This is a genomic window from Dickeya zeae NCPPB 2538 (assembly GCF_000406165.1).
Classification (GTDB): Bacteria; Pseudomonadota; Gammaproteobacteria; order Enterobacterales; family Enterobacteriaceae; genus Dickeya; species Dickeya zeae.
The window spans coordinates 2,382,624-2,497,966 of the sequence record NZ_CM001977.1 but is presented as its reverse complement, the minus strand read 5'-3'; the positions used below and the strand labels follow the sequence as shown (position 1 = coordinate 2,497,966).

Sequence of the window (115,343 nt, the reverse complement as noted above, 5' to 3'; positions counted from 1 at the left end):
TACGTCGCTGATTAACCTGAATGTGGCAACGGATAACCTGATGACCTTGCAGGCGCTGAACGCCGGTCGTTTACAGCAGATTGGCGCGGTTGACGCCAGTTTTGTCAGCCATGTCGTTGCTACTAAACCGACCCATCTGGGGCAGGGTATTTGGCTGAGCGATAGTCTGAACGGCAACCTGGTAAGTGCACTGGCAGTAAGCCGTCCAGCCCAGCCATTCGCGCTAGACGGTGAAACTGTTGCGCTGTTGCTGACCGTGTCGGCTGCCGACGAGCAAGTATTCGCATCGCTCGATTATCTCAGCAAGTTGTTGATTGCCGGTAAAGCTGACAGCCTGTTGTCTGCTGACGAAACTACGTTACTGGCGTTGCTGACCAGTGACGAGGCAACCGAAGGTGAAGCCGAGAGCGACGCACTGGAAGCCGAATTTACTGTCCGCAATGAGCATGGTCTGCATGCCCGTCCCGGCGCGATGCTGGTCAACGTGATTAAACAGTTCTCCAGCGAGATAACGGTGACGAATCTTGACGGCACCGGTAAACCCGCCAACGGCCGCAGTCTGATGAAAGTGGTCGCTCTGGGTGTGAAAAGCGGCCACCGCCTGCGCTTTACCGCCCGTGGTGAAGATGCTGAAGCTGCGCTGAAGGCTATCGGCGAGGCCATTCAGTCTGGTCTTGGGGAGGGTGCAGCATGAGCAGACGCGTTGCCACCATTACCCTGAATCCCGCCTATGATTTAGTAGGGTATTGCCCGGAAATCGAACGGGGTGAGGTGAATCTGGTTCAGACTACGGGGCTGCATGCGGCAGGTAAAGGCATCAACGTTGCCAAGGTACTCAAAGATCTGGGTATTGATGTCACCGTCGGTGGGTTCATGGGCAAAGACAATCAGGACGGTTTTCAACAGTTGTTCAGCGAGTTGGGCATTGCTAACCGTTTCCAGGTGGTGTCGGGACGTACGCGTATTAATGTCAAACTTACCGAGCAGAATGGCGATGTGACCGATCTGAATTTCTCCGGTTTTGAGGTGACCCAGCAAGACTGGCAGCGTTTCGTGAACGATTCGCTGAGCTGGTTGGGGCAGTTTGACATGGTGGCTGTCAGTGGCAGTTTGCCGAGTGGTGTTGACCCGGATGCGTTTACCGACTGGATGTCGCGTCTGCGTAGCCAGTGTCCGTGCATTATTTTCGACAGCAGCCGCGAAGCGCTGGTAGCAGGCCTGAAAGCCTCTCCGTGGTTGGTCAAACCCAACCGCCGTGAGCTGGAAATTTGGGCCGGGCGTAAATTACCTACGCTGGCGGATGTGGTAGATGCAGCGCATGCGCTGCGTGAACAGGGTATTGCTCATGTCGTGATTTCGCTGGGAGCGGAAGGCGCGCTGTGGGTCAATGCGTCCGGTGCCTGGCGAGCGATGCCGCCAGCCTGTGAAGTGATCAGTACGGTAGGTGCGGGTGACTCCATGGTGGGGGGATTGATTTATGGCTTATTGATGCGTGAGTCCAGTGAACATACGTTGCGTCTGGCCACTGCGGTGGCAGCGCTGGCCGTTAGCCAGAGTAACGTTGGCATTAGCGATCGTCCGCAGCTGGCTGCGATGATGGCGCGTGTTGATCTACAACCCTTTAACTGACAGCAGGAGATAAACAATGAAAACGCTGCTGATACTCGATAAATCACTGGGACTGGCGAAAAGCCGTCTGGTGAAGAATTTGCTCGGTGCTGCCGCAACTAATGCAGGACTTACCCTCACTGAGCAACTTGCTGATGCGGAGCTGGCGATCGTGCTGGGTGCTTCCGTACAGGCAGACAGTGGATTGAATGGCAAGAACGTGTTTGCCGGGGATGTGGAGTTGGCATTGAGTCAGCCCGCTCACTTCCTGGAAAAAGCGAAAGCTGAGGCGAAGCCGTATCAGGCTCCGGTTGCTGCGGCTCCAGCGGCAGCGCCGACTGCGGCCAAACGTATTGTGGCGGTGACCGCCTGCCCGACAGGGGTAGCGCACACCTTCATGGCGGCTGAGGCTATCGAAAGCGAAGCGAAAAAACGTGGCTGGTGGGTGAAAGTGGAAACCCGCGGCTCCGTAGGTGCCGGTAACCCGATTAGCCCGGAAGAAGTTGAACAGGCGGATTTGGTTATCGTGGCAGCGGACATTGAAGTTGACCTTAGCAAGTTCGCCGGTAAAAAAATGTACCGCACCTCGACAGGTCTGGCATTGAAGAAGACGGCGCAAGAGCTTGATAAAGCGCTGTCTGAAGCGGTGGTCTTCCAGCCATCTGCCCAAAGTGGTGCGGCGGCGGCTGACTCGGCCAAAAAAGGCGGCGCAGGTCCGTATCGTCACCTGCTGACCGGTGTGTCGTACATGTTGCCCGTGGTGGTAGCAGGCGGTCTGTGTATTGCCTTGTCGTTCGTATTCGGGATTACCGCGTTCAAGGAAGAAGGGACGCTGGCAGCAGCGCTGATGAAGATCGGCGGCGGTTCGGCGTTTGCACTGATGGTGCCGGTATTGGCGGGTTACATTGCGTTTTCCATTGCTGACCGTCCGGGTCTGACTCCGGGTCTGGTTGGCGGTATGCTGGCTGTCAGCACCGGTGCGGGTTTCCTGGGTGGTATCATCGCCGGGTTCCTGGCAGGTTATCTGGCGCGCGCCATCAGCAACCATGTGACGTTGCCGCAGAGTATGTCGGCGCTAAAACCGATTTTGATTATTCCGCTATTCGCGACGCTGATAACCGGTCTTATCATGATCTACGTCGTCGGTACTCCGGTTGCGAAAATCCTGACTGGCCTGACTGGTTGGCTGCAATCCATGGGTACGGCGAATGCGGTCATTCTGGGTGCCATTCTGGGCGGCATGATGTGTACCGATATGGGTGGCCCGGTAAACAAAGTGGCGTATGTGTTCGGTACTACGCTGCTCAGTAGCCAGGTGTATGCGCCAATGGCTGCCGTTATGGCTGCTGGTATGGTGCCGCCGCTGGCGATGGGGCTGGCAACGTTCATTGCTGCGAAGAAATTCACAGCGACCGAACGTGAAGGTGGTAAAGCGGCGGTGGTACTGGGGCTGTGTTTCATCTCCGAAGGTGCTATTCCTTACGCTGCCCGTGACCCGATGCGTGTACTGCCGTGCTGTATCCTGGGTGGCGCGCTGACAGGTGCCATTTCTATGGCGATTGGCGCTAAGCTGATGGCTCCACACGGTGGTCTGTTCGTCCTGCTGATTCCAGGTGCGATCACACCGGTAGTGGGCTACCTGCTTTCCATCGTAGCGGGTACGGTCGTGGCTGGCGTGCTGTACGCTGTGCTGAAACGTCCGGAAGAGCAACTGGCTAAAGCCTAACGCTTAATGATGATGCAGTGATAAAAACGCCGGTGCGATGTACCGGCGTTTTTTTTATGTTTTTTCGCGAGGTGCTGCACTTAACAGCGGTATGATTTCGTCATGTTAGGGTCGCTGAGAAGGAGAATGCCATGTCGCGTCATCATGCCAGCCGGGGGATTTTGGTGCTGGAGTCGCCCTGGGAGCTGGATGCGCTTGATGCCAACCGCTCATCCGTCGTGCCGTTTATTGAGGGTATTGCCAAGGTCGCCGGTGACACCGAGGTGTATTGCGCTAATTTCTACGACAAGACCAGTTTTCGCACCGCGTTACAGTGTCTGTGCAAGATTCCTTTTAAAAATATCATTATTTATGTCGCCGCGCACGGTCAGGGGAAAAGAGTGGGAGGTACACACATTCGGGATGTGCTGGTACCTATCGGCGAATTATCGCATCAGTTCAATATCACCGGGTTGCTGCTCGGTGCCTGCTTCGTGGGGGCTCATACCGAGTTAATCGAAACATTTACTCGCGGCAACCAGTTACGCTGGTGTGCCGGGTATGCCTGTGAAACCGAATGGCTCACCGGTACGTTGATCGACTGCGCTATCATCAATCAGATGTTGTCGGTAAAGAAAAACGCCTTCTCTTATCTCGATACGATTATTGATAATCTGGCGCTGGCGGTTTCGCCCTTTCACGATAAATATGCCATTGGGCGTGATGAGCAGGGAAAAGCGATGCAACTGCGCGATGCATTTCAGTGCGTTGTGCAACCGGACGGACAAGGGCATAAACCGCGCACGGTATCAAACCGAATATTCGAGCGGGCAGCGCAATTACGGCGGGAGGAAACGGCCTGATTACGCCGTGTAGCGGCCAGTGTCTGGCCGCGATTCCGGTGTTAGCCGACGAGGTTGACCGGCGATTGTTGTGATTTGAGCCAGGCGATTTCCTGCGGCCAGATATCTGGATTGATGGTTTCCAGAATCAGTGGAATGCCGTCAAAGCGCGAGTCGCGCATAATATAGCTGAACACGGTTTTACCGATGTTGCCTTCACCCAGACTGTGGTGACGGTCCACCCGACTACTAAACTCGCTTTTCGCGTCATTCAGGTGCATACCGCGTAAATAGCTGAAACCGACGATACGCTCCAGTTCAGCAAAAGTCCGTTCGCAGTCATCCTCGGTGCGCAGGTCATAACCGCCCGCGAACGCATGGCAGGTATCGATACAGACGCCGACCCGACTTTTGTCTTCCACCTGACTGATGATTTCCGCCAGATGTTCAAACCGAAACCCCAGGTTGCTACCCTGACCAGCGGTGTTTTCTATCACCGCGGTGACGCCGCTGGTTGCTTCCAGCGCCAGATTGATGGACTGGGCGATACGGCGCAGACAGGTGCTTTCGTCTATTTGACGCAGGTGGCTGCCGGGATGAAAATTCAGCAATGTCAGTCCCAGTTGCTGGCAACGCGTCATTTCGTCGATAAACGCCGCCTGAGATTTGCCTAAGGCCTCGTCATCGGGATGACCCAGATTGATCAGATAGCTGTCGTGCGGCAGGATCTGCGCCGGGGTGAAGTGATACCGGGCGCAGGCGGTCTGAAAACGGTCAATCACCTCCGCTGTTAATGGCGCGGCCTGCCACTGGCGCTGGTTTTTGGTAAACAGTGCGAACGCGGTGGCGCCGATGTCGTGGGCGCGGGCAACCGCCTGATCCACGCCGCCAGATGCACTGACGTGCGCTCCGACATATTTCATGGTTTTCTCCTTTTTATGCCCGCGCATTATGACATTACCGCGTCACGGTCTGTAGCCCCGTGTTTCACCCAGGCGTTATTTCACCCTGGGAGATTCATTCAGGCAAAAAGATGCTGTATCCCCAGATTGATAGCCGCGCCGCCTGCCACTAACCAGATGAACAGGACTGCCGCCAACAGTAAGGGTTTAACCCCCGCCTGTCGCAACGTGCTCAGACGGGTGGCTATCCCCAGTGCTACCATCGCCATGGTCAACAGCACGTTATCGAGTTGCGTGATCAGCGCGACCCAACGAGCGGGCAGCCAGTTCAGCGAATTAAAGCCACACATCAATACGAAGCCCAGCGCAAACCACGGATAACCGGTGGTAGCGGATGTCGCGCTCTGGTGGGCAGGTTGACGCTGCTTGACCCACAAGCCAAGCAGGAACAAAAACGGGGCCAGCATCATGACGCGTAACATTTTACCGATGACCGCTGTATTCTCCGTCTCCGGGCTGATAGCGTGGCCCGCGGCGACCACTTGCGCCACTTCATGCACGGTGGAACCGAGGTAGAGTCCGAAAGTCTGCGGGGTAAATAACCAGCCGCTATACTGGATAAAATGTTGGTACATCCATGGGTAAAGAAACATGGCGGTAGTACCGAACAAAACGACGGTGGATACCGCGACCGCGACTTTATCGGCGGTACTTTTCAGTACCGGGGCGGTGGCCAGTACCGCTGCGGCACCGCAAATACTGCTGCCTGCGCCAATCAGCAAAGCGGTATGACCGTCCAGTTGAAACCAGCGCCGTCCCAGCCAATAGGCGAGTAACAGGGTAGAGGTCAGCGTCAGTACATCGATAACCAGACCGGCGCTACCCACGGCGGTGAGTTGCTGGAAGCTCAGTCTAAAGCCGTACAGGATGATGCCCCAGCGCAGCAGGTAATGCCGGGACCACTGGACACCAGCATCACACCAGGGTTGCAGGTGCGAATAAGCCGTATTGCCCAGCACCATGCCAACCAGTATCGCCAACGTCAGGGAACCGAGTCCCAATCCGGCAATGGTCGGCAGGCCGGATAACCATAAGATGCCACGGGTCAGCAGGCCAATCAGGATGATGCCAGTCAACAGATGGCCCACCGTGGAGAAAGGGGAAAGTCGTTGTACCCTGGAAGAAAATGAAAACATAGCCATACCCGCTATCAATGTAAGGTTGAGGGCACAGCCTATGATCAGCGCGCTTAAAATAGAAATTGATTATATATTTATAACCTATAGATATTTACGATAAGAGCCCCTATGCACATTACGTTACGTCAACTGGAAGTGTTTACCGAAGTCCTGAAAAGCGGTTCAACCACACAGGCATCGGTGGTGTTGTCGCTGTCACAGTCCGCCGTCAGCGCCGCATTGGCTGATCTTGAAAGTCAACTGGGGGTACAGCTGTTCGATCGTGTGGGTAAACGATTGGTGGTTAATGAACACGGTCGGCTGCTGTACCCTAAAGCACTGGCGCTGCTGGAGCAGTCGGCGGAAATTGAACAGCTTTTCCGGCGTGATAACGGCGCGCTGCGTATTTATGCCAGCAGTACCATCGGTAATTATCTGATGCCGGCGATGATTGCCCGCTATCGTCAGGATTTTCCCGCCATCCCACTGGAGCTGTATGTGGGGAACACGCTGGATGTGGTCAATGCCGTGTCTGAATTTCGGGTTGATTTGGGCCTGATAGAAGGGCCGTGCCATCACCCGGACTTGCTCACCCAGCCCTGGCGGGAAGATGAACTGGTGGTGTTTTGCGCCCCCGGTAATCCGCTGATTGGCCATGATTTTACATTACCCATGCTGGCGGATGCGCCGTGGATCCTGCGTGAGCACGGGTCAGGTACGCGCGAAGTGTTGGATCATTTACTGCTGGCACGTCTACCGCATTTCCGGCTGGTGATGGAGCTTGGCAACTCAGAGGCTATCAAGCACGCGGTGCGTCATGGCATCGGTATCAGTTGCCTGTCGCGTCATGTGGTCGCTGAGCAGCTCGCCACTGGCGTGTTGGTGGAACTACCGGTTCCTTTACCCCGGCTGAGCCGCACGTTATATCTGGTACACCATCGTCAAAAACACTTATCTGGCGTGCTGCAATGCTTTCTGGAGTATTGCCGGGAAGGCGATCGCTCCTAACAGCCTGGCAACATCAGCATTACAAACCCGGCGTGTATTCCAGAGGGATTACTTATGATGCCGGGTGAGTTATGAAGGTCTCTTATAATCCGTGCTATGCGCTATCCAGCAGGTAGCAGATTGCCTACAATCCGCCCTCAAATTTTCAAGGGCATGGATAGTAATGGCTCAACATGATACTGACCTCGCGCAATCGCGGGGAACCACGCTACGCCGTGAGTTGAAAGCGCGGCATTTGACGATGATCGCCATTGGCGGTTCGATCGGTACTGGGTTATTTGTCGCTTCAGGTGCCACGGTGTCGCAAGCCGGGCCGGGTGGGGCACTGTTATCGTATGCGTTGATCGGCCTGATGGTCTATTTCCTGATGACCAGCCTTGGGGAGCTGGCAGCATTTATGCCGGTATCTGGTTCGTTTTCTACCTATGGCGCACGCTATGTGGAAGAGGGATTCGGCTTCGCGCTGGGGTGGAACTATTGGTACAACTGGGCGGTTACCATCGCCGTTGACCTGGTGGCGGCACAACTGGTCATGGGATACTGGTTCCCATCGGTGCCTGGTTGGGTCTGGAGTGCGTTATTCCTGTCGCTGATGTTTTTGCTGAACTACATTTCCGTGAAAGGCTTTGGTGAAGCGGAATACTGGTTCTCGCTGATTAAGGTGATCACCGTGGTTCTGTTCATCGCTATTGGGGTGCTGATGATTATCGGTATTCTGCGCGGTGGTGAACATGCGGGCTGGCATAACTGGCAGATTGGCGATGCGCCGTTTGCTGGCGGATTTTCCGCCATGATCGGTGTCGCCATGATCGTTGGCTTCTCGTTTCAGGGCACCGAATTGATTGGTGTGGCCGCCGGGGAGTCCCAAGATCCGCAGACCAACATTCCACGCGCTATTCGTCAGGTATTCTGGCGTATCCTGCTGTTTTATATCTTCGCGATTCTGATTATCAGCCTGCTGGTGCCGTATACCGACCCTAACCTGCTGCGTAACGATGTGAAAGATATCAGCGTCAGCCCGTTCACGCTGGTGTTTGAGAATGCTGGCTTACTGTCGGCTGCTGCGGTGATGAATGCGGTTATCCTGACCGCTGTGTTGTCGGCAGGTAACTCCGGTATGTATGCATCCACCCGCATGTTGTTCACGTTGGCGCAGGAAGGTAAGGCGCCCGCGTGCTTTGGCAAGCTCTCACAAGGTGGGGTACCGCGTAATGCGTTGTATGCGACGACGGTGGTCGCAGGGTTGTGTTTCCTGTCGTCGATGTTTGGCAATCAGACAGTGTACCTGTGGTTGCTGAATACCTCCGGTATGACCGGGTTTATCGCCTGGCTGGGTATTGCCATCAGCCACTACCGTTTTCGCCGTGGCTATGTCGTGCAAGGGCATGATTTGAATGCACTGCCATACCGCTCTGGCTTTTTCCCGTTAGGGCCTATCTTTGCTTTCATACTCTGTCTGGTGATTACCTTGGGGCAGAATTATCAGGCGTTTCTGGCTGATAAGATTGACTGGTATGCCGTGACGGCGACGTACATCGGTATTCCGTTGTTTCTGGCTATCTGGCTGGGCTATCGTCTGGTGAGAAAATCACGGGTAGTGAAATACAGCGAGATGACCTTCCCGGAATACAAGTAACGGTCCTATAGACCAAAAAGCCAGCCGGGTTACCGACTGGCTTTTTTTACGCCCAACAGACGTCGTACTCAGATGCGGGAATGCACCAGTTTCACACTGCGGTAAACCGTGAGCAGCAGGGCAACCAGCGCAAACAACACCAGCGGTGCGCCGACATAACCGATTTTATCCATGCCTAGATGCAGGCTCACCTGGCTCCCCAACAGTGCGCCGCCGCCGATACCGAGGTTGAACAACCCGGAGAAAATCGACATGGCGACATCGCTGGCATCCGGTGCCAGTGACAGGACTTTGGCTTGCATCGCCAGGCCAATCGCCATCATCGCCAGTCCCCAGACCAGACACAGCAACGTCAGGCTGAATGGATGGGCGGACAGTGGCATCAACAGTGTCAGACAGCCTAGCAACAACAACATAGCCGTAACCAGAAACGCCTGCGGGAAACGCTCGCTGTAGCGGCTGTAGAGCATACTGCCCACAATACCGGCGCACCCAAATAGCAACAGAATCAGGGTGGTGAAATTTTCCGGCAGACCGGCCACGGTCTGGATAAAGGGTTCAATATAGCTGTAAGCCGTGAAGTGTGCCGTCACGACCACCACAGTTAGCAGGTAAATACCGACCAACGCCGGGCGGCGAAACAGTTTCGGCACACTGGATAACGAACCGGAATGCTCGCTCGGCAGTAATGGCAGCAGGCGTGCCAGCAGGATCATGGCAATGGTCGCGCCTGCGGCGATGGTCAGGAAAGTGATTCGCCAGCCGAGGTATTGGCCGATAATCCGCCCCAGCGGCAGCCCCAGTACCATCGCCAGTGACGAGCCGGTGGCAATAAGCCCCAATGCCTGCGCCCGCTTGCCGTGTGGTGCCATCCGAATCGCCAGTGAGGCGGTAATAGACCAGAATACTGAGTGCGTCAGCGCGACACCGGCTCGGGAAATGACCAGCACGGTAAAGTTCCAGGCGATGGCAGACAGCAAATGGCTGAGGATAAACAGGCTGAACAGCCCAATCAGCAATTTACGGCGCTCAATGCCGCTGGTCAGCAACATGCAGATCAGCGAGGCAAGCGCCACTATCCAGGCATAAATGGTGATCATCAGCCCAACATCTTCGGTTTTCATGGCAAAGGTATTGGCGATGTCACTGAGCAGCCCCACCGGAATAAACTCCGTGGTGTTAAAAATAAACGCGGCCACGGCCAGCGTCACCACGCGTAACCAGGCGGTGGCGCGTGAAGGGGAAGCGGATGTCATAGTCAAATTCCAGTCGGGTATTACTTATGGGGAACGACCCCATTGTAATCAATGGATCGTGACAATGCGATGTAGATCACACTTATTAGCGGGTCTTTTTGTGGGCAACGAATAAAGCAGAGGGGGAATTCCCCGCCCTCAGAAACCGGGCAGGGGAGGTCAATCAGCGTTTATGAAAGTAAGTCATCGCCAGCGCCAGTGCCAGTACTAACCCTTTAATGATATCCATCGCGTAGTAGGGCACGGACAGCATGACCAGCCCGTTTTGCAATACACCGAGGATCACCGCACCCACCAGCGTACCCAATGCATTCGGTTTTCCGGAGCCTGCCAGCGAAAAGCCAATATAGGCGGCAGCGACGGCGTCCATCAGATATCCGCCCCCAGCGTTGACCTGCGAGGAGCCGATACGCGATGCCAGCAGAATGCCGCCCAGTGCGGCTAACAGCGATGAAAGCAGATACGCCAGCACCCGATAACGCGCGGTGCGGATACCAGCCAGACGTGCCGCTTCCGGGTTGCCCCCAATGGCGTACATACGTCGACCGTGTTTGGTGAGCGACATATACAACTGCACCAGAATGGTTACGACCAGCATGATTATCACAATCACCGGTACATGGCCGAGTGTAGAGAACACCTCGGGGATCACGCCTTCTGCCATCTCGCCGCTCGGCAACAGCATATTCTGGGTGATGGAGCCGCCGTAACTGTACGTCATGGCGACGCCCTGAATGACAAAGAGGCTCGCCAGCGTTGCCAGCATGTCCGGAATACGCAGTATCACGATTAAAAAGGCATTAAACAGCCCGACTAACAAACACAACGCCAGCGTCAGAACAATGGCACCGGTGGTACTAAAGCCGTGCCAGACGAACAGCGATATCACCAGCGCATTCGCCAGCGAGGCGGTCGACCCGACCGACAAATCAAACCCGCCAACCGACAGCGAAATGGACACTGCTATCGCTATCACCGTAACGATGGCGATAGAACGCAGGATGTTGATGATATTGTTCGGATCCAGAAAGTTGTCCGATGCCAGCCCAAACAGGGCAATCAACAAGACGACGGTAATCAGCATTCCCCATTTATAAAACAGGTCAAACAGACGATGGTGAAAGGGGATCGCGTCCTTAGGGGCGCTGTTGGATACGATTGGCTGACTCACGCGGGAGTTCCTCCGGTTGAATAAAGTAACAACGTTTCTTCGTCGGCATCGGCACCGTCGAGTTCAGCGACGATGCGTCCATCCCACAGTACACAAATGCGATCGCACAGCCCCACCAGTTCGGAGAACTCGCCGGAAGCATAAATCACGCCTTTACCCTGGCGGGCCAGGGAGTCGATCAGGGTGAATAAATCCTGTTTAGCTTTGATGTCCACGCCTTTAGTGGGCTCATCCAAAATCAGCACCTGCATGTCGCTGCGTAACCATTTGCCGATAGCGACCTTTTGCTGGTTGCCGCCGGACAGGCGTCGCAAACGCTGTTGCGGCCCGCTGGTGCGGATGGTCAACCGCTGGATCAGGGACCGGGCCCAGGCCAGCGCCTGACCGTGCCCGAATAGCCCGTAACGGGAAAAACTGTCGCAGTCGCTGATACTGAGATTCATGGTGACGGAATCGTCAATAAAAATGCCTTCTTTGCGCCGTTCTTCGGGTACCAGCGCAATCCCCTGCTGCACCGCGTCGGCCGGTGAGGTGGGGCGCCAGGGCTGGCCCAGATAGTGCCCGGCGTCAACCCGACTGCGGGTTGCACCAAACAGCGCTTTGCACAGCTCGGTCTTGCCGGCACCGGCAAGACCGGCAATGCCAAGGATTTCTCCCTTGCGTAGCCGCAGTGAAATGTTGTACAGCAGTGTGTCATCGTGCAGGCCGTCTACCTGCAACAGCACATGACCGTCATGCTGCTGGCGACGTGGCGGGAAAATATCATCCAACTGATGGCCCAGCATGCGTTCAACAATTTCTTCACCGCTGAGCCCTTGCATCGGACTGCAACTGACGAACTGCCCGTCACGCAGTACCGTCAATGTGTCGCAAATCGCGCTCAACTCATGAATGCGGTGTGAAATAAAGACGATGCCGATACCGTCTTGTTGCAGGCGACGCACCACCGCAAACAAACGCGCGCTTTCTTCCTGATCAAGCGGTGCGGTGGGTTCATCAAGAATTAAAAAGCGGCAACGATGAGAGAGCGCTCGTGCCAGCAGAATTTGCTGCTTTTCCGCCAGTGTGCAGCGTTCCAGTCGCTGGCGGACGTTAATGCTGACCCCTAACTGTGTCAACAACGCCTCTGCCTGCTGATAGAGCGCAGGCCAGTTGAGTACATGGCCGCTTTGCGCCAACTGGTCCAGCATAATGTTCTCCGCGACCGATAGCGTTGGCACCAGTGCGGCATCCACTTCTTGCTGCACCAGATGAATACCGTGGCGTTTGGCGTCTCGCGGAGAATGAATTGCGACTTTTTCGCCATCCAGCAGAATATCTCCACTGTAATGGTCATAAGCACCAGAAAGAATCGCCATCAGTGTGGATTTTCCCGCGCCGTTAGCGCCAGTCAACGCATGGATAGAACCGCCTTCCAGCGTGAAATTCACCTGTCTGAGGGCCGGAAATCCGGCAAAAGAGATGGAAATGTAGCGCATTTCCAGACGCGAGCGCGGGTTTATGGACATAATTGACAACAACGTGTTCTTAATAGCGATAATGACGAGATGTCGACGTTGAAAAATATCACATTAACCGCAGAATGGAATGCCTGAATGGCGCTCCAGACGTCTTAAGACAGAAATGAAAAAGCATAACTTAAGCAAAAACGTTATTAACACCGCGATCCGTTATGCCTAAATATGGTTTTCAATGTGGTGTTTCCGCACAGGGTTTCCGGTTAAACCGGAGGTTTATCCCCTCACTAGTCGAACAGGAACGTATCTGTAATGAGTACAACTGATATCCGCGTCCAGGTAGGACCGGCCAACTATTTTTCTTTTCCAGGGGCGATTGACCAACTGAGCGAGTTTTATCCACCCGAGATATTGTCGCGCGCATTTTGGATTCACGGTGAACGTGCTCTGGCGGCAGCCCGACCTTATTTACCTGCGGCGTTTTCCGCGCCGACGGCCCGCTCGGCCTGCTTTTTCGCGCATTGCAGTGAAAATGAAGTTGCACGATTAATCGCGGCAGCGGGCGATGATCGCACGGTGGTGATTGGCGTAGGGGGAGGGGCGGTGTTAGATACCGCTAAGGTGGTGGCGCGTCGTCTGGGCTTGCCGCTGGTGGCGATACCGACTATCGCGGCGACTTGTGCCGCCTGGACGCCGCTGTCTGTCTGGTATAACGAAGCCGGGCAGGCCCTGCGATTTGAAATTTTTACTGATGCTAATCATTTGGTGCTGGTAGAGCCGCGTATTCTGCTGGCGGCACCGGTGGCGTACCTGCTGGCAGGTATTGGTGACACGTTGGCCAAATGGTATGAAGCGGTGGTGCTAAGCCCCGAGCCACAGGCGTTATCACTGACAGTGCGGCTTGGGTTACAAACCGCGCAGGACATCCGTGATGTGCTGCTGCGCCAGAGTGAATCCGCACTGAAGGCGGTGGATACTGCCACGTTGAATCAGGATTTTCTGGATGTGATTGACGCGATTATTGCCGGTGGCGGCATGGTTGGGGGGCTGGGTGAGCGTTATACCCGAGTGGCGGCGGCGCATGCGGTGCACAATGGGCTGACGGTATTACCACAAACAGAGCCGTTTCTGCATGGGACCAAGGTGGCATACGGTATTTTGGTGCAATGCGCGTTGTTAGGGCAGTCTGATACGTTGCGCCAGTTGAAAACGGCATTCCAGGTATTCGGGTTGCCGGTGTCGCTGGCTGAGTTGGGGGTAGATATTGACGATACCGCATCAATTGAGGCGGTGATCGCACGAACGTTGCAGGCAGGCGAATCCATTCATTATTTGCCCGGTGCGATAGACACTGGAACGCTGCTGGCGGCGTTTCGGTCGGTAGAACAGACGGGCGTGTGATAAAACAACGGGGCGGTTTACAACACCGCCCCGTTGGTGTGGTATCGGGCAGGGTTACTGCAGCTTGTCATACGGAAAGGAGTTTCTGATGTAACGTGCGTAGTAGCGTGCTTTGGCATTAGATGCCATCAGCTCTTCATAAATCATCAGTGCCACGTTTTTGTACTGATACAGACTACCGTTTAGTAATTCTACTTCTAATATGCGGTTTTCCGAATCGTACCCCACGGCAAACAGCTCGGTGGAAGATACTCGCTTGCGTTCCAAAACAAATTACTCCCTGTTAGAGGTTGCAATACAACGTTGAATACAACGTTAATGTTACACGCTGTGGTGTTTTGATCAGTTCCGACCTCCAGAGGGCCGGTACGCACCATAAAAACAGACAAAGAATGAGATAAACATTTCCCTGGCTTTTTTAATCCGCACGCTGACAAACACACAGTAGCCGAGGATGCCACGGCTACAGGAATCTATCCCGCCGTCAATCATTGCCCGTCAGGGCAGATTCCCATCATCAGTGGCGATCTCACAGGTTAAATGCTACACCGACACAGACCGTGACAGCCTATGATGGACCGTCCCGTGCTGTGAGGTGATGTTATTAAACAACTCCGTTTAGTTTTCATGCAAGTGTTTTGCATGAAAACGCAGATGATCTTCAATAAAACTAGCGATGAAATAATAACTATGGTCGTAATCTGGCTGTATACGCAGCGTCAACGGCCACTGCCGGGCTGTGGCGATCGTTTCCAGTTGCTCGGGCTGGAGCTGCAGGTGCAAGAAGCTGTCACCATCGCCTTGATCGATAAGCGTCGGTAGCGGCGAGCTGCTATGGGCGAGCAAGTAGCAACTGTCATAGTCCAACCAATGCTGCGGGTCATCCCCCAGATAGGCGCTGAAAGCCTTTTGCCCCCAGGGTACCTGCGTCGGATTGACAATAGGGGCGAAGGCTGACACTGAACGAAACCGGCCGGGATGGCGCAGTGCCATCATCAGTGCGCCGTGTCCACCCATCGAATGGCCGCTAATGGAAAGCCGGTCGCTGGCACTGATGTGTTGACGCACCAATGCAGGTAGTTCATCGCTGATATAGTCGAACATACGGAAGTGCCGATCCCAGGGCGCCTGGGTCGCATTGACGTAAAAGCCTGCGCCTTTGCCCAGATCGTACTGCGCATCGTCTGGTACGTCATCGCCGCGGGGGCTGGTGTCCGGCATAATCAACACCAGTCCCAGTTCGGCGGCGAAGCGCTGAGCACCTGACTTGGTGGTAAAGTTCTCGTCGTTGCAGGTAAGCCCCGACAGCCAGTACAACACGGGCGGCGGGGTATCGCCTGCCACAGGCGGATAAAACACGCTGAAGGTCATGTCACAATTCAGCGTGCTGGACGCATGGCGATAGCGCCGTTGCCAGCCGCCGAACAGCCGGTGTTCTTCCAGCAATTCCAGTGACGTCGTCATGGCGAGTGGGTTCTCCGTCATCAGTTGAAATGCACCACAGAACGAATGGATTTGCCTTCGTGCATCAGATCAAATGCCTCATTGATTTGCTCAAGTGGCATGGTATGAGTGATAAAGTCGTTGAGCTGAAACTCGCCATCCAGATAGCGCTGGACGATCCCCGGCAGTTGGCTGCGACCTTTGACGCCGCCAAATGCGGAGCCGCGCCAGACACGCCCGGTCACCAGTTGGAAGGGGCGGGTGGCGATCTCTTCGCCTGCACCGGCCACACCGATAATCACCGATTCCCCCCAGCCTTTGTGACAACACTCCAGTGCGGAACGCATCACATTGACATTACCGATACACTCGAAAGAGAAATCCACGCCGCCGTCGGTCATCTCGACAATCACTTCCTGAATTGGCTTGTCGTAGTCTTTCGGGTTGATGAGGTCGGTCGCGCCCAGCTTGCGTGCCAGCTCAAATTTGCTGGTGTTGATATCGATACCAATAATACGACCGGCTCCGGCCATTTTAGCGCCAATAATGGCAGATAACCCGATGCCTCCGAGACCAAATACCGCTACCGTATCACCGGCTTTCACTTTAGCGGTATTGGTCACCGCGCCCATCCCGGTGGTGACGCCGCAACCTAACAGACAAACTTCTTCCAGTGGCGCGTCTTTGCTGATTTTTGCCACCGAGATTTCCGCCACGACGGTACGTTCTGCAAACGTTGAGGTCCCCATGTAGTGGAAAATCGGTTTGCCGTCTTTAAAGAAACGGTGGGTACCGTCTGGCATCAGGCCTTTACCCTGTGTGGAGCGGATAGCCTGACACAGGTTGGTTTTACCGGAGCGGCAGAATTTGCATTCCCCGCACTCAGGGGTATAAAGCGGGATGACGTGGTCACCGACCGCGACGCTGGTCACGCCTTCTCCCACGGCTTCGACGATGCCAGCACCCTCATGACCGAGGATCACCGGGAACACGCCTTCCGGGTCTTTGCCGGATAACGTGTAGGCATCGGTATGGCAGACACCGCTGGCGAGGATACGCACCAGCACTTCGCCTTTCTGTGGCGGCATCAGGTCCACTTCTTCGATTGACAGTGGTTGGTTAGGGCCCCAGGCGATGGCGGCACGGGTTTTAATCATTTGCATGGTGAAGCTCCTTTTATGCAGTCAGGTATAGTGAGGTATAGAGATAATTTTCGGTATTCGCGAGTTGATACGGCCTGTTGACAGCGAGGCATCAGGTGCCGAGTTCAATCATCAGTTTTTTCAGTGCCTCGACGCTGGGGCCAAACGCATCCCGCCGCCAGATAAGCCAGGTGGTGACCGACGCCACATCGCCCGGTAATTGATGCGGTTGAACCTGCTGCCCGGCAGGCAGGGCGTTCAGAACGTCGATCGGTACCATCGCCACGCCGCTTCCTGCTGCAACGCCTGCCAGCAGCGCGCTATACGATGGCATTTCTACGATAGTGATCGGGGTGATGCCTTGCCCACGAAACCAGCCTTCCAGTCGCTGCCGGTAGCCGCACCCGGCGGAGAACGTCAGCAAAGGCAGGTGTTTGACCTGTGAGGCCTGGGACACGGGCGGAATGCCTGCCGCGGTAATCAGCACTAACTGTTGTGAAAAAATGCGGCAACTGTTGATGGCATCGTGGGTGACAGGGCCGGTGACCAGCGCCGTTGCCAGCTCACCCGCATTCACGGCTTCCAGCAATGCGCCGCAGGTATCGCTACGCAGCGACACCTGAACCTGGGGGTAACGGCGATGGTATAGCGCCAGTAGTTCAGGCAGTGCTGTGGTAAGCAGGCTTTCTACCGCTCCCAGCGCAAACAGACCGGCAGGTTCACTGGTGTGTGCCATGGCTAGCGCTTCATCACTGAGTGACAAAATACGTTGGGCATAACACAGAAAATTATGGCCTGCCGGTGAAAGACGGACTCGCTGGCGTTCACGAATAAATAGATCGGTACCTAGCTCTTGTTCCAGCTGGCGCAGTCGGGTGGTGAGGTTAGACGGCACGCGTCCAAGCTGGGCGGCAGCTCGCACCAGAGAGCCGGTTTCCGCCACCAGACAGAACATGCGCAGTTGAGTCAGGTCCATGTATTCTCTTTTTGTGAACAAGTTTTACTGAGTTGTTTATTTTTATTGAGTGTAGCGGTTGTGAAGGCTGCTGACAACCCGGGTGCGTGCTGGTCTACTGATATAAAAAACGGCATCGCATACCGTATCGTTTTATTGGAATAGATTCTGCGGGCTCGGCATATTTTTAATAACGCAGGTTATTACCTGATTAATATCCCTGACATAGAGAGGGTAAATAAACGATGTCAGGCACTCATATTTATTTTTTGTGACATTTAAATGAGCCGCAATGTAACAGGACGGCTTTTTTTTTATCGCAAAGTGAGGATAAGATGAGATTCGGGTTTTGGCATGGAGCCTGGTTATCGCTCTTTATTTCTTATGACATCCTATGGACGGCATTGGCAGTCAGTATTGATTGCTATATTACCCGTCATACTTCAAATTGCAGGTGTGTTGGCGGCGTTCGTTCACCCGAATCACTTACCTGAGTAAGCTCATCGGGGTTCACTCTCTTGCCGCGTTACAAGGCTCTAATGAGCCTTGCCCTAAAGGGCCAACGCGTAGCGTTGTTCAACACGCGAGCGTGTTGTCCTGCAACTCGAATTATTTTGGGTATACCCACCCTATTTCAGGTCGCAGATGCATGATGTAGTCCTGGCTACTTACCCATGTAAGTGACTGGGAAATCATGCAATCACCGGTTTTATGCGACCCGGATTATTCAAGGGAATTACCTTATCCATATTCGTGCCATCGCGTTTTTCCGCGCTGTGGATAGGGCATTATTCAAACTACACATAATTATCTGGATATCATGATGAGCATTTTAAGAAATATCACCATCAGGGCTATGTTATTAATCATACTCACCGGATTTACTTTAATTTGGGGAGGCAGTGCGATTACGACGATCATATCGCTCAATAAAGTTGAATCATTATTGGACACAAATCAGACTGAGAAAAAAAACTACACTATTTTGGCTAATGGTCGGGAGGCTTTTACCCAGTCAATCGCGTTACTTAATCGCAGTACATTATTCCAACAACGCGGGGATACGGCGCAGGTTCAGGCTTTATTGCAAAAGGTGCAGAGTAACCTCGATACGACCCGTTCGCTGCTGAGTACGTTTCGTGCCGCCAGTCAGGATGGAATCAACCCGACACTGGCGGGGAAAATCGCCGATTCCTGGGAAAACGCGATTTCCCAGGCGCTGATTCCGATGCTCAATGCCAGTCGGGCAGGGCGTTTTGACGAATACCAACATGACTATCTGGATGTTTATCCCGCTTTGGCGCTGGCATTTGGCAACAATGTGGCGCAGTACGGCGAAACGATACAGGTTGATAACTCATTAGAGAAAGCAAACCATTTGGCGACTATCAGTCGAAATGTACTCAGTGCGGCACTGGTGTTGGGGGTTCTGATGTTGCTGTTGTGCGATCGTTATTTGGTTAACTATCTGGTTAAACCGATAGGCGACATCAAACGTCACATGAGTGCGTTGACGCAAGGGCGTCTTGGTGTTGAGTTGCAAGAGTTCGGGCGCAATTGCATCGGACAACTGATCCCATACGTCCGTCATATGCAAAGCAATCTGCGCGACACGGTGAGTGTTATTCGTGATAACTCGGCGGCATTGCATGTGGGGGCAAGTGAGATCAAAAGCGGTAACGATGAACTCGCCAGCCGGACAGAGCAACAGGCTGCTTCATTACAGCAAACCGCAGCCAGCATGGAACAATTGAGCGCTACCGTTATCCACAACGCGGATAACCTGAAACAAGCCAGCCAACTGGCACAGGATGCGACGAAACGGGCCGTTACCGGCGGTGAGGTTGGAAAAGCGTTGGAAGCGATGATGGCAGGGATATCCAGTAGTTCTCGTCAGATTAGCGACATCATTACCCTGATCAACGGTATCGCTTTTCAGACCAATATCCTGGCGCTGAATGCGGCGGTGGAAGCCGCTCGGGCTGGTGAGTCTGGCCGAGGGTTTGCTGTGGTGGCGGGGGAAGTGCGTAATCTGGCGCAGCGTAGTGCTCAGGCGGCTAAAGACATCAGTGCGCTTATCAGCGATTCCGTTCAGCGTGTGGAGGATGGAGCTGTCCAACTGGCGCAGGCGGGAGCGGCGATGGGCGATATCATCAGCGGTATTAGGGGTGTGGATGCGTTGATCCGGGATATTGCTTTGGCATCGGAAGAGCAAAAGCGTGGCATCATGCAAATCGGTCAGGCCGTGACGGAAATGGACAGCGTGACGCAGCAGAATGCCTCACTGGTGGAAGAGGCGGCATCGGCCGCTGCCTCGCTGGAGCAGCAGGCTGGGCAACTGGCCGATGCCGTCGCCGTATTCAGCCTGTCGGAAGAGGATGACCACTCGTATCACGCAAACCAGAGGCTGCCGTCATCACCCCTGGCATTAGGGGCGCTGTCATCTCGCTAAACGTGCAGTAACAGCCATCACCGCGTTGTGCGGTGATGGCTGGTCTATGTGTCGTCGTTACATTTCACCCGGTTCTTTTCGCATTGCCCGATTCTCTTCATATTCTTGTGGTCGTTATTTTACAGTTGGTTCGATTTTCTCTCTCTTGTCGCGGCATCACCGTTGATGATGGCGTTCTCATGGCGGTTAATTTAACGGAAATAGCAATTGCAGTAATCGGTATGGCCGATGAAAGGAAAACAGCTAATGATCTTAATAAGATAACAAAAGAATACCAGTCAAGGTTGCCATTCGTTATGTTGGTGATAACGGGTGTTAAGGCTCGCTTAATTTTCGCTGTTTACTCTCAACGTGAAAATTGTCGAGATTCGAATGGTGTTTTCGGGTGACAAAATAGATAAGTCAGACTTTTTATTTGTCTCATTGGCAATGATTCATAAAAGAGAGGTAAATGCTATGGCCGATCGTGACGCCATTATTATCCACTCTACCAGGGATTTTCTTGTCACTATACGAGTGCAAATAATGTGTGCTGAAGGTTTTTTGATGGCATTCAGTATAGCAGCCAGAGTGGGTGATGATGAAAATACGAGCTGAGCGCAAAAAATAATTCGGAGCCTGCTGCAATGTTTTTGAAAAATATTACCGTCAGAAGAATGATGTTAATCATTCTTGCCTTATTCAGTATTGTATGGGGAATTGCCTCTTCTTTTACGTTATATTCGTTAGGTAATGTTAGTCGATTATTAAACGATAATCAGGATCAGAAAAGAAGTTATTCCATTCTGGTCAGAGGTAATGATCAATATTCCCGTGCGGTAACGCGCATGTCGCGTGTACCGGAGTTTATTCAGCAAGGTGATACGGATAGTGCACAAAAAAACTCTGGTAAGTGCGGCAGAGGCGCTTAAGAATACCAAAGAGGCGTTGGCGCAATTTAAGAATAGTCGGCAAATAGGCGTTGGCGATGAGCAGGTTCAGAAATTGGTGACCTCGTGGGAGCAGATTCTTGCTAATGCGGTAGAGCCGATGATAACAGCGTTGCAAGCGGGGCGACTGGACGAATTTAAACGAATTTATCTGAAGCAATATCCGCCAATGAGTGTGGAACTCAGTGAGTTGACGGAAAAATATGCTGCCGCCATTCAGTCCGACAATACCATTGTGGATGCCGAGCATTACATTGCCATGAGCAAAAGTACGTTGCTGGTTGCGTTAATCATTGGTATTGCGGTGTTGTTCCTGAGCGACCGTTATCTGGTGAACTATCTGGTGAAACCAATTGGTCAGATTAAACGCCATCTGGAACTACTGACCAGCGGCAAACTGGGTGTGGAACTGGAAGAATTCGGCCGTAACTGTGCCGGTCAGTTGATCCCCTATATCCGGGCGATGCAGCACAACCTGCGTGATACGGTGCAGACCATTCACGCCAGCTCGACGGTGATTTATACCGGTACCAGCGAAATCCGCCAGGGGAATGACGAGCTGTCACGCCGTACCGACCAGCAGGCCGCTGCGTTGCAGGAAACCGCCGCCAGCATGGAAGAGCTGACCTCGACGGTAAAAAATAACGCCGATAACGTGCGTCAGGCCCGCCAGATTTCGGAAGAAGCACAGCAGATGGCGCGCCAGGGTGGGAACATTACCGACAACGTGGTGACCACCATGCAGAGCATCTCGGACAGTTCCCGCAGAATAGCGGATATCACTACCGTCATTAACGGCATTGCCTTCCAGACCAATATTCTGGCGCTGAACGCGGCGGTGGAAGCGGCGCGGGCCGGTGAGCAGGGGCGTGGTTTCGCGGTGGTGGCGGGTGAAGTGAGAAACCTGGCGCAGCGCAGTGCGCAGGCGGCGAAAGAGATTGAAACGCTGATTGGCGAATCGGTCAGCCGGGTAGATACAGGCTCGACACTGGTACGCGAGGCAGGCAGCGCGATGGAGGGGATTATCTCCTCGGTTTCGCGGGTGCATGACCTGATGGGTGAGATTTCGGCGGCGTCTGACGAACAGAGCCGGGGTATCGAGCAAATTGGTCAGGCGGTGACGGAAATGGACGGGGTGACGCAACAGAACGCGGCGCTGGTGCAGGAAGCGTCTGCGGCGGCAGCCTCGCTGGATGAGCAGGCGCAGAGTCTGGCGGCCGCGGTGGCATCGTTTGACCTGGGGTCGTCGTCGACGTTACACGTGCCACGCACTGCCACACCGGCGCTGAAACGACCGGCACCGAAAACGGCGGCACTGCCAGCCCGGTCATCGCGTGGGGACTGGGAAACCTTCTGAGCCTACACAGACCACCCTGTTTTATACGAAAATGCACCGGCAAGCCGGTGCATTTGGCTGTCTGCAGTGGGCCAGTGAGTCACACAGAAACGTGTCTCGACCATTTATGGTTCATTTAAGATTCAAAAAACGGTAACGTAGGAAATTAAAAATAAAATTGTTAAAAGTGAGATAACGTGATCATTGTCATTTTTATTTTGTTTATTTAAGGCTCACTTAATTTTTGTCCTGTAGCGTTAACCATGAAAACACAGTGAACGTGTTGGCAGACGTGGTAGAATAAATGTGATGTATAAAAAGGAAACACGGTTTTATTTAACCGTACTGCATGCCGGAATTAAAAAGTGTTATTCATTTTTTGAAAGTTTTAGCCAAGGTTTTTCTTGCCACGATATATGTCAGGTGTACAGTTTTAAAGTTTGCACATTATTTGAACTGGGGAATAACCAAACACCGGTGGCCATGACTACGCAAGCGCTAAAGGCGCGACTAATTATCCGGAGTCTACTATGAATATTTTAAGACACATCACCGTCAGAAAAATGCTGTTAATTATCCTGACGCTGTTTACTGTTATCTGGGGAATGGCTTCTGTCTTCACACTGAGTTCATTTGGTGACATGAATGATCTGCTGAATGACAACATGTCACAAAAAAGAAGTTACTCCATGCTGGTCAAAGGTAATGACCAGTATTTTCGTACCGTCACCCGGATGCTGCGCGCAGTGGACTACCTGCAGACGGGGGATACGGAGAATGCTCAGAAGACATTGAGCTCCGCTGATACCGCCTTGAAAAACAGCAAAGACGCGCTGGAGCAGTTTAAAAGCAGCGAACACGTCGGGGTCGATAAAGCAGTCGTACAGCAAATGACCGAAGTGTGGGGCCGGTTACTGCAAAGCGCGGTCGAACCGATGCTGACAGCGATTAAAGACGGTCGCATGGATGATTTTCGCCTGCTATTCCGTAAACAGTACCCGCCTTTGAGCGTAGAATTCGGCGCTATCGCGGAGAAATATGCCACGGCTATTCAGTCTGACGATGGCATCATCCAGGTCGAAAAACACATTACCGTCAATAAAAATATGCTGCTGGCGGCACTGATTCTGGGGGTTATCGTACTGTTCCTCAGCGACCGTTATCTGGTGAACTATCTGGTGAAACCAATTGGTCAGATTAAACGCCATCTGGAACTGCTGACCAGCGGCAAACTGGGTGTGGAACTGGAAGAGTTCGGCCGTAACTGTGCCGGTCAGTTGATCCCCTACATTCGGGCGATGCAGCACAACCTGCGTGATACGGTACAGACCATTCACGACAGCTCGACGGTGATTTATACCGGTACCAGCGAAATCCGCCAGGGGAATGACGAGCTGTCACGCCGTACCGACCAGCAGGCCGCTGCGTTGCAGGAAACCGCCGCCAGCATGGAAGAGCTGACCTCGACGGTAAAAAATAACGCCGATAACGTGCGTCAGGCCCGCCAGATTTCGGAAGAAGCCCAGCAGATGGCCAGACAGGGCGGTAACATTACCGACAACGTGGTCACCACCATGCAGAGCATCTCGGACAGTTCCCGCAGAATAGCGGATATCACTACCGTCATTAACGGCATTGCCTTCCAGACCAACATTCTGGCGCTGAACGCAGCGGTGGAAGCGGCGCGGGCTGGTGAGCAAGGGCGTGGTTTCGCGGTGGTGGCAGGTGAAGTGAGAAACCTGGCGCAGCGCAGTGCGCAGGCGGCGAAAGAGATTGAAACGCTGATTGGCGAATCGGTCAGCCGGGTAGATACAGGCTCGACACTGGTACGCGAGGCAGGCAGCGCGATGGAGGGGATTATCTCCTCGGTCTCGCGGGTGCATGACCTGATGGGTGAGATTTCGGCGGCGTCTGACGAACAGAGCCGGGGTATCGAGCAAATTGGTCAGGCGGTGACGGAAATGGACGGGGTGACGCAACAGAACGCGGCGTTGGTGCAGGAAGCGTCTGCGGCGGCAGCCTCGCTGGATGAGCAGGCGCAGAGTCTGGCGGCCGCGGTGGCGTCGTTTGACCTGGGGTCGTCGTCGACGTTACACGTGCCACGCACTGCCACACCGGCGCTGAAACGACCGGCACCGAAAACGGCGGCGTTGCCAGCCCGGTCATCGCACGGGGACTGGGAAACCTTCTGAGTCTGCACAGGCGTTCATGTTTTACACGAAAATGCACCGGTTAGCCGGTGCATTTTTTATTGGGTATTCCGACATAACAAGAGTGTGACAGTCGCGTGATATTGCCGTTTTTCTGACGTGGTTTTTATACGAATAACCGGTTGCGTCATCTCATTTTTTCTATCCCTGCCTATACTTGCTGATAAATCAGAACGTACGCGTTCACATAGTGATCATCCTGCTTATAACTACCAATCGGTATCATTTGCGCTATATGAAGAGCCGCGAGGTGGCATTTGGTGCAGTGCGTTCTGAATGGGTGACTGTTGTATTAAGGGGTAAAGGACACTCTGCTGCTCAGCAAATCCTGGAAAACGTCAAATAACATTCGGGAGTTAATTATGTCTTTTCTAAGAAATATCAGTATAAGAGTAATGATGTTATTTATTATGGGATTTTTCGTGGTGCTCTGGGGGAGTGTATCCGGCTACAGCCTGTATTCGTTAAAGCAGGTCACGCTGCTGTTAAATGATAACTCGACTCAAAGTAAAACCCAGAGCTATCTCACCTATGGCAATGACCAATACTTCCGTTCCGTCACCCGAATGGCGCGTGTGATGGATTATCTGCAATTTAACGATGCAGAGAATGCTAAAAAGACATTGGATATGGCGCTGACAGCCATTAATAATACCAAAGATGCATTGGGAAAATTTAAGGCAGCACCACAAATTGGTGTGGATAAAAAAATCACCGATGAAATGGTATCAAGCTGGTCGGCGTTACTTTCGACGGCGATCGATCCCATGTATGCCGCACTGCAGAAAAACGATCTGGAGGCATTTCGTAGCGTATTTCGTAAAGTGTATCCACCAGCCAGTTGGGCATTTGGTGATGCGGCGCAGAAATATACCGCGGCGGTGACGAATGCCGATTTTTTGGGGGCAGTGAACACGCATAACGACTGGACCCGAAATACCTTAATACTGGCGCTGATTATCAGTGTGATCATTTTCCTGATCAGTGAACGCTATCTGACCCGGTATCTGGTAAATCCTATCTCTATAATTCAGGCACACCTCGGGAAACTGATCGCCGGTCGGCTCGATCAGCATCTGGATGAATTCGGCCGTAACTGTGCCGGACGTATGATTCCCGACATCAAAAAACTGCAACTGAGTTTGAAAGATACCGTCTCGTTGATTCGTGATACCGCCGAGGCGATTTATCAGGGGGCGACCGAAATCCGGCAAGGTAACAATGATCTTTCCGGACGCACCGAGCAGCAAGCATCAGCGTTGCAGGAAACTGCCGCCAGCATGGAACAACTGAGCTCTACCGTGCAGCACAACGCAGAAAACGTCCATCAGGCCACCAAGCTGGCGCAGGAGGCTTCCGACGCGGCGATACAAGGTGGGAAAATCACCAATACTGTGGTGGAAACGATGGACAGCATTACCGCCAGCTCCCGCAAGATTGGCGATATTACCTCAGTCATTAACGGTATTGCCTTCCAGACCAATATTCTGGCGCTGAACGCGGCGGTGGAAGCGGCCCGTGCCGGCGAACAGGGCCGGGGGTTCGCGGTGGTAGCCGGTGAAGTGCGCAGCCTGGCGCAACGCAGCGCTCAGGCGGCCAAAGAGATTGAAGGCTTGATTGCGGAATCGGTATCCCGGGTGGATGTGGGCTCAACACAGGTCAAGCAGGCTGGGGAAGCGATGCAGACGATTATCGACACGGTATCGCACGTCAGTAATCTGATTGGTGAGATTGCCTCTGCGTCAGATGAACAGAGCCGGGGGATTTCGCAAATCGGTCAGGCAGTCAATGAAATGGATAGTGTGACCCAGCAGAATGCGACCCTGGTACAACAGGCAATGGCGGCGATTTCCTCACTGGAAGAGCAGGCACGGCAACTGACGCAAGCGGTGGAAGTGTTCCATCTTGGTACCGAGTACCGTTCGGCGGCGGGGAATCGGGGACAGGCCGACAACCTGGCGCTTAAACGCCCGTCACTTAAAGGAACGATGCCCGCGTTGCCACCAGCTGGTAAAACCGGTGGACAGGATAACTGGGAGAAATTCTAACGCCGCTATCTATTAATATATTTACGTCTAACGTATTAACTCTGCCGCATTCATCCGTGTGAATGCGGCCGGGTATATTACGATGGCAGGAGAGCGTGATGGCATGATGGCAAGCTCGTGATGGCAAGTTGAAGTCTTTTCATCAGCCATGACACACAATCACTGGATAATCATCAGGCACTCCATTAGAGTTGTGGCCGACGTTGGCTCTGGGCAACGTTAGAGTGAGAACACCTGCTGGAGAAAAACATGTCGGCTGTATTAACAAAAGAAGCGGCCCTGGTTCACGAAGCGTTACTGGCACGTGGACTGGAAACCCCACTGCGCGGCGAAATGCTGGAGCGTGAAACCCGTAAGCGCCTGATTGCTGAGCACATGACGGAAATCATGAACCTGCTGAACCTCGATCTGGAGGATGATAGTCTGGCTGAGACCCCTCACCGCATCGCCAAAATGTATGTGGAAGAGATCTTTTCCGGCCTGGATTACGCCAATTTCCCGAAGATCACTATCATCGAAAACAAGATGAAAGTCGATGAAATGGTGACAGTACGTGACATCACGCTGACCAGCACATGCGAGCATCATTTTGTGACTATTGATGGCAAAGCCACAGTGGCGTACATCCCGAAAGACGGTGTGATTGGTCTGTCCAAGATCAACCGGATCGTACAGTTTTTCTCTCAGCGTCCGCAGGTTCAGGAACGTTTGACACAGCAAATTCTGGTCGCGTTGCAGACGTTGCTTGGCACCAATAATGTGGCGGTATCGATTGACGCGGTACATTATTGCGTTAAAGCACGTGGAATTCGTGATGCCACCAGTGCCACCACGACAACCTCGCTGGGCGGTCTGTTCAAATCCAGTCAGAATACCCGTCAGGAATTTCTGCGCGCTGTGCGCCACCATCATAATTGATCGGCATTGCCGATGTTTTTCTGGCGGTTAATCGCCATCGCCAGAAAAACATGGGCATTTGTTGTCCCAGTCACTACAATTCGCGGACACGTCCCGGTATTTGCTGAAAACCATGTCGCCAACGCCGCCTTTCTCATCTCGTATTCCTATGCTGGACTTCGCCCGTGGGTTGGCGATGCTTGGCATTCTATTGATGAATATTGTGTCATTCGGTTTGCCGCATGCAGCCTATCTCAACCCGGCGTGGCAGGGGCCGCCTTCTGCGGCTGATGCCTGGGCGTGGGCGTTGATGGATATGGTGGCGCAGGGAAAATTTCTCACGGTATTTGCCCTGTTGTTTGGTGCCGGGTTGCAACTGCTACTAAGACGCGGTAAGCGCTGGATTCATGCCAGACTGTTTTGGCTGATGGTTTTTGGCCTGCTGCATGCACTTTTCCTGTGGGATGGCGACATTCTGCTGGATTATGGCCTGATTGGGCTGGTGTGTTATGGCATGCTGCGTCATGCCGACAGTACCCGTATGCTACTGCGTACCGGAGTGGCACTGTATCTGATGGGGCTGGCAATGCTGGTGGTCTTGAGTCAGGTGCTGAGTCAGGATGGCGGAAATTTCTGGCAACCCGGACTTGCCGAGGTGAATTATGAAGCCTGGTGGCTAACGCAGGGCGGGCCGGAGGCCTGGCGAAATCGCTTGTCATTATTGAATGAAAGCCTGTTGTCGCTGGGGGTTCAGTATGGCTGGTTGCTGGCTGGATCGATGTTGCTGGGTGCCGCGTTGATGCGTAGCGGCTGGTTGCGAGGTCAGTTTAGCCTGCGACATTACCGGCGTGTTGCCCTGTGGTTGCTGCCGCTGGCGTTGTTGATTAATGGCGCAGGCGTTATCGCCCAGTGGCAACTGCAGTGGGACTATCGCTGGTGCGGTCTGTTGCTACAAATTCCGCGAGAGACTGGCGCGCCGCTACAGGCGGTTGGCTATCTGGCGTTGTGCTACGGATATTGGCCGACGTTGACGAACTGGCGGCTTACCCGTTGGATAGCCAGCGTCGGGCGCATGGCGCTTAGCAGCTATTTGCTGCAAACCCTGATTTGTACCACGCTGTTCAATCGTCTGGGCGGGTTTATGCACTTTGACCGCTGGCAGTTGCTGCTGGTGGTGCCGCCTGTATGGTTATGCAATTTGCTGGTAGCACGTCTTTGGCTGGGCACGTTCCGACAAGGGCCGATTGAGTGGTTATGGCACTGGCTGACAGCCAAAGTCGCCGGTCCGATTTCAGCGCAGTCAGCCAATGAGTTATGACTAGCGGGAAGGGGATGCCGCTGGCTTCTGGCGTAGCGGCGGCTCTACTTTCGACTCCTGATCGGTCATGAATTCTGGCGGTACTGCCGGGTAACTGGGTTCGTCATGCGAAATTTTGTATTCGGACGGAATCGGAACTTGTGGCCCCAGGAAGCGGGGTTCACGCTTTAGAATATACAAATCAAACAACGTGCCAAGCCGGGCACCAAATTCCCGTAATCGTACCTGCCAGATATCCTTCGGTGAGGGGACAGCAAAACACTGTGCCTGAATGCCCTTGTGCAGCGCGATAAATAGCGCGCGCTCGCAATGGAAGCGCTGAGTAATGATCGTGAAATCGTTGGTATCGAATACCTTGCGGGTTCTGACGATGGAATCCAGCGTGCGAAAACCGGCATAGTCCAGCACGATGCTGGCGGGCGGGACCCCGGCGGCGATCAGGTCGCGCCGCATGGTCATCGGCTCGTTATAGCTGTGCTGGGCATTGTCGCCGCTCAGTAGCAAGTAACTGACTTTGCCGCTGTTAAAAGCATTAAGCGCACCTTGAATACGAAACAGGTAATACTGGTTGATCACACCAGCGCGATAGTACTTAGCGGTACCCAGGACCACCCCAACCTGACGCGGCGGCAAATCCTCCACGTCCTCGTAGATGTAAGGGGCTGTGCGCCAGCTGATACAGCGATCAAGCAGAAAAGCACTGCAGGCTAACACCAAAATGGTGGCGAAAAGACCGAATATCAGGCGTTTCCACATGCTGCTGCCTTCGTCCGTATGGAGTAGAGAGTCATTATGGCGTCGGTAATCATCAGGCAAGGCTACTTGAGGTACTGAAACGACGCAAGGCGAACTGTCTGGAAGCGGCAAGTGACGCTGTTTTTTTGAGCGGAATCAAGGCGAGGTGAATCACTGGCCGAGTGATCATCGGCCAGTGTCGTGACGATCAGACCAGTGAACCCCACAGGTCGTATTCATCGGCATGCTCAATTTTGACCGTCACCAGATCGCCCACCTTGACCCGGTTTTCGCCATTCAGATAGACCGCTCCGTCGATCTCCGGTGCATCTGCCATGCTGCGACCGATAGCGCCTTCTTCATCGACCTCATCGATCAACACTTTCAATTCCCGGCCGACTTTGGCCTGCAGACGCTGGCTGGAAATCTGCTGCTGTACCTGCATGAAACGATGATAGCGGTCTTCTTTTACGTCTTCCGGTACCTGATCCGGCAGGTTGTTCGCCGCGGCACCTTCCACCGGGCTATACCGGAAACACCCCACGCGATCCAACTGTGCTTCTTGCAGGAAGTCCAACAGCATCTGGAAGTCCTCTTCCGTTTCACCGGGGAAGCCAACGATAAACGTTGAACGTAAGGTGAGGTCCGGGCAGATCTCGCGCCAGCGCTTGATGCGCTCCAGCGTGCGTTCTACCGCGCCGGGGCGCTTCATCAGCTTGAGGATTTTCGGGCTGGCGTGTTGCAGCGGGATATCCAGATACGGCAACACTTTGCCTGCGGCCATCAGTGGGATCACATCATCTACATGCGGGTAGGGATACACGTAGTGCAGACGGACCCACAGCCCCAGCGTCGATAATTGTTCACACAGACTGACCATACTGGTTTTCACCGGCTGACCATTCCAGAATCCGGTGCGGTGTTTGACGTCAGCACCGTAGGCAGAGGTGTCTTGCGAGATGACCAGCAGTTCTTTCACACCGGCTTCTGCCAACCGTTTGGCTTCATCCAGCACCGAACCGATAGGGCGGCTATCCAAATCGCCACGCATCGACGGGATAATGCAGAAAGTGCAACGATGATCGCAGCCTTCGGAAATCTTCAGGTAAGCGTAGTGGCGTGGCGTCAGTTTGACCCCCTGAGCCGGTACCAGACTGGTAAACGGGTCATGCTCCGGTTTGGGAACATAATGATGCACGTGGCTGAGCACCTGCTCGTAGCTGTGCGGGCCGGTGATTTCCAATACTTTGGGGTGCACCTCGCGGATCTGATTCTCTTTCGCGCCCAGGCAGCCGGTCACGATGACCTTGCCGTTTTCATTGAGCGCTTCGCCAATGGCTTCCAGCGACTCCTGTACTGCGCTATCGATGAAGCCACAAGTATTGACGATAACCAGATCGGCATCGTTGTAGCTCGGCACCACCTGATACCCTTCGGTACGCAGTTCGGTCAGAATTCGCTCCGAATCCACCAGATTTTTCGGGCAACCGAGGCTGACAAAGCCAATTTTGCGTGACAGATCTTTGCTGACGTCAGCGGATTGATCGTTCAGCGCTTTTTGCGGTGCCGACAGTGTGGTGGTTTGTGAAGGATCGAAAGTGTTAACAGTCATAGCGTCTCATACATCGGGTTGGGGCGGAAAAATGCGGCGGATTATACCTGAATCGCCGTCAGGAAACAGTCCTGTGTGATTATAAAACAATCAGTGCACGGGGGTACCCCAGTCTTGGGGGCGATGATGGGCAGGATGCAAATTTGAGTAAATTCTGCCTGATGGTTGAAGCCAGCATGCTATTAATTTACCGTCTGCTCATTTTACCGTCCGCATCGTTTTTCATGTGGCTAGCGTCTTGCCACCACCAATAACAGGGAGAATCAGGCATGTCGTTTCCCCGCTTTCCTTTTTTTACTTTGCCGGTATTGGCGGCTAGCTGGTTGTTTTCTGCGGGGCTGTTTGCCGCGCCGACCGTCGCCGTGTTGCAGGATAATCTTGATCATCCCTGGTCGCTGGCATTTTTGCCGGACGATCAAGGGCTGCTGCTGACGGAGCGTTCAGGTCAGTTGCGACGCTGGCGTGCTGGTAAGGGGCTTTCTGCACCGATAGGTGGCGTTCCGGCTGTGTTTGCTCATTCGCAAGGTGGTTTGCTGGATGTGGTGTTGTCGCCGAATTTTCGTCAGGATCGTCGGGTCTACTTGAGTTATGCCGAAGCTGGACCGGGAGGGCTGGCCGGAACCGCCGTCGGGTTTGGCGTGCTGTCAGATGATATGCAACGGTTGAATCATTTTTCGGTGATCTTCAGGCAACTGCCGAAACGCTCGACCGGCGCCCATTTTGGCGGGCGAATGGTGTTCGATAAACAAGGACATTTGTTTATCGCACTCGGTGAAAACCAGCAACGGATGCTGGCCCAGGATTTGGGAAGCCTGCAAGGTAAACTGGTACGCCTTACACCGGACGGGGGTGTTCCCATCGACAATCCTTTTGTGAACCACACGGGTGCCCGGCCAGAAATCTGGGCCTACGGATTGCGTAATCCACAGGGACTGGCGCTGAATCCGTGGTCTGGCGATGTATGGGAAAGCGAACACGGCCCGCGTGGCGGCGATGAGATCAATATTCCCCAACCGGGAGAGAATTACGGTTGGCCACTGGCGACCTATGGTATCGACTACTCCGGGCAGAAAATCCCGGAATTTCAAGGGGCGGAAGTGGCGGGTACGACCCAGCCTGTCTATTACTGGAAAGTCTCGCCAGCTATCAGCGGGATGGCATTTTATAACAGCAGTCGTTTTCCTGCCTGGCGTCACTCGCTATTTATCGGCGCACTGGCGGGAACCAGCCTGATTCGTTTATCGCTGGAAGGCGACCGCATTGTCTCGCAAGAACGTCTACTGACGGAACTGGGGGAACGTATCCGTGACGTGCGGGTAGGGCCAGACGGCTATCTTTATGTGCTGACCGATCAGGATAATGGCAAGTTGCTAAAGGTGGGGCTGTCGGACTCCTGACTGTGGATGTGCGCCCGGTGTGGGGCGCACGGCAAGCGATGATATGACGTCGGGTGAGATGTATAAGAAGAGGGGTTACGTTAACGGTAGCATGACGGTCTGGCGGAAGGCTTCCCGCTCAGTCAGTTGCTGATACCAACGCTCCAGATGGGGCCGAGGCTGGCGTTCAATCGGCAGGTTGAACCAGCTATACGCGATGCACCCAGTCGGGATGTCGCCGATGCCGAACTCTTCGCCGGAAAGCCATCGCTGTGTCGCCAGTACGCTATCAGCAATAGCAAATAACTTTTCACAACCGGCAATACCGGCTTCGACCGCTTGCATGTTGCGTTTTTCCGGCGCAGTACGCACCAGATTGATAAATACCTGCTTGTAGGGCTCGGAGAACCCTGCTGCCCAGTCCAGCCATTTGTCGATGCCAGCCTGCGTTTTCGCATTGGCATGATAAAAACGCCCCTGGCCGTACTGTGCTGCCAGATAACGCACGATGGCGTGCGACTCCCACAGTACCAAATCGTCGTCCTGCAGGCAGGGTACCAGCCCGTTAGGATTCATGGACAGATAATCCGGGTCATGGTTACGACCGAATTGCCCGCCTGCCAGAACCAGCTCATAGGCCAGTCCAAGTTCTGCCGCGCACCAGCGTGCTTTTTTCACATTGGTCGAGTTTTCACGACCCCAGATTTTCAACATGGCACTACTCCTTTGAGTTGATTTTTGGCGCAACAAAGCAGGTGGTGGGATGCCGCACGCTGCTCATGCCAATGTCAGACTATTGCCACTATATCCACAGCAAGGGTTTGATGTCACCGATTGTTCTAAGGTCTATGGTTCTGAGGTCGGCTGTTCTAAAGCAGTGGTGCTAACGTCAGGCAATGGAGGAAACAGGCGTTAAAAATGCGGGAATATCAGCGATAAGATCGATAAGTTAGTACTGTTTGATAATCAGCTTAGTGATTAGGCTGCTGGCAGTTATCCAGCAGCCTGACGGCGATAACGGTTATGCGAAAAACGAGATTATTTTCTCTGCAACTTGCTTTGCCGCTTTCCTGTTTTCAAGGTCGAGGAAGTGGCCCGCTTCGGGAATGGTGCTGAATTCACAGTGATGAATGTATTGCCCCATTTTTTTGATATCGTCAGCGGTAGTGTACTCGTCATTTTCGCCATTCAAGAAAAGTATATCAGCGTTAATATCCTTGAATATTTCGATATAGTTCTCTTCTTTCAGTGTGAGCACTTGATCTATATGAAAGTTAACCTGTTGAAAGGCGAATTCACTCATCGAAGAGATGTGTTTTAAATTAATGTGCTTTAATAAAGGTGGTAAAAATTTACCTACTTCATTATTGAGTAACTCTGCCGCTCTTTCGAATTCTTTCGAATGAATATAATACCTGGCGCGTTGGATATAATCGCGCATTTTATCGTTAAGATGTGCCGAAAATGATGCGATCACGGCCTTCTTGATATGTCTGGGTTTGTTCGACAAAGCCAGCATCGAAGACAGCCCGCCCCATGATATCGACAGTATGTGGTCTGGTTCAAAGGTATCGATGAGGTGGAGCAGGATGTTGACCTCATCGTTTTTGGTTATGACTCTGTCCAGCGTGTTATGCGGCAATGATTCGCCAATAAACGGTAAATCAAAGAGAATGATATTAAACCTGCCAGACAGATTTTTGACGGTGTTTTTGAACGCTGCCGTTGTCGATAGTGCTCCGTTAACCATAATGATGGTTTCATGTGCAGGATCGGAAATATGCCTTTCAACATATATTTTCCATGAGTCATATGTGACAATGCATTTTTCTATTGACATGATAAAGTCCCTTTTGTTTGCCCGACAGGGCATGGCGCTATCGTTAGATTGTTTTTCGTCGTGAAATTTAACCGAATTAATAACGCTCCCGCTTAAAAAAGCCGAAGAAATCTTCCTTCCATCGTTTTTGTTAATATATTGACATGATTAATTTAACACATTATTTGGGATGAGATAAATGCCAGTTAATTTATTTGCACTATTAAACTTTCGAAGTGGAAATAACAGAATAAAAATGTTGGCCTAAGTAGTATGTGAAGACTATTTTATAAAAAATTTTAATCATTTCGATAGATATGCGGGACGACTGAGTCATCGGTGGTGTAATCAAGGGGTTTTTCCCCATTTTGCAGTGGCTGTGACTGAGTCTGTCGACAGATTCCGCTGATTTTTTCTTTTTCTTTGATGAACTTTACAGTGTGGTCGGTTTTATTCTCAGATATGTCAGGCTACCTTGTACCCGTTAGGCCCAGTAAACTGTTTGATACTCCTCATTTTTAACAATTTATGGACAGCGCGCATGAAGATAGTGACACCTCGCATTTCCTGGCGACGCATCGTTGCCGCCGCTACCGGGATATTGATGGCGGTTTCGCCAGTACTTCAGGCCGAGCAGATGCCTCCTCCACCACAAATTGACGCCAAAGCATTTATCCTGATCGATTACGGCAGCGGCCGGGTGTTGGCTGAGTCGAATGCAGACACCAGACTCGATCCCGCCAGCCTGACCAAGATCATGTCGAGTTACGTGATTGGTCAGGCCATCAAAGTGGGTAAGATCACGCCAGAAGATAAAGTGACGGTTGGAAAAGACGCCTGGGCTGGCGGCAATCCGACGTTACGTGGGTCGTCACTGATGTTTCTTAAACCGGGCGATCAGATTTCGGTGTCCGATCTTAATAAAGGGATAGTGATTCAGTCAGGTAATGATGCCAGCATCGCACTGGCGGATTATGTCGCCGGGAGCCAGAATGCGTTTGTTAGTCTGATGAACCAGTACGCTGCGACGCTGGGACTGACGAACACCCACTTTTTGACGGTACATGGTCTGGATACGCCAGGACAATACAGTACGGCTCGTGACATGGCGCGTCTGACACAGGCGTTGATTCGCGATGTACCGAGCGAATACGCCTTACACAGCGAGAAAGAGTTCACCTTCAATAATATCCGCCAGCCAAACCGTAACCGTTTGTTGTGGAGCAGTAACTTGCGTGTCGATGGGGTGAAAACCGGTTATACCGATGGGGCGGGTCATAGTCTGGTGGCTTCGGCTGTCGATGGTGACATGCGGCTCATTTCGGTGGTATTGGGTGCGCCTTCCGACACAATACGTTTCCGGGAAAGTGAAAAATTGCTGACCTGGGGGTTCCGTTTCTTCGAAACCGCGACGCTGATACGCAGCGATACCCCATTTACGACCCAACGGGTATGGCTTGGTAGCGAAAAACAGGTCAGATTAGGGGTAACGCAGGATGCCGCGATGACGGTGCCGAAAGGGCAGGCGAAGAACCTGAAAGCCAGCTTTACGTTGGCGCAACGACAGTTGCAAGCGCCGCTGAAAAAAGGGCAGGTTGTCGGCACGATTGATTTCCAACTCGATGGCAACAGCATCGGCCAACGCCCACTGGTGGTGATGGATGACATACCGCAGGCAGGCTTTTTTGGCCGGTTGTGGGATACCGTGTTGATGACGTTGTCCGGCTGGTTTGGCGGATTATTTGGCTGACAGGAATAAGGCGCTGCAGTAGGGCGTAAAACGCCGACTGCAGCGAAGGGGCTAAGGGGTCAATAACTCAATGTTGTTGGCTTTGAGGTAGTGGAGAGCGTCACTATCCGGTATACGGTTAGTGATAATCGTATCAAAGAGCGTCAGCGCACCAATGCGGGCGGGTTTACGTTTGCCGAACTTGCTGCTGTCCGCTGCCAGAATGACCCGTTGAGATAGCGCCATAGCACGATGTTTTATCGCCAGCTCGGCGAAGCTAAAGCAGGTGGCGCCGGCTTGTGTGTCAATGCCGCCTGCTGAAATGAAGGCCTTGGTTGGACAGATCTGATCCAGTTCATGCTGGTGCCCCAATGGGGTAAAAATGGCATTATCGGGATGAAACTCCCCGCCGCACAAAATCACCCGACCATTCGGTTTGTCCTGCAATGCCATAAACGTATTGAGTGAATAGCAAATCGCGGTAAACGGCAGGTCGTCTGGAATGGCGGCAATAATAAACGGGATGGTCGTGCCGCAGTCGAAGAAGAGCGTATCGTTAGGTTCGATGCAGGCAGCTGCCAGTTCACCCACGATGTTCTTTTCTACCACGTGTTTGGTCTGCTGGTCGGAGACAAAATAACTGGTAGCGCCGTTGGTTTTCGGGTCACAAACGACATAGCCGCCCAGCAACACAACAGACGCATCGGGGCGTGCATTCAGGTCACGCCGGACCGTCATTTCAGAGACGCCGAGCAGTTGTGCAGCATCCTTCAGATGCAGTTTATCGGCCTTTTTTAAAGCCTGAGCCAGTTTGTTGAGCCTTGCTGCGCGACGCGTTTCCATGTTTTCCTCAATAAGACCGGTCAAACGCGTTCCAATGCAGGATCACCCCACACTGTGCCATCGTTCATGGCTACACCTGAATCAGGATAGAAATGGGGTAAAAGGAAATGCACCGGGAATGGTTAACCGCAGGCAATGTGTGCTGATTGCTCAGCAGACGGAGCATTAATATAACCTTCATGAAATACAAGGCGCAAATCTATCGTGCAAATGTTATAACGCGGCGGTGCTTATTAGACTGGCTTATTAACGTAACGCATCGGTTGTTTACAGCGAGTACGAAGATAAAAGAATAAGACAGGAAGCACCAGGGCTGCGTATGTGACGTAAGGTGTCGAAGGACTCTTGGGCCACACATAATGGGGCATACCTAAAAGAAAATGCCCGTCGTTCTTGAACCTAACCGGCGTGAACGACGGGCTCCTCAATTCAGGGATATCAAAGAAAAGCAGTGGCATTAACTCAGACTTTACCCCTGGAAAAAAGTTCTGCGTAATTTGAAAAAAAATTGACGTTGCTTTACAAAATCACCTCAGCCGGGCAATTGCGGCCAGATAACCACAATCAACGAACCGGCCAGAGTCAGCAGTACGTTGGCGATGGCATAGGTTCCGGCATAGCCCAACGCCGGGATATTACTGCGAGCGGTATCGCTGATAATCTCCATGGCGGGTGCACAGGTGCGCGCGCCCATGATGGCACCAAACAGCAACGCCCGATTCATGCGCAGTACATAGGCACCAAACAGGAAACAGACCACGACCGGCAGCAGGCTGACAATCAACCCGGACAGCACCATCTGAACGCCGACATCACCAAAGCTGTGATTGATGGTGCTGCCTGCGCTGAGTCCTACCCCAGCCATGAACACCATCAGCCCGAACTCTTTCACCATATTCAATGCGCCCTGCGGGATATAACCGAACGTCGGATGGTTGGCGCGTAAAAAACCGAGCATGATGCCGGAAAACAGTAAACCGGCGGCGTTGCCGATGCCGAAAGAAAAATTGCGGAACTGGAAGGTAATCAACCCAACCATAATACCGATGATAAAAAAGGCGCAAAATGCCAGCAGGTCGGTGACCTGGCTGTGAATAGAAATAAAGCCGATGCGATCCGCAATGCTTTTTACCCGGCGAGCGTCGCCGCTGACTTGCAGGACATCGCCTTTGTTCAGCACCACGCCGTCATCGATTGGCATTTCGATTTGGCTGCGGACGATGCGGTTGAGGAAGCAGCCGTGATCGGTCAGTTTTAACTGACTGAGGCGCTTACCCACGGCGTTGTGGTTTTTCACCACAATCTCCTCGGTCACGATCCGCATATCCAGCAGTTCGCGCTCGAACACTTCTTTGCCGTCGCGGAAGTTGGGGTTCAGGCGTGCGTGCGCGTCGGGATATCCCACCAGTGCGATTTCGTCCCCTAATTGCAGTACGGCGTCGCCGTCGGGCGTTGCCAGAATGCCATTGCGCCGGATACGTTCGATATAACATCCGGTCTGGCGATAAATGCCCAGCTCACGCAGGTTTTTACCATCGGCCCAGGCCACCAGTTCAGGGCCAACCCGATAGGCACGAATGATCGGCAGATAAATTTTGCGCTGGCTGTCGGTGTCCAGCCCGCGTTCACGGGCAATCTGCTGGGCGCTGGTCGGCAAATCCTGATGCTGTAATTTAGGCAGATAACGCGCGCCGAATATCAGGCTGACCAGACCAATCAGGTAGGTCAAGGCGTAACCGAGGCTTAACTGCTCTTGCGTTATCGACAACTGTGGCCCAAGACTAATGGTGTTACGCAGCGCATCGCCAGCCCCCACCAGAACGGGGGTTGAGGTCATAGCACCGGCCAGCATACCGGCGGTCAGACCTATCCCCCAACCGAATACCTTACCCAGCACCAGCGCTATCAGCAATGCACTACTGACCATCACCATCGCCAGCATCAGGTAATTTTTACCATCCCGGAAAAAAATCGAGAAAAAGTTGGGACCGGCTTCAACACCGACGCAAAAAATAAACAGCATAAAACCGAGGTTCAACGCTTCGGTATTGATGGCGAAATGTTGTTGTCCCAGTAACAGCGACACCACCAGAACGCCAATAGAATTGCCAAGTTGAACCGAGCCGAGCCGCAATTTCCCCAGACAAAGACCTAAACAGAGAACGACGAATAACAGCAGAATGTAATTCCCGTTTAACAAATCAGCGACGTTTATATTCATGGAATGTAACTTGTTGTTTACTGGTAAATTATTGATATAAAAAATAATTTAGACTAAATTTACCCCATTAAAGGGGCGCTGACCATGTCTGGACGACACTATGATGATAAGAAAGGAGCGAACCCCATTATTTTTTATCTGGCAACGTCTCAAAAGACGGGAAATACCGTCTGGCATGACGCGGCTATTTTAGTGATTTCTCCGGCGGACAACCAGCCGGTGATGCTGATAAATCACCACGAAGCTGGCTTTTCGTCCCATCAGGGATACCTGCTGCGCATGATAGTGGTGGGCGACGACCGTTGCTCCGTCATGCGCAGGTTTAGTCTATTTCGGGGAGGCTCACATGACAGGCAATAGAGGGTGGCTGGGTGTAGTCAGCTGTTTTGTCTTGTTTACGTTAGTATTTTTAAGTCAAAAGATGCGTATCGTGGGGACATCGCTGGAAGACGGCTTTCATGGTGATCCGGGGATGCTGTTGTTTTTACTGCCTGGAATGGTATCAAGCTACTTGTCGCGTAACCGGCGATTGCGTTATCCCCTCATGGGCGCGGTGGTGGCGATGCCGGTTTGTCTGTTGGTGTTGCAACTATGGTATTTCCCCAGTTTGTCGTTCTGGCAGGAACTGGCTTATCTCAGCAGCGCGGTGTTCTGGTGTCTGATGGGGGCGTTGGCGTTTCTATTTTTACGGGCGGTGAGCCTGCATTACTTACGCTAAACACCAAAAAATCACCAAGGTACGCTTGGTGCCTTGGTGATGAGCAGATAAACGGCGCGGGATTAATTGAACAGATGCTCTCTGGCATAGGCTTCAAAGTCGGTGCAGCCGCCAATGTGTTTTTCATCCAGGAAAATCTGAGGTACGGTTTCTACCGGTTTGCCTACCGTTTTAGACAAATCAGCTTTGCTGATGCCTTCTGCATGGATATCAACGTAACGGTAATTGAAATCGTCGCGCTCTTCGGTCAGTTTTTCAGCCAGTTCTTTGGCTCGGACACAATAAGGACAACCAGGACGACCAAAAATAACTGCGTACATGTAAACTCCTTAACATCTCTATGTTATCTGGGTATCTCTGCTATCAGGACCTATCCATAATTGTAAACGGTTTTAGCCAACCGCGTTACTATGCCCGCAATCTGCGGTGATCTGAAGTAGTCATTGCCTGTTATAACGATTAGCGTCATCTATGTCTTGCTTTGTTTGTCCATATTCATGTTGTGTCGTGGGTCGTCGCATCTAATGACAACGGTTGACTAAAATCGCTCGTAACGTTGGTCTACCGACTGGTCTGACATATACTCACTGATGTTCTTGATGGCGTGAGACTGTGGTGGTGTCGGGGTGTAGCCTATTGATGCGTGACGTTGATGGGGAATGTGACTGGGCAATGTGAAAGCCAACGCCTCTGCAACGTGACGTATGGCGGATACAGTCGTTTATTGCCAAACGACGCGCCCCAAGCCCTGTAATTTGTGCAGCCCACGCCGTCAGAGTGTGTCATCTCACCATCGTTTTTCAGGGATATTCAACGTGACGCCAACCATTTCACTGTTACGCCAACATCGTTCCATCCGATCATTTACCGACCAGCCGCTTAGCGATGAGCAGCGGACCGCGATTATTGACGCTGCGCAAAGTGCGTCGACGTCCAGCTTTCTGCAGTGCAGCTCGATTATTCGTATTACCGATCAGGCGTTGCGCTCGCAACTGGTACACCTGACCGGCGAACAGCCGTGGGTGGGGCAGGCCGCGGAGTTTTGGGTATTCTGCGCCGATTTTTATCGGCATCAGCAAATCTACCCACAGGCGGAACTGGGGCTGGCCGAACAATTGCTGCTTGGCAGCGTTGATACGGCGCTGATGGGGCAAAATGCGCTGGTGGCGGCAGAATCGCTGGGGCTAGGCGGTGTCTTCATTGGTGGTATCCGTAATCAGATTGCTGAAGTTACGCGCCTGCTGGCGTTACCACAGCAGGTTCTGCCGCTGTTTGGGTTATGCCTTGGGTATCCGGCGGTGCAGCCTGACCTCAAACCGCGTTTACCGGCGGCGCTGGTCGTGCATGAAAACTGCTATCAGCCGTTGGATAGTGCCTTACTGGCACAATACGATCAGCATATCGTTGAGTATTATCGCCATCGCGACAGCAATCAGCGTATGGAGAGCTGGAGCGACCAAATTCGGCGCACCCTGAGCAAAGAGCGCCGTCCGTTCATGCTGGACTACCTGCACCAGCAAGGTTGGGCTACTCGGTAGTACTGGAGCGCTATGAAAATCGCCATTCTGTCACAGGACGGTTCTCTCTATTCTTGCAAGCGGTTATGCGAGGCGGCGGAAGAACGGCAGCATGATATCGAAGTGCTCAACCCGCTGTCGTGTTACATGAACATTAACTCTGCCGCACCGTCAGTGCATTACCGCGGGCGTCATCTCGGGCACTATGACGCCGTGATCCCGCGTATCGGTGCCGCCATTACTTTTTATGGCACGGCGGTGTTACGCCAGTTCGAAATGCTGGGGAGCATGGTGCTAAATAATGCGATGTCGGTCATTCGTGCTCGCGACAAACTGCACTCATTGCAACTGTTGGCCCGCCAGGGTATTGACTTACCGATCACCGGATTTGCTCATTCACCGGATGACACCGCGGATCTGATCAAAATGGTCGGTGGCGCACCGCTGGTGGTGAAGCTGGTGGAAGGCACGCAGGGTATTGGCGTGGTATTGGCGGAAACCCAGCAGGCGGCGGAAAGTGTCATTGATGCTTTTCGGGGCCTGAATGCACATATCCTGGTACAGGAATACGTTCGTGAGGCACAAGGGAAAGACATCCGTTGTCTGGTGATCGGCGATCGCGTGGTCGCGGCTATCGAGCGGCAGGCTAAACCGGGTGATTTTCGCTCCAACCTGCACCGGGGCGGAACGGCCAGCCGGGTTCGCATCACGCCGCAAGAGCGTGCAACTGCGGTAAAGGCCGCAAAAACATTGGGACTGAATGTGGCGGGTGTTGATATACTGCGTTCGGCGCGAGGGCCTCTGGTCATGGAGGTCAACGCCTCACCCGGGTTGGAAGGTATCGAAACCGCTACCGGGCTGGATATCGCAGGGATGATGATCGAATATATTGAACAACATCACCGCTCTGTATCCCGGGTAGCGAGAACCGGATGACGCTAGTGTGGGTGAGTGGCCGAGGATGGCTGTGTTGTGATAACAGTGTTGCGCCCATTCGGTTTTTAGCGCGTCGACGCGCCGTAATGGCCAGTTCGTGATGACGATTGGCCTGCTATTCCTGAGTTAGGCATTGCGTAGGTCAGGTTTTTATCTCTATGAAATATGAGGCGGTCAAGATGGATTCAATCATCGTTCCTGATTTGAATTTGCTTCGGCGGTGGCTGGATCAACTGGGCATTATTTACTTCGAATGTGATTCTTGTCAGGCGTTGCATTTGCCGCACATGCAGAATTTTGACGGGGTGTTTGACGCCAAGGTTGATATGGCGGACAGTGTCATCCTGTTTTCCGCGCTGGCGGAAGTGAAACCCACTGCATTGATCCCGTTAATGAGTAACCTGAGCCAGATCAACGCCAGCTCACTGACGGCTAAAGCGTTTCTTGATATTCAGGACGATAACCTGCCCAAATTGATCGTCTGCCAGACATTCAGCGCAGGCGCGGGCATGACGCTGGAACAGTTCCGTCATTTCATGGAGCAGGCTGAGCAGCAAGTTTCCATGGTTATTATGGAAGCCAGCGCCAATAATCTGCTGTTTTTGGGTGATGAGGAAGAGAGCCCTGCTGAACGATTCAACACCTCCAGCCTGCATTGATTACGTTATGGATCAATAGCTGGTCATCAGCTTTGCTTATTTATTCAAACCGCATTTAATGCGGTTTTTTGCTATCTAAGCCGAATGTTTTTCTGCCTTTGTCGTTTCAGGGCGTAGCACATAGATAAATTGTGAATAAATAATCGATAAAACCTGTTTTTTCCTTTCCGGTATGGTACGGGCGGAATAGTGCGGTTATGCTTTATTTCTGTGTGGTTCAGATAATAACGTCATAGCGGATTGCGTATTAACGATGAAAGACGCGGGTGCATAGCCATGCATCATCGTTGTTATTCTGAGCCTGTTGTTATTCTGAGCATGAAGAAACACAGAACGGTGTTATTTGCTGACACTGTGCATTCACCCCCCTGTATTTACCCCTGGTATGGAGGAAGGAACGGATGTTCACCCAACGTAAAAAATGGCTTTCGGGTGTGTTAGCCGGCTTAATGGTGGCCGCGTCCGTCACCGCATCGGCGGAAGAGAAAACGCTGCACGTCTATAACTGGTCTGATTATATTGCGCCGGACACGCTGGAAAACTTCCAGAAAGAGAGCGGCATTAAAGTTGTGTATGACGTGTTCGACTCCAATGAAGTGCTGGAAGGCAAACTGATGGCCGGCAGCACAGGGTTCGACCTGGTAGTACCTTCTGCCAGCTTCCTGGGGCGCCAGATCAGTGCCGGTGTCTTCCAGCCGCTGGATAAGAGCAAACTGCCGAACTACAAAAACCTCGATCCTGAGCTGATGAAGCTCATCGAAGAACACGATCCGGGTCATAAATACGCGGTGCCGTATCTGTGGGCAACCACCGGTATTGGTTATAACGTTGATAAGGTGAAGGCCGTACTGGGTAAAGATGCGCCGGTGAACAGCTGGGACCTGGTGTTGAAACCGGAGAACCTGGAGAAGCTCAAGAGCTGTGGCGTATCCTTCCTTGACGCACCGGCCGAGATTTATGCCACGGTGTTGAACTATCAGGGTAAAAACCCAAACAGTACCAATGAGTCGGATTACACCAAAGACGCCACGGATTTACTGCTGAAACTGCGTCCGAACATCCGTTATTTCCATTCATCCCAGTACATTAACGATCTGGCCAACGGCGATATTTGCGTGGCGATCGGCTGGGCTGGCGACGTCCTGCAGGCCGCCAACCGGGCGAAAGAGGCGAAAAATGGCGTGAATATCAGCTACAGCATTCCGAAGGAAGGCGCGCTGGCATTCTTTGACGTCTTCGCCATTCCGAAAGATGCCAAGAACCTGGATTCAGCCTATCAGTTCCTCAATTATTTGCTGAAACCGGAGGTGATTGCCAACATCAGTAACCATGTGTATTACGCCAACCCCAATAAAGAGGCGACTGCACTGGTGAAAGATGAAGTGCGTAATAACCCGAATATTTATCCGCCAGCGGATATTCGTGCCAAGTTGTTTACGCTTAAGGTGCAATCACCCAAGATTGACCGCGTGATTACACGCTCGTGGACCAAGGTAAAAAGCGGGAAATAACCGCTGTCCTTGACTCCACTTTCATGCAACAGGCGGCTTACCCCGCCTGTTTGTGCTATTTGTGTCGCAGTCATGTGGCTGCGATTTTGTTCTGCTTTTGCCGGAGAGCAAATTAAGTGAACGAAGCGATCCCCCGCCCCAAACCCCAGAAAGCGGCCACGCCGTTGCTGGAAGTGCGCAACCTGACCAAAGCGTATGATGGTCAGTTTGCGGTTGATGACGTCAGCCTGACCATCTATAAAGGCGAAATTTTCGCCCTGTTGGGGGCTTCAGGGTGTGGTAAATCCACACTGCTGCGTATGCTGGCGGGTTTTGAGCAGCCTACCCAGGGACAAATTGTGTTGGATGGACAGGACCTGTCTTTGGTGCCGCCTTACCAGCGCCCGATCAACATGATGTTTCAGTCCTATGCCTTATTTCCGCACATGACGGTGGAGAAAAATATCGCTTTCGGCCTGAAGCAGGACAAGTTATCGCGCGGTGAAATCAACGATCGCGTCGAAGAGATGCTGACGCTGGTGCACATGCAGGAATTCGCCGGGCGCAAACCGCATCAACTTTCTGGTGGTCAGCGTCAGCGTGTGGCGCTGGCGCGCAGTCTGGCGAAACGTCCGAAATTGCTGTTGCTGGACGAACCGATGGGCGCACTGGATAAGAAATTGCGCGATCGCATGCAACTGGAAGTGGTCGACATTCTGGAACGGGTGGGGGTGACCTGCGTGATGGTGACCCACGATCAGGAAGAAGCCATGACCATGGCAGGCCGTATCGCTATCATGAATCGCGGCAAATTTGTGCAGATTGGCGAGCCGGAAGAAATATACGAAAACCCGAATACGCGCTTTAGCGCTGAATTCATCGGTTCAGTCAATATGTTCGAAGGGCTGTTGAAAGAGCGTCAGGACGATGCGCTTATTGTGCAAAGCCCGGGGTTGGTGCATCCGTTGAAGGTTAATTCTGATGTATCCGTGGTGGATGGCGTGCCGGTTTATATTGCGCTGCGCCCGGAAAAAATCATGTTGTGCGACGATGTCCCGGCAGATGGATGTAACTTTGCCGTGGGCGAGGTGGTGCACATCGCCTATTTGGGTGACCTCTCTATTTACCATGTCCGGTTAACCAGTGGGCAGACGATCAGTGCCCAGTTACAAAACGCCGACCGTTTCCGCAAAGGCTCGCCCACCTGGGGAGATGAAGTGCGCCTGTGCTGGGATGCGGACAGTTGCGTGGTGTTGACGGTATAACGGGAGAAGACGCAAATGGCGATGTTATCTGAACAACATGAACCGCCGGGCCAGCCGATGAGCCCGTTGCGTGCGACGCTGGCGCGGCTGCGTCTGGCGCATGGCCGTAAACTGGTGATCGCACTGCCTTATCTATGGCTGTTATGCCTGTTTATGCTGCCGTTTCTGATCGTCTTCAAGATCAGTTTTGCCGAAATGGCGCGTACGGTGCCGCCGTATACGGATCTGATCACGTGGGCGGAAGATCGGCTGCAAATCAGCCTGAATATCGGCAACTACCTGCAATTGTTGTCTGATCCGTTATATATCGATGCTTACCTGCAATCGCTGAAAGTCGCGGCGGTCTCTACGTTGTGTTGTCTGGTGGTCGGGTATCCGATGGCCTGGGCGGTAGCACACAGTAAGCCGTCTACCCGCAACATTCTGCTGCTGTTGGTGATCCTGCCATCGTGGACTTCGTTCCTGATCCGCGTGTATGCGTGGATGGGGATTTTGAAAGATAACGGTATCCTGAATAATTTCCTGCTTTGGCTTGGGGTCATCGATCAGCCACTGGTGATTTTGCACACCAATCTGGCCGTGTATATCGGCGTGGTTTATTCGTATTTGCCGTTTATGATCTTACCGATTTATACCGCGCTGACCCGACTGGATTATTCGCTGGTGGAAGCCTCGCTGGATTTGGGGGCTCGGCCGGTCAAAACCTTCTTTAGCGTCATTGTGCCGCTGACCAAAGGCGGCATTATTGCCGGGTCGATGCTGGTGTTTATCCCGACAGTAGGGGAATACGTGATCCCTGAGCTGTTAGGTGGGCCAGATAGCATCATGATTGGCCGTATTCTGTGGCAGGAGTTTTTCAATAATCGTGACTGGCCGGTCGCGTCGGCGGTAGCGATGGTGATGCTGTTCCTGCTGATTATTCCGATCATCTGGTTCCACAAGCACCAGAATAAAGTCGCGGAGGATCAGGCATGAATAATTTACCGGTTGTGCGTTCACCGTGGCGGACGCTGATTTTGGTGCTGGGATACAGTTTTCTGTATGCCCCGATGCTGATGCTGGTTATCTATTCCTTCAACAGTTCCCGACTGGTGACGGTGTGGGCCGGGTGGTCTACCCAGTGGTACAGCGCGCTGTTTGAAGATTCAGCCATGATAAGCGCGGTGGCGCTGAGCCTGACTATCGCGGCGGCCTCGGCGACCATGGCGGTGGTATTGGGTACGCTGGCGGCGGTGGTGATGGTGCGTTTTGGCAATTTCCGCGGTTCTAACGGGTTTGCGTTTATGCTGACCGCACCGCTGGTGATGCCGGACGTCATCACCGGGTTGTCGTTATTACTGCTGTTTGTGTCGCTGGCGCAAGCCATTGGCTGGCCTGCAGAGCGCGGAATGCTGACCATTTGGCTGGCGCACGTCACTTTCTGTTCGGCGTATGTCACCGTGGTGATCAGTGCCCGCTTGCGTGAGTTGGATCATTCGATTGAAGAAGCGGCAATGGATTTAGGCGCAACACCGCTGAAGGTCTTTTTCATCATTACCGTACCGATGATTGCTCCGGCACTGGTGTCTGGCTGGTTGCTGGCCTTTACCCTGTCGCTGGATGATCTGGTAATTGCCAGCTTTGTTTCCGGCCCCGGTGCTACGACCCTGCCGATGCTGGTGTTTTCCAGCGTAAGAATGGGCGTTAACCCGCAGATTAACGCACTGGCATCTCTGATATTGTTGGTGGTAGGCATTATCGGTTTGATTGCCTGGTGGTTTATGGCTCGGGCGGAAAAGCAGCGCCAGCGTGATTTGCAAAAAGCGAGGCGCGGCTGACAGCATTTTGCTTTCCTCCTGAACTTGCCAATTCTCACCACGCCGCCATACTTTTGGTGGCGTGGTCATTTCAGGGGGAATGCAATCATACTGTACGGCAAACGGGAACTGCTACAGCGTGGCGTATTCGCACCTGTCGCGGTGATGGTGGCGGGATGGGCGATTATCGCCACCCGGTGTTTGGGTATCGTCCTGACCATCAGTGAACTGGGGTGGAGCGGCTTTGGTGGCTGGCTTAGCAGTAGCGCAAAGCAGTGGGACAGTACGCTGGTGTTGCTGGCGGCCCTGCTGGTGGTATGCCTTGAAATCCGCTGTGGGTTCGCGGTTCTCAGCGGGCTTAACTGGGGGCGTTGGTGTTTTCTGATAACCCAGTGTCTGGTCACAGTGTATATGCTAACGGCGTCGTTAGTGGAGTTTTTGCCACCGATTTTTCACGTCAGTGGCGACGGCGTCGGTGAAATTCTTCACCATTTGTTGATGCAGCGACTGCCGGATTTTCTGCTGATTTTGCTGCTGTTCCTGCCCCGGCGCAGCCAGCGTTTTTTTACTCGTCATCCCTAACTTTCCCGCGTGGGGGTGATACAATCGGCCCCCCTTGATGTTAACGACAGATGTCAGATTTTCCATGCAATGTTCCCGCTATAACGACGGTTCGTGCCGTTCCTGCCAATGGTTGGAAACCGACTACCCGCAGCAGATCATCGATAAGCAACAGCATTTGTCGACGCTGCTGGCCGATCATCCGGTTCAACGCTGGCTGACGCCAGTCACCTCGGCACAGACTGCGTTTCGCAATAAAGCCAAGATGGTGGTTAGCGGCAGCGTGGAACGTCCGCTATTGGGGATGTTGCACCGTGACGGTTCGACGGTAGATCTGTGTGACTGTCCGCTCTATCCCGAGAGTTTTGCGCCGGTATTTAGCGTGTTAAAAGTCTTTATTGCCCGGGCAGGATTGACGCCTTATAACGTCGCCCGGCGTCGGGGAGAGCTGAAATACCTGCTGCTGACGCAAAGTACCCTGAGCGGTTGTTTTATGTTGCGGCTGGTTTTACGTTCCGAAACGAAACTGGCACAACTGCGCGCTGCATTACCGTGGTTACAGCAGCAGTTGCCGCAGTTGACGGTGATATCGGCGAATATTCAACCTGTTCATCAGGCGATACTGGAAGGGGATCAGGAGATTCCGCTGACGCCAGCGCAGGCGTTGGAAGAGCGCTTTAATCAGGTGCCGCTGTATATTCGACCGCAAAGTTTCTTCCAGACTAACCCGGTGGTTGCCGCCGCATTGTATGACACGGCACGCCAGTGGGTGTCGACGTTACCGATACGCAGCCTGTGGGATCTCTTTTGTGGCGTGGGTGGATTCGGTTTGCATTGCGCCGGGTCGGATAGGTCGCTTACTGGTATTGAAATCAGCCCAGAGGCGATTGCCTGTGCGCAACACTCGGCGACACAACTGGGGCTTGAGAATGTCAGCTTTGCCGCGCTTGATTCCACCCGCTTTGCGGTTGGCGAAATGCAGACGCCGGATCTGGTGATCGTTAACCCACCGCGGCGGGGGATTGGTGCTGAACTGTGCGACTACCTGAGCCGCATGGCACCGCCGTATCTGTTGTATTCCAGTTGTAATGCCGAAAGTATGGCGAAAGATATTGCACGCTTGCCTGCCTACCAGATACAGCAGGTGCAGCTGTTCGATATGTTCCCGCATACCGCGCATTATGAGGTGCTGACATTGCTACAACGGCGTGTCTAATCCGGGAGATACGTCAGTGATGGGCGTTTGCAGATGTAATCGTTGCCTTTAGTCCTTCCACTCTCCACCGTTTTTTCCTCAGTACGCTGCCGGCAGCCACCGGCAGCGTGAAGGTCACATATTTTATTGCTGCGGGAACCACTTGTCGTTGATGGCTTTGTAGGTGCCATTGGCCTTGATGGCATTCAGCGCACCGTTCAGTTTTTCTAGTAACGCCTGATTATCCGGGCGAACGGCAATGCCTAACCCTATGCCGAAATAGGCTGAATCAGTGATCTTCTCGCCGACGGTGGCTAAATCCGGATTGTTTTTCAGCCATTCGTTGACCACAGCAGTATCGCCGAATACGCCATCAAGGCGGCCGTTTTTCAGGTCGATCAGCGCATTCTGATAGCTGTCGTACGGAACGGTTTGCACTTCCGGGTGTTTTTCCTGCAGGAATTTCTGGTGGGTTGTCCCATTTTCCATCCCAATACGCTTACCCTTCAGGTCAGCCAGCGAATGGAACTTACCTTTCTGGGCGATGACGATAGCCGAGTTAGCATAGTAAGGCTGGGTAAACGCCACCTGTTTGCTGCGTTCTGGGGTGATATCCATACCGGAAATGATCGCGTCGTACCGACGGAATTTCAGCGCCGGAATCAGGCTGTCAAATGCCTGATTGGTGAAGCTACAGGTCGCCTGTAATTGTTTACACAGCGCATTGGCGAGGTCGATATCAAACCCGACGATCTGGTTGTTGGCATCCAGTGATTCGAAGGGGGGATAGGTAGCTGATGCAGCAAAACGAATGGTTTCTGTTGCCAGTGTGCTAAAGGTGGTGCTGGCCAGCAGTGCGGCAAGAATAAGTTTTTTCATGGGGTACTCCAGATTATTTTATATATACCAACATAATAACCGTTGGTAAGGATGCCGATACCATGCCATTAAATGTATTTATATGCAAATAATATGACTATAAATTCATTCTATTTTGCGTGTTACTGGCTTGGGTGCCACAATCAGGGGCTAATCTGAGTAAAAATAAAGCATAATTTACGTTGGGTTTTTCCTGACAGGGATGTGCTTCGTGCATAAAAAACGCCAGCGTAAACGCTGGCGTAATCAGTTATTACGTTATGTTAGCTGATGATTCAGGTGTTGCGTTGTTCAAACCGCAGTGCGCGTCGTTCGATCAGGCGCATCAATAGCGTCAGCAGGCCATTGACGCACAGATAGACGATGCCTGCCGCGCCAAACACCAATACATCGTAAGTGCGACCATACAGCAACTGGCCGTAACCCATCACTTCCATCAGGGTAATGGTGTAAGCCAGCGAGGTTCCCTTGAACACCAACACCACTTCGTTGGAATACGAGGAGAGTGCGCGTTTAAACGCAAACGGCAGCAGGATACGCAGCGTCTGGCGCTGATTCATCCCCAGCGCGGCGCAAGACTGCCATTGGCCGGGTGGAATCGCCCGTACGGCACCATAAAACAGCTGTGTGGTATACGCGGCGCTGTTCAATGCCAGCGCGCTGACCGCACACAACCACGGCTGCGATAACAGATTCCATAGCCAGTCTATATGGCGAATGGACTCAAACTGACCCGGACCGTAATAAATCAGGAATATCTGCACCAGCAGCGGGGTACCGGTAAATAAGGTGATATAGCCTTTAGCCAGAACGGACAGTACCGGGGTTTTTAGCGTCAGAATCACCGTCAGCACTAGCGAGAGCACTAACGCCAGCAGTAACGACGCTAGCGTCAGCATCAGACTGGTGTGCAACCCTTTAAGCAGTTCGGGAATGTAACCCAGCATCAGGACGGCCTCCGTTCAAAGCGTGTGGCGCGTGTTTCAATTTTCTTCAGGATCACCTGGCTTAACAGCGTAATCGCCAGATAGATAGCGGCTGCAATCATGTACCAGGTAAAGGGTTCCTGCGTGCGGGTGGCGATACTTTTGGTTTGCAGCATCAGGTCATTAACGCTGATAAGCGAAACCAGCGCGGTGTCTTTGAGCAGCACCAGCCACTGGTTGCCTAATCCGGGCAGGGCATGACGCCACATCTGTGGCATGATCAGGCGGCGGAAAATTACGCCTTTGCTCATGCCCAGTGCCTGACCAGACTCCCATTGCCCTTGTGGCACCGCTTTCAGCGCGCCACGCAGCGTTTGCGACGCATAAGCGGCATACAGCAGCGACAAGGCAATTACGCCACACAGAAACGGGCTGACTTCAAAGTTATCTATCGCCAGCTTAACGGGGATCTGTACCACACCGAGATTGAGTGTAAAGCCATCTGACAGCATCAGCATCAATTGCGATGAGCCGAAATAGATAAACAGCACCACCAGGATTTCTGGTAAACCGCGCAGTAACGTGACGACGGCAGTGCCGCAGGCACTGATAACTTTCCAGCGTGCGGTTTCCCACAGGGCAAACAGCATAGCCAGCAGCAGCCCGAGCACCAGAGCGCAAACGGCAAGGCCGACGGTCATCCCGGCGGCGCTTGCTAGAGGTTGAAATTCAATCATTGATTTTCTATCGGATTACTGCTGGAACCATTTCTTGTAGATGGTCTGGTAGGTGCCATCCTGCTTGATGTTGTTCAGCGCATCGTTGAATTTTTTCACCAGCTCATCATTGTTCTGGCGAACCGCAATACCCAAACCGATGCCAAAGTAGTCTTTATCGGTCACTTTAGTGCCAACAGATGCCAGGTTCGGGTTCTCTTTCAGCCACTCGTTCACAACGGCAGTGTCACCAAAGACGGCGTCCAGACGACCATTTTTCAGATCCAGCACAGCATTCTGGTAGCTGTCATACGGCACAACGGTGATGTCTTTATGCTTATCCAGCAGGTATTTCTGGTGTGTGGTGCCATTCTGCACGCCGACGCGTTTGCCTTTGAGCGCGGCGATATCAGCCAGTTTGTCTTTCTGAGCGATGAACAGCGCTGAGTTCTCATAGTACGGCTGGGTAAATGACACCTGCTGCTGGCGTTCCGGGGTGATGTCCATACCGGCGATGACCGCATCGTAGCGACGGAATTTCAGGCCCGGGATCAGACTATCGAATGCCTGATTGCTGAAGGTACAGGTAGCCTGAATCTGTTTACACAGTGCGTTAGCAAGATCGATATCAAAACCGACGATCTGGTTGCTGGCGTCTACCGACTCAAACGGAGGGTAGGAGGCTTCCGTGGCAAAACGAATGGTCTCAGCTGCGCCAGCGGAAAGACTTAAGCCGCCGAGCAGGGCGGCAACGAGCAGTTTTTTCATGTTATTATCCTTATCTATCAGTGAGATAAATAGCCAGCAAACTCGGGCGTTTGTGGTTGGGAAAAGTGTGAGGCGTCGCCATGTTCCACAATGCGGCCATTTTCCATATACACCACGCGGCTGGCGGTTTTACGTGCGAAATCGACTTCATGGGTGACGATGACCTGAGTAATACCGGTTTCGCTCAATTCTTTAATGATACTCACCACCTGAGCGGTGATTTCCGGGTCGAGGGCCGCAGTCGGTTCGTCAAACAAGAGTACCTGCGGTTCCATCATTAGCGCGCGGGCAATGGCAACGCGCTGCTGCTGGCCACCCGAAAGGTGAAGCGGGTAGCGGTCGGCAAAGTCGCTCAGTCGCAGGCGGCTCAACAGTTTTTCCGCCCGGGTATGTGCTTCCTGACGGTTGAGGCCCAGTACGCGGCAGGGGGCTTCGACCAGATTTTGCTGCACAGTAAGATGTGGCCACAAATTATACTGCTGGAACACCATGCCGACATTGCGGCGCAGTTCTCGGATCGCGTTCTCACCGGGTGTCTGGCTAAAATCAAACGTCGTACCGCCGATGCTCAGGGTGCCGGAGCGAGGCGTTTCCAACAGGTTCAGTACCCGTAATAATGAACTTTTGCCAGCCCCACTGGGGCCGAGCAATACCAGCGTTTCGCCGGATTGACAATCAAGGGTGACATCGAACAGCGCTTGGTGTGCGCCATAGAAACAGTTAATGCTGTTTAGTTGAATACTCATGCGCAAGAATTGAATAGACATTGATGCCGCAAATGGTAGCCTCGGCAGAATAGTTATGCAATCGCCACGGGTTAAAATTTGCGAATACACGACTTATTGTCGCTATTTTAGCACAAAATCTTGCTTTGCCGCGATGGTGGTGGATTTGTCAAGGCAATCGCCGTACTGTGGCACACAATCTTCAGCTATAAGGTGGCCCGGTTTTGGCGCAGTTCGTTGTTAAAACAGGTGATTGATGACGTCTGTGTTGTAAAATGCATTGTTAATGGCGGAAATTGCTATAAAAGCGTAAGAAGACTGTGAAAAACACGGTTGGTCATGAAAGTGAACATCGGATGCGAGGAGGCATGATGCTGTTATCGACAACACCCACGCTGGAAGGACAGGTTATTGAAACCTATTGCGGTGTGGTGACGGGAGAAGCCATTCTTGGTGCCAACATCTTTCGGGATTTCTTTGCCGGTATTCGAGACATTGTTGGTGGCCGCTCTGGTGCCTATGAAAAAGAGTTGTGCCATGCCCGGCAAATCGCCTTTCGTGAACTGCAACAGCAAGCTGAGGAACTGGGGGCGAATGCTATCGTCGGTATCGATATTGATTATGAAACCGTGGGGAAAAACGGCAGCATGCTGATGGTGTCCGTCAGCGGCACGGCGGTTGTGGTTCGTGGTTCATGACAAAAAAAGCGATTCGGTTGGTGTGGCGAAGCGCAGTGCTGCTGACCGTGATAGTGCTGGCAGGCTGTCAGGCGCATAAGCGGTATGTCGATGAAGGCGATTACCAGCTGGATCTGTCGTCGAAGGCGGTCAGTCGTGGTGAACGAGTCCGTTTTCTGGTGCTGCACTACACAGCCGAAGATCTGGATTCGTCGCTGGAAACACTCACCGCTGAGCAAGTCAGCGCACATTATCTGGTTCCCGCTTATCCTCCGCTAGTAAACGGTAAACCCGTGGCGTGGAAACTGGTGCCAGAATCACAGGCTGCCTGGCATGCGGGCGCCAGTTACTGGCGCGGCTACAGCCAGTTAAACGCAACCTCCGTCGGCATCGAGCAGGAAAACCCCGGTTGGCGTCAGACGGCGTCTGGCACGCATTGGTGGCAACCCTACACACCGCAGCAAATTGTGCTGGTCACCTCTCTGGCGCGTGACATCATCGCACGTCATCATATCGCCCCGCAGGATGTGGTAGGCCACAGCGATATCGCGCCTCAGCGCAAGGTTGACCCAGGCCCGTTGTTCCCCTGGCGCCAACTGGCTCAGTCGGGCGTCGGTGCCTGGCCGGACGCGGCACGGGTGCGTTTTTATCTGGGTGATAGAGAAAAAACGATGCCGGTCGACAGAACCATGTTGCTCACAAAACTGGCGTGTTATGGCTATGAGGTCAAAGAAGGGATGACCGAACGTCAGCAGAAACGGGTCGTGGCGGCATTCCAGATGCATTTCCGGCAGCAGCGCTACGACGGCGAGGCTGATGCGGAAACTGAAGCGATTGCTGATGCCCTGTTGGAAAAATACGGTGCGGCGTCTTGTAAGGGCGCGGCATAGGTTTTTTGCTTATCGGCGTGTCACGGACGATATGGGGCATCGCACGGCGTGAAACCTGCCTTGTTGCCCAAGGCAGGTGTGCGGTAGAGGCTGGTTCAGTCGTGATGAGAGAGGCGATGGATATCCCGTTGTTCCGCTTCCTGCGCCAGCGCTGCGATACGGCGTGCCATGCCACGGAATATGAATAAATGTGCGGGCATCATCAGGAACCAATAGCCTAATCCGTTGCAACCCGCAGGATGCCACCAGGCCCGAACATCCAGTACCCGGTAAGTGCCGCGCTCGTCAATAGAAAACGCCAGTCGCCCAAGCCCGGGTGCTTTCATGCCAAACAACAGCACCAACTGCCGCAGCGGTTTCAGCCGAATGACTTTCCAGCCATTGATAAGGTCGCCTTCCATCAATTCAGACCGTTCCGGACGGTTATAACTCACCTGATTGCCGCACAAGTCATCTATTTTGGCCCGCATTGTCCATAATGGGTTGGCGTAAAAATAACCGTGTTTCCCACCGACTTGCTGCACGATGTTCCACAGTGCCTGACTGCTGGCGTTGGTCTTGTAGCTGCAACCGGCTTGCTTCGGGTAGAAGGCGTAATCAGGGCGCCAGCGCGCCTGTACATCCGGGTCAAAGGCCCAGTCAGGATGCTGTGCGGCGGCTTTTTCGTCATCCAGCGTGGCCCGTACCGCGTCGTCAAAGGTCAATAACCGTTGCGGAATCAGACGCCGCAGTTCGCTATCGTCCATGGGTAAATCATGCCGCAGCCCTTGCACCAGCGCCCGGGCGGTGGAACTGGACACCGAGGTTATCAGGTTGAGAAACCAGGCTGAGATCAACGCGGTCGGTACGGGAACCGGAAGCAACAGACGGCGTTTACCGGTCAGGCGAATAAATCGTTCGAATAGGGTTTGATAGCTGAGGTATTCCGGACCGGCGGCATCGAAAATGCGGTGCTGTTCGGCTGGGTGGTGCCGTATTTCCGTCAGGTAGGTGAGCAGGTTTTCCAGCGCGATCGGTGAGGATTTCGAGCGCACCCAGCGTGGTGGTGTCAGCACCGGCAAATTGTTGACCATATCACGCATGATTTCGAATGCAGCGGAGCCTGGGCCGACGATGATCCCCGCACGCAGTTCGGTGACCGGGATACCGCTACTGCGCAGAATATCGCCGGTTAGTTTACGTGCCTGCATGTGGGTGGATGGGTGCTTGTCGGTTTGTGCTGACCCCAGATAGATAATCTGTCGGATCCGGCTGGTGCGTAACACCTGTCGCAGGTTTTGCGCCGATTGATATTCCCGCTCCAGAAAATCGGCACCATCGCCCATGCTGTGCGCCAGATAATAGAGCGTCTCTGCCTGCCATAACCCTTCAGGCAGTGTATGGGGCTTCATTAAATCGATGTGTTCACAGCGCACACCAGAAAGGTTGAGCGCCGCCAGCGAGTCGATATGGCGTGAGGCGGCAATCAGCGGTTGACCTTGTTGACTCAGTCGTGTGAGGAGGTGTCGGCCAATATAGCCACTGGCGCCAAGGATAAGAATCGGGGCGGGTTTGACGGTCATCATGTATTTTTTGCTCCTGCCACAACAACGCAACTTAAAACGGCAGCGGTGTCCCTGTCGATATTTACGTCCGCCATGCAGACCCTAAGAAACAATAGATTATGTAAAAACAGATTATGTAAAAATGGGTTATGTAAAAATAGACTATGTAAAAATCAGCTATTCAAATGTAGCCTAAAAACAGGCAGTCAGCGTATGGCATGCCTTAGCGAGTAGGCATGCCATAGCGCGGTGATTGCGCCCCGCACCGGGCGTGTACCGCTTAATATAGCGGTAAGCTGAAAGGGGAAAAACCCCGCTTTAACGGTTTTGTAACGAAAATGCGGGGTAGGTCCAGAGGCTGATGGAGCCGTAGGTGGGTAGATAAGGGAAATCAGGCTAGCTCGACGTCCCCTTTTAGCTGGCAACTGCAGGCCAGTACATAGCCGTTTTCAATTTCTTCCGGCGTCAACGTCATGGTGCTGCTGGTGGTGTAGTGGCCGCTGAGAATTCGTGTTTTGCAGCTACCGCATACGCCAGCGCGACAGGCGGCATTCACCGGTAACTGATGACTTTCCAGTGCCGCCAGCAGGCTGATACCGACTGGAACTTTCACTTGCTGTAATGAATGGCGAATAGTCATCGTGAGTTGTTCGCCGTCATCATCCCCCACCATATCCGGGGCACCGAACTGCTCTTTAAATATACGATCGCGTGGCACACCGGCCTGTAAGCAGAACGTTTCTACCTGCTGCATATACGGCTGCGGACCGCAGGTCATTACGGTACGGCGGGTGATATCGGGTACCTGCTGTTGCAGCACCGATTCCGTCAGACGTCCGCTGAGGAAACCGGCATTTGCCTGTTGCTCTGCCATCAGCGTGAGTTGCAGTTGCTGCGGGTAACGCTGACAGAGCGTTTGCCACTCCGCAGCAAAAATCACGTGTTGCGGGTCGCGGACGTTGAAAATGACCTGAATGTCGGTGTGTGGGCGATTCGCCAGCAGCCAGCGGGTCATCGACATAATCGGCGTGACACCACAACCCGCAGCCAGCATCAGGTAATGGTCACTGACGGCGTGGGTGCAGGTGAATTCGCCTTGTGCGTCGGAGATCCACAAATAATCACCGGGTTTTACCTGTTCTGTCAGCCAGCGTGAGCCGACGCCGTTTTCCAGCCGCCGTACGGTGAACGTGATAAAGGGACTGACTCCCGGTGACGAAGACAAGGTATAGGCACGCAGCGTTTCGCTACTGTTGGCGATGCTGACCAGTGCGTACTGGCCGGGTTGCCAGGGATAAAAATCGTGGTTAATCAGCGAAATCGTCCAGACATCCGGCGTTTCCTGATGAAGGGAGTGCACCTGCATGCGGTTAGGGCATTGCGGGGTAGGCATAGTCATGGGGAGTCTCCATAACAGCCTTCCGCCGGGTTGCGGCGGAAGGTGAAGGTCAACAAACCGATCAGGCGGTGAGGATATCGTTCAGGTCTTGCTCAACGGTCGTGATGGAGCGCATACCGAATTTCTCGTTCAGGATGGCCAGCAGCGACGGTGTCAGGAAGCCCGGTGCGGTAGGGCCGGTGTAGATATTTTTCACACCCAGCGCCAGCAGTGTCAGCAGGATGACAATCGCTTTTTGCTCGAACCATGACAGCACCAGACTCAGCGGCAAATCGTTGACGCCGCAGCCCAGTTTTTCTGCCAGATTGACCGCCAGCATGATGGCGGAGTAGGCGTCGTTACACTGACCGACATCCAGCAGACGCGGTAAGCCTTCCAGTGTACCGAAATCCAGCTTGTTGAAGCGGTATTTGCCGCACGCCAGCGTCATGATCAGGCAGTCTTGCGGTACGCTACGGGCGAAATCGGTGTAGTAGCTACGTTCGGTACGGCTACCGTCGCAACCGCCAACCAAAAAGACATGGCGCAGTTTTTTGCTGGCGACCAGATCAATCACGGTATCTGCCGCATTTAGCAGCGTCTGGCGGCCAAACCCGACGGTAATCAGGTGTTCAATCTCACTGTACGGGAAGCCCGGCAGTTGTTGTGCCTGGGCGATGACGGCGCTGAAATCGTCTCCTTCGAGATGTTGAGCGCCCGGCCAGCCGACGATACTACGGGTCCAGATACGGTCGGTATACTGGCCTACGTTAGGGTCGATGATGCAGTTGGAGGTCATCAGGATCGGGCCGGGGAATTTGGCGAATTCGGTTTGCTGGTTCTGCCAGCCGCTGCCGTAATTACCGACCAGATGGGAGAATTTTTTCAATTCCGGGTAACCGTGCGCTGGCAGCATTTCACCGTGGGTATAAATATTGATCCCGGTCCCTTCGGTTTGTTCCAGCAGCATGCGCAGGTCTTTCAGGTCGTGGCCGGAGATCAGGATGGCTTTGCCTGCCACCGGACGGACGTTAACCTGAGTCGGTTGCGGATGGCCGTAGGCGGAGGTTTCCCCCTGATCCAGAATCGCCATCACGTTGAAGTTCATTTTGCCGATAGCCATGGCATTGCCGAGCAGCGTATCGACATCGGTAGGCGCGGTGCCAAGCCAGGCCATAAATGCATGGTAGTCGGCGTATAAGGCGTCATCATGTTGCCCCAGTACGTGGGCGTGTTCCATGTAGGCCGCCGCGCCTTTCAGGCCATACAGGCACAGCATGCGCAGCCCGTGGATATCGTCGCCAATCGCGGCTTTATCTTTGTTCAGCGCGAACTCGGCAGACTGCTGTAACAGGGTCGGGATGTCGTCGCCCGCCAGTTGCAGTTCCGCCATCGGGTGGTCGACGGTAACACTGGCGTCTTTCAGACGGCAACGGGTTGCCAGACCTTCGCGCAGACTAATGGCTTCGCGGGCATAACCGATGATGCGCGGCGAGTCAAAGTTTACGTTGGTCAGGGTAGAGAAGAAGGCGCGAGGAGCAAAGCTGTCGATGTCGTGATCGATAATGCCCAGCGCGCGTGCCTGCAACGCCCAGGCCGATAATCCCTGGAGAACAGCGACCAGCAGGTCTTGCAGGTCAGAGGTTTCAGCGGTTTTACCGCACATGCCTTGCGCGTAGGCGCAGCCGTTGCTGGCTGGGGTTCGGATGGTCTGTTCACATTGCACACAATACATGATGGCTTCCTTTATTAAAGTTGCATTTGTAATGCCTGTTATGAGAATAGAACGGTTGCGGGTGTCTAAAAAGGCTTTTTATATGCAATTTAAGGTGAACTTGATTTAGCGCAATTTTCACCTGTGGATGAAAATCACTCGCATCTGTGGGGCATTTTTATGCGTCGCGAGGCAGATCCGAGGCATAGGGCTTGACCCTGTTGTGCTTTTATCGTCATGCTCATCAGGAAAGCACAGCACTGGAGGCACGGATGTATCTGGAAAGAGTCGAGATTGTTGGATTCCGGGGCATTAACCGACTGTCGCTAACACTGGATGAGAATACGGTTCTGATCGGTGAAAACGCCTGGGGAAAGTCCAGCTTGTTGGATGCGCTTTCGCTGCTGTTGACACCGTCGCCGCCGCTTTATCACTTCGATCTGCAGGATTTTCATTTTACACCCGGCGATGAAACCAGCCGGGAACGTCACCTGCAGGTGATCTTTACGTTTTGTGAGTCTGCCCCGGGTCATCACCTGGCTCCCCGTTACCGCTCTCTATCACCGGTCTGGATTAAAGGTGAAGGACGATTGCACCGTATTTTTTATCGTCTGGAAGGGGAAATGGATGAAAGTCAGGCGATTTTTACCTGGCGCAGTTTTCTGGACGCTAATGGACAGGCGTTGGCGTTGGACAATATCGACTGGCTGGCCAGCGAAATCGTGCGCCTGCATCCGGTGTTGCGGCTGCGCGACGCCCGTTTTATCCGCCGCTTCCGCACCGGTACATTGATGCCGCAAGTCGATGATAATGAGCTGTTATCACGCCAGTTCGAAACACTGGTGCGAGAATTGGCGCAGAATCCCAATCGGCTGACGAATCAGGAACTGCGTCAGGGGTTGGTGGCGATGCGCCAACTGGTGGAGCACTATTTTTCTGAGCAGGGTGCTGACCCGAACGACAGGCGCCATCATCGTCATGCGCGGGCTGGTAATGGCCGGGCCTGGCGCTCGCTGGATAACATCAACCGTATGATTTCCGGCTCTCACAATCGCAGCCGCCGCATTATTCTGCTGGAGCTGTTTTCTACGTTGTTGCAGGCCAAAGGTTCCGCCGTGTTAGACCCACACGCCAGACCCCTGCTGTTGATAGAAGACCCGGAAACCCGCTTGCATCCGATCATGCTGTCGGTGGCATGGGGACTGCTGACGCAATTGCCATTACAGAAAATCACTACCACGAATTCCGGCGAGCTGCTGTCACTGGTGCCGGTAGAGCAGGTGTGCCGCTTGGTACGCGAGTCGGCGAAGGTGGCGACCTATCGTATCGGTCGGCAGGGCATGACGCAGGAAGACAGCCGCCGTATTACCTTCCATATTCGGTTTAATCGCCCGACATCGCTGTTTGCGCGCTGCTGGTTGCTGGTAGAAGGCGAAACCGAGGTCTGGATGCTTAGCGAACTGGCGCGTCAGTGCGGGCACCATTTTGAAGCGGAAGGGGTGCGTGTTATCGAATTTGCGCAGGCAGGGCTAAGACCGCTACTGAAATTCGCCTATCGCATGGGGATCGAATGGCATGTGCTGGTGGATGGCGATGACGCCGGGAAAAAATACGCGGCTACTGCTCGTAGCCTGTTGCAGTCGCAAGGGGAATCCGAGCGTGACCACCTGACGATGTTGCCAGCCCTGGATATGGAACATTTTATGTATCGCAATGGGTTTAGCCAGGTCTATCACCGGGTGGCGCAATTACCGGAACCGGTGCCGTTATCAGCGGCTAAAATCATTACCAAGGCAATTCATCGGACGTCGAAGCCGGATCTGGCGATTGAGGTCGCGATAGAGGCTGCATCACTGGGGGAATCGGCAATCCCGCCGCTGATTCGCAGCATGTTTTCTCGAGTATTATGGCTGGCGCGCGGACGGGCGGATTAAGAGCCTGGCGTAGTAGGCTAAGAATACCGGCCACCCGAGGGCGGCCGGTATGGGAGTCGTTTGACCTGGTCTCAGGAATTAAAGGAGAAAGACCGGAAAGCGTAAGGTGAGCATTCAGGCGACCGTTTCACCGGCGATCGGTACGATCAGACTGGCGTGATTTCCTTTCGGTCCCTGGTGCACGGTAAATTGCACGACCTGACCTGCTTTTAGCGTCCTGTAGCCGTCCATCTGAATGGTTGAATAGTGGGCGAAAATATCTTCACCACCGCTTTCGGGGCAAATAAAGCCAAAGCCTTTGGCGTTATTGAACCATTTAACAGTACCTGTCTCCATGCATCTTCATCCTTCGCTAGAGTGTTCTCTAAGGTGAGTTTATTGGGTTAAGGCAAACCGAATTGATTAAAACATCATCAATCCAACTCTACACTCTATTGAAATCACCTTTGCCGTCAAGCGCCCGGTTCGGACACGTTGCAGCAGGTTTGTGAAAATTTGATGCAGGTAACGCTATCGACAGGTTTTATTGCCGTTAATATCAGGAAGGGAGTTTGTGGGGCCAGAGCGATTTTGAGCGGGCGGTGATACAATAAAAATCAGGTATGCTGCTGTAATGACAGACAGCGATTAAGTATCAGAACTGATTTTGGGTAGAAGATGGGAAATCATAGCACTGGGCCACAGACCGACGACTTGACTAAAGAGCATTATACTGAAGCCTTGCAACCGCCATCGATGTATAAAGTGATACTTAACAATGACGATTACACGCCGATGGAATTTGTTATTGACGTTCTGCAAAAGTTCTTTTCTTATGATATTGAACGTGCAACGCAACTGATGCTTACGGTTCACTATCAGGGCAAGGCCATCTGCGGTGTATATAGCGCCGAAGTGGCTGAAACCAAAGTGGCGCAAGTGAACCGCTATGCCAGGGAGAACGAGCATCCGTTGCTCTGTACGCTGGAAAAGGCCTGAATAGAGGGCAATTTATTGGGGGAGGTGCCTATGCTCAATCAAGAACTGGAACTCAGTCTCAACATGGCTTTCGCCAGAGCGCGCGAGCACCGGCATGAGTTTATGACCGTGGAGCATCTGTTGCTGGCGTTGCTCAGTAACCCCTCCGCACGAGAGGCCCTGGAGGCCTGTACTGTCGATCTGACGGTTCTGCGTCAGGAACTGGAAACCTTTATCGAACAAACCACGCCTACGCTGCCACAAAACGATGAAGAGCGTGATACACAACCCACACTGAGCTTTCAGCGCGTGTTGCAACGCGCGGTGTTCCACGTGCAATCGTCGGGGCGCAGTGAGGTGTCGGGTGCCAACGTTCTGGTCGCCATCTTCAGTGAGCAGGAGTCACAGGCCGCCTATCTGCTGCGTAAACACGACGTCAGCCGGTTGGATGTAGTGAATTTCATTTCCCATGGTACGCGCAAAGAAGAGTCCGGCCCGGCTGCAAATCCGGAGAATCCGGTTAACGAAGAACAGGCTGGCGGGGAGGAGCGTATGGAAAACTTCACTACAAATCTCAACCAGCTTGCCCGAGTGGGTGGCATCGACCCGTTGATTGGCCGTGACAGCGAGTTGGAGCGCACCATTCAGGTATTGTGCCGCCGTCGTAAAAACAACCCCTTGTTGGTCGGCGAATCCGGTGTGGGGAAAACCGCTATTGCTGAGGGGCTGGCCTGGCGCATTGTGCAGGGCGACGTACCGGAAGTCATGGCTGGCTGCACGATCTACTCGCTGGATATCGGCTCCTTACTGGCCGGTACCAAATACCGTGGTGACTTTGAGAAGCGCTTTAAATCGCTGCTCAAACAACTGGAGCAGGATCAGAGCAGCATCCTGTTTATCGATGAAATCCATACCATTATCGGGGCCGGTGCGGCGTCCGGTGGTCAGGTGGATGCGGCTAATTTGATTAAACCGTTGCTGTCTAGCGGCAAGATTCGCGTGGTAGGTTCCACCACTTATCAGGAATTCAGCAATATCTTTGAAAAGGATCGTGCGCTGGCCCGCCGCTTCCAGAAGATCGATATCACTGAGCCGAGTGTGGAAGAAACGGTACAGATCATTAACGGTCTGAAGACGAAATACGAAGCGCACCATGATGTGCGGTATACCGCTAAAGCGATTCGCGCCGCAGTAGAACTGGCGGTGAAATACATCAACGATCGTCATTTGCCGGATAAGGCCATCGACGTTATCGATGAAGCGGGTGCGCGCTGCCGTCTGTTGCCAGCCAGCAAACGCAAGAAAACTGTCAATGTGGCGGATATTGAATCGGTGGTTGCCCGTATCGCGCGTATTCCGGAGAAAACTGTCTCCGCCAGTGATCGTGATGTGCTGCGTAGTCTGAGTGACCGTCTGAAAATGCTGGTCTTTGGACAGGATAAAGCTATCGAAGCGCTGACCGAAGCCATCAAGATGAGCCGTGCAGGGCTGGGCCATGAGCGTAAGCCTGTCGGGTCATTCCTGTTCGCCGGGCCTACGGGGGTGGGGAAAACCGAAGTCACGGTGCAACTGGCGAAAGCGCTGGATATCGAGTTGTTACGCTTCGATATGTCAGAGTACATGGAACGCCATACGGTCAGTCGTTTGATTGGTGCCCCTCCGGGTTATGTCGGTTACGATCAGGGCGGTTTGCTGACCGATGCGGTCATCAAACACCCGCATTCGGTATTGTTGCTTGATGAAATCGAGAAGGCACACCCGGATGTATTCAACCTGCTGTTGCAGGTGATGGATAACGGGACGCTGACGGATAACAATGGTCGCAAAGCGGATTTCCGTAATGTGATCGTTGTGATGACCACTAACGCCGGGGTGCGTGAAACCCAACGTAAGTCGATTGGCCTCATCCAGCAGGATAACAGCAGCGATGCGATGGAAGAGATCAAGAAGGTCTTTACGCCGGAATTCCGCAACCGTCTCGATGGCATCATCTGGTTCAACCATTTGTCGGCAGAGGTGATCCAGCAGGTTGTCGACAAATTCATCGTCGAACTGCAGGCGCAACTGGATGCCAAAGGCGTGTCGTTGGAAGTCAGCGAGGAAGCACGCAACTGGCTGGCAGAAAAAGGCTACGACAAAGCGATGGGTGCCCGGCCGATGGCGCGAGTCATTCAGGAAAACCTCAAGAAACCGTTGGCGAATGAGTTACTGTTCGGCTCGCTGGTGGACGGCGGCTCTGTGAAGGTGGAACTGGATAACGCTGCCCAGCAACTGACTTACCGTTTCCTGAGCGCCCAGAAAAACAAGGCGGAAGGTGTGGTTCACTGAGTGGGTTTAACGGAGTGTGTGGCACTGAGGTAAGCACACTCCTCAAACCAAATAGGTTTCACACCGATATACAACACCTCGAATGAAAATAGAAAGGGCATCGACAGATGCCCTTTTTCATGACGGTATGACCGTCTTTGTGTGCCCACGGGCACCCGAGTCGTTTGAATTAATAGGTGGGTAAGTAACGTGCCGCCTTAAAATGCAAACGCCCTCGCCAGAGGCAAGGGCTGAAAGGTAAACATACCGGCCTATCGCTTCAGACGATAGTGCGGTTGTTAACGGCTACGGAAGACAATGCGGCCTTTGCTCAGGTCGTACGGGGTCAGTTCCACAGTCACTTTGTCACCCGTCAGGATGCGGATATAGTTTTTACGCATTTTACCGGAGATATGAGCGGTAACCACGTGCCCGTTTTCCAGCTCAACGCGGAACATGGTGTTGGGCAGCGTATCCAGCACGGTGCCTTGCATTTCAATATTGTCTTCTTTGGCCATCGAGTCCTCTAGGTGTAATTACCTTAGTTTTTAACCGGCAAGATAATGCCGAAAAACCCTCATTATGTAAAGGCGCGTGAGCAGCCACCGTTCATTTATCGCCCGCGGATGTCGTCCCGACAAGGGGAGAAGGCAGTGACTGCGGGTGCCAGCATCCGTCGAGTAAGACCTTATGTTGCAACTGCTGCAGCCAGTGCAGAAACTCGCGTCTGGGGATATCTGTCGCTCCCAGAGAGGCTGTGTGGTCGTTAAGTACCTGACAGTCAATCAATTGGCCGCCGTGATGCACAAAGTGCTGCAGAAACGTCGTCAGAGCGTATTTGGAGGCATTGTCCGCCCGGCTGAACATGGATTCGCCGCAAAACAGCGCACCCTGAGCGATGCCGTATAACCCACCGACCAGGTGTTCACCGTGCCAGACCTCAACCGAATGGGCCACACCTGCCGAATGCAACTGGCAATAGGTACGAATAATCTCTTCACCAATCCAGGTACCTTCTTCGCGTTCACTGGCACACGCAGAGATCACGGCCTCAAACGCCTGATTGAGCGTGACACGATAATCGGCGCGGCGCATGAATTTCCGCATGCTGCGGCTAAGGTGAAATTGCGCCGGAAACAACACCGCCCGTGGGTCAGGGCACCACCATAGAATGGGGTCGTCCTGAGAAAACCACGGGAAAATGCCTTGCCGATAGGCACTTAAGACCCGTTCTGGCGACAAGTCGCCGCCGTAAGCCAGCAGACCATTAGGGTCGCGCAGTGCCGTTTGTGGATCGGGAAACTGCAGTGAGAACGGGGAGAGTTCACACAGTAGCATGCTCACCTCAGCCTACAGGTGTTGATGAAATTGCCAGTAGCGCCCCTGCAGCGCCATCAGGCTGTGATGTGACCCCTGTTCTAGCAGTTTTCCACCATCCATCACGAACAACCTGTCCATGCTTTCCAATCCGTTAAGACGGTGGGTAATGACGATCAGGGTCTTACCAAGACAGTGTTGCCGCAACAATTGCAGTATACGCTGTTCGGTATCGGCATCGAGCCCTTCGGTAGGTTCATCCAGTAACACTAACGGGGCCGGGTGGAGTAGGGCTCGTGCCACGCCAATACGGCGTTGTTCGCCGCCGGAGAGCTGGCGTCCCCCTTCGCCCAGCCAGGCGTTCAGCCCCTGGTCATCCAGCAATTTTTCCAGCCCAACCTGAGTGAGCACGGTGCTGAGCTGCTCGTCGCTGGCAGACGGTGCCGCCAGACGCAGGTTTTCCCGCAATGTCGCACTGAAAATATGCACCCGTTGTGGCACTACGCTCATGGCATCACGCAATGTCGATTCCGGCCATGCCGCAAGCGGCGTGTCATTCAGGCGAATTTCGCCAGTGCTGCAATTCCAGGCCCGGGTCAGTAACTGCAACAAGGTCGACTTACCACAGCCTGTGCGACCAAGCAGAACGACATGCTCGCCCGGTGTCAGCGTGAGCGACACGCCGCTCAGCGCCGGTTGGTTTTGTTCCGGGTAGGTAAAACTCACGTTATCCACCGTAAGCTGAACCTGTTTTACCTGTTCAGGCCCCTGGGTGGGGAAAGTGACCGATGGGCGTAATGTCAGTAATTGGTTAACCCGTGTGGCGGAGGCCACCACATGGCCGATGTGTTGAAATGCACCCGCCACAGGGGCGAGTGTTTCGAATGCGGCAAGGGCGGTAAACACAAATAGCGCAATGAGCGCTCCTGGCTGACTATAACCACCTACGCCACCAGCAGCCAGCCATAACAGCAGGGTGGCGGTCAGGCCGCTGGCCGCAATCAGGACAGCTTGCGACAGTGCACTGAGTCCGGCTTGTTGGCGCTGTCGTTCAAACCAGCGCTGTTCCAGCATTTCCAACTGCTGACGAAAAAGTGTCAATGCGCCGAAGACAGCCAGCTCCGCCTGCCCCTGAATCCAGGTCGTTAGTTGTACCCGGTAATGCGCACGCAACACGGTCAGATCAGTGCCGATAGGTTGCCCGGCACGATAAAAAACCAACGGTAGCACCACCAGCAACGCCATCATGATGGCTGCCAGCGTTAACGCCAGCGAAGTATCCAGAAAGCTAAGCCCATAGGCCAGCGCCACAATTACCACCAGTGCGCTGATCAGCGGTGAAATGACGCGCAGGTAGAGGTGATCCAGTGTATCTACGTCTGCGACCAGCCGGTTGAGCAGTTCTGCCTGGCGAAAACGAACCAACCCACCAGGTGACAACGGCAGAATACGGCTAAAGGTGAACACCCTAAGATGCAGCAAGACGCGGAAAGTCGCGTCGTGGCTTACCAGCCGCTCAAAGTAACGGCTGACGGTACGCAGGATAGCCGCGCCCCGCACACCCGCAGCGGGCAGCATATAGTTGAACGTGGCTAATCCGGCCAGTCCAGCCAGCGCTGACGCGGCCAGAAACCAACCTGACAGTGTTAACAGACCGATACTGGCCAGCAATGTAAGAATCGCCAGAATGATGCCCAGTCCGAGCCGAAAAAAGTGGCGGCGATACAACGCCAAAAAGGGTTTAAGTACCTGCATTACGCGAATTTTTTCCATCTTACAGTTCCCCCCGGCGGTGCGTCAGTAGCGTGGCGAAGGGGCCGGCTACCTGACTCAGTGTGAGGTAATCGCCTTGCTGGACTAACTGCCCATCGACCATGACCCAGACGGCATCGTAGTCGCGAATTTCGCTGAGCTGGTGTGTCACCAGCAGAGTAGTCTGCGAACGTGAGGCATCGTTTAGTGCACTCATCACCCGTTGCTCACTGTGTGCATCCAGACTGGCGGAAGGTTCATCCAACAACAGCAATCGACATGGATGAAGCAGCGCACGCGCCAGCGCGACCCGCTGTGCCTGACCGACCGATAGTCGGGCAGCACCGTCGCCCAGTGGCGTGTCCAGGCCTTGCGGTAACTGCGGCAAAAATTCGTGGACATAAGCGCGCTCAAGCGCCTGTTGCAGCGCCTGCTCCGAGGCATCTGGTCGTCCCAGCAACACATTCTGTCGTAAAGTCGATTCGGGCAAATGCGGATTTTGTCCCACCCAACTTAGGTGTTGTCGCCATGACGTGGGTGATAGGGTGTGCAATTCTTCACCGTTGACAGTGATTGAGCCGCGATACGGCAGGAAACCTAACAGCAGATTCAGCAGCGAGCTTTTCCCGGCACCACTCGGACCGACCAGTGCGACGCGTTGACCGGCTTCCAGCCTGAAGCTCAGCGGTCCTGCCAGCGTCTTGCCTTCAGGCGACAAGATAATGAGTTCATCGGCGATGAGCGTGACAGGGGCATCACTGTGAAAAAGGTGCGTACCGCTTCCGGTTTCTTCGCTAGCGGCCATCATAAAGCGGTGCAACGCTTCTGCGGCACCAATCGCCTGCGCTTTGGCATGGTAGAAGGTGCCAAGGTCGCGTAACGGTTGAAAGAATTCCGGTGCCAGAATCAGTACCAGGAAACCGGCAAACAAGGTGACTCCGGTACCGTAACTGCCGAAATGTAACTCGCCAAGGTAGGAAAAACCAAAATAGACGGCGACTACCGCGATGGAGATGGAAGCGAAAAACTCCAGCACGCCGGAAGAGAGGAAGGCCATACGCAATACTTCCATGGTCCGGCTGCGGAATTGCTCGGATGCCTGACGAATCTGTTCGACCTCTGCTTCACCGCGATGGAACAGGCGCAGCGTGTCCAGACCGCGTAATCGATCAAGAAAGTTACCGCTCAGTCTGGCCAATGCCTGAAAATTACGGCGGTTAGCGTCGGCTGCACCCATACCAACCATCGCCATGAACAGCGGGATCAACGGCGCGGTTATTAGCAGGATTAACCCTGCCGCCCAGTTCACCGGAAACACAACAATCAGTATCAGTACCGGGATGATCACGGCCAGATACATTTGCGGCAGGTAGCGAGCATAGTAATCATGCATGTCGTCGACCTGCTCCAGAATCAGCGTCGCCCAACTTCCCGCCGGTTTACCTTGAATCCAGGCTGGCCCCAGTTGCTGCAGGCGGTCCAATACTTGCTGGCGGATATGTTGGCGAATGGTTTGTCCGCAGCGAAAACCAACACGCTCACGTACCCAACTGACTAAGGCTCGTAATACGAAAGTGGCTGCCAGTAGCAGGAATGTCATCACTACGTGATTTCGCGGCGTATGGTCGATAATCAGTGCGTGCAGCAGTGATGCCAATAGCCATGCCTGCGCCATAATCAGCAGGCCGCTTACCATGCCCAGCAGGAGAGACAGTCGTAGCCAGCGATGTGCCAGGCGGCTTTGCTGTTTCAGCCAGTGGGTCAGTTCTCGTTGTCGGGTGTCTTTCATCAGGTGCCGATCGGTTCCAGTTGCTACATGAAAATAACGCTTATGTAGCCGTTACTTAACACAATCATGTGTGTAATGGCTGTTGTGGCGTCATGTTACCTCGGTGTTGGGGTTGTGCAAATGAAAAGCCGATGCCGGGGTGGGGAGCGATCAATTTTTATCTCGGCGGCAGGCAATAAAAAACCCGGTCATGATCACGACCGGGTCTGGAAGGCGGGCAAGGCCAGTAATGATTACTTGGCGAGCGCGTCTAAATAGCGTTCAGCATCCAAGGCCGCCATGCAGCCGGTACCGGCAGAGGTAATGGCCTGGCGATAAATATGGTCCATCACATCACCAGCGGCGAAGACACCGGGAATGCTGGTTTGTGTGGCGTTACCGTGAATACCGGATTGCACCTTGATGTAGCCGTTTTCCAACGCCAACTGGTCGCCAAAAATAGCGGTATTCGGGCTGTGGCCGATAGCGATAAATACCCCAGCGACATCCAGCTGTTCGGTTGCTTCGCCAGTGGCTTCACGTAGGCGCACACCGGTTACGCCCATTTCGTCACCCAGCACTTCATCCAGCGTGCGATTGGTGTGCAGAACGATATTGCCGCTGTTGACCTTGGCCATCAGACGGTCGATCAGAATTTTTTCTGCACGGAAACTGTCGCGGCGGTGAATCAGATGCACTTCAGCGGCGATATTGGACAGGTACAGCGCTTCTTCGACGGCGGTGTTGCCACCGCCGACGACCGCCACTTTCTGGTTGCGATAGAAGAAACCGTCACAGGTAGCACAGGCAGAGACCCCTTTGCCTTTGAAAGCGTCTTCAGACGGCAGCCCCAGATAGCGGGCAGATGCACCGGTAGCGATGATCAAGGCATCACAGGTGTACTCGTCGCTGTCGCCAAACAGGCGGAATGGGCGAGTTTGTAGATCAACGCGTGTGATGTGATCAAACACGATTTCGGTATTGAACTTGACTGCATGAGCGTGCATGCGCTCCATGAGCAACGGACCGGTGAGGTCATCCGCGTCACCAGGCCAGTTTTCCACTTCAGTGGTGGTCGTCAACTGACCGCCTTTTTCCATCCCGGTGATCAGCAGTGGACTTAGGTTTGCCCGCGCAGCATAGACCGCGGCGGTATAGCCTGCCGGGCCTGAACCCAGAATCAATAGTTTACGATGTTTGGCAGTGCTCATGAGTTCCTCATTTCACTCGAACGGACGATGTAGCCGATTGTAAGGAAATTACCTGCGTAAAAAAAGTGTGGAGAAATGTTGTTGGCTATTAGTCCAATCGTTACGAAATATCAGCAGGCGCGGGTAACGCGTCTACTTGGCGGCAGATGACGTATGAAAACGCTGCACTAATGGAGTGCAGAGGCTGAATCTGGCACTTTCTTCTGATTTTAATTGTTTTACTTTGACAATCGGCTGCGCTTTTGCGAAAACATCCTTGGAAGAGGAAATATTTTGTATGTGAATAGTTGAATGCTCCAGCTTTTATGCGTTTAGGGTCTGAATCGGCGGCGTCGGCCCGGTTATTGATAACCGGTATCTTTATAACGTTTCCGTAAACGTGGTTGGAACAGAGCAGGACCACATTACAAAAGGCAGGGGTCTTCTTTAGGGGTGGCTCTGGTACATTGAAGTTGGTCAGAGACAGCGGTTTAACAGGGAAGGGTGAAGAGAGACAATAAGAATGGTAGACACGAAAAAGCGTCCGGGAAAAGATCTTGATCGTATCGATCGCAACATCCTGAACGAATTGCAAAAAGACGGGCGTATCTCCAATGTGGAACTTTCCAAACGGGTCGGCCTTTCGCCAACCCCGTGTCTGGAGCGCGTTCGGCGTCTGGAACGACAGGGTTTTATTAATGGCTATACCGCACTGCTGAATCCGCATTATCTCGATGCGTCGTTGTTGGTGTTCGTTGAAATCACCCTCAACCGTGGTGCGCCGGATGTATTTGAACAGTTCAATGCAGCCGTGCAAAAACTTGAGGAAATCCAGGAGTGTCATCTGGTTTCTGGGGATTTTGACTATTTGCTCAAAACCCGTGTACCGGATATGTCGGCATACCGTAAGTTGCTGGGAGAAACGCTGTTGCGTCTGCCGGGCGTGAACGATACCCGCACCTATGTGGTGATGGAAGAAGTGAAGCAAAGCAACCGGCTGGTCATCAAGACCCGCTGACGGCAAGGGTGCATAACCTGATAAATTCAGCTACACTCCTGTGAATCTGTACAGTATGGCGCCGGGTGATACTCGGCGCTTTATCATGAAACATTTACAGGGAACCTGGAGAGACGCTTGAGCCAGGAATACACAGAAGATAAAGACATCACGCTGAAAAAACTCAGCGCGGGTCGACGTTTACTGGAAGCGATGTTAATCGTCGTGGTGCTCTTTGCCGTTTATCTGGCAGTAGCGCTACTGAGTTTCAGCCCTTCGGACCCCAGTTGGTCACAGACTGCCTGGCATGAGCCGATTCATAATCTGGGGGGCGGGGTAGGGGCCTGGCTGGCCGATACTCTGTTTTTCGTTTTTGGCGTACTGGCGTATGCCATTCCTGTGGTGATGATCTCGCTGTGCTGGGTTGTCCATCGCCAGCGCGGGCAACGTGCCACATTGGATTATTTTGCCCTCTCATTGCGCCTTATCGGCACACTGGCCTTGATACTGACTTCCTGTGGGCTGGCGGCGCTTAACGTAGACGATATCTACTATTTCGCCTCTGGCGGCGTACTCGGCAGCCTGCTCAGTAGCTCAATGATTCCGCGCTTCAACAATATTGGTGGCACCATGATTTTGTTGTGCGTGTGGGCGGCAGGGTTGACCCTGTTCACGGGCTGGTCCTGGTTGACGATTGCGGAAAAGATCGGTGCCGGTGTCATGGGGTGTCTGACACTCTTTTCCGGCCGTCGTCGTGAAGATGATTACCTCTACGATGACGATGATATCGATGAACAGCCAGTAGTAGACGCGAAACACGAATCCTCCCGTCATGATAGTTTGCGTGAAGAGCGCGCGCATGACGTCGCACATGCTGATAAAGACGATGTGCTGATGGCGTCTGCACCGTCCCCGGCAGACGATGACGAAGATGACGTGCTGTTTTTCGCACCTGCTGTGACGGCCATATCGGCAGGGGCGGCGGCATCAGCGCAGGCGGATACGCCAGCCACCCCAGTCGCTGGTATCGCTGCGACCGCAGAGGATGTGCAGAGGGAAAATCAGAGTCAGAACATGGCGGCGACGCCTGATGCGGAACCGGTGCTGAAGCCACATCCTGAACCGATAGCGATGACGCCGTTGCCAGAGCCGACCGCTTACTCGGTGCCGTCGCCCATAAAACCCACACCGGAAGTCGCTCCGCGAGCGGATGTTCCTCCGGTGACGACGTCCTATCCGCCATCGTCTGTCTCTGGCGGCGTAATGTCCTCATCGTTCGGCTCTGCGCCATCATTACCGGAGTCCATGCCGGACTGGCAACCGCTGACATTACAGGTAGACGATCGTATTGGCCGAACAGCAGCAACAGTGACAACCGTGGCCGCCGTTACCCATACTGTCGCCGCAGTAGTGAGTGAACCGGAGCCGAAGAGTGCGACGCCGTTTATGCCGGCATTCACCACCGATGAAGAGAATAATCCACAGGTGAAACGCGGTATGGGGCCGGAATTGCCGCGACCCAATCCGGTACGCATTCCTACCCGGCGTGAGTTGGCATCATATGGTATCAAACTGCCTTCGCAGCGGCTGGCTGAACAGCAGGCTCGTGAGGCAGAACGGGCGCAGGCATCCCATGCAGAGCAGCCGACAATCGATTCAACTACGCAAAATGAGCTAACCGCACCTGAGGGGCTGCTGGCGCAGGATGGTGTCACGCCATCGGATACGGTGGTGGCATTGGCTGCTCAATCATCGCTGCATTCTGCGCAACCGTCACCGACAGGTTTTGCTGACGAGGATCAGGAGGCGTTGGCCCAGGAAGCAGCATTGCGGCAAGCCTTTGCTGACCAGCAACGTGAGCGCTACGGCGACACCTACCCGGACCACGAAGAGGCACAAGATGCGCTATTGCAGGCGCAACTGGCGCGTGATTTCGCTGCCATGCAGCACTCCCGTTACGGTGAAACCCATGAGCCAGAACCGCAAGAGATGGATGTGCCGCGTGCCGTCGTGGCTGAACCACCCGTAGACACAGGCAGTTATGTCTCTGGCAATGTGCTGAAAACCGAAGCACCACGCCAGCCAGCAGTACATCAGTCTACAGTACATCAGGTGGAAGCACCTCAGACAGAAGTACCCAAGACAAAAGACAGCGTTTTTGCCATTTCGCCGTTTGCCGACCTTGTGGATGATGGTCCATCGGAGCCGCTGTTTACCCTTTCTGCGCAGGAGTCGTTCCCGGATGATGAGCCATCCTCAGCGCCGGTTGAGCCTAAACCTGCACAAATGGAATCATCGCCGTCGATTATGGATAGCCTGATCCATCCCTTCCTGATGCGAAATGATCAACCGCTGCAAAAACCGACAACGCCATTGCCGTCGTTGGATCTGCTAACGCCTCCGTCGATGAATGACGCGCCGGTTGATCGCGTTGCACTCGATGAGATGGCGCGTTTGATTGAAACCAGACTGGCGGATTACCGCGTCAAAGCAACGGTAGTGGATTACCATCCCGGGCCGGTGATCACGCGGTTTGAGCTGGACTTAGCCCCTGGCGTCAAGGCCGCCCGTATTTCCAATTTGGCGCGTGATCTGGCACGTTCGTTGTCGGTGGTCGCGGTGCGTATTGTCGAGGTTATCCCCGGCAAACCTTACGTGGGGCTTGAACTGCCTAACCGCCACCGTCAGACCGTTTTCCTTCGGGAAGTGCTGGATTGTGACCGATTCCGTGACAACGCGTCGCCGCTGGCTGTGGTATTGGGCAAAGATATCTCTGGCCAGCCAGTGGTGGCCGATCTGGCGAAAATGCCGCACTTACTGGTGGCCGGTACCACCGGTTCCGGGAAATCGGTTGGTGTGAACGCCATGATCATCAGCATGCTGTATAAAGCGACGCCAGCGGATGTTCGCTTTATTATGATCGACCCGAAAATGCTGGAATTGTCGGTATACGAGGGTATCCCACACTTGCTGACTGAAGTGGTGACCGACATGAAGGACGCCGCTAACGCACTGCGTTGGTGTGTGGGTGAGATGGAGCGTCGCTATAAACTGATGTCAGCACTGGGCGTGCGTAACCTCAGCGGTTATAACGAACGCGTGATGCAGGCGGAATCGATGGGGCGGCCGATCCCAGATCCGTTCTGGAAACCGGGCGACAGTATGGATACCCAACCGCCGGTGTTGGAGAAACTGCCTTATATCGTGGTGATGGTTGACGAATTCGCTGACCTGATGATGGCAGTGGGCAAGAAGGTGGAAGAGCTGATCGCTCGTCTGGCGCAGAAGGCCCGTGCTGCTGGGATACATCTGGTGCTGGCAACGCAGCGTCCGTCGGTCGACGTGATTACAGGCCTTATTAAGGCCAACATCCCGACCCGAATTGCCTTTACCGTATCAAGCAAGATTGATTCTCGTACCATCCTCGATCAGGGTGGCGCAGAATCGTTGCTGGGTATGGGGGATATGCTGTATATGGCGCCCAACTCGTCGATCCCGATTCGTGTTCACGGCGCGTTTGTGCGTGATCAGGAAGTGCATGCGGTGGTTCAGGATTGGAAAGCGCGTGGCCGTCCTGAGTATATCGATAGCATTATTAGCGGTGATGACGATGGCGAGGGCGGTAGCCTGGGCTTTGACGGAGACGAAGAATTGGATCCGTTGTTCGATCAGGCGGTAGCGTTCGTGGTGGAAAAACGGCGGGCTTCAATTTCTGGGGTACAGCGCCAGTTCCGCATCGGTTATAACCGCGCAGCGCGTATCGTCGAGCAGATGGAAATGCAGGGGATAGTCAGCAGCCCCGGCCATAATGGTAACCGTGAGGTGCTGGCTCCACCACCGATGGAGTAATGTTCAGTGGTGATGTCGCTTCCTGCACCCGTCCTGCAAAGAAGCGTAAAATGTCGTAGATAACAGATAATTCGTCTGTCATGCCGCTTCCGGCTGGGATACAGTAGCGCCCAGCCGAGTCGCGTTCGGTTGAGCGCGACGCCTGTGGTTAGCCGCAGTCGCGGTAAGAACACGCAAAGGATTTTTTGTATGATAAAAATAGGGTTGATAACGGGCTGTTTGCTCACCAGTCTGGTTTCCAGCGCAGTCTATGCTGATGCTGCCAGTGATTTGCAGAGCCGTCTTAGCAAAGTGAATAGCTTTCATGCCAGCTTTGCGCAGAAAGTCACGACGGATGATGGTGCGGCAGTGCAAGAAGGGGCCGGTGAACTATGGGTAAAACGCCCGAATCTGTTCAACTGGAAAACCACGTCACCGGATGAAAGCACGCTGGTGTCTGACGGCAAAACGTTATGGTTTTATAACCCTTTCGTGGAACAAGTCACGGCAACTTGGGTGAAAGACGCGACAGGTAATACACCGTTTATTCTGATTACTCGTAACGACCCGAAAGACTGGGGCAAATATAACGTGAGTCAGAAAGGGGATGAGTTTGATCTGACCCCCCGGGTGGCGAGCGGTAACCTCAAGCGGTTTTCTATCAACGTGAGCAGCGATGGCACGATTCATGGTTTTACCGCCACCGAACAGGATGGGCAGCGCAGTGCCTATACGTTGAAGAACCAGCAGAATGGCGATGTGGATGCCGCGAAGTTTCGTTTTACGCCGCCGAAAGGCGTAGCGGTGGACGACCAGCGTCAGTGAGGCGTGTGTGAGTAACCTGTCCCTCGACTTTTCCAGCCAACAGTTTCAGCCACTGGCCGCGAGAATGCGGCCGGTTACTCTGGCACAGTATATTGGCCAGCAGCACCTGTTGGGGCCAGGTAAACCGTTGCCGCGTGCGATTGAAGCCGGGCAGCTTCACTCCATGATTCTGTGGGGACCGCCAGGCACCGGGAAGACGACGCTGGCTGAGTTGATTGGTCATTACGGTCAGGCTGATGTCGAGCGTATTTCTGCAGTAACGTCGGGTATCAAGGAGATTCGCGAGGCGATTGAACGGGCTCGTCAGAACCGTGATGCCGGACGGCGTACCATCCTGTTTGTGGATGAAGTGCACCGGTTTAACAAAAGTCAGCAGGATGCCTTTTTACCGCATATCGAAGATGGCACCATCACATTTATTGGTGCTACCACGGAAAACCCATCGTTCGAACTCAATTCGGCGTTATTGTCTCGCGCACGTGTTTATCTGCTCAAAGCATTGAGTGTCGACGATATTGAGCAGGTACTGTTGCAGGCGTTACAGGACAAAGCGCGCGGATTGGGTGGGCAGCAGATTGTTCTGCCGGATGAAACCCGCCGCTTGCTGGCTGAACTGGTTAACGGCGACGCTCGCCGTTCGTTGAATCTGCTGGAAATGATGGCGGATATGGCTGAAGTCGATGCCACCGGCCGTCGCCTGCTGACGCTGGAATTACTGAAAGAAGTTTCTGGCGAACGCAGCGCTCGTTTTGACAACAAAGGCGATCGTTATTACGACCTGATTTCAGCATTGCATAAATCGGTTCGTGGTTCGGCACCGGATGCCGCGTTGTATTGGTATGCCCGTATTATTACCGCTGGCGGTGATCCGTTATACGTTGCCCGGCGTCTGTTGGCGATTGCATCCGAGGATGTCGGTAATGCCGACCCGCGGGCCATGCAGGTGGCGATAGCCGCCTGGGATTGTTTCACTCGGGTCGGCCCGGCAGAAGGCGAGCGGGCTATCGCTCAGGCGATAGTGTATCTGGCGTGTGCGCCGAAAAGTAACGCCGTGTATACCGCGTTTAAATCGGCGATGCGTGATGCCCGAGAAAAACCGGATTACGATGTGCCGGAGCATTTACGCAATGCGCCCACCCGCCTGATGAAAGAGATGGGGCTGGGTGCAGAGTACCGCTACGCGCATGATGAAGTTAACGCTTACGCCGCTGGCGAAGTGTATTTTCCCCCTGAAATGGCAGAAACACGCTATTACCAGCCGACTTCTCGTGGTTTAGAGGGCAAGATTGGTGAAAAGCTGGCCTGGCTCGCTGCTCAGGATCAAAATAGCCCGACAAAACGCTACCGCTAGCATTAACGTTGCGGTAAGGTTATTGCGAGATTTTCTGCTGCAGGGGGCCGCCACCGGCACCCTGCATTATCTATATCCCCTTAATAATACAAGCACAGGACTAGCATGCTCGATCCCAACTTGCTGCGTAATGAGCTAGACGCAGTTGCCGAAAAATTACTGGCTCGCCGAAATTTTAAACTGGATGTGGAAGCACTGCGTAAACTAGAAGAACGCCGCAAAGTGCTTCAGGTCGAAACAGAAAATTTGCAGGCAGAACGTAACTCCCGATCGAAAGAGATCGGAGCGGCCAAGTCGCGTGGGGAAGATATTGAGCCATTGCGCCGAGAAGTGAATACGCTGGGTGAAAGACTGGATGCTGCTAAAGTTGAGCTGGAACAGATTCAGAATGAGATCCAGAGTATTGCACTGACTATTCCCAATATGCCGGATGACTGTGTACCGTTGGGTAAAGATGATTCTGAAAATCAGGAAGTCATGCGTTGGGGTGAACCACGTCGGTTTGATTTTCCGGTGCGTGACCATGTCGATTTAGGGGAGCTGACCGGCGGCCTGAGCATGGCGCTCGGGGTAAAACTGACGGGGTCTCGTTTTTCGGTGATGAGGGGTCAGATTGCCCGGTTACATCGTGCGCTAGCGCAGTTCATGCTTAACTTGCATACCGCTGAGCATGGCTATGAAGAAGCGTATGTTCCTTATCTGGTTAACCATGCCACGTTGTATGGCACGGGGCAGTTGCCTAAGTTTAAAGAGGATTTGTTCCATACTCGCCCGCTGGAAGAAGAAGCGGACAGCAGCAACTATGCGTTGATCCCAACAGCGGAAGTCCCACTGACCAACCTGGTGCGTGATGAAATTCTGGATGAAGAATCTCTGCCGATCAAAATGACCGCACATACACCGTGTTTCCGCTCTGAGGCCGGGTCGTATGGCCGGGATATGCGTGGTCTGATACGTGTACACCAGTTTGATAAAGTGGAAATGGTGCAGATTGTCCGCCCCGAAGACTCTATGCAGGCGCTGGAAGAACTGACTGGTCATGCAGAAAAAGTGCTGCAACTGCTGAAACTTCCTTACCGCAAAGTATTGCTGTGTAGCGGCGACATGGGCTTTGGTGCTTGCAAAACCTACGATCTGGAAGTCTGGCTGCCGGCGCAGAATACTTACCGTGAAATTTCCTCCTGTTCCAACTGTGGGGATTTTCAGGCCCGCCGTATGCTAGCGCGTTGCCGCAGCAAAGGTGATAAGAAAACCCGGCTGGTACATACCCTGAACGGCTCTGGTCTGGCGGTTGGGCGTGCGCTGGTGGCGGTGCTGGAAAATTATCAGCAAGCCGACGGCCGGATCGAAGTGCCAGAAGTGCTGCGTCCGTACATGAACGGTGCGCAGTTTATTGGCTAACCCTCGCCTATTTCAACGTTCTCATTAAAGCGCCCTTCGGGGCGCTTTTTTTATCTTTTGAAATTCATCCTGGCATGATGACGTGGTGTGGAATTGTCTGATTCCGTGCCGATCACGACGTTGATTAGAGGATTCAGGCATCCTCTTATGGAGCGTAGGCTCATCGGGTTCTAAGTTTTTTGTCATTGCACTGACCGAGTGGCTTTCAAAAGAAGAAAGGCAAGGGCAGCACGATGAGAACAAGGGGAAAACTCCTGAGGATTGAGCCAGCGAGGTGATTTATGCCACGACATATTGTTAGTCTGACCGGGCGCTTACTGGGTGCGCTACTCTATTATGCACCTGATGATGAACACAATGTCGCGTTGATTGAAAGGTTGAGGCACTCCGCGTGGCAGCAGACATGGCCGTGTGGTAACCAGGCCGATATTGCCATTGTTGCCCGACAAATTCATAGCGGGTTACAACCCGGTTACGATGAGCGGTTATCGCTTGCCTGGAAGCGATGGCTCAGTGGTGATGAAGGCATGCCCGTACCCCCCTGGGGGTCGGTATACCTTGACAGGCAAAACGTGTTGTTTGGTGATTCGACACTGGCGCTGCGGCGCTGGCTGCGGGAGTTGGGTATTGAGCCGCGTTGTGATCGCCATGAACCGGAAGACCACATTGGGTTGATGCTGATGCTGGCCGCGTGGTGTGCGGAAAATCAGCCAGACAACCTGCCGGAACTGCTTAGTGAACATTTGCTACCGTGGGCGATGCGTTATCTGGATTTACTGGAACGCCATTGCTGCCATCCGTTCTATCAGGGCGTGGCTCGCTTGACACACATTACCTTGCAGGACTGGCAGGGGCGTTTTCAGTTAATCCAGAAGGAGAAGTCGCTTTTTTATTAATCCGCATTGAGTAATATCCCCCGGCTCACTCTGTGAGTAGTGGGGGGATTGATGTGTATAGTGTCTGTTGAATACTTTATCCGTATTGAGCAGCTCGCTGCCAGGCAGGTCGTGCCCGCATTGCTTCCAGTAAACGCCACAGATGAGGGCGGGAAGGTGAGATCCAGCCGCGTTGAGCGGCAATATCCAATGGGAATCCCATCATGATATCCGCTGCTGAAAAAGCATCACCGGCCAGCCAGCGAGAGGTTGCCGCTTCTTGTTCCAGAAAATCGTAATGCAGGTTGCACTGGGTATTGACCATATTGCGGATTGGCCAGCCGAACGGACCCATCTTGTACGCCACCAGTTTGAGTAACATGGCCGACATTAACGAGCCCTCTGCGTAGTGCATCCAGTAACGGTAACGCCAGAAATCCGGGCTATCAGCGGGCGGTGCCAGATGCGGGCCAAATGTCGCAACCAGATATTCCAGAATCAGTCCCGTTTCTGCGAGAACCTTGCCATCGTGTTCAATGATCGGCGCTTTCCCCAGCGGATGAATATCGCGTAACGAGGCCGGTGCGCGCATCGTGGTTTTATTGCGCTGGTAATTGACCACCTCATACGGGACATCCAACTCTTCCAGAAGCCATAAAATCCGCTGCGAGCGCGAGGTATTGAGATGATGAACTCGAATCATGAGGGTCGCCCTGTGTGCTTTTCTGATGAAAGGACTACCATCCCATATCGTGCCCGGCGAAAAAAGAAAAATCAGATGCCTCGCCTGGGCTGGGGCAACCCGCTGTTTCTGATGGCATTGGTCATGAAATAGCGGGTTGAAGGTGGGCTATTGATTCTCTTCTACCAGTTTGAGCAGGTAGTTATGCCAGTCGTCTGCTCGTCCTAGCCAGGGCGCGATATTCAACGTGGTAAAAATATCGTCTACTGCGAAAACTACCGTCGGGAAACCGGCACCGCCTGATTGGGTTAGCCACTGGCGGCTTTCCTCAATGTGTTTACGAGTGGGTAAACCACGCCAGTGTATGCAGGCGTTTTCAAAGTCTTCCAGCGGCAAACCGATTTCCACCGCCATTTTCAGTAGTACCGATGTTTCGGAGATGCACAGTCCTTCAACATAATGGGCGCGTTGCAAACGCTCGAGTAAATCAATCCCCCTGCCACCGAGCTCCTCGGCTGCCAGAATCGCCGTTGTGGGGGGTTCTGAATCCAGCGTGGCGGTGACATCCCACAGTAGTCCATTGAAATAACCATCACCGAATGGCTGTCCGCTCATTTGAGCAATGCGACGATCGTGCGGCTGAACGTAATCCCGCCATTCCGGCGTGATGCGCCGCCGGTTCGGTCCGGTCATCATACCACCAGCATGCAGCACAACAGGCAGCCCTTCAATTTTGCGAGCTGCATGGATTAACGGCGCTGCGGCGTAACACCAACCGCACAGAGGATCGAATATGTAGTGTAGCCTGTTCATTCATACGCTCCGTATGTTGCCCGATAGGTAGGGCACATCAGCAAAGGGAAAGAGACTGGTTATCGCGCCACAAACCTTCCCGAGCAATTGCCAGAGTGGCCTGCTATGACTACCTGTGTGACGCTCTAGCTTAATTATTGTCTATTTCCTGAGAGTTAGCAGGCGGTGGCGTCATTTTATCCTTCCGGTTCTGCGATCATAGATCGCAAACCTGAAAGAAAAGTCCGTCACCGCCCGGCATCAAGGCAAGCTGAGTTGCCGCAACCTCGGATACTATCAGGCGAATATTAAGGCCACTGCATTTCGCCTTTGATGACCTTGGCGCTCAATTCCAGCGATGCGGCTTCACCAAGGTCCGGGTAAGCGTGTTTCATTGCGTCAACCAACGCAGTGCTATTTGCTGACAATGGAATATTTTTCTCGAAGGTTTTCAGGTAATTCCGGGTAAAGCTCACATTCTGTAGTGACCAGGGCGATGTGCCATCTTTGTTCGGCAGGTAGTGACCGGGTACGACTGTGGTGGGTTTGAGCTTATCGATAGTATCCAGATCGCTCAACCACGCCTGACGTGAGGCGATAGTTTGGGTATCTGCGACCCACACATGAATATTGGCCGAGGTTTGCACGCCGCCGACAACAGTTTTCAGTGCCGGGATCCAGACAAAGGTTCGGTCCGGCGTTGCGCCTTTCAGACCCATGATATCGATATTGCTGCCTTCAAGCGTCAGGTGATCGGTGGTCAGGGGCTGCGGAATGACGACCTGCTTCGGTGCATTTTCTTTCAGGATGGGGCCCCAGTAAGCGACTTTCTTGTCTTTGGTCGCATTGATGGCCGCGATAGTTTGTGGTGTGGCCACAATCTGTGCATAAGGGAAGGCTGCTTTCAAGACATCCAGACCAAAATAGAAATCCGGATCATGATGGCTGATGTAGATAGTCTTCAGTTTTTTTCCGGTAGCGCGGATCTTTGCCACCAGATTCTCGGCGTCGTTACGCTGAAACTGGGCATCAATAAGTAAGGCATCATGGTCCCCGGTGATGATTTCAGACGACACTGGGAAAAGGGATTTTTCTCCAGGGTTATAGACTTCCATTTTTAATGCTGCGGAAGCGGAAAATGCCATAGACGCTAACAGCGTGGCAAGCAGGGTGCGTTTTAACATGGGAATACTCCTTCCTGAATGAGAGGACATCATGATAAATTTCATTTTTATAAAGAAAAATCCTCGCTTTCGGTCTTCTTTGTTGCATAAATCGGACAAATAATGGATAGAATCACCGCCGCTCAGGTATTTGTCACCATCACCGAACAAGGTAGCCTGACTGGGGCTGCCGACGCGCTGGAGATGTCCCGCGCGATGGTGACCCGGTATCTGGCTGAAATGGAGCGCTGGGCTGAGGCCCGATTATTGCATCGCAGTACCCGACAATTGAGTCTGACCCATGAGGGCGAAACGGTGTTGCAGCACTGTCGTGAGTTGTTGGCTGTATCGCACAAACTCGATATGCCAGCCAAAGGCAGGAAGGAGCCCTCGGGCTTACTGCGGCTGACCTGTTCTCCGTCACTGGCGCAGGCGACGTTGGTTGCAGCCATTACGGCATATCTGCTGCGTTATCCCAAAACGGCAGTTGACCTGCAGGTCGCAAGCCATACTCTGAATCTGATTGAAGAACGCATCGACCTGGCGATTCGCATTACCAATCAGCTAGATTCGGGGTTAATTGCCCGTCGGTTGGGAGGCTGCCCATCGATCGTGTGTGCGTCACCTTCGTATTTGGCTGCGCACGGTACGCCCCAGCGCGTGGAAGATCTGGCCGTACATAATTGCCTGACCTATTCGTTCTTCGGTAAGAGCCTGTGGCAGTTTACTCGTAAAGGCGATGTTATAGCGGTACCGGTCAGCGGTAGTTTCAGCGCCAATGATTCGCTGGTGCTGCTGGAGGCGGCGTTAAATGGTGCCGGAGTGAGTTTACAACCGGTCTATTCCGTTACCGATCTGATCACCAGTAAACGACTGATTGCCCTATTTCCGGAATCACAGCCGCAAGAGTTGGATATTTACGCGGTGTATCACTCGCGCGAGAGAATGTCGCCTGCGTTGCGAGCGCTGGTGGATTTTCTGGCGGAGTGGTTCGGTAATAACCTGGAGTGGAAACGCGTAGCCCGGCGCTGAGATGCCCGCCAAGGCACCGCATCGGCCAGCAATCGGGACGCATGGACAAAATGTGCGACAGCCGGTGAGAAGGCGATTGACTTTGCCATTGCCAGTGGCATGATGCGCGCAAAATATCCTCTCTTTTCGGTTTGCCTTTCCATGTCAACCTATACACGCCCGGTTCTGCTGTTGCTCTGTGGGCTGTTGCTGCTTACTGTTTGTCTGGCAGTGTTAAATACGCTGGTGCCGTTATGGCTTAATGATCGTCAATTGCCGGTCTGGCAGGTAGGCGTTGTAGGGTCAGCCTATTTCAGTGGGAATTTGGTCGGTACGTTGGTGGCAGGCAGGCTAATTCGATACGGCGGTTTTAATCGCAGTTATTACCTGGCCGTACTGATGTTTGCCGGGGCGACGGCGGCGTTAGCATTATCGCCGGACATCGGGAGTTGGATTCTGTGGCGTTTTGTTGCCGGGATTGCCTGTGCGCTCATTTGGGTTGTCGTAGAAAGTGCGCTGTTGTGCAGCGGTAATGCGCTCAATCGAGGGCAATTGCTGGCTGCGTACATGATGGCCTACTATTTGGGCAGCGTTGTTGGGCAACTGCTCCTGAGTATGGTGTCTACCGCACTGTTAAATATCCTACCCTGGCTGGTGGCGTTGGTGCTGCTGGCTGCTCTGCCCTTACTGTTTGCCCGCATCCCGCCCCCTCAACCCGTTACGCACCGTGTCAACGTCTGGCGGATGCTACGCTATCGTACCGCCCGGCTGGGGATTCAAGGGTGTGTCATTTCCGGGATCATTCTGGGATCGTTGTACGGCTTGATGCCGTTGTATCTGGCTCATCAGGGGATGAGTGACGCCAGTGTCGGTTACTGGATGGCGTTATTAATCAGCGCGGGCATTCTCGGGCAATGGCCCGTCGGGCGGATGGCGGATCGCTACGGTAGATTGCTGGTGCTGCGGGTGCTGGTGTTTGCCGTGATCCTTGGTTCGCTGGCGATACTGCTTCCGGGGCGGTATAGCATGGCGTCGTCACTGTTTCTGCTTGGTGCTGCCGGGTTTACGCTTTATCCGGTCGCAATGTCGTGGGCTTGCGAGAAGGTGGCACCCAATGAGCTGGTCGCCATGAATCAGGCACTACTGCTTAGCTATACTATTGGCAGCCTGTGCGGACCGAGCCTTGCCGCCATGCTGATGCAGACCTATTCCGACAAGTTACTGTTTGTGCTGATTGCAGCGGTCTCTCTGGGGTATTTGATTATTCTGCTGAAAAAAGCCGACCATCACCCCCGACCACTGGCGGTATGAGGTTACAGCCGTGCCGACTGACTTACAGTCGGTGTCGACGATATGCTGGCGAGAGTCGCCCGATTTCGGCAATGTTGTTCCACAGGACTTCAGCCACCGGGCTTAATCGCTGTCTGGCGTTGCGCACCAGATAAAAAATACTGTTAAGTTGCAGGTTTTCCGGCGCAATGGCCGTCAGCATGCCTTCCTGTACCCAGCGTGAGGCATAATGGTCTGGAAGAAAACCCACGTGGGTGCCGGCTAAAATCAGTAGCATGCAACCTTCCTCGCTACAGGCAATGTTTTGTTGTCCTTGTTTAGCCACTGCTCCAAGTTGTTTGCAAATATCGTTCATGGCGTAGCCGCCAACCAATAACCGCTTCGGGTTAAGGGTGCCGTCACGCCATTCCTGTTCAATGCGTTCAGCGTGTTCCGCAGCAGCATAGAATGAACTGTGTTCAATAAAGGCTGGCTGGAAGAAAATATCAGGTGGCACATCGTCTGGCAGTACGGTCAACACGACATCTAGTTCACTGTTGCGTAGCCGCTCCATCAGCGACTGATGGTCGCTAACGTAGAGGTTCATGGATGCATCGGGGCTCAACTCAAGTAAGCGGCGTATGGCCAGCGGAACGGCTCGCTCCGGATGTGAGACAATATTATCCAGGCAGCCCAGTCGCACCTCACCAATCAGCTCATGTTTGATACGAGCCAGTCGATTGGCAAAATCATCCAGTGTAGCGATAACCGAACGCGCTTCCTGATAAACCAGTTCGCCTTCTGTGGTGAGCGAAAACCCACCACGGCCGCGCTCGCACAGAATGAGCCCTAGCGTATCTTCTAGTCGTGACAGGTAGTGACTTAGCACCGGCTGACTCAGACCAGTGGCGTCTTGTGCATTGGTGATGCCTTTATTCTCAACAATCTTACAGAATAGCTTCAGCCAACGAATTTCCAGTTTATCGAGCCGCATAGTGTGTCCCTGAAACACAAATACCCAGCGTAATTCAGGTTGCAGACATGCTGGCGGTATCACTCCATTCTCGCGTCGTACGAGTATCGATGTGGGCCAGCGTTTGTCCTGGGGTGTGATTACTTTGGGTATAAGCTGGTTCAATTCGCATTGAACGCCGTCCATTGTGTTCAATGTCTTTTTTCTGTGGCGTATACCTCTCGCCTTATCAGTAACGAGTAGATGCCCTACAGTGTGATGATACACGGTGCCCTGAGTTTCTCCAGATTGTCTCATTGAGTGGCGCGCTGTTCTCTGTCACATGGTCGTTATCATGCTTTATTTTTATCGTGCGCGCTTGCTTCGGATTGTGACACGTGACGAACGAGGAAAACGGTGATGCCTGCGGGCGATGGGCCAGCAAATGGAGTAAGGGGAAAGGGTGACGATAGCCAGCCAGAGTGCGTCAGCAGATGACGTGAACCCCGGCTGGTCAGCAAGGCAGGCGGGTTATCCCTGTCTTGAACGATGGTGTTTACCGATTAATACACCACTTTGTGGCCGTAACTGGCCAAAATGGACTTCACGCGATCCATGGTGTCAGCTTTAGGCGGCTTCACGCCATCCAGCTTGTATTCCTCGCCCATGGCTGTCCATTTGTGCTTGCCTAATTCGTGATAGGGCAATAGCTCTATCTTTTCAATGTTACTCATCCCTTGGGTAAACTCGCCCAGCAAATGAGTGGAGGCATCGTCATCACTCCAGCCAGGCACGACCACATAACGAATCCAGGTACGTTGGTTGCGTTTGGCAAGATAGCGGGCAAAATCCAGTGTACGGTGATTGGATACCCCTACCAGATTTTGGTGTATCTCGTCGTTAAGCTGCTTGAGATCCAACATAACCAGGTCGGTGGCATCCAGCAGCTCGTCAATTACTGGGTCGTAGCGCCGTACAAAACCGTTGGTGTCCAGACAGGTATTAATCCCTTGCTCATGACAGGCTCGGAACCAGTCGCGCACGAATTCAGCTTGCAGAATAGCCTCACCGCCTGATGCCGTTACACCGCCGCCGGACGCATTCATAAAATGGCGATAGGTCACCACTTCCTTCATCAACTCTTCCACCGTGATTTCCTTACCGCCGTGGGTATCCCAGGTATCACGATTATGGCAGTAGAGGCAACGCATCAAGCACCCCTGGAAAAAGGTGATGAAGCGAATACCGGGGCCGTCTACGGTGCCACAGGATTCGAAAGAGTGAATGCGACCAATAACTGACATGCGAGGTTTCTCCAGGTTGGGCCGGGAAATAACGGCCTGCAATGAGCGCAGTAACAACAGGGTAGCACGGAGGGCTACACCACGGTGTTCGGCGTCGAATCTGTTTTGTCAGCCTGCCAGCCGATGAGAGCAGGCTGACAAAACAGGTTCTGATTTATTTCGGCAGGAGTGGTGAAAAAATTTCCGGAAGAAATCTTTAGCGCCGCTAAGCGGCCCACAAAGAAAACGGACTGGATACCCGTTATAAAAAGGCCCCACCGATGTGGAGCCTTTAGTTTACGCCTTTTCAGACAGACATGTAATTACATGGACTGAGTGAAAGTACGGGTAATAACGTCTTGCTGCTGTTCTTTGGTCAGCGAGTTAAAGCGAACGGCGTAACCTGATACACGGATGGTCAACTGCGGATATTTTTCCGGGTTTTCCATCGCGTCGAGCAGCATTTCGCGGTTCATTACGTTGACGTTCAGGTGTTGACCACCTTCGATAGACGCTTCGTGGTGGAAGTAACCATCCATCAAACCAGCCAGGTTGGTTTTACGCACGTCATCGTCTTTACCCAGTGCGTTCGGCACGATAGAGAAGGTATAAGAGATACCATCTTTCGCGTAGGCGAACGGCAGTTTAGCGACGGAGGTCAGAGAGGCAACAGCACCTTTCTGGTCACGACCGTGCATCGGGTTGGCACCCGGTCCGAACGGTGCACCAGCGCGACGACCATCCGGCGTGTTACCGGTTTTCTTACCGTATACCACGTTGGAGGTGATGGTCAGTACGGACTGAGTCGGGGTCGCACCACGGTAGGTATTCAGTTTCTGAATTTTCTTCATGAAACGTTCAACCAGGTCACAAGCCAGGTCATCAACGCGTGAATCGTTGTTACCGAACTGCGGGTATTCGCCTTCGATGTCAAAGTCAACGGCCAGACCATTTTCGTCACGAACCGGTTTGACTTTAGCGTATTTGATGGCAGACAGGGAGTCAGCGGCAACAGACAGGCCGGCGATACCACATGCCATAGTACGGAACACGTCACGGTCATGCAGAGCCATCAGCGACGCTTCGTAGCTGTATTTGTCGTGCATGTAGTGGATGATGTTCAGCGCGGTGACGTACTGTTTAGCCAGCCAGTCCATGAAGTGATCCATACGTTCCATCACTTCGTCAAAGTTCAGTACATCGCCTTTGATCGGTTCGGATTTCGGACCAACCTGCATTTTCAGTTTTTCGTCCACACCGCCGTTGATTGCGTACAGCATGGTTTTCGCCAGGTTAGCGCGAGCACCGAAGAACTGCATTTGTTTACCGACAACCATCGGGCTTACACAGCAAGCGATAGCATAATCGTCGTTGTTGAAGTCCGGACGCATCAGGTCATCGTTCTCGTACTGCAGAGAAGAGGTATCGATAGACACTTTAGCGGCGAATTTCTTGAAGTTCAGCGGCAGTTTTTCAGACCACAGGATGGTCATGTTCGGTTCCGGAGACGGCCCCATGGTGTACAGGGTGTTCAGGAAACGGAAGCTGTTTTTGGTAACCAGCGTACGGCCATCCAGACCCATACCAGCCAGAGACTCCGTTGCCCAAATCGGGTCACCGGAGAACAGTTCATCGTATTCAGGGGTACGCAGGAAACGCACCATACGCAGTTTCATCACTAGGTGGTCGATCAATTCCTGAGCGTCTTGCTCGGTGATTTTGCCTGCTTTCAGATCGCGCTCGATGTAGACATCCAGGAACGTAGACACACGACCAAAGGACATCGCCGCGCCGTTCTGAGATTTCACCGCAGCCAGATAGCCGAAGTAAGTCCACTGAACCGCTTCTTTGGCGTTGGTTGCCGGGCCAGCGATATCGCAGCCATACTTCGCCGCCATCTCTTTGATTTGTGACAGAGCGTGGTGCTGGTCAGCGATTTCTTCACGCAGACGGATAGTCGCTTCCAGATCTTCGCCGTTTTCCAGTTTGGACTGCAGGGAAGTGAACTGAGCGAATTTGTCCGCCATCAGATAGTCGATACCGTACAGAGCAACACGACGGTAGTCACCGATGATACGACCACGGCCATAAGCATCAGGCAGACCAGTCAATACGCCAGACTTACGGCAGCGCAGGATATCCGGCGTGTAAACATCGAATACACCCTGGTTGTGGGTTTTACGGTATTCGGTGAAGATTTTTTTCAGCTGCGGGTCCAGTTCACGGCCATAAACCTTACAGGAGCCTTCAACCATTTTGATACCGCCGAACGGAATCAGTGCACGTTTCAGCGGAGCGTCTGTTTGCAGACCGACGATTTTTTCCAGGCTCTTGTTGATATAGCCAGCATCGTGAGAGGTGATGGTGGCAGCAACGTCGGTATCGAAATCAACCGGCGCATGGGTGCGGTTTTCCTGTTTGATGCCTTCCATAACGGCATCCCACAGTTTAGTCGTTGCTGGGGTAGCACCAGCCAAAAATGATTCGTCACCTTCATACGGCGCGTAGTTTTTCTGAATGAAGTCACGTACGTTGACGCCATTCTGCCATTCGCCTTTGCTAAAACCTTCCCAAGCCTGGGCGAGTTTCTGATTAAGTTCGGTCATATTACACCTACCTTTGATTTGGATTTTTATAACCCGACGTTGCGGCCGACAGCAGCTTAGTGCTGATCCCCACCGCGCAAATAAATGACCCAATAGGTCAAGCCTACCAGCAGTCCACCACCAATAATGTTGCCGATCGTGACAGGAATCAGGTTATCGACAATAAAGTTGCTGATGGTCAAGTGTTCAAACTGGCCCGGCGTCATGCTGATGGCGTGCCAGAAAGTTTCTGGAGCGAAGTTCTTAACCACAATCCCCATCGGGATCATGAACATGTTGGCGATACTGTGCTCGAAGCCGCTGGCGACGAACATCGCGACAGGCAGAATCATTGCCAGCATTTTGTCAGTCAGTGTCCGGCCAGAATAGCTCATCCAAACAGCCAGGCAGACCATCAGGTTTGCCAGTATCCCAAGACATAACGCTTCAACGAACGTATGTTCCAGTTTGTGATTAGCCGTTTGCAGTACATTCAGGCCCCAGGCGCCATTTGCCACCATGTGCTCACCGGAAAACCACATCAACGCAACGAAAAACAACGCGCCAATCAGGTTGCCGACATAGACATTGAGCCAGTTTAATCCTAGCTGTTTCCAGGTAATACGCCCGCTGGCTTTAGCGATAACAATCAGCACTGTCGATGTGAATAAATCAGCACCGCAGACAACCACCAGCATCAATCCCAGGGAGAAGCAGATACCCCCGACCAGTTTAGCCATCCCATACGGCATGGACGAGGAACCGGTGGTAGCCGTGATATAAAAAACGAATGCGATTGAAATAAATACGCCAGCAGTGATCGCCAGGAAAAACGTAGTAAGCGGTTGTTTTGTTGCTTTATACACACCGGCATCTTCTGCGACTTTCGCCATCGCTGGTGGTAATAACAAGGTGAAGGGGTTGTCAGCTTTCACACTAACTCTCTCTTAAAAATTATCTACGGTGAGATACTAACAAAGGGTTATTCGCCATAATTTGACGTGGATCATACCGCTGGAATTTATTAGGCTGATCAGGAGGAGGGTTTTGGGTGATTTTGCTTATATCCTATTGTTTTATATGTAGAAAATTTTTTTAAAAATTATCAAAACAGTTGAATTGTGAGTTGAAATTAGTCCGCGTGACGTTAAATAAAATAAGTCTTTGTAGTGATATCATCTTCCAAATTTATATTATTTAATTTGCTATTTACCATTCGATAACAATAGCGAATTTATAAAAGTCATTTCGGTGTACTTTAAATTAACCATAAATAATCTGTGGTTAATCGGTATATTGGGCGACTACAGATCTGCAGGGCTGATGAACCGGTATAGAAGTAGGTCATATCCCTGTCATTACGCACGTTGCAATGGTGTCGGTGCGCTTACTTGCCTGGCCAGTAGGCTTCGATTTGCATACCCATTCGTGGTGTTGTTCAACATGTGAGTGCGTTGTTTTGCAAGTCAACTTGTGGGCGTAAACGCATAGTCTGTCTGATACGCAGTGGTCTGTGTCGCAAACAGCAACCGGATAACGATAGCGTCATCCGGTCTGCTGAGATAACGCTTACTTCACCTGCCAGTGTGCACGCTTAGCGCGCTGCAATTTTTCATAGGCTGCCAGTAGGGACTGATGAGCGGGCAGTGCTTTCAAATCGGCATCAACGGTGAATAAGCCATAGAAGCATTGCTCACCGGCAATCGCTGCGCTGGCGGCATCGACGGCATCCCGGCCGTACATACGGACAAAGGCATCGTAGTACTGAGCAGGGTCGCGTTCAGGCTCCAGCGCCAGTTGAAGCAGTGTTTGCAGGCAACGGTAATAATTACCGCGCGCCGCAGAGAAGACTGACTGGTTGAAATCCAGTGACCATTCGGCCCAGCTCAGTGCTTGCTCCAGATCGCCGCCTGCCAGTGCCAGCATGGATTTCAGCTCGCCAATACGCAATGTGAACCAGCCGTTATCTTTACCGGTTGCTATCCCCAACAATTCGCGCACACGGGTAAAATCATCCAGGCCTTCATCGTCCAACTGCTGCAGTAATGCCAGATAGTCTTCTTTTTCCCACTGACTATCCGGCAAGGACAGTAGTGTTTCGCGCAGATGTGCTCCCATACTGTTGTTTGCTAACAGCAGGTCTTCTGCCGGATAGATATCCGACATGCCCGGCACCAGAATACGGCAGGCATACACTGAGAGATGCTCATAATCCGCGATGTAAACTTCTTTATCTTCCTTATTGAAGATGGCCATCAGTGTCGCGAACTCTTGCTCGGTAGTACCGCTGAAATTCCAATCGGCGAAGTCATAATCTGACTGGGTTTTAAACAAATCCCAGGAGATAAGACCGCTGGAATCGATAAAATGGGTTTCCAGATTGGTGTGTTCGGCAACTTCCTCATTATCGAATGTCGGCGGTGTGAACACGTCCAGATCTTTCAGTCCACGGCCCTGAAGCAATTCGGTCACCGTTCTCTCAAGCGCTACGCCAAAATCTGGATGCGCGCCGAACGATGCAAAACAGGTGCCATTCGCCGGGTTGAACAGCACGACACAGATAACCGGGTACTGACCACCGAGCGAAGCATCATAGGCAAATATTGGAAAGCCTTCTTGCTCCAGTGTGGCAATGGCTTCCACCACGCCTGGATAACGTGATAACACCTCCGCCGGGATCGACGGCAGGCTGATGGATTCGGCGATAATCCGGTTTTTCACATAACGTTCGAATACTTCTGACAGCCCCTGAACACGCGCTTCATTGCGGGTATTACCGGCCGACATGCCGTTCGACACGTACAAATTACCGATGATGTTCATCGGGATGTAAACCGTCTGCTGGTCCGACTGGCGGGTAAACGGCAGGGCGCAGATGCCGCGCTCGTGGTTGCCAGATTGCAGATCGATAAGATCGCTGGCGACCAGTTGCTGCTCAGGGTCGTAGAAAGCATGCAGACGAGCATCCAGAATGCCTTCCGGCAGGCTTTCATCTTCAGGAAGCGGGAACCACTTCTCGTCAGGGTAATGCACGAAGTCACCTTCGGCGATGTGTTTTCCCAGATAGAAGTCGGCAAAAAAGTAGTTGGTGGACAGTCGTTCGAAGTACTCACCCAATGCGGAAGCCAGCGCCGCTTTTCGGGTAGCGCCTTTGCCATTGGTGAAACACAGTGCGCAGTCGCGGTCGCGAATATGTACCGACCAGACGTTGGGCACCGGGTTCAGCCAGGAGGCTTCTTCGATGTTAAACCCCAGGTCGAGGAGTTGTTGTTGAAAACGGGCGATGGAATCTTCCAGGGCGGCGTCTTTGCCTGGGATAAACGTTTGGGTCATGGTTCGAACCTGAATATGTGATGAGGAGGCTGCATCATACGTGGTTTTGTGTACTGACTCTATCCCGCATGTTGTGTATTGCGCGGCGCTTCCCGATGACGATGCAACGTTGACGTAACATAAACCGTAACTGGCGGGGGAGTACGCAAGTTTTCAGACATCAGGGCAATAAGCGTTGCAGGCAAGAAAGACGAATGATAAAACCGATAGCAAGGTAAACTGATGCGACGTAGACAGGTCGCTATTGATATGTGGTGAAGGGAAATGACTCAGGTTTTTAATTTTAGTGCTGGTCCGGCCATGTTACCGGTAGAAGTATTACGTCGAGCAGAACAAGAACTGTGCAACTGGCACGGTTTGGGTACCTCGGTAATGGAGATCAGCCACCGCAGCAAAGAATTCATGCAGGTGGCCAGCGAATCTGAACAGGATTTGCGTGATTTGCTGAAAATCCCCTCGAATTACAAGGTATTGTTCTGTCATGGTGGTGCCCGTGCCCAGTTTGCGGCGGTTCCGCTCAATCTGTTGGGGGAGAAAACCCACGCGGATTATATTGATGGCGGGTACTGGGCGCACAGCGCGGTTAAAGAAGCTGAGAAATATATCTCACCCACCGTTATTGACGTGAAAACCCGCGTTGATGGTTTGCGCGGTGTTAAACCGATGAGCGAATGGGCGCTGTCGGATGACGCTGCTTACGTGCACTACTGCCCGAATGAAACTATCGACGGTCTGGCCATCGAAGAAGAGCCGGATTTCGGCGATAAAATTGTGGTGGCGGACTACTCTTCCAGTATTTTGTCGCGTCCGCTGGATGTGAGTCGTTACGGCGTCATTTATGCCGGTGCACAGAAAAACGTGGGGCCAGCTGGCCTGACGCTGGTGATTGTGCGGGATGACCTGCTCGGCAAGGCTCGCCGTGAATTGCCGTCGATTCTGGATTACAAAATTCTGGCTGATAACGACTCCATGTTTAACACGCCGCCGACATTTGCCTGGTATCTGTCTGGTATGGTGTTCAAGTGGCTGAAAGAGCAGGGTGGCCTGTTGGAGATGGAGAAACGCAATCAGGCCAAGGCCGATCTGCTGTATTCCACCATTGATGGCAGCGATTTTTATCGTAATGATGTTGTCCCGGGCTGCCGTTCGCGTATGAACGTGCCATTCCAGTTGGCCGATGCCGCGTTGGATCCGGTATTCCTGCAGGAAGCTCAGGCTGCCGGGTTGCATGCGCTGAAAGGCCATCGTGTTGTGGGCGGGATGCGTGCATCTATCTACAATGCTATGCCGCTGAGTGGTGTAGAAGCACTGACTGAGTTCATGGCAGACTTCGAGCGCCGTCACGGCTGATAACGTGATAAAACGTAATAAATAGAGCGCGATAGCGTGCTGTTTTTTATTTAAAACCCCGGTTATCTGGCCGGGGTTTTTATGTAAACTTTTGGAGAACATGTTTCACATGCAGGAATCCCTGACCCTACAACCGATCTCATTAATTGACGGCACCATTAATTTGCCGGGTTCTAAAAGTGTGTCTAACCGCGCTTTGCTGTTAGCGGCGTTGGCGAAAGGGACAACGCGGCTGACTAATCTGCTGGATAGTGATGATGTGCGCCATATGCTCAACGCCCTGAGTGCTCTGGGCGTTGAATATCATTTGTCTGCCAGTCGCACGGAGTGTGACATTGTGGGGCTGGGCGGTGCGTTCACTGCGTCTGCACCACTGGAGTTGTTTTTGGGAAATGCAGGAACGGCGATGCGTCCACTGGCGGCAGCGCTATGCCTGACAGAGGGCGATATCGTACTGACTGGTGAGCCGCGCATGAAAGAGCGGCCGATCGGCCATCTGGTGGATGCGTTACGTCAGGGTGGCGCTCGTATCGATTATCTGGAGCAGGAAAACTACCCGCCATTGCGTTTGCAGGGGGGCTTTCAGGGTGGCGAAATTAGCGTAGACGGCTCTGTATCAAGCCAGTTTCTGACCGCTCTGCTGATGACGGCACCGCTGGCAGCACAGGATACGCAGATCACTATCAAGGGTGATCTGGTTTCCAAGCCTTATATCGACATTACCCTGCATATGATGCAAACCTTTGGTATTGCGGTTACCAATAATAATTACCAGACGTTTGTGGTTGCCGGTAATCAGCATTATCAGTCACCAGGGCATTATCTGGTGGAAGGCGATGCCTCGTCGGCTTCCTATTTCCTGGCCGCTGCCGCTATTCGGGGCGGAACGGTGCGTGTGACTGGTGTTGGTCGCAACAGCGTGCAGGGGGACATCCGTTTTGCCGATGTGCTGGAGAAAATGGGCGCGCAGGTTCGTTGGGGTGATGATTATATTGAATGCCAGCGTGGTGAGTTGCATGCGATTGATATGGACATGAACCAGATTCCGGATGCGGCGATGACCATTGCTACCGCTGCGTTGTTCGCTGAAGGGGGAACAACGACGCTGCGTAATATTTACAACTGGCGCGTAAAAGAAACCGATCGTCTGGCGGCGATGGCGACAGAATTGCGTAAAGTCGGTGCCGAAGTGGAAGAGGGGCATGACTACATTCGTATTACGCCGCCGAAGCAGCTAAAGGCCGCAGAAATCGGAACCTACAATGACCACCGTATGGCTATGTGTTTCTCTCTGGTGGCGTTATCAGATACGCCTGTCACTATCCTTGACCCTAAATGTACTGCCAAAACGTTCCCGGATTATTTCCAGCAACTGGAACGTTTGAGCCAACACGGCTAATGCATTGACGCACAGAGTGGCTGGACCGATCTGCCGATAGAACTCTGTGCGTTATTATTTAGCGTTATACTCTGGGTATCACAATATTTGCCCGATTTTCTGCAGTAATAAGCCTTTAATCTCACGCTTGCTGCCACAGCAAGGTATAATGGCGACATGTATTATCTGCATGAATATTGTCTGCAATGACAGGCGATTTCCCAGTTTTAAAGGAGTGAGAAATGGCGGTGACTGCACCGGTAATTACGGTCGACGGGCCCGGTGGCGCTGGCAAGGGGACCTTGTGTAAAGCGCTGGCTAATGCACTGCAATGGAATCTGCTGGATTCCGGCGCGATTTATCGCGTGCTGGCGTTAGCGGCGTTACACCACCAGGTCGATATCACGTCTGAAGAGGCGTTAGTGCCGATAGCATCGCACCTGGATGTGCAATTTGTGCCGGAAGAGGGGCAACTTAAAGTGATTCTTGAAGGCGAAGATGTCAGCAATGAGATTCGCACTCAGGAGGTTGGCAATACTGCGTCGCAGGCGGCGGTGTTCCCACGGGTACGTGAAGCGTTATTGCGCCGCCAGCGTGCGTTTCGCGATGCGCCAGGGCTGATTGCCGATGGCCGCGACATGGGAACAGTGGTTTTTCCTGATGCGCCGGTGAAGATATTTCTGGATGCCAGTGCAGAGGAACGCGCGAAACGTCGCATGCTCCAGTTGCAGGCGAAAGGCTTTAATGTTAACTTTGAACGTCTTTTGTCCGAGATTAAAGAGCGTGACGATCGCGATCGTAACCGTTCGGTTGCACCCTTGGTGCCAGCACCGGATGCATTGGTGCTCGATTCCACGCACATGACGCTGGACGAAGTGGTCAAGCAGGCTCTGACGTATGTTCGTCAGATATTGCCTCAATTGGCCTGATTATATTCTTACCCCGCCGCAAGGATGCCTCGGGGATGTGAAACAACCCCATCGGGCAGGATGTCAGGTGGACGTTAAATTTGAAAACCCAAAGATTATCAACATGACTGAATCTTTTGCTCAACTCTTTGAAGAATCCCTGAAAGAAATCGAAACCCGCCCGGGTTCCATTGTTCGTGGCGTTGTCGTTGCTATTGACAAGGACGTAGTCCTGGTTGATGCCGGCCTGAAATCTGAATCTGCCATTCCGGTAGAACAGTTTAAAAACGCCCAGGGTGAAATTGAAATCCAGGTTGGTGATGAAGTTGACGTAGCTCTGGATGCGGTAGAAGACGGCTTCGGTGAAACCCTGCTGTCCCGTGAAAAAGCTAAACGTCACGAAGCATGGCTGATGCTGGAAAAAGCTTACGAAGAATCTGCCACTGTTACCGGTGTTATCAACGGTAAAGTAAAAGGTGGTTTCACCGTCGAGCTGAACGGTATTCGTGCGTTCCTGCCAGGTTCTCTGGTTGATGTTCGTCCGGTACGTGACACCCTGCATCTGGAAGGCAAAGAGCTTGAGTTCAAAGTGATCAAGCTGGACCAGAAACGCAATAACGTCGTCGTTTCCCGTCGTGCTGTTATCGAATCCGAAAACAGTGCTGAGCGTGATCAGCTGCTGGAAAACCTGCAGGAAGGCATGGAAGTCAAAGGTATCGTTAAGAACCTCACTGACTACGGCGCATTCGTTGACCTGGGCGGCGTTGACGGCCTGCTGCACATCACCGATATGGCGTGGAAACGCGTTAAGCACCCGAGCGAAATCGTCAATGTTGGCGACGAAATCACTGTTAAAGTGCTGAAGTTCGACCGCGAACGTACCCGTGTTTCTCTGGGCCTGAAACAGCTGGGCGAAGATCCGTGGGTCGCTATCGCTAAACGTTATCCGGAAGGCACCAAGCTGACCGGTCGTGTAACCAACCTGACTGATTACGGCTGCTTCGTAGAAATCGAAGAAGGCGTTGAAGGTCTGGTACACGTATCCGAAATGGATTGGACCAACAAGAACATCCATCCGTCCAAAGTGGTTAACGTGGGCGACGTGGTGGAAGTTATGGTTCTGGATATCGACGAAGAACGTCGTCGTATCTCTCTGGGCCTGAAACAGTGCAAAGCCAACCCGTGGCAGCAGTTCGCTGAAACCCACAACAAGGGTGACCGTGTAGAAGGCAAGATCAAGTCCATCACTGATTTCGGTATCTTCATTGGTCTGGATGGCGGCATCGATGGTCTGGTGCACCTGTCTGACATTTCCTGGAACGTGGCTGGCGAAGAAGCCGTTCGCGAATACAAGAAAGGTGACGAAATCGCCGCTGTTGTTCTGCAGGTTGATGCAGAGCGTGAGCGTATCTCCCTGGGCGTGAAACAACTGGCTGAAGACCCGTTCAACAACTACCTGTCTGTTAACAAGAAAGGTGCGATTGTTACAGGTAAAGTCACTGCAGTTGATGCCAAAGGTGCTACAGTTGAATTAGCTGACGGCGTTGAAGGTTACCTGCGTGCTTCTGAAGCCTCTCGTGACCGTATCGAAGACGCTACCCTGGTTCTGAACGTGGGTGATGAGATCGAAGCCAAATACACTGGCGTTGATCGTAAAAACCGCGTTGTTAGCCTGTCCATCCGTGCTAAGGATGAAGCTGACGAGAAAGATGCCATCGCTTCTGTTAACAACAAACAGGAAGAAGGTAACTTCTCTAACGCCATGGCTGAAGCGTTCAAAGCTGCAAAAGGCGAGTAATGACGGTGGGTTGGGCAGCAGACTTGCTGCCTGACCTCAAACGGTAGTAAGTTAACGTGGCATTTACTGACCACATGCTTGGAGGAATCATGACCAAGTCTGAACTTATCGAAAGACTTGCTGGACAGCACTCTCATATCCCGGCCAAGGTGGTTGAGGATGCCGTGAAGGAGATGCTGGAACAGATGGCCACAACACTGGCCAGCGGTGAGCGCATCGAAATCCGTGGGTTTGGCAGTTTTTCACTCCACTACCGTGCACCGCGTGTGGGGCGTAATCCGAAAACGGGTGAGAAAGTGGAACTGGAAGGCAAATATGTTCCTCATTTCAAACCGGGTAAGGAATTGCGCGATCGCGCTAACATTTATGGCTGAGTAGTCAGTCGTAACGCCTGTTTGATAGATAGCACCCAATTAATTGGGTGCTATTTTTTTGTCTAATGAAACAGCCTGTTGCTGTTATTTGCGCCTGTAGCGTGAAGAGGAACACTAAGGCTCTCACTGACCACTATGGGACGTGACTTTCCCTCAGAGAGTGCGTTTGATATGCCTTATTTCGTCAGTAATACATAAGCAATAATCGGGGTTACGCTCTTTTGCTTCAGGTAATTATTGAATACATTACCCAGCCCCATACCACGGTATTCCTTGTCGCATTCACCGCTGGCTACGGCTGCCTTACCTTTTTCACCTAAAATAAAGCTGCCACCACCTTCTTGTTTGACAGGGCAATGATGGCGTGTGACAAAGTCTTCATAAAGCCATCCTTCTTTCGGTGTACTGAATTGAATCAGAATACCGGCTTTTTCTTTGGATAACGATTTCTGGGTATAAGAGTACTCCAGCGTCAGCTTGCAATCTGTATATTGCTGTGTGCAAGGTAACGTGGTTAATCCGTTAGCTTCAAAGGTGCGATATTCCGCCAGTGGCATGGCGTGGTACCAGTATTTGGCATTACGGGTTGTACTCTGTGGCGTCTCGACTACCGCCTTATTGACCAGTGTCAGTGTGTGAAGCTGTGTATCTTCTTTTACGCTTAACTCACCATTACGGTAAAGCGTCATAATTTGCGTGTTGTCTAATCCATTGCGTTTAAGTACGTTTTCCACCTCAGATGAGGTGGCCTGTGACGGCTGAGAGAAAAGCACTACTGTTGTCGCCAGAATACTTAACGGTCTAACGCGGCTATTGGTAAATTTCATCGTTTGCCCTTATGAGTCAGTGATATAAACAGAATCCTCACACCACAGGGCTTGTTGTCACCGCCTTGTGGTGTGTGAAGTGCACATTAAGGGCAGGGTAAATAAAGTGAGCTTGATGGTACTTGGCTGAAATGCGGGTAGATACTGTCAGAAGCGGCAATGCCAGAGGAAAGAGGAGAAGCCCGTTTTAATCACGCTAAAACGGGCTGGGAAGATTATTTGGTATGGCGCTCTTTCAAGCGCTGGATAATGGTTCCTAAATCCAGTTCCTGATCCTGTAACAGCACCAGCAGGTGATAGATCAGATCAGAGGCTTCGTTGGTCAGTTCTTCGCGGTCGTGTACTGTCGCGGCCAGTGCGGTTTCCAGACCTTCCTCGCCAACTTTCTGGGCGATGCGCTTAGTGCCGCTAGCGTACAGTCTGGCAGTATAGGAGCTGGTCGGGTCGGCATGCTTACGCTCTGCCAAGAGCTGCTCCAACTGGTACAAGAATTGCCACTGAGTTTCAGCCGGGTGGAAGCAACTGGTGTTGCCGAGATGGCACGTCGGGCCGACCGGATTGACCAGAACTAACAGCGTGTCGTTGTCGCAGTCCGGCGTGATCGAAACCACGTTGAGAAAGTGGCCGGAGGATTCCCCTTTGGTCCACAAACGCTGCTTGGTGCGGGAGTAGAAGGTGACGTGACCGGTCTCTTGCGTAACCTGCAACGCATCCTGGGTCATGTAACCCAGCATCAGTACTTCGCCGGAAACCGCATGCTGTACGATGGCAGGCATCATGCCATCGGTTTTTTGCCAGTCGAGCTGGCTTTGTTGTTGTTCGGTTAACACACCCGGATCTCCACGCCTTGTTGCTTAAGGAACTGTTTGAGTTCGCCAATATTGATAATTTGTTTATGGAATACCGATGCTGCCAATGCACCATCCACCCCGGCATCCTGAAATGCATCAAGGAAATGCTGCATAGTGCCAGCGCCGCCGGAGGCGATTAACGGTACCTGGCAGACATCGCGCACCTGCCGAAGCTGCGTCAGGTCATAACCGTTGCGCACGCCATCCTGATTCATCATATTCAGTACGATTTCACCGGCGCCACGTTTTTGCACTTCCTGCACCCAGTCAAGGGTTTCCCATTGCGTGACGCGGGTGCGTTTTTCATCACCAGTGTATTGATTGACATGATAACGGCCAGTATCGGCATCATGCCAGGTATCAATGCCGACAACGATGCATTGTACGCCATAACGATCAGCCAGACGTGAAATTAGCGCTGGGTCAGCCAATGCGGGTGAGTTGATAGAGATTTTATCCGCACCAAAAGACAGAATTTGCCCGGCATCTTCGACACTTTTGATACCACCCGCGACGCAAAACGGAATGTCGATTACTTCTGCTACGCGAGAAACCCAGCTTTTATCCACCACCCGGCCGTCTGATGACGCGGTGATATCATAAAACACCAGTTCATCTGCGCCTTCTTGGGCGTAGCGTTGAGCCAGGGGCACAATATCACCAATAATTTCATGATTGCGAAACTGTACGCCTTTTACGACCTGTCCGTCACGCACGTCCAGACAGGGGATTATCCGTTTTGCCAGCATGAAATCGCCTCCGTCACGTTGAATTTACCTTCCAGTAAGGCGCGGCCGACGATAACACCACGCACGCCACTATCACGCAACGCAGCAATATCTGACAGTGAACCGATACCGCCAGACGCCTGAAAAGCGACCTGTGGATAGCGAGCACTGATTTCACGATACAGCTCGACGTTAGAGCCCTGCAATGTGCCATCGCGGGAGATATCGGTACAGAGCACGTGTTTCAGACCGAAGGGCAGATAGCGTTCCACTGTTTGCTCCAGCGTGATGCCGGAGTTTTCCTGCCAGCCGCTGATGGCGATGTTTTTCACACCATTGATGTCAATGCGCACATCCAGCGCCAGTACCAGTGCGTCAGCACCGTAGCGGGCGAACCATTGCTGCACTAGTTCAGGCTGTTTTACCGCTGTTGAGCCGATAACCACACGCGTGGCTCCCGCTGCTAACAGTGCTTCCACATCGTGTTCGGTACGAATGCCGCCACCGACTTGTACCGGTACAGAAACCCCGGCCAGCAGTGTTTTCAGCAGTGGGATCTGGCGTGCTGCCGGGTCTTTGGCCCCGGTCAAATCTACCAGATGCAATACCTGCGCTCCTTGCTGTTGGTAGTCTTGCAGGCGGGGTAGCGGGTCGCTGCCGTATTGACGCTGCTGACCATAATCGCCCTGATGCAAACGGACCACCTGTCCATCAATCAGGTCTAATGCGGGAATAATCATGTCCGTTTACATCTCCAGAAAATTCTTCAGTAGCTGGGCACCTGCTGCACCAGAGCGTTCCGGGTGGAACTGAACGCCGTAGAAGTTATCCTTCTGTACTGCTGCGGTGAAGGCATCGCCATAATGCGATTGGGCGATAGTATTGGCGCAAACCGGCATGGCGTAACTGTGTACAAAATAAAAGTACGAGCCATCTGGAATATCGCGGAACAGGCGGTGACCAGCCTGCGATGTCACCTGATTCCATCCCATATGCGGCAAAGGTAGACCACGATCCGCCATCTGCACCACAGGGGTATCGATAATGCCTAGCGTATCGATGCCGCCGGTTTCGTCACTGCGGCTACCCAGTAACTGCATGCCAAGGCAGATGCCTAATACGGGTTGGGTACAGGCTTTAATCAGGGCAATCAATTGGCGTTCAGCCAGTTGGTCCATTGCCGCTTGCGCGGTACCTACCCCCGGCAGAAACAGCTTATCGGCGCGTAATACCACTTCCGGCTCACGGCTGACCTGTGGCTCATAGCCCAGGCGCTTAACCGCATACATCACGGATGACAGGTTGGCGCAGCCGGTATCCAGGATCACCACATTCATCACAGCACTCCTTTGGAGCTGGGCAAGGTATCGCCTTCCACCCGGATAGCCTGACGCAGTGCACGGCCGAAGACTTTGAACAGGCTTTCGACGCGGTGGTGATCGTTACGACCTTTGGTTTTCAGGTGCAAGGTGCAGCCCATCGCGTAAGAGAGCGAGCGGAAGAAGTGCTCGACCATCTCGGTACTGAGATCCCCAACGCGTTGGTAGTTAAACTCTGCTTTGTATTCCAGATGTGGACGGCCAGAGATATCGAGTGCACAGCGCGCCAGGCATTCATCCATCGGCAACACAAACCCGAAACGGGCAATGCCTCGTTTATCACCCAGCGCCTTGTTCAGTGCTTCGCCTAGTGCAAGCCCGGTATCTTCCACGGTATGATGATCGTCAATGTACAGGTCGCCTTTTACGTCGATATTGAGACGAAAACCGCCGTGGGTAGCAATCTGGTCCAGCATGTGGTCGAAAAAGCCGACACCGGTGTGGATCTTGCTGCCGCCTTCGCGATCCAGCCACACGTTGACGTCAATAGCGGTCTCACGGGTAACGCGGTTTACGTGGGCGTGACGATCGCGCTGGGTTAACTGGGTAGTGATCGCCTGCCAGTTGAGACCATCGCGCTGATAGCGCAGGCCGGTAATGCCCATGTTGTGTGCCAGTTGAACATCGGTTTCACGGTCGCCAATCACAAAGCTGTTGGCGCTATCCATCACGTTGTCTTTCAAAAACGCATCAACCAGCGCGGTTTTGGGTTTCCGACAGTCACAGTTATCGCCAGGGAAGTGTGGGCAAATCAATACCCGTTCGAAGCGAATACCCTGCGACGTGAAAATTTGCATCATCAGGTTGTGCGGTGGATCGAAATCTTCCTGCGGGAAGCTACTGGTACCCAAACCATCCTGATTGGTGATCATCACCAGTTTGAAACCGGCTTTTTGCAGGGTGAGCAGTGACGGAATAACATCCGGTTCTAAAGCCAGCTTATCCAGCCGATCAACCTGGTAATCTTCGGGCGGCTCGGCAATCAGCGTGCCGTCACGGTCGATGAAAAGATACTTTAATCCCACGGTGATTCCTCAAATTATGCTGTTTTGCCCGACAGTGCCTGCAACGCGTTGATGACGCGCTCGCATTCGTAGCGGGTGCCGATAGAAATACGCAGACAACCCACCAGACCCGGCTGTTTGTTCTGGTCACGTAAAATAATGCCTTGATCCCATAAGGATTTGAAGACGGCGGGTGAATCGGTGAAGCGCACCAGCAGATAGTTACTTTCACTGGCGTACACCGTTTCCACGATCGGCAGCGTTTTCAACGAGTCGCTTAGCCAGCGGCGATTTTCACTGAGTTCGGCTACGTTGCGTCGCATGGTGGCGATACCGTCTTCACTCAGCGCCTGTGCGGCGATATCCGCTACCGGTAACGCCAGCGGGTAGGGGGCGATCACTTTCAGCAGTAGTTGGATAACCTCGGCACTGGCGAGAGTAAAGCCGCAGCGTAAACCAGCCAGCGCGAAAGCCTTGGACAGTGTGCGCAACACTACCTGGTGCGGGTATTGTGCCAGCCAGCCAGCCGTTGTCGCCTCTGGACAAAACTCGATATAGGCTTCGTCGATAGCGACGATAGCGCGGCCGCGCGCCAGTTCCAGCAACTGACGTAAATCGTCCGGATTGATCAGATTGCCGGTCGGATTGTTAGGCGAACAGACGTAAATCACCTTGACGTTGTCCAGCGCATCCGCGATAGCGGCTAAATCCAGTTGCCAGTCGGTGGTTGCAGGCACGATACGACGTTCCACCCCCAGCGTTTCTGCGCTGACAGCGTACATGCCGTAAGTTGGCGGACAGAACAATACCGCGTCTTTACCCGGTTCGCAGAACGCACGGATTAACAGCTCGATACCTTCATCAGCACCGCGGCTGACCAACACTTGCTCCGGTGCAACACCGGCGTACGCCGCATAACGTTCAATGACTTGTGCCGGTTGGCATTCCGGGTAACGGTTGAGTGTTTGCAATGTCAGTTGGTACTGCGGCGCTTGTGGGTACTCATTGGCATTGAGCCACACGTCACCTTTTCCCCCCAGGCGGCGAGCGGACTGATATGGGGTCAGGCGGCGGACATTGTCACGGGCCAGATTCTCAATACTCATGCTTGCTCCTTAAGGGCGTTGACGCGCAGGGTAACGGCGTTCTTGTGGGCAGTCAGTTGTTCGGCCTGCGCCATGATTTCAATGGTTGAGGCCAGTCCCAGCAACCCTTGCGGCGACAACTGTTGTACTGTCATACGCTTCTGGAAATCCGCCAGCCCCAGGCTGGAATAGGTGGCGGTGTAGCCGTAGGTCGGCAACACATGATTGGTACCAGAGGCATAATCACCGGCAGATTCCGGTGACCAGTCACCTAAAAATACCGACCCAGCGCTGGTGATGCGATCGACCAGCGTTTCGGCGTTACGCGTCTGAATAATCAGGTGCTCCGGGCCATACTGATTGCTGATGTCAATACACTGATCGAGATCGCGCGCGATGATCACCCGGCTGCTGGCCAGCGCCTGACGGGCGATGTCTGCGCGAGACAGCGTTGCCAACTGACGCTCTACTGCATTGATTACCGCTTGTGCCATCGCGGCATCGGGCGTTAATAGAATCACTTGCGAATCGGGGCCATGCTCGGCTTGTGATAGCAGGTCGGAGGCAACGAAATCTGGCGTGGCACCGCTATCGGCAATCACCAACACTTCGGACGGACCTGCTGGCATATCAATGGCTGCACCGTCGAGCGACTGGCTTACCTGGCGCTTGGCTTCGGTAACATAAGCGTTGCCTGGGCCAAAAATTTTATCGACCTTCGGTACGCTATCGGTGCCGAACGCCATCGCTGCGATCGCTTGTGCGCCACCCAGTTGGAACACTTCCTGCACGCCGCACAGTTTTGCCGCATACAAAATCTCATCGGCAATCGGTGGCGGAGAGCACAGAATTACACGCTGGCACCCGGCGATGCGAGCCGGTGTTGCCAGCATCAGTACCGTGGAGAGCAGCGGGGCAGAACCACCCGGAATATACAACCCGACGCTGGCGATGGGACGGGTGACCTGTTGGCAACGTACGCCGGGCTGGGTTTCTACGCTGATTGGCGGTAGCTTTTGTGCGTTGTGAAAGGTTTCAATGTTGCGCACGGCGTTAGCCATCGCTTGTTTGATGTCGTCGCCCAGTCGAGCAACGGCGGCATCAATCGCCTCGGCGGATACGCGCAGGCTATCGACCTGTACTTTGTCGAAACGGGCGCTGTAGTCGCGCAGTGCGGTGTCACCATCGTTACGCACGGCAGCCAGAATCTCACCCACAATCGTGCTGATACGATCGGAGGCGGAGATTGCCGGGCGAGTCAGTAACCGGCGCTGCTCTTCTTGCGTACAGGCTTGCCAGTCAATCAAGGTATCGAAGCGGTTGCTCATGGCATTACTCCATCATTTTCTCAATCGGCAATACCAGAATAGAGCTGGCGCCCAGCACTTTCAGTTTTTCCATGGTTTCCCAGAACAGTGTTTCGCTGCTAACCATGTGCATGGCGACGCGGTTCTGGTCACCAGCCAGTGGCAGGATGGTGGGACGTTCAGCACCCGGCAGCAGTGCGATCACTTCATCCAGACGTTCGCTGGGTGCGTGCAACATGATGTATTTGGATTCACGCGCCTGAATAACGCCTTGCATGCGAGTTAACAGTTTGTCGATCAACTGCTGTTTCTCTGCGGGCATCTCGCCGTCACGCTGAATCAGACAGGCTTTGGAGCGATAAATGACTTCGACTTCACGCAGACCATTGGCTTCCAGCGTCGCACCCGTTGAAACCAGGTCACAAATAGCATCAGCCAGACCCGCACGCGGCGCGACCTCTACCGAACCATTCAGCAGACAGGATTTGAAGTTAACACCTTGTTTATCCAGGTATTGCTTGAGCAAGTGAGGATAAGAGGTGGCGATACGTTTGTTTTGCAGACATTGCGGACCGGTGTATTCCTCATCAAGCGGCATCGCCAGTGACAGGCGGCAACCACCAAAGTCCAGACGGCGCAGGGTGAAATAGCGCGGGTCTTCCCCTTGAGCACGGCGATTGAGCAACTCTTCTTCCAGCACGTTTTCGCCGATAATCCCCAGGTCAACTACGCCATCCATTACCAGCCCAGGGATGTCGTCGTCGCGTACACGCAAAATATCGATAGGCATGTTTTCGGCAAAGGCGATCAGACGTTGCTGATGCAGGTTGATTTTGATACCGCAGCGGGCCAGTAATTCTCGGGAATCATCGCTCAGGCGGCCTGATTTCTGCATCGCAATACGCAAACGTGTTTTATCCAGCATGTGAACCTCAATTTATCCTGTCTGTGATGCCTGTTAAGCAGGCTTTTTTAAAAAATTCCGGCCAAAAAAAAGCCCCCGGAATCGATCTTCCGGGGGCTTTTTACGCGTTTACCGCCACTGGAAGATCTGAGTGTCTTCCAGCACCTATCGCCTGAAAGACTAGTCAGGGTGATGGTGATGATGGTGGTTGAAATTAACGCGTAACATAAATTCGTCTCTATTTTTGTAAACGTAGAGTGGTGTTGTCTGTTGGTTAACCTAAACCATGTTGATGTGATAGCGCAACATTTTTTTACCTGCAGCGTATAAATCACATTGCCGCCAGATGGGCAATAAGGGTACATAATGAAAAACGCAGAGTATTCATCCGAAGAACAACGCCGGGAAGTCAGGAGAACGACGATGAAAAAGATAGCGATAATCGGGCTTGGCTGGCTGGGTATGCCGTTGGCGCTGGCGCTACAGAGACGGGGATATCGGGTGGTCGGGAGCAAAAGCACCGATGATGGTGTAACAGCAGCGCGTCTGTCCGGTGTGGAGTGTTATCGCCTGTGCCTGACGCCCGATCTGGTGTGTGAGCCGGACGAACTGGACGCACTCTTGAACGTAGATGCACTCATCATCACCTTGCCACCGGGCCGTGTTGAGCGTGCGGGCGGCGCTTATTTGCAGGCGGTGCAGCAGGTGGTCGATAGCGCCCTGGCGCATGGCGTACCACGCATTGTGTATACCAGCTCTATTTCTGTTTACGGTACGGTTAGCGGCAGGGTGAGAGAAAACAGTCCATTACAGCCGGAAACCGGAACCGGTAAGGTGCTACAGGAACTGGAGCAATGGCTGCATGCGTTGCCTCATACCGAAGTGGATATTTTACGATTGGCTGGATTGGTGGGGAATCATCGCCATCCTGGGCGCTTCCTTGCCGGTCGGCATGATCTGCCTGATGGCAGTCATGGGGTCAATCTGGTCCATCTGGAGGATGTCATTGGGGCAATCATGCTGCTGTTGCAGCGCCCGCATGGTGGACACCTCTATAACCTGTGCGCGCCGGGACACCCCGCGAAGCAGGACTTCTACCCGGAACAGGCGCGTCGCATGGGGCTGGAGCCGCCAGAGTTTTTATCAGGCGATCCGCTGAAAGCGAGATTAGTCGACGGACAACGGATTTGTAGTGAACTGGGGTTCGAATATCAATATCCAGACCCGATGACGATGGTGTTTTAATGTAAGTCAGATTGTCGTTTGCTTCGAAAATGGTTAGCCGTTGCTGGATGTATACCGTGGCACCATAAAGAAAGCGGCCCGCCAGAGGCGGGCCTGTTGTGTTCATCAGCGTAATTGCTATCCGAGCGTGAGTTGCTTAGAAAGACGTCCAATCATCCTGATGGCTTTTAACGGCAGGTTTTGCTGAGGTTTTGGCAGTAGCAGGCAGCGCCTGCAACGGACGACGTGGATTATTCAACGCCGCGGCAGGGCGTGATGACGGTACTGCCGCGTTGGACAACCGGAAGGTGGCCATCAGTTTTTCCAGCAACACGGCTTGTTCTTCCAGCGCATTGGCTGCGGAAGACGATTGCGAAACCAGCGCGGCGTTTTGCTGCGTCGTGCTATCCAGCTCAGTAATGGCGCGGGAGATTTGTTCAATACCCCGGCTTTGCTCTTCCGAGGCGGAAGAGATTTCACCCATAATATCGTTAACACGAGATACCGATTTAACGATGCTATCCATGGTGTGTCCTGCTTCGGCGACCAGTGTACTGCCCGCGTTTGTGCGCTCTACAGACTCGGCAATCAGGGCGGCGATATCTTTCGCTGCCTGAGAGCTGCGTTGCGACAGGCTACGCACTTCGCCTGCTACAACGGCAAAGCCACGGCCTTGTTCACCAGCACGGGCGGCTTCCACCGCCGCGTTTAATGCCAGGATATTGGTCTGGAACGCAATGCTATTGATGACGGCGGTAATATCGGCAATTTTCCGTGAACTGGCAGCGATATCGTCCATCGTTTTCACTACGTTTTGCACCACTTCACCGCCTTTATGCGCATTTTGGGAGGCATCTGATGCAATCTGGCTGGCATGGCGGGCGTTTTCCGTATTGTTCTTCACCGTTGAGGTCAACTCTTCCATGCTGGCGGCGGTTTGCACCACCGCAGCAGATTGCTGCTCCGTTCGGGAGGCAAGATCACTGTTGCCAGCGGCGATATCAGCGGCTGAATGGGTCACATGCGCCACACTGTCGCGCACATCGGAAATCATGTGGCGCAGACGGTCATTCATGGCCGCCATCGCAGCGGTTAATTTACCCAGTTCGTCGTGACGGTCCACCTCGATGGTGGCTGTCAGGTCACCACTGGCGATACGTTCTGCCAGTGTCAGGTTGTGCATGACCGGGCGGGTAATCTGGCGAATGATATAAACGGCAATCAGAATCCCGATGATGACGGCTATCACGCCAATCAATAACGTCGCGCTGGCTGAACCGTACGCCAACGCGTCATTCTGGTTTTTCACGACAGTAATCAGAGATTTGATCACCGCGCTGCTCTTATCCCCGCCGGTTTTCACCGCATTTTCCGCTTTTTTCAAATCACCCCAGACGCGGGCGTAATCTTGATTCAGCGTGGCGTATTGTGACGTGTAATTCCAGAGTGATTCTGCCAGTTTCTGCGTGTCGCCGGTTAGTGTTGGCTGCAGGTCTTGATACGTTTTTTGTACTTCTGCATAGCGGCTGACAAAGGCTTTAGCCGCATCATCTGTACCAGCAAGTTGCAATTCGTAAGAGAGGTTTTTCAGTGATTCGGTGGCGTATGCCAGTTCCTCGACACGCTGGTATAACGTGTTATCCAGTTGCTGGTTTTGCAGGCCGTCACGGAAACTTTTAACCGCGTTTTGTGTATTCATCGCACTGATTTGTTTTCTTAGTGCGACAACTTGCTGTGTGGAAGCCGACATATCGGCGACTGCCTTTTGGAAATCTACCATGATCTTATCCAGATCATTGATATAACCCAGTTCATCGTTGCGCCATGACAGCGTATGGGCGCTTTGGGTCAGTTCGGCAGCGTGTTTAACGAAACCGGTTAACACAGTCTGCGTGCTGTCATCCGGTGTATAGAAGTATTTGAGGCGGTTAATTTTGGCCTGAAAAACCTCAATATTGATGTTGTAAATCAGATTGGTTTTTTCGTAGATATCTCGAATGTCACGAAAACGCATGGCGCTGAGCGTGGAGGCAATCACTACCAGCAATAACACTACGCCGAATCCCAGGTAGAGTTTGTGAGAGATTTTTGTGTTTTTTATTGCGCTGCTGAACCCCATTGCCATGCTCCTTAAAAGAAATTGCCTGAGTGTTGTTATTGATTTGGTGCGGTGAAGGTTGGTGGTCTATCTGAGTATGCGATTTACAGTACCGGGTAGTGTGTTATCGGCGGTTATAATACGGAGGTTTAGTTGTACTTGTACCGTGCGAACGTTTTTGTGACATCAGGCCATTTATCTGGTGAATTGCCAAAAAAAGTTAGGCAGTTGACTCAATGAGACGACATAGTCTTAAAGGAGGTAACTAGCGTACGGGGTACGCCAGCACGTGGTGTAGGGGCTTAACGCCTGTCGGCATCGGCTACGGGAGCCTCATTTTTAAGGCGATTTCCGTCAACTGGCGATGGCTGTGGTGCCATACCCGCGAAATGCGGGTGCAGGCAGAAGTAAACCACAGGATTCAATCGAGGTGTTTTTTACGGTAAAGGCGGCGTGGGTGCCCAATCTTGCCATAACGCATTTCTACATCCAGAAACTGATTTTCCAGCCCATATTCCAGATAACGTCGGGCTGTCGTTTTGCTGAGTCCGGTTTTTTCCACCACCTCATCGACAGAGAACAAGGTTTCCGGTTGATCCTGAAAGATTTGTTTAACCAGATTGAGGGTATTTTCTTCAATGCCTTTGCTGCCAGGCCCATTAGGTACGGTCGATGCCTGCAACTGGTAGAGAACGTCCACATTCTGCTGATCGACGACTTTGTAAGTATGCTGGGTTTTGACAAACTGGATGAACCGCTCAAGCGACGAGCGTAGACGCGGGTAGGACACCGGTTTGATGATGTAATCAAAAGCACCGCAGCGAATGGCCTGTGCGCAGGTGTTCATGTCGCTGGCAGCAGTAATAAAAATTACCGAACAATTGATGCTACGCATCAGTTCGCTTTCAATCAGCTGAACGCCTTCGCCGTCTGGCAGATAATTATCCAGCAACATCAGCCGGGGTTTGTATTGCTGCAACATACGCCGGGCTTCGTTCAGGGTTGACGCCGTACCTATCACTCGCAGCGCGAAATTCTTTTCGATAAATTCCGCGTGGATATTTGCCAGCTTTCTCTCGTCTTCAACGATCAGCACGTCGAAATTTTCAATCGTTCGTTCAGTTGGCCTGGTGCTCGCAATCGGCATGGTACTCGTTTTCCCTGTTATTGGTAGTTTTTGGAATGAAGATAGAAAAAATAGCGCCGTGAGGCGAATTGTCAGAAACTTCGATCACACCCTGTGCCTGACTGACATAACTGGCAACCAGGTGCAGACCCAGACCGTGATCGCCTTCTTTTTTGCTGGTGACACCCATCTCAAATACCCGATCTGCAATTGTGGGGTCAATCCCTGTTCCTTGATCTGCGACTTCTATGACCAATTCCTGCTCACCGTCGTAGATATACACTTCGACAGGGTAGTAACCCGAGGCGCAGGCCAGTGTCGCTTCCACCGCATTATCAATTAAATTCCCAATAATTGACATCAGCTCTGTTTCATTAAGAGAGGCCGGTATGCCGTTAAGCTGGCAGCGTGGGTCAAAACGCAGCTCAATGCCTTTCTCGCGGGCGCTGGCAAATTTACCCAGCAACAGCCCGCAAAGTGCCGGCGAACAAAAACGGCTGGAAATAAAGTCCAACACCACCTGCGCCCCTTCGGACTGGGCTTCAATATAACGTACGGCTTCATCATAGCGGCGCAAATGCAACAACCCGGCCAGCGTGGCTGTCCAATTCAATTGCTCATGGCGCAGAATACGCAGGCTGTTGGCATAGCGTTTGACCTGACTGAGCTGCATGCTTAGGGTGTGGATGTCGTTTTTGTCACGAAAACTGATTACCCAACCTTGCAGTTCATCTTCCAGCATAATGCGCACTCGGCTGGCGATAACCGTGGTCTGATTAAAACGGCAAATCTCATCATGAGTATCGGTTATCCAAATATCTTCATTAGAGAAAAATGGCACGGGGGTAATAATGTCGTCGATCGGTTTGCCGCGTAATTGATACGAAGGCATCGTCAGGCCCAGCAAATCTTTGGCGGCGTGGTTGATCACCGCAATATTGCGTTGCTTGTCGATGGCGATCACACCTTCATAAATAGACTCCAGCAAGGCTTTTTGTTGCCTGACCAATAGCCGGATTTCCAGCGGCTCCAGCCCAAACATCTGCTTTTTCAGGTTGCGGGAGAACCACCAGGAAAAGAAAAACAACGCAACCAGCATCGCAACGATAGGGAGCCCGACATGGGCTACTTTGCTGAATGTCAGGTTATCGATACGCTTTTTCAAATACCCGACCGACACGATGCCGATAACCTGATCTCCATCCATGATCGGTGCTTTGCTACGCAGTGAAATACCAATCGCACCGCGCCGTAGCGTGATAGAGCTCTGTCCTTCCAGCACTTCTTTATTGTCGCCACCTATCATTTCTGTGCCAAGCAGCGATGGTTCCTCAGAATGATACAAGTGGGTTGCGTTGCGATCGCCGATGACGATAAAGCTGGCGTCGCTGCGTGCTTTGATTTGATCGACCAGATTGTCGATGGTGGCGGTATCTTTATATTTCACCGCCTCAATGAGCGAGGGAATAATCGCGATTTCTCGTGCCTGAATCTGCGCCCGGCTACCCAACTCGTCATAGAGCTGCCGATCGACGGCGCGATAGTAGTAAAGCCCTGCGGTGATCAACAACAGAGAAAAAAAGATCATCAGGTAGATGAACAGCTTGAGATGGAACGAGAGCCTGACCGTCATAATGTGCTAATCACCGAGAAAACGCGCAAACGAAGGTGGCTAATTTATCATGAAAGGCGTAAAAGAAAGGGACTAAAAAATAGTCTTGTGAAGCGTTTCGCGCAGATTGTGAAAATAGTATTTTTGTTTCAGTTGTTTTAAATAAGACGTAAATTGCCTGTCACCGAGAGTGGACATTTTAATTACTTTTTCACAACATATTATTTCTTTCTCGAAATAAGGACCATTTGAACCATACAAACCATAAAAACCACGTCAAAACTCCCCGCAATATGAAAATTCAATCATTTGATTTTTAATGAAAAAATAATAAAAACCATAAAAACCATAAGTGCCATTAAAACTCATTTTTTAATTTGATGATTATCACATAATAACGTGTGTCGACCTCTTAATATGCACGGGAAAATAACAAGGGGAGAAGGTTATGAGTACCACTGATGATTCTTATATCGTTGTAAAAGATGAGGCCTCTGGGAAGGTTTCATTAAAAGAAAAATGGTGGCACATTCTGGATAACTACAAAATTGGTGTTATTCCGGTGCCGCTGTTTATCCTGGCTGGGCTATTAATTGCGTTGGATTGCCTGGACGGCAAGTTGCCCAGTGACATCGTGGTGATGGTTGCCACGCTGGCGTTTTTCGGTTTCGCCTGTGGTGAGTTCGGTAAGCGCTTACCTTTTATCGGTAAGATGGGAGCCGCGGCGATTTGCGCTACGTTTATTCCGTCTGCACTGGTTTACTACGGTTTGTTGCCGCACGTGGTTGTGGATGCGACCACCAAGTTCTACAAATCCACCAACATTCTGTACCTCTATATCTGCTGCATCATTGTCGGCAGCATCATGAGCATGAACCGCCAGACGCTCATTCAGGGCTTCCTGCGCATTTTCTTCCCCATGCTGTGTGGTGAAATTGTGGGCATGTTGGTTGGTATGGGCGTGGGCATCATGCTGGGCCTGGATCCGTTCCAGATCTTCTTCTTCCTGGTACTGCCGATTATGGCTGGCGGTGTGGGTGAAGGGGCGATTCCTCTTTCTATCGGTTATGCCACCTTGCTGCATATGGAGCAGGGCGTTGCACTGGGTCGTATCCTGCCAATCGTTATGCTGGGTAGCCTGACTGCCATCGTCCTGGCCGGTGTGCTGAACCAACTGGGTAAACGCTACCCGCACCTGACCGGTGAAGGTGACTTGATGCCGAATAAAGCCAATAGCATTGAGACGGCACCGGCTTCGCTGACCAGTTCTTTGAGCGGCAAGATGGATCCAACCAATCTGGCTGCAGGCGCACTGCTGGCTATCCTGCTGTATATGATCGGGATGCTGGGCTACAAACTGATTGGTTTACCGGCTCCAGTGGGCATGCTGTTTGCCGCTGTAATCGTGAAACTGGTTAACGGCGCGTCTCCGCGTTTGCTGGAGGGTTCTCAGGTCGTTTACAAATTCTTCCAGACTTCGGTGACCTATCCGATTCTGTTTGCTGTTGGCGTGGCAATCACCCCTTGGGAAGAGCTGGTCCATGCTTTCACAATAACCAACCTGCTGGTGATTGTGTCCACTGTCGTGGCACTGGTGACCACCGGCTTCTTCGTTGGCAAGAAAATCGGTATGCATCCGATTGATGTTGCCATCATCTCCTGCTGCCAGAGCGGGCAGGGCGGTACCGGCGACGTGGCGATTCTCACCGCTGGTAACCGTATGGTGCTGATGCCGTTCGCTCAGATTGCTACCCGTATCGGTGGTGCAATCAACGTCTCCGTGGCCTTGCTGGTACTCGGCAAGTTCCTGGTGTGACGGTTGTATGACAAAAAAAACAAATAACGCCGCGACAGTTCGCGGCCTTATTTAAACGGGAAAGATTATGAAACTTGCAAGTTATCGCCATCAGGGCAAAAACAGTTACGGGATCCACACACCAGCGGGTCTGATCGATTTGGGCAGCCGTCTCGGTGACCGCTACGCCGACCTGAAAGCCCTGCTGGCCGGTCAGGCGCTGCACGAGGCCGCTGCCTTCCAGACCGACACCCCGGATGTCGCCGTCGCCGACGTCACCTTCCTGCCGGTCATCGTCGCGCCGTCCAAAATCCTCTGCGTCGGCATGAACTACGCCGACAAGCGCAAGGAGTTCAACGAGCTGAACCCCGCGCCGACCCTGTTCGTGCGCTTCGCCGACTCCCAGACCGGCCACGGCACCCCGGTGCTCAAGCCCCATT

At 53.0% G+C, this 115,343-nt stretch carries 96 protein-coding genes, 4 pseudogenes and 1 other annotated feature (1 of these 101 only partly in view); of the genes and pseudogenes, 49 read left to right on the top strand and 51 right to left on the bottom strand.

Annotated elements, in window-relative coordinates:
- The 4 genes from fruB to DZE2538_RS10870 all read left to right on the top strand — a co-directional run.
- On the top strand, positions 1–694 hold the 3' portion of the coding sequence (fruB, locus tag DZE2538_RS10885; protein WP_019845694.1) for a fused PTS fructose transporter subunit IIA/HPr protein. It extends 452 nt beyond the left edge of the window; the window shows 694 of its 1,146 coding nt (coding positions 453–1,146); its start codon lies off the left edge, out of view; it ends in the stop codon at positions 692–694.
- Positions 691–1,629 carry a 1-phosphofructokinase gene (gene fruK, locus DZE2538_RS10880; protein ID WP_012885029.1) on the top strand — a complete coding sequence of 313 codons (939 nt, stop codon included), beginning with the start codon at positions 691–693 and terminating at the stop codon, positions 1,627–1,629. Before fruB ends, fruK begins: the two co-directional genes overlap by 4 nt.
- Before the next feature lie 16 nt (positions 1,630–1,645).
- On the top strand, positions 1,646–3,334 hold the full coding sequence (gene fruA / locus DZE2538_RS10875) for a PTS fructose transporter subunit IIBC (protein WP_019845695.1): 1,689 nt from the start codon (positions 1,646–1,648) through the stop codon (positions 3,332–3,334).
- Between the two features lie 131 nt (positions 3,335–3,465).
- Entirely contained in the window at positions 3,466–4,176 is a 711-nt protein-coding gene (locus tag DZE2538_RS10870) for a hypothetical protein (protein WP_023639884.1), read from the top strand.
- A gap of 41 nt (positions 4,177–4,217) precedes the next feature.
- Here the strand turns inward: DZE2538_RS10870 and nfo are convergent, their stop codons facing one another.
- Positions 4,218–5,078 carry a deoxyribonuclease IV gene (nfo, locus tag DZE2538_RS10865; RefSeq protein WP_038916325.1) on the bottom strand — a complete coding sequence of 287 codons (861 nt, stop codon included), beginning with the start codon at positions 5,076–5,078 and terminating at the stop codon, positions 4,218–4,220.
- 98 nt (positions 5,079–5,176) lie between these two features.
- Complete coding sequence (locus DZE2538_RS10860; RefSeq protein WP_019845698.1) at positions 5,177–6,259, bottom strand: YeiH family protein; 1,083 nt, start codon at positions 6,257–6,259, stop codon at positions 5,177–5,179.
- A gap of 105 nt (positions 6,260–6,364) precedes the next feature.
- Here DZE2538_RS10860 and yieE point away from each other — a divergent pair, with 105 nt between their 5' ends.
- Entirely contained in the window at positions 6,365–7,243 is an 879-nt protein-coding gene (yieE, locus tag DZE2538_RS10855) for a DNA-binding transcriptional regulator YeiE (RefSeq protein WP_038916324.1), read from the top strand.
- 163 nt (positions 7,244–7,406) lie between these two features.
- On the top strand, positions 7,407–8,879 hold the full coding sequence (locus DZE2538_RS10850) for an amino acid permease (protein WP_038916323.1): 1,473 nt from the start codon (positions 7,407–7,409) through the stop codon (positions 8,877–8,879).
- Positions 8,880–8,947: 68 nt separating this feature from the next.
- Here DZE2538_RS10850 and DZE2538_RS10845 read toward each other — a convergent pair whose 3' ends face one another.
- The 3 genes from DZE2538_RS10845 to DZE2538_RS10835 form a co-directional block, all read right to left on the bottom strand.
- Positions 8,948–10,135 (bottom strand): sugar transporter, encoded by a 1,188-nt coding sequence (locus DZE2538_RS10845; RefSeq protein WP_038916321.1) that lies wholly within the window; start codon positions 10,133–10,135, stop codon positions 8,948–8,950.
- Between the two features lie 163 nt (positions 10,136–10,298).
- A complete protein-coding gene (locus DZE2538_RS10840; protein ID WP_226511704.1) occupies positions 10,299–11,219 on the bottom strand; it encodes an ABC transporter permease in 921 nt (306 codons plus the stop codon).
- A gap of 83 nt (positions 11,220–11,302) precedes the next feature.
- Positions 11,303–12,814: a sugar ABC transporter ATP-binding protein gene (locus DZE2538_RS10835; RefSeq protein WP_038916320.1), complete on the bottom strand. Its 1,512-nt coding sequence runs from the start codon at positions 12,812–12,814 to the stop codon at positions 11,303–11,305.
- A 261-nt stretch (positions 12,815–13,075) separates the two neighbouring features.
- Here DZE2538_RS10835 and DZE2538_RS10830 point away from each other — a divergent pair, with 261 nt between their 5' ends.
- A complete protein-coding gene (locus tag DZE2538_RS10830; RefSeq protein WP_038916319.1) occupies positions 13,076–14,164 on the top strand; it encodes an oxidoreductase in 1,089 nt (362 codons plus the stop codon).
- Positions 14,165–14,218: 54 nt separating this feature from the next.
- On the opposite strand, the gene DZE2538_RS10825 is transcribed toward DZE2538_RS10830, so the two are convergent.
- From DZE2538_RS10825 to DZE2538_RS10810, 4 genes are all read right to left on the bottom strand, one after another.
- The gene (locus tag DZE2538_RS10825) at positions 14,219–14,431 is read right to left on the bottom strand and encodes a KTSC domain-containing protein (RefSeq protein ID WP_012885013.1); all 213 of its coding nucleotides are present in this window, start codon (positions 14,429–14,431) and stop codon (positions 14,219–14,221) included.
- Positions 14,432–14,782: 351 nt separating this feature from the next.
- Positions 14,783–15,628 carry an S-formylglutathione hydrolase gene (gene fghA, locus DZE2538_RS10820; RefSeq protein WP_038917166.1) on the bottom strand — a complete coding sequence of 282 codons (846 nt, stop codon included), beginning with the start codon at positions 15,626–15,628 and terminating at the stop codon, positions 14,783–14,785.
- Positions 15,629–15,648: 20 nt separating this feature from the next.
- Positions 15,649–16,770 (bottom strand): S-(hydroxymethyl)glutathione dehydrogenase/class III alcohol dehydrogenase, encoded by a 1,122-nt coding sequence (locus DZE2538_RS10815; protein ID WP_019845706.1) that lies wholly within the window; start codon positions 16,768–16,770, stop codon positions 15,649–15,651.
- A 91-nt stretch (positions 16,771–16,861) separates the two neighbouring features.
- Entirely contained in the window at positions 16,862–17,725 is an 864-nt protein-coding gene (locus DZE2538_RS10810; protein WP_038916318.1) for a LysR family transcriptional regulator, read from the bottom strand.
- Positions 17,726–18,524: 799 nt separating this feature from the next.
- Between DZE2538_RS10810 and DZE2538_RS10805 the strand changes: the two genes are divergently transcribed.
- From DZE2538_RS10805 to yeiB, 7 genes and pseudogenes are all read left to right on the top strand, one after another.
- Positions 18,525–20,156, top strand: a complete 1,632-nt coding sequence (locus DZE2538_RS10805; protein ID WP_330217003.1) for a methyl-accepting chemotaxis protein — start codon at positions 18,525–18,527, stop codon at positions 20,154–20,156.
- A 35-nt stretch (positions 20,157–20,191) separates the two neighbouring features.
- Complete coding sequence (locus DZE2538_RS20875) at positions 20,192–20,545, top strand: hypothetical protein (RefSeq protein ID WP_146214208.1); 354 nt, start codon at positions 20,192–20,194, stop codon at positions 20,543–20,545.
- 237 nt (positions 20,546–20,782) lie between these two features.
- Positions 20,783–22,442, top strand: a pseudogene (locus DZE2538_RS10795) (methyl-accepting chemotaxis protein).
- Positions 22,443–22,951: 509 nt separating this feature from the next.
- Positions 22,952–24,613, top strand: coding sequence for a methyl-accepting chemotaxis protein (locus DZE2538_RS10790; RefSeq protein WP_038916315.1), 1,662 nt, complete (start codon positions 22,952–22,954; stop codon positions 24,611–24,613).
- A gap of 380 nt (positions 24,614–24,993) precedes the next feature.
- Positions 24,994–26,679, top strand: coding sequence for a methyl-accepting chemotaxis protein (locus DZE2538_RS10785; protein ID WP_038916313.1), 1,686 nt, complete (start codon positions 24,994–24,996; stop codon positions 26,677–26,679).
- 249 nt (positions 26,680–26,928) lie between these two features.
- On the top strand, positions 26,929–27,597 hold the full coding sequence (gene folE, locus DZE2538_RS10780) for a GTP cyclohydrolase I FolE (protein WP_012885004.1): 669 nt from the start codon (positions 26,929–26,931) through the stop codon (positions 27,595–27,597).
- A 112-nt stretch (positions 27,598–27,709) separates the two neighbouring features.
- Positions 27,710–28,894 (top strand): DUF418 domain-containing protein YeiB, encoded by a 1,185-nt coding sequence (yeiB, locus tag DZE2538_RS10775; protein ID WP_033581694.1) that lies wholly within the window; start codon positions 27,710–27,712, stop codon positions 28,892–28,894.
- Here yeiB and sanA read toward each other — a convergent pair whose 3' ends face one another.
- Together sanA and rimO are read right to left on the bottom strand one after the other, a co-directional pair.
- Entirely contained in the window at positions 28,895–29,650 is a 756-nt protein-coding gene (gene sanA / locus DZE2538_RS10770) for an outer membrane permeability protein SanA (RefSeq protein ID WP_019845714.1), read from the bottom strand. It lies immediately after the preceding gene.
- A gap of 187 nt (positions 29,651–29,837) precedes the next feature.
- Entirely contained in the window at positions 29,838–31,241 is a 1,404-nt protein-coding gene (rimO, locus tag DZE2538_RS10765) for a 30S ribosomal protein S12 methylthiotransferase RimO (protein ID WP_201765529.1), read from the bottom strand.
- A gap of 269 nt (positions 31,242–31,510) precedes the next feature.
- On the opposite strand from rimO, the gene DZE2538_RS10760 reads away from it, so the two are divergent.
- Positions 31,511–32,638 (top strand): PQQ-dependent sugar dehydrogenase, encoded by a 1,128-nt coding sequence (locus DZE2538_RS10760; protein WP_023639868.1) that lies wholly within the window; start codon positions 31,511–31,513, stop codon positions 32,636–32,638.
- A gap of 75 nt (positions 32,639–32,713) precedes the next feature.
- Here DZE2538_RS10760 and DZE2538_RS10755 read toward each other — a convergent pair whose 3' ends face one another.
- The gene (locus DZE2538_RS10755) at positions 32,714–33,331 is read right to left on the bottom strand and encodes a glutathione S-transferase family protein (protein WP_019845717.1); all 618 of its coding nucleotides are present in this window, start codon (positions 33,329–33,331) and stop codon (positions 32,714–32,716) included.
- A 307-nt stretch (positions 33,332–33,638) separates the two neighbouring features.
- Positions 33,639–34,457 (bottom strand): alpha/beta fold hydrolase, encoded by an 819-nt coding sequence (locus DZE2538_RS10750; RefSeq protein ID WP_019845718.1) that lies wholly within the window; start codon positions 34,455–34,457, stop codon positions 33,639–33,641.
- A 520-nt stretch (positions 34,458–34,977) separates the two neighbouring features.
- On the opposite strand from DZE2538_RS10750, the gene DZE2538_RS10745 reads away from it, so the two are divergent.
- Positions 34,978–36,186, top strand: a complete 1,209-nt coding sequence (locus DZE2538_RS10745; RefSeq protein ID WP_038916312.1) for a serine hydrolase — start codon at positions 34,978–34,980, stop codon at positions 36,184–36,186.
- A gap of 51 nt (positions 36,187–36,237) precedes the next feature.
- Here the strand turns inward: DZE2538_RS10745 and deoR are convergent, their stop codons facing one another.
- Both deoR and DZE2538_RS10735 read right to left on the bottom strand, forming a co-directional pair.
- Entirely contained in the window at positions 36,238–37,008 is a 771-nt protein-coding gene (deoR, locus tag DZE2538_RS10740; protein ID WP_019845720.1) for a DNA-binding transcriptional repressor DeoR, read from the bottom strand.
- 532 nt (positions 37,009–37,540) lie between these two features.
- Positions 37,541–39,229, bottom strand: a complete 1,689-nt coding sequence (locus DZE2538_RS10735) for an aspartate:alanine antiporter (protein WP_019845721.1) — start codon at positions 39,227–39,229, stop codon at positions 37,541–37,543.
- An 84-nt stretch (positions 39,230–39,313) separates the two neighbouring features.
- Between DZE2538_RS10735 and DZE2538_RS10730 the strand changes: the two genes are divergently transcribed.
- Positions 39,314–39,589 carry a hypothetical protein gene (locus DZE2538_RS10730; RefSeq protein ID WP_038916311.1) on the top strand — a complete coding sequence of 92 codons (276 nt, stop codon included), beginning with the start codon at positions 39,314–39,316 and terminating at the stop codon, positions 39,587–39,589.
- Positions 39,576–39,947 carry an inner membrane protein YbjM gene (locus DZE2538_RS10725; protein WP_012884993.1) on the top strand — a complete coding sequence of 124 codons (372 nt, stop codon included), beginning with the start codon at positions 39,576–39,578 and terminating at the stop codon, positions 39,945–39,947. Before DZE2538_RS10730 ends, DZE2538_RS10725 begins: the two co-directional genes overlap by 14 nt.
- Before the next feature lie 62 nt (positions 39,948–40,009).
- On the opposite strand, the gene DZE2538_RS10720 is transcribed toward DZE2538_RS10725, so the two are convergent.
- Positions 40,010–40,267, bottom strand: a complete 258-nt coding sequence (locus tag DZE2538_RS10720) for a GrxA family glutaredoxin (protein WP_012884992.1) — start codon at positions 40,265–40,267, stop codon at positions 40,010–40,012.
- A 495-nt stretch (positions 40,268–40,762) separates the two neighbouring features.
- Here DZE2538_RS10720 and nfsA point away from each other — a divergent pair, with 495 nt between their 5' ends.
- From nfsA to rlmC, 9 genes are all read left to right on the top strand, one after another.
- Positions 40,763–41,485, top strand: a complete 723-nt coding sequence (gene nfsA / locus DZE2538_RS10715) for an oxygen-insensitive NADPH nitroreductase (RefSeq protein ID WP_019845724.1) — start codon at positions 40,763–40,765, stop codon at positions 41,483–41,485.
- Between the two features lie 12 nt (positions 41,486–41,497).
- Positions 41,498–42,400 carry a 30S ribosomal protein S6--L-glutamate ligase gene (rimK, locus tag DZE2538_RS10710; protein ID WP_012884990.1) on the top strand — a complete coding sequence of 301 codons (903 nt, stop codon included), beginning with the start codon at positions 41,498–41,500 and terminating at the stop codon, positions 42,398–42,400.
- A gap of 179 nt (positions 42,401–42,579) precedes the next feature.
- Positions 42,580–43,059: a YbjN domain-containing protein gene (locus tag DZE2538_RS10705; RefSeq protein WP_012884989.1), complete on the top strand. Its 480-nt coding sequence runs from the start codon at positions 42,580–42,582 to the stop codon at positions 43,057–43,059.
- A gap of 401 nt (positions 43,060–43,460) precedes the next feature.
- Positions 43,461–44,570, top strand: coding sequence for a spermidine/putrescine ABC transporter substrate-binding protein PotF (gene potF, locus DZE2538_RS10700; RefSeq protein ID WP_019845727.1), 1,110 nt, complete (start codon positions 43,461–43,463; stop codon positions 44,568–44,570).
- Between the two features lie 116 nt (positions 44,571–44,686).
- Positions 44,687–45,814, top strand: coding sequence for a putrescine ABC transporter ATP-binding subunit PotG (gene potG / locus DZE2538_RS10695; protein ID WP_023639861.1), 1,128 nt, complete (start codon positions 44,687–44,689; stop codon positions 45,812–45,814).
- 15 nt (positions 45,815–45,829) lie between these two features.
- The gene (gene potH, locus DZE2538_RS10690) at positions 45,830–46,789 is read left to right on the top strand and encodes a putrescine ABC transporter permease PotH (protein ID WP_038916310.1); all 960 of its coding nucleotides are present in this window, start codon (positions 45,830–45,832) and stop codon (positions 46,787–46,789) included.
- Entirely contained in the window at positions 46,786–47,631 is an 846-nt protein-coding gene (gene potI / locus DZE2538_RS10685) for a putrescine ABC transporter permease PotI (protein WP_012884985.1), read from the top strand. The genes potH and potI overlap by 4 nt, the downstream gene beginning before the upstream one ends.
- A 108-nt stretch (positions 47,632–47,739) precedes the next feature.
- Positions 47,740–48,192, top strand: a complete 453-nt coding sequence (locus DZE2538_RS10680; protein ID WP_038906371.1) for a YbjO family protein — start codon at positions 47,740–47,742, stop codon at positions 48,190–48,192.
- A 64-nt stretch (positions 48,193–48,256) separates the two neighbouring features.
- Positions 48,257–49,387 (top strand): 23S rRNA (uracil(747)-C(5))-methyltransferase RlmC, encoded by a 1,131-nt coding sequence (gene rlmC, locus DZE2538_RS10675; protein ID WP_038916308.1) that lies wholly within the window; start codon positions 48,257–48,259, stop codon positions 49,385–49,387.
- Between the two features lie 123 nt (positions 49,388–49,510).
- Here the strand turns inward: rlmC and artJ (DZE2538_RS10670) are convergent, their stop codons facing one another.
- The 5 genes from artJ (DZE2538_RS10670) to artP form a co-directional block, all read right to left on the bottom strand.
- Positions 49,511–50,245: an arginine ABC transporter substrate-binding protein gene (gene artJ / locus DZE2538_RS10670; protein ID WP_038916307.1), complete on the bottom strand. Its 735-nt coding sequence runs from the start codon at positions 50,243–50,245 to the stop codon at positions 49,511–49,513.
- A gap of 275 nt (positions 50,246–50,520) precedes the next feature.
- A complete protein-coding gene (gene artM / locus DZE2538_RS10665; protein ID WP_038916306.1) occupies positions 50,521–51,192 on the bottom strand; it encodes an arginine ABC transporter permease ArtM in 672 nt (223 codons plus the stop codon).
- Complete coding sequence (gene artQ, locus DZE2538_RS10660) at positions 51,192–51,908, bottom strand: arginine ABC transporter permease ArtQ (RefSeq protein ID WP_016943735.1); 717 nt, start codon at positions 51,906–51,908, stop codon at positions 51,192–51,194. The genes artM and artQ overlap by 1 nt, the downstream gene beginning before the upstream one ends.
- A gap of 15 nt (positions 51,909–51,923) precedes the next feature.
- Positions 51,924–52,655, bottom strand: coding sequence for an arginine ABC transporter substrate-binding protein (artJ, locus tag DZE2538_RS10655; RefSeq protein WP_023639856.1), 732 nt, complete (start codon positions 52,653–52,655; stop codon positions 51,924–51,926).
- 17 nt (positions 52,656–52,672) lie between these two features.
- The gene (gene artP, locus DZE2538_RS10650) at positions 52,673–53,401 is read right to left on the bottom strand and encodes an arginine ABC transporter ATP-binding protein ArtP (RefSeq protein ID WP_201765528.1); all 729 of its coding nucleotides are present in this window, start codon (positions 53,399–53,401) and stop codon (positions 52,673–52,675) included.
- Between the two features lie 350 nt (positions 53,402–53,751).
- Between artP and DZE2538_RS10645 the strand changes: the two genes are divergently transcribed.
- Both DZE2538_RS10645 and DZE2538_RS10640 read left to right on the top strand, forming a co-directional pair.
- Positions 53,752–54,078, top strand: coding sequence for a heavy metal-binding domain-containing protein (locus DZE2538_RS10645; RefSeq protein WP_012884977.1), 327 nt, complete (start codon positions 53,752–53,754; stop codon positions 54,076–54,078).
- Positions 54,075–54,947 carry an N-acetylmuramoyl-L-alanine amidase gene (locus DZE2538_RS10640; RefSeq protein ID WP_038916304.1) on the top strand — a complete coding sequence of 291 codons (873 nt, stop codon included), beginning with the start codon at positions 54,075–54,077 and terminating at the stop codon, positions 54,945–54,947. The genes DZE2538_RS10645 and DZE2538_RS10640 overlap by 4 nt, the downstream gene beginning before the upstream one ends.
- A 95-nt stretch (positions 54,948–55,042) precedes the next feature.
- Here the strand turns inward: DZE2538_RS10640 and DZE2538_RS10635 are convergent, their stop codons facing one another.
- From DZE2538_RS10635 to hcp, 3 genes are all read right to left on the bottom strand, one after another.
- A complete protein-coding gene (locus DZE2538_RS10635) occupies positions 55,043–56,512 on the bottom strand; it encodes a DUF2867 domain-containing protein (RefSeq protein WP_038916303.1) in 1,470 nt (489 codons plus the stop codon).
- Between the two features lie 370 nt (positions 56,513–56,882).
- Entirely contained in the window at positions 56,883–57,890 is a 1,008-nt protein-coding gene (hcr, locus tag DZE2538_RS10630) for an NADH oxidoreductase (RefSeq protein WP_038916302.1), read from the bottom strand.
- Positions 57,891–57,951: 61 nt separating this feature from the next.
- Entirely contained in the window at positions 57,952–59,604 is a 1,653-nt protein-coding gene (hcp, locus tag DZE2538_RS10625) for a hydroxylamine reductase (RefSeq protein WP_012884973.1), read from the bottom strand.
- A 251-nt stretch (positions 59,605–59,855) separates the two neighbouring features.
- Between hcp and DZE2538_RS10620 the strand changes: the two genes are divergently transcribed.
- Complete coding sequence (locus tag DZE2538_RS10620) at positions 59,856–61,517, top strand: ATP-dependent endonuclease (RefSeq protein WP_012884972.1); 1,662 nt, start codon at positions 59,856–59,858, stop codon at positions 61,515–61,517.
- Between the two features lie 114 nt (positions 61,518–61,631).
- Here DZE2538_RS10620 and cspD read toward each other — a convergent pair whose 3' ends face one another.
- Positions 61,632–61,853: a cold shock-like protein CspD gene (gene cspD / locus DZE2538_RS10615; RefSeq protein ID WP_038914074.1), complete on the bottom strand. Its 222-nt coding sequence runs from the start codon at positions 61,851–61,853 to the stop codon at positions 61,632–61,634.
- Positions 61,854–62,174: 321 nt separating this feature from the next.
- On the opposite strand from cspD, the gene clpS reads away from it, so the two are divergent.
- Complete coding sequence (clpS, locus tag DZE2538_RS10610) at positions 62,175–62,495, top strand: ATP-dependent Clp protease adapter ClpS (protein ID WP_012884971.1); 321 nt, start codon at positions 62,175–62,177, stop codon at positions 62,493–62,495.
- Between the two features lie 30 nt (positions 62,496–62,525).
- Positions 62,526–64,802 carry an ATP-dependent Clp protease ATP-binding subunit ClpA gene (gene clpA / locus DZE2538_RS10605; protein WP_019845739.1) on the top strand — a complete coding sequence of 759 codons (2,277 nt, stop codon included), beginning with the start codon at positions 62,526–62,528 and terminating at the stop codon, positions 64,800–64,802.
- Between the two features lie 278 nt (positions 64,803–65,080).
- On the opposite strand, the gene infA is transcribed toward clpA, so the two are convergent.
- From infA to trxB, 5 genes are all read right to left on the bottom strand, one after another.
- Positions 65,081–65,299 carry a translation initiation factor IF-1 gene (infA, locus tag DZE2538_RS10600; RefSeq protein WP_002211347.1) on the bottom strand — a complete coding sequence of 73 codons (219 nt, stop codon included), beginning with the start codon at positions 65,297–65,299 and terminating at the stop codon, positions 65,081–65,083.
- Positions 65,300–65,390: 91 nt separating this feature from the next.
- Positions 65,391–66,119 (bottom strand): leucyl/phenylalanyl-tRNA--protein transferase, encoded by a 729-nt coding sequence (gene aat, locus DZE2538_RS10595; protein ID WP_038914073.1) that lies wholly within the window; start codon positions 66,117–66,119, stop codon positions 65,391–65,393.
- A 12-nt stretch (positions 66,120–66,131) separates the two neighbouring features.
- The gene (gene cydC, locus DZE2538_RS10590; protein WP_038917164.1) at positions 66,132–67,853 is read right to left on the bottom strand and encodes a heme ABC transporter ATP-binding protein/permease CydC; all 1,722 of its coding nucleotides are present in this window, start codon (positions 67,851–67,853) and stop codon (positions 66,132–66,134) included.
- Between the two features lie 19 nt (positions 67,854–67,872).
- Entirely contained in the window at positions 67,873–69,639 is a 1,767-nt protein-coding gene (gene cydD, locus DZE2538_RS10585; protein WP_038916301.1) for a heme ABC transporter permease/ATP-binding protein CydD, read from the bottom strand.
- Positions 69,640–69,872: 233 nt separating this feature from the next.
- Positions 69,873–70,829 (bottom strand): thioredoxin-disulfide reductase, encoded by a 957-nt coding sequence (gene trxB, locus DZE2538_RS10580; protein ID WP_019845743.1) that lies wholly within the window; start codon positions 70,827–70,829, stop codon positions 69,873–69,875.
- Between the two features lie 502 nt (positions 70,830–71,331).
- On the opposite strand from trxB, the gene lrp reads away from it, so the two are divergent.
- From lrp to dmsD, 7 genes and pseudogenes are all read left to right on the top strand, one after another.
- On the top strand, positions 71,332–71,826 hold the full coding sequence (gene lrp, locus DZE2538_RS10575) for a leucine-responsive transcriptional regulator Lrp (protein WP_010277211.1): 495 nt from the start codon (positions 71,332–71,334) through the stop codon (positions 71,824–71,826).
- 192 nt (positions 71,827–72,018) lie between these two features.
- Positions 72,019–72,456 (top strand): annotated as a pseudogene (locus DZE2538_RS21485) (DNA translocase FtsK 4TM domain-containing protein); the annotation flags it as partial.
- Between the two features lie 429 nt (positions 72,457–72,885).
- A pseudogene (locus tag DZE2538_RS10570) lies at positions 72,886–75,654 on the top strand (DNA translocase FtsK); the annotation flags it as partial.
- Between the two features lie 189 nt (positions 75,655–75,843).
- Complete coding sequence (gene lolA, locus DZE2538_RS10565) at positions 75,844–76,458, top strand: outer membrane lipoprotein periplasmic chaperone LolA (protein WP_016943751.1); 615 nt, start codon at positions 75,844–75,846, stop codon at positions 76,456–76,458.
- Between the two features lie 7 nt (positions 76,459–76,465).
- Positions 76,466–77,809 carry a replication-associated recombination protein A gene (locus tag DZE2538_RS10560; protein WP_038916299.1) on the top strand — a complete coding sequence of 448 codons (1,344 nt, stop codon included), beginning with the start codon at positions 76,466–76,468 and terminating at the stop codon, positions 77,807–77,809.
- A gap of 105 nt (positions 77,810–77,914) precedes the next feature.
- Positions 77,915–79,210, top strand: a complete 1,296-nt coding sequence (serS, locus tag DZE2538_RS10555; RefSeq protein ID WP_038916298.1) for a serine--tRNA ligase — start codon at positions 77,915–77,917, stop codon at positions 79,208–79,210.
- A 281-nt stretch (positions 79,211–79,491) separates the two neighbouring features.
- Complete coding sequence (gene dmsD, locus DZE2538_RS10550; RefSeq protein WP_038916296.1) at positions 79,492–80,106, top strand: Tat proofreading chaperone DmsD; 615 nt, start codon at positions 79,492–79,494, stop codon at positions 80,104–80,106.
- Positions 80,107–80,182: 76 nt separating this feature from the next.
- Here dmsD and DZE2538_RS10545 read toward each other — a convergent pair whose 3' ends face one another.
- From DZE2538_RS10545 to DZE2538_RS10535, 3 genes are all read right to left on the bottom strand, one after another.
- Positions 80,183–80,788: a glutathione S-transferase family protein gene (locus tag DZE2538_RS10545; RefSeq protein ID WP_038916295.1), complete on the bottom strand. Its 606-nt coding sequence runs from the start codon at positions 80,786–80,788 to the stop codon at positions 80,183–80,185.
- Positions 80,789–80,935: 147 nt separating this feature from the next.
- Entirely contained in the window at positions 80,936–81,580 is a 645-nt protein-coding gene (locus DZE2538_RS10540; protein WP_023639844.1) for a DsbA family protein, read from the bottom strand.
- A gap of 287 nt (positions 81,581–81,867) precedes the next feature.
- Positions 81,868–82,743, bottom strand: coding sequence for an MBL fold metallo-hydrolase (locus DZE2538_RS10535; protein ID WP_038916294.1), 876 nt, complete (start codon positions 82,741–82,743; stop codon positions 81,868–81,870).
- A gap of 102 nt (positions 82,744–82,845) precedes the next feature.
- Between DZE2538_RS10535 and DZE2538_RS10530 the strand changes: the two genes are divergently transcribed.
- Positions 82,846–83,754 carry a LysR family transcriptional regulator gene (locus tag DZE2538_RS10530; RefSeq protein ID WP_038916293.1) on the top strand — a complete coding sequence of 303 codons (909 nt, stop codon included), beginning with the start codon at positions 82,846–82,848 and terminating at the stop codon, positions 83,752–83,754.
- Between the two features lie 141 nt (positions 83,755–83,895).
- Positions 83,896–85,044, top strand: coding sequence for an MFS transporter (locus DZE2538_RS10525; protein ID WP_023639841.1), 1,149 nt, complete (start codon positions 83,896–83,898; stop codon positions 85,042–85,044).
- 22 nt (positions 85,045–85,066) lie between these two features.
- On the opposite strand, the gene DZE2538_RS10520 is transcribed toward DZE2538_RS10525, so the two are convergent.
- From DZE2538_RS10520 to ycaO, 5 genes are all read right to left on the bottom strand, one after another.
- Entirely contained in the window at positions 85,067–85,996 is a 930-nt protein-coding gene (locus DZE2538_RS10520) for a LysR family transcriptional regulator (RefSeq protein WP_023639840.1), read from the bottom strand.
- Positions 85,997–86,517: 521 nt separating this feature from the next.
- Entirely contained in the window at positions 86,518–87,258 is a 741-nt protein-coding gene (pflA, locus tag DZE2538_RS10515; RefSeq protein ID WP_019846568.1) for a pyruvate formate lyase 1-activating protein, read from the bottom strand.
- 302 nt (positions 87,259–87,560) lie between these two features.
- Complete coding sequence (gene pflB / locus DZE2538_RS10510; protein ID WP_028085640.1) at positions 87,561–89,843, bottom strand: formate C-acetyltransferase; 2,283 nt, start codon at positions 89,841–89,843, stop codon at positions 87,561–87,563.
- A 56-nt stretch (positions 89,844–89,899) separates the two neighbouring features.
- Complete coding sequence (gene focA, locus DZE2538_RS10505; protein ID WP_012884951.1) at positions 89,900–90,757, bottom strand: formate transporter FocA; 858 nt, start codon at positions 90,755–90,757, stop codon at positions 89,900–89,902.
- Between the two features lie 634 nt (positions 90,758–91,391).
- Positions 91,392–93,155 carry a 30S ribosomal protein S12 methylthiotransferase accessory factor YcaO gene (ycaO, locus tag DZE2538_RS10500; protein ID WP_038916292.1) on the bottom strand — a complete coding sequence of 588 codons (1,764 nt, stop codon included), beginning with the start codon at positions 93,153–93,155 and terminating at the stop codon, positions 91,392–91,394.
- Positions 93,156–93,419: 264 nt separating this feature from the next.
- On the opposite strand from ycaO, the gene serC reads away from it, so the two are divergent.
- The 5 genes from serC (at position 93,420) to ihfB (ending at position 98,963) form a co-directional block, all read left to right on the top strand.
- A complete protein-coding gene (gene serC / locus DZE2538_RS10495; RefSeq protein WP_038916291.1) occupies positions 93,420–94,505 on the top strand; it encodes a 3-phosphoserine/phosphohydroxythreonine transaminase in 1,086 nt (361 codons plus the stop codon).
- 109 nt (positions 94,506–94,614) lie between these two features.
- On the top strand, positions 94,615–95,904 hold the full coding sequence (gene aroA / locus DZE2538_RS10490) for a 3-phosphoshikimate 1-carboxyvinyltransferase (protein ID WP_038916290.1): 1,290 nt from the start codon (positions 94,615–94,617) through the stop codon (positions 95,902–95,904).
- Positions 95,905–96,125: 221 nt separating this feature from the next.
- On the top strand, positions 96,126–96,812 hold the full coding sequence (gene cmk, locus DZE2538_RS10485) for a (d)CMP kinase (RefSeq protein WP_019846573.1): 687 nt from the start codon (positions 96,126–96,128) through the stop codon (positions 96,810–96,812).
- 103 nt (positions 96,813–96,915) lie between these two features.
- Complete coding sequence (gene rpsA / locus DZE2538_RS10480) at positions 96,916–98,589, top strand: 30S ribosomal protein S1 (protein WP_023639834.1); 1,674 nt, start codon at positions 96,916–96,918, stop codon at positions 98,587–98,589.
- Positions 98,590–98,678: 89 nt separating this feature from the next.
- The gene (gene ihfB / locus DZE2538_RS10475) at positions 98,679–98,963 is read left to right on the top strand and encodes an integration host factor subunit beta (RefSeq protein ID WP_019846575.1); all 285 of its coding nucleotides are present in this window, start codon (positions 98,679–98,681) and stop codon (positions 98,961–98,963) included.
- Positions 98,964–99,139: 176 nt separating this feature from the next.
- On the opposite strand, the gene DZE2538_RS10470 is transcribed toward ihfB, so the two are convergent.
- The 10 genes from DZE2538_RS10470 to hisL all read right to left on the bottom strand — a co-directional run bounded on the left by DZE2538_RS10470 (position 99,140) and on the right by hisL (position 107,276).
- The gene (locus DZE2538_RS10470) at positions 99,140–99,790 is read right to left on the bottom strand and encodes a hypothetical protein (protein ID WP_038916289.1); all 651 of its coding nucleotides are present in this window, start codon (positions 99,788–99,790) and stop codon (positions 99,140–99,142) included.
- Positions 99,791–100,005: 215 nt separating this feature from the next.
- On the bottom strand, positions 100,006–100,620 hold the full coding sequence (gene hisIE, locus DZE2538_RS10465) for a bifunctional phosphoribosyl-AMP cyclohydrolase/phosphoribosyl-ATP diphosphatase HisIE (RefSeq protein ID WP_016943837.1): 615 nt from the start codon (positions 100,618–100,620) through the stop codon (positions 100,006–100,008).
- The gene (hisF, locus tag DZE2538_RS10460; RefSeq protein ID WP_019846577.1) at positions 100,614–101,390 is read right to left on the bottom strand and encodes an imidazole glycerol phosphate synthase subunit HisF; all 777 of its coding nucleotides are present in this window, start codon (positions 101,388–101,390) and stop codon (positions 100,614–100,616) included. Before hisF ends, hisIE begins: the two co-directional genes overlap by 7 nt.
- Positions 101,372–102,109 (bottom strand): 1-(5-phosphoribosyl)-5-[(5-phosphoribosylamino)methylideneamino]imidazole-4-carboxamide isomerase, encoded by a 738-nt coding sequence (gene hisA / locus DZE2538_RS10455; RefSeq protein WP_038914061.1) that lies wholly within the window; start codon positions 102,107–102,109, stop codon positions 101,372–101,374. The genes hisF and hisA overlap by 19 nt, the downstream gene beginning before the upstream one ends.
- Positions 102,110–102,115: 6 nt before the next feature.
- Complete coding sequence (hisH, locus tag DZE2538_RS10450; RefSeq protein WP_038916288.1) at positions 102,116–102,706, bottom strand: imidazole glycerol phosphate synthase subunit HisH; 591 nt, start codon at positions 102,704–102,706, stop codon at positions 102,116–102,118.
- Complete coding sequence (gene hisB, locus DZE2538_RS10445) at positions 102,706–103,773, bottom strand: bifunctional histidinol-phosphatase/imidazoleglycerol-phosphate dehydratase HisB (RefSeq protein WP_019846580.1); 1,068 nt, start codon at positions 103,771–103,773, stop codon at positions 102,706–102,708. Before hisB ends, hisH begins: the two co-directional genes overlap by 1 nt.
- A 14-nt stretch (positions 103,774–103,787) precedes the next feature.
- A complete protein-coding gene (hisC, locus tag DZE2538_RS10440; protein ID WP_038916287.1) occupies positions 103,788–104,858 on the bottom strand; it encodes a histidinol-phosphate transaminase in 1,071 nt (356 codons plus the stop codon).
- On the bottom strand, positions 104,855–106,165 hold the full coding sequence (gene hisD / locus DZE2538_RS10435) for a histidinol dehydrogenase (protein WP_019846582.1): 1,311 nt from the start codon (positions 106,163–106,165) through the stop codon (positions 104,855–104,857). Before hisD ends, hisC begins: the two co-directional genes overlap by 4 nt.
- A gap of 4 nt (positions 106,166–106,169) precedes the next feature.
- Positions 106,170–107,069 (bottom strand): ATP phosphoribosyltransferase, encoded by a 900-nt coding sequence (hisG, locus tag DZE2538_RS10430; protein WP_012884936.1) that lies wholly within the window; start codon positions 107,067–107,069, stop codon positions 106,170–106,172.
- A 63-nt stretch (positions 107,070–107,132) separates the two neighbouring features.
- Positions 107,133–107,253 (bottom strand) — a sequence feature (His leader region).
- Positions 107,229–107,276: a his operon leader peptide gene (hisL, locus tag DZE2538_RS20870; RefSeq protein ID WP_107768459.1), complete on the bottom strand. Its 48-nt coding sequence runs from the start codon at positions 107,274–107,276 to the stop codon at positions 107,229–107,231. Its footprint overlaps the feature before it by 25 nt.
- A 195-nt stretch (positions 107,277–107,471) precedes the next feature.
- On the opposite strand from hisL, the gene DZE2538_RS10425 reads away from it, so the two are divergent.
- Positions 107,472–108,293, top strand: coding sequence for an SDR family oxidoreductase (locus DZE2538_RS10425; protein ID WP_038916286.1), 822 nt, complete (start codon positions 107,472–107,474; stop codon positions 108,291–108,293).
- Between the two features lie 136 nt (positions 108,294–108,429).
- Here the strand turns inward: DZE2538_RS10425 and DZE2538_RS10420 are convergent, their stop codons facing one another.
- From DZE2538_RS10420 to DZE2538_RS10410, 3 genes are all read right to left on the bottom strand, one after another.
- Positions 108,430–110,391, bottom strand: a complete 1,962-nt coding sequence (locus DZE2538_RS10420; protein ID WP_038916285.1) for a methyl-accepting chemotaxis protein — start codon at positions 110,389–110,391, stop codon at positions 108,430–108,432.
- A gap of 400 nt (positions 110,392–110,791) precedes the next feature.
- Complete coding sequence (locus DZE2538_RS10415; protein ID WP_019846585.1) at positions 110,792–111,517, bottom strand: response regulator; 726 nt, start codon at positions 111,515–111,517, stop codon at positions 110,792–110,794.
- On the bottom strand, positions 111,489–113,129 hold the full coding sequence (locus DZE2538_RS10410) for an ATP-binding protein (protein WP_023639827.1): 1,641 nt from the start codon (positions 113,127–113,129) through the stop codon (positions 111,489–111,491). The genes DZE2538_RS10415 and DZE2538_RS10410 overlap by 29 nt, the downstream gene beginning before the upstream one ends.
- 427 nt (positions 113,130–113,556) lie before the next feature.
- Between DZE2538_RS10410 and DZE2538_RS10405 the strand changes: the two genes are divergently transcribed.
- Positions 113,557–114,924 (top strand): 2-hydroxycarboxylate transporter family protein, encoded by a 1,368-nt coding sequence (locus DZE2538_RS10405; protein ID WP_019846587.1) that lies wholly within the window; start codon positions 113,557–113,559, stop codon positions 114,922–114,924.
- Positions 114,925–114,991: 67 nt separating this feature from the next.
- Positions 114,992–115,343, top strand: a pseudogene (locus DZE2538_RS10400) (fumarylacetoacetate hydrolase family protein); the annotation flags it as partial.

Bases quoted from the DNA above. Each gene is read 5' to 3' on its own strand.
- fruK (WP_012885029.1), top strand. From the start codon at position 691: ATGAGCAGACGCGTTGCCACCATTACCCTGAATCCCGCCTATGATTTA.
- fruA (WP_019845695.1), top strand. From the start codon at position 1,646: ATGAAAACGCTGCTGATACTCGATAAATCACTGGGACTGGCGAAAAGC.
- DZE2538_RS10870 (WP_023639884.1), top strand. From the start codon at position 3,466: ATGTCGCGTCATCATGCCAGCCGGGGGATTTTGGTGCTGGAGTCGCCC.
- nfo (WP_038916325.1), bottom strand. From the start codon at position 5,078: ATGAAATATGTCGGAGCGCACGTCAGTGCATCTGGCGGCGTGGATCAG.
- DZE2538_RS10860 (WP_019845698.1), bottom strand. From the start codon at position 6,259: ATGGCTATGTTTTCATTTTCTTCCAGGGTACAACGACTTTCCCCTTTC.
- yieE (WP_038916324.1), top strand. From the start codon at position 6,365: ATGCACATTACGTTACGTCAACTGGAAGTGTTTACCGAAGTCCTGAAA.
- DZE2538_RS10850 (WP_038916323.1), top strand. From the start codon at position 7,407: ATGGCTCAACATGATACTGACCTCGCGCAATCGCGGGGAACCACGCTA.
- DZE2538_RS10845 (WP_038916321.1), bottom strand. From the start codon at position 10,135: ATGACATCCGCTTCCCCTTCACGCGCCACCGCCTGGTTACGCGTGGTG.
- DZE2538_RS10840 (WP_226511704.1), bottom strand. From the start codon at position 11,219: ATGCTGATTACCGTCGTCTTGTTGATTGCCCTGTTTGGGCTGGCATCG.
- DZE2538_RS10835 (WP_038916320.1), bottom strand. From the start codon at position 12,814: ATGTCCATAAACCCGCGCTCGCGTCTGGAAATGCGCTACATTTCCATC.
- DZE2538_RS10830 (WP_038916319.1), top strand. From the start codon at position 13,076: ATGAGTACAACTGATATCCGCGTCCAGGTAGGACCGGCCAACTATTTT.
- fghA (WP_038917166.1), bottom strand. From the start codon at position 15,628: ATGACGACGTCACTGGAATTGCTGGAAGAACACCGGCTGTTCGGCGGC.
- DZE2538_RS10815 (WP_019845706.1), bottom strand. From the start codon at position 16,770: ATGCAAATGATTAAAACCCGTGCCGCCATCGCCTGGGGCCCTAACCAA.
- DZE2538_RS10810 (WP_038916318.1), bottom strand. From the start codon at position 17,725: ATGGACCTGACTCAACTGCGCATGTTCTGTCTGGTGGCGGAAACCGGC.
- DZE2538_RS10805 (WP_330217003.1), top strand. From the start codon at position 18,525: ATGATGAGCATTTTAAGAAATATCACCATCAGGGCTATGTTATTAATC.
- DZE2538_RS20875 (WP_146214208.1), top strand. From the start codon at position 20,192: ATGGCTGGTCTATGTGTCGTCGTTACATTTCACCCGGTTCTTTTCGCA.
- DZE2538_RS10790 (WP_038916315.1), top strand. From the start codon at position 22,952: ATGAATATTTTAAGACACATCACCGTCAGAAAAATGCTGTTAATTATC.
- DZE2538_RS10785 (WP_038916313.1), top strand. From the start codon at position 24,994: ATGTCTTTTCTAAGAAATATCAGTATAAGAGTAATGATGTTATTTATT.
- folE (WP_012885004.1), top strand. From the start codon at position 26,929: ATGTCGGCTGTATTAACAAAAGAAGCGGCCCTGGTTCACGAAGCGTTA.
- yeiB (WP_033581694.1), top strand. From the start codon at position 27,710: ATGTCGCCAACGCCGCCTTTCTCATCTCGTATTCCTATGCTGGACTTC.
- sanA (WP_019845714.1), bottom strand. From the start codon at position 29,650: ATGTGGAAACGCCTGATATTCGGTCTTTTCGCCACCATTTTGGTGTTA.
- rimO (WP_201765529.1), bottom strand. From the start codon at position 31,241: ATGACTGTTAACACTTTCGATCCTTCACAAACCACCACACTGTCGGCA.
- DZE2538_RS10760 (WP_023639868.1), top strand. From the start codon at position 31,511: ATGTCGTTTCCCCGCTTTCCTTTTTTTACTTTGCCGGTATTGGCGGCT.
- DZE2538_RS10755 (WP_019845717.1), bottom strand. From the start codon at position 33,331: ATGTTGAAAATCTGGGGTCGTGAAAACTCGACCAATGTGAAAAAAGCA.
- DZE2538_RS10750 (WP_019845718.1), bottom strand. From the start codon at position 34,457: ATGTCAATAGAAAAATGCATTGTCACATATGACTCATGGAAAATATAT.
- DZE2538_RS10745 (WP_038916312.1), top strand. From the start codon at position 34,978: ATGAAGATAGTGACACCTCGCATTTCCTGGCGACGCATCGTTGCCGCC.
- deoR (WP_019845720.1), bottom strand. From the start codon at position 37,008: ATGGAAACGCGTCGCGCAGCAAGGCTCAACAAACTGGCTCAGGCTTTA.
- DZE2538_RS10735 (WP_019845721.1), bottom strand. From the start codon at position 39,229: ATGAATATAAACGTCGCTGATTTGTTAAACGGGAATTACATTCTGCTG.
- DZE2538_RS10730 (WP_038916311.1), top strand. From the start codon at position 39,314: ATGTCTGGACGACACTATGATGATAAGAAAGGAGCGAACCCCATTATT.
- DZE2538_RS10725 (WP_012884993.1), top strand. From the start codon at position 39,576: ATGACAGGCAATAGAGGGTGGCTGGGTGTAGTCAGCTGTTTTGTCTTG.
- DZE2538_RS10720 (WP_012884992.1), bottom strand. From the start codon at position 40,267: ATGTACGCAGTTATTTTTGGTCGTCCTGGTTGTCCTTATTGTGTCCGA.
- rimK (WP_012884990.1), top strand. From the start codon at position 41,498: ATGAAAATCGCCATTCTGTCACAGGACGGTTCTCTCTATTCTTGCAAG.
- DZE2538_RS10705 (WP_012884989.1), top strand. From the start codon at position 42,580: ATGGATTCAATCATCGTTCCTGATTTGAATTTGCTTCGGCGGTGGCTG.
- potF (WP_019845727.1), top strand. From the start codon at position 43,461: ATGTTCACCCAACGTAAAAAATGGCTTTCGGGTGTGTTAGCCGGCTTA.
- potH (WP_038916310.1), top strand. From the start codon at position 45,830: ATGGCGATGTTATCTGAACAACATGAACCGCCGGGCCAGCCGATGAGC.
- potI (WP_012884985.1), top strand. From the start codon at position 46,786: ATGAATAATTTACCGGTTGTGCGTTCACCGTGGCGGACGCTGATTTTG.
- rlmC (WP_038916308.1), top strand. From the start codon at position 48,257: ATGCAATGTTCCCGCTATAACGACGGTTCGTGCCGTTCCTGCCAATGG.
- artJ (WP_038916307.1), bottom strand. From the start codon at position 50,245: ATGAAAAAACTTATTCTTGCCGCACTGCTGGCCAGCACCACCTTTAGC.
- artM (WP_038916306.1), bottom strand. From the start codon at position 51,192: ATGCTGGGTTACATTCCCGAACTGCTTAAAGGGTTGCACACCAGTCTG.
- artQ (WP_016943735.1), bottom strand. From the start codon at position 51,908: ATGATTGAATTTCAACCTCTAGCAAGCGCCGCCGGGATGACCGTCGGC.
- artJ (WP_023639856.1), bottom strand. From the start codon at position 52,655: ATGAAAAAACTGCTCGTTGCCGCCCTGCTCGGCGGCTTAAGTCTTTCC.
- artP (WP_201765528.1), bottom strand. From the start codon at position 53,401: ATGAGTATTCAACTAAACAGCATTAACTGTTTCTATGGCGCACACCAA.
- DZE2538_RS10645 (WP_012884977.1), top strand. From the start codon at position 53,752: ATGCTGTTATCGACAACACCCACGCTGGAAGGACAGGTTATTGAAACC.
- DZE2538_RS10640 (WP_038916304.1), top strand. From the start codon at position 54,075: ATGACAAAAAAAGCGATTCGGTTGGTGTGGCGAAGCGCAGTGCTGCTG.
- DZE2538_RS10635 (WP_038916303.1), bottom strand. From the start codon at position 56,512: ATGATGACCGTCAAACCCGCCCCGATTCTTATCCTTGGCGCCAGTGGC.
- hcr (WP_038916302.1), bottom strand. From the start codon at position 57,890: ATGACTATGCCTACCCCGCAATGCCCTAACCGCATGCAGGTGCACTCC.
- hcp (WP_012884973.1), bottom strand. From the start codon at position 59,604: ATGTATTGTGTGCAATGTGAACAGACCATCCGAACCCCAGCCAGCAAC.
- DZE2538_RS10620 (WP_012884972.1), top strand. From the start codon at position 59,856: ATGTATCTGGAAAGAGTCGAGATTGTTGGATTCCGGGGCATTAACCGA.
- cspD (WP_038914074.1), bottom strand. From the start codon at position 61,853: ATGGAGACAGGTACTGTTAAATGGTTCAATAACGCCAAAGGCTTTGGC.
- clpS (WP_012884971.1), top strand. From the start codon at position 62,175: ATGGGAAATCATAGCACTGGGCCACAGACCGACGACTTGACTAAAGAG.
- clpA (WP_019845739.1), top strand. From the start codon at position 62,526: ATGCTCAATCAAGAACTGGAACTCAGTCTCAACATGGCTTTCGCCAGA.
- infA (WP_002211347.1), bottom strand. From the start codon at position 65,299: ATGGCCAAAGAAGACAATATTGAAATGCAAGGCACCGTGCTGGATACG.
- aat (WP_038914073.1), bottom strand. From the start codon at position 66,119: ATGCTACTGTGTGAACTCTCCCCGTTCTCACTGCAGTTTCCCGATCCA.
- cydC (WP_038917164.1), bottom strand. From the start codon at position 67,853: ATGCAGGTACTTAAACCCTTTTTGGCGTTGTATCGCCGCCACTTTTTT.
- cydD (WP_038916301.1), bottom strand. From the start codon at position 69,639: ATGAAAGACACCCGACAACGAGAACTGACCCACTGGCTGAAACAGCAA.
- trxB (WP_019845743.1), bottom strand. From the start codon at position 70,829: ATGAGCACTGCCAAACATCGTAAACTATTGATTCTGGGTTCAGGCCCG.
- lrp (WP_010277211.1), top strand. From the start codon at position 71,332: ATGGTAGACACGAAAAAGCGTCCGGGAAAAGATCTTGATCGTATCGAT.
- lolA (WP_016943751.1), top strand. From the start codon at position 75,844: ATGATAAAAATAGGGTTGATAACGGGCTGTTTGCTCACCAGTCTGGTT.
- serS (WP_038916298.1), top strand. From the start codon at position 77,915: ATGCTCGATCCCAACTTGCTGCGTAATGAGCTAGACGCAGTTGCCGAA.
- dmsD (WP_038916296.1), top strand. From the start codon at position 79,492: ATGCCACGACATATTGTTAGTCTGACCGGGCGCTTACTGGGTGCGCTA.
- DZE2538_RS10545 (WP_038916295.1), bottom strand. From the start codon at position 80,788: ATGATTCGAGTTCATCATCTCAATACCTCGCGCTCGCAGCGGATTTTA.
- DZE2538_RS10540 (WP_023639844.1), bottom strand. From the start codon at position 81,580: ATGAACAGGCTACACTACATATTCGATCCTCTGTGCGGTTGGTGTTAC.
- DZE2538_RS10535 (WP_038916294.1), bottom strand. From the start codon at position 82,743: ATGTTAAAACGCACCCTGCTTGCCACGCTGTTAGCGTCTATGGCATTT.
- DZE2538_RS10530 (WP_038916293.1), top strand. From the start codon at position 82,846: ATGGATAGAATCACCGCCGCTCAGGTATTTGTCACCATCACCGAACAA.
- DZE2538_RS10525 (WP_023639841.1), top strand. From the start codon at position 83,896: ATGTCAACCTATACACGCCCGGTTCTGCTGTTGCTCTGTGGGCTGTTG.
- DZE2538_RS10520 (WP_023639840.1), bottom strand. From the start codon at position 85,996: ATGCGGCTCGATAAACTGGAAATTCGTTGGCTGAAGCTATTCTGTAAG.
- pflA (WP_019846568.1), bottom strand. From the start codon at position 87,258: ATGTCAGTTATTGGTCGCATTCACTCTTTCGAATCCTGTGGCACCGTA.
- pflB (WP_028085640.1), bottom strand. From the start codon at position 89,843: ATGACCGAACTTAATCAGAAACTCGCCCAGGCTTGGGAAGGTTTTAGC.
- ycaO (WP_038916292.1), bottom strand. From the start codon at position 93,155: ATGACCCAAACGTTTATCCCAGGCAAAGACGCCGCCCTGGAAGATTCC.
- serC (WP_038916291.1), top strand. From the start codon at position 93,420: ATGACTCAGGTTTTTAATTTTAGTGCTGGTCCGGCCATGTTACCGGTA.
- aroA (WP_038916290.1), top strand. From the start codon at position 94,615: ATGCAGGAATCCCTGACCCTACAACCGATCTCATTAATTGACGGCACC.
- cmk (WP_019846573.1), top strand. From the start codon at position 96,126: ATGGCGGTGACTGCACCGGTAATTACGGTCGACGGGCCCGGTGGCGCT.
- rpsA (WP_023639834.1), top strand. From the start codon at position 96,916: ATGACTGAATCTTTTGCTCAACTCTTTGAAGAATCCCTGAAAGAAATC.
- ihfB (WP_019846575.1), top strand. From the start codon at position 98,679: ATGACCAAGTCTGAACTTATCGAAAGACTTGCTGGACAGCACTCTCAT.
- DZE2538_RS10470 (WP_038916289.1), bottom strand. From the start codon at position 99,790: ATGAAATTTACCAATAGCCGCGTTAGACCGTTAAGTATTCTGGCGACA.
- hisF (WP_019846577.1), bottom strand. From the start codon at position 101,390: ATGCTGGCAAAACGGATAATCCCCTGTCTGGACGTGCGTGACGGACAG.
- hisA (WP_038914061.1), bottom strand. From the start codon at position 102,109: ATGATTATTCCCGCATTAGACCTGATTGATGGACAGGTGGTCCGTTTG.
- hisH (WP_038916288.1), bottom strand. From the start codon at position 102,706: ATGAATGTGGTGATCCTGGATACCGGCTGCGCCAACCTGTCATCCGTG.
- hisC (WP_038916287.1), bottom strand. From the start codon at position 104,858: ATGAGTATTGAGAATCTGGCCCGTGACAATGTCCGCCGCCTGACCCCA.
- hisD (WP_019846582.1), bottom strand. From the start codon at position 106,165: ATGAGCAACCGCTTCGATACCTTGATTGACTGGCAAGCCTGTACGCAA.
- hisG (WP_012884936.1), bottom strand. From the start codon at position 107,069: ATGCTGGATAAAACACGTTTGCGTATTGCGATGCAGAAATCAGGCCGC.
- DZE2538_RS10425 (WP_038916286.1), top strand. From the start codon at position 107,472: ATGAAAAAGATAGCGATAATCGGGCTTGGCTGGCTGGGTATGCCGTTG.
- DZE2538_RS10420 (WP_038916285.1), bottom strand. From the start codon at position 110,391: ATGGGGTTCAGCAGCGCAATAAAAAACACAAAAATCTCTCACAAACTC.
- DZE2538_RS10415 (WP_019846585.1), bottom strand. From the start codon at position 111,517: ATGCCGATTGCGAGCACCAGGCCAACTGAACGAACGATTGAAAATTTC.
- DZE2538_RS10410 (WP_023639827.1), bottom strand. From the start codon at position 113,129: ATGACGGTCAGGCTCTCGTTCCATCTCAAGCTGTTCATCTACCTGATG.
- DZE2538_RS10405 (WP_019846587.1), top strand. From the start codon at position 113,557: ATGAGTACCACTGATGATTCTTATATCGTTGTAAAAGATGAGGCCTCT.